Genomic DNA, 111,007 nt, shown 5'->3' with positions numbered 1-111,007 from the left:
TCGCCGGCGGCGCGGTGCCGAAACGGATGGGCAACGGCCACGCCAATGTCGTTCCCTATCAGGCCTTTGCGACCGCCGACGGCGAGCTGGTGGTCGCGGTCGGCAACGACGGCCAGTTCCGGAAACTCTGCCATATCCTCGGCGAGCCCGGCTGGGCCGACGACGCGCGCTTCGCGACCAACGCCGCGCGGCTCGCGAACCGCAAGGCGCTGATCCCGCTGCTCGCGGCAAAGATCGCGGGCTGGGACGCGCAGCCGCTGTCGCGCGCGCTCGAGGCCGAGGGGGTGCCCGCGGGACCGATCAACGACATGGCCGCGGTGTTCGCCGACCCGCAGGTGGTCGCGCGCGGCCTGCGCTTCCGCCCCGACGGCGCGTCGATCGACGGGATCGCAAGCCCGATCGTCATCGACGGCGAGCGCATGGTCGCGCGCGCCGGCGCCCCGCCGCTGGGCAAGACGCGCGGCGGATAGCCCGCCCCCCGCAACCGATCGGGGCTTATGGACAGGACGCCCCCCCTGTATAAGCCGGACCGCAAAGCTATGCGGCCTACGTATGCGCGTTGCAATCGCACCGGGCAGCGGTCACTTTCATCGTCGATATCCAAGGGGAATAGCGTGAGCGTCAAAGTCGGAACATTGGTGCTGTTCGGGGCCACGGGCGATCTGGCGCACCGGATGCTCTTTCCCTCGCTCTACAATCTGCACATGGACGGGCTGCTCGCCGATACGCTGACGATCGTCGGCTCGGGACGTTCGCAGATGGACTGCGCGGCGTTTCAGGCGCAGGTGCGCGCGGCGCTCACCGAACATCTGCCCGGGGACCGGGTCGAAGCCCCCGTCGTCGAGACCTTCCTTCAGCGGATCGACTATTGCGCGGTCGATGCCGGCAAGGGCACCGGCTACGACGATCTCGCCGCGCTGCTCGGGCCGCGCATGGACCAGCCGGTCGGCGTCTACCTCTCGACCCCGCCGTCGATGTTCGGTCCGATCGCGCAGGGGCTCGCCGCCGCGGGGATCGCCTGCGCCGAATGCCGGATCGCGATGGAAAAGCCGATCGGCCACGACCTCGCCTCGTCGCGCGAGGTCAACGAACAGGTCGGCAGCGCCTTTGCCGAGGACCATATTTTCCGCATCGACCATTATCTGGGCAAGGAAACGGTGCAGAATCTGCTCGCGCTGCGCTTTGCCAACATGCTCTTCGAGCCGCTGTGGAACGCGCGCGCGATCGACCATGTCCAGATCACCGTCGCCGAAACCGTCGGGCTCGAAGGCCGCGTCTCCTATTATGACGGCGTCGGCGCGCTCAAGGATATGGTGCAGAACCATATGCTCCAGCTGCTCGCGATCATCGCGATGGAGCCGCCGGCGAATGTCGGCTCGACCGCGGTGCGCGACGAAAAGGTGAAGCTGCTCCGCAGCTTGCGCAAGATGACCGCCGAGGATGTCAAGGCGCACAGCGTCAAGGGCCAATATACCGCAGGCGCGGTGAACGGCGAGGCGGTCGCGGGCTATGCCGACGAGCTCGGCAGGCCCTCGAACACCGAAACCTTCGTCGCGCTGAAAGCGTTCATCGACAATTGGCGGTGGAAGGGCGTGCCCTTTTACCTGCGCACCGGCAAGCGTATGCCGCGCCGCCAGTCCGAAGTGCTGATCCAGTTCAAGCCGGTGCCGCACAATATCTTCGCGCGCGTCGGCGCTCCGAAGCTCGATGCCAATGTCATGATCATCAATCTGCAGCCCGAAGAGAATATCCGCGTCAAGGTGATGGCAAAGCAGCCGGGGCTCGACCGCGAGGGCGTCAAGCTGCGCGAGGTCAATCTCGACGTGTCGCTGTCGCACAGCTTCGCGGGCGAGCGGCGGCGGATCGCCTACGAACGCCTGCTGCTCGACTTCATCGAGGGCGAGCAGACCTTGTTCGTGCGCCGCGACGAGGTCGAGGCGCAGTGGCAGTGGATCGATTCGATCCGCGACGCCTGGGCCGCGGTCGACATGGTGCCGCAGAGCTACACCGCCGGCAGCTGGGGCCCGTCGAGCGCCATCGCGCTGATCGAACGCGACGGAGCGAGCTGGCATGATTGATCCCGCGCGCCCGGCCGACGACTGGCTGCTGATCGACATCGACGGCGAGGACGTCCATTTCGGCACTTTCGCGCGCGGCGGCGGGTCGGGCATCGACCGTTATCGCGCCTATCGCTCGGGCGACCATATGACGGCGACCGATTGCATCATGCACTATGCGCGCGAGGTGTCGCTGCCGCTGCAGGGACGGCGCACCGCGGTCGTCGTGTCGGGCGCGGTGGGCACCGACAGCATTCGCGTTGCGCGCTCGCGCTGGATCGTGTCCAAGTCCGGGCTTGAGCTGCTGTTCGGCGCGCGCCCGGTCTTTCTGAACGACAGCGTTGCAAAGGCGTGGGCCAATGTCGCGCTGCGGACGCCGGTGCGCATCGTCGGCGGCGAGCGCCAGCCCGACTTTGCCGCGCCCGGCAAGACCGTCGTGCTCAACTATGCGACCGGGCTCGGCGGCGCGGTGATCCACGTCCCCGAAAGCGGCGCGGCCTTCGTCACCGAAACCGAATGCGGCCACATCGGCTTCGCGCCCGAAACCGACCTCGAACGCGACCTGTGCGGCCAGCTTGCGCGCCTCAATCCGCGCGTCACCTATGAACGGGTGCTGACGCTCGATCGCGACGATCCGGTGTGGAACAGATTGTCGCGCCCCGTCGCTCCCGCCGAACGCGACCTGCTGCGCGCCGCCGTGCTCGGCGCCTTCGCGGGCGATCTGGTGCTCGCCTATACCGCGTGGGGCGGGGTGTTTCTCGACGGCGAGCGCTGCGGCTTCCTCACCGACGCAGCGGCCGCCGCCGCCTTCAACGAGCGGTTCGCCCACAAGGGACATTTCCGCGCGAATGTCCGCGCCGCGCCACGCTGGCTCGCCCCTGCGAGCGATCATAATCTGAACGGGGTCGCGCACATGCTCGCGACCTCGCATTGACGGAAATCCCCCATGACCACCCTCCACCCCGCCATCGCGCGCGTCACCGACCGCATCATCGAGCGCAGCCGCAAGCGCCGCGCCGCCTATCTCGAGCTGATCGACGGCCAGCGCGCCGCGGGGACCAACCGCGGGATGCTGTCGTGCGGCAATCTTGCGCACGGCTTCGCCGCGTCGGGCGAGGACAAGCCGGCGATCCGCAGCGGGGCGGAGATGAACATCGGCATCGTCACCGCCTATAACGACATGCTTTCGGCGCATCAGCCCTATGGCCGCTACGCCGAGCAGATCAAGATTTTCGCGCGCGAGGCCGGCGCGACGGCGCAGGTCGCGGGCGGCGTGCCCGCGATGTGCGACGGGGTGACGCAGGGGCAGGCGGGGATGGACCTGTCGCTGTTCAGCCGTGACACTATCGCGCAGGGCACCGCGATCGCGCTCAGCCACGCGATGTTCGAGGGCGCGCTGCTGCTCGGCATCTGCGACAAGATCGTTCCCGGACTGCTGATCGGCGCGCTGCGCTTCGGCCATCTGCCGACGATCCTGGTCCCCGCGGGGCCGATGCCCTCGGGGCTCGCGAACAAGGAAAAGCAGCGCGTGCGCCAGCTCTATGCCGAGGGCAAGGCGACGCGCGACGACCTGCTCGAAGCCGAATCCAGGGCCTATCATGGCGCGGGCACCTGCACCTTTTACGGCACCGCCAATTCGAACCAGATGATGATGGAGCTGATGGGGCTGCACATCCCCGGCGCCGCCTTCGTCAATCCGGGCACCAAGCTGCGCCAGGCGCTGACCCGCGCCGCGACGCACCGGCTGACGCAGATCGGCTGGGACGGCGACGATTATCGCCCGCTCGGCCGCTGCGTCGACGAAAAGGCGATCGTCAACGCCGCGGTCGGCCTGCTCGCGACCGGCGGCTCGACCAATCACGCGATCCATCTGCCCGCGATCGCGCGCGCGGCGGGGATCGTCATCGACTGGCAGGATTTCGACGAATTGAGCCGCGCGGTGCCGCTGCTCGCGCGCGTCTATCCGAACGGCGCCGGCGACGTGAATCATTTCCACGCCGCGGGCGGGATCGGCTTCGTCGTGCGCGAACTGCTCGACGCCGGGTTGATCCATGGCGACCTGCTGACCGTCGGCGGCGACATGGCCGACTATAGCGGCGAGCCGCTGCTCGTCGACGACGAGCTCCACTGGGAATCGCCGCCCGCCGAGACGCGCGACGATGCGATGCTGCGCCCGGTCGCGGCCCCCTTCTCGCCCGATGGCGGGATGCGGCTCCTGTCGGGCAATCTCGGCCGCGCGATCATCAAGACGAGCGCGGTCGAAGAGGATCGCTGGACCGTCGAGGCGCCCGCACGCATATTCGACGACCAGAATCAGGTGATCGCCGCGTTCAAGGCGGGCGAGCTCGATCGCGACTGCGTCGTCGTCGTCCGTTTCCAGGGACCGCGCGCGAACGGCATGCCCGAGCTGCACAAGCTGACCCCGTCGCTCGGCGTGCTGCAGGACAAGGGCTACCGCGTCGCCTTGCTCACCGACGGGCGCATGTCGGGTGCGAGCGGCAAGGTGCCCGCGGTGATCCATTTGTCGCCCGAGGCGCTGCCCGGCATCGACGGGGTCAGCGGCCCGCTCGCCTATCTGCGCGACGGCGACATGGTGCGCGTCTGCGCGCGCCGCGGCGAGGTGGTCGCGCTGGTCGACGAGGGCGAATGGGCCGCGCGCGCGCCCGCCGCGCCGCCGCCGCCCGCGCTCGGCGTCGGCCGCGAACTGTTCGCGCTGTTCCGCCACCACGCCGACGAAGCCGAAAAGGGCGGCTCGGCGATGCTCGCGGCGATGGAGACGATTCTCTGACCATCGCCCCCGCGGCGAATCGAAAAATGGAGTTTGAAAATGTCCGACAGCGCTATCGAACAGATCATGGCGCTTGCGCCGGTGATCCCGGTGATCGTGATCGACCGGGCCGAAGACGCGGTGCCGATGGCCGAGGCGCTCGTCGCGGGCGGGCTTCCGGTGCTCGAAGTCACGCTGCGCACCCCCGCCGCGCTCGATGCGATCAAGGCGATGAAATCGGTCGCGGGCGCGGTCGTCGGCGCGGGCACCGTGCTCAACGCGAAGATGCTCGATGACGCACTCGACGCCGGCGCCGAATTCATCGTCTCGCCCGGCCTCACCGACAGCCTCGGCGAAGCGGCGGTCGCGGCGGGCATTCCCTTCCTGCCCGGCGTCGCCAACGCCGCGAACATCATGGCCGGGCTCGACCTCGGGCTCGGCAGCTTCAAATTCTTCCCTGCGGCGACGAGCGGCGGCATCCCCGCGCTCAAGGCGCTCGCGGGGCCCTTCGGCGGCGTCACCTTCTGCCCCACCGGCGGGATCAGCGCCGCGACCGCGCCCGAATGGCTCGCGCTCGATCCGGTGCTCTGCGTCGGCGGCAGCTGGGTGGTGCCGTCGGGTCCGCTTGACACCGCGCGGATCGAGGCGCTCGCGCGCGAGGCGGCGGCGCTCGCGCATCCTTGATTCGCGCCGTCGCCCCTGCCATCCTTTCGCCCGGGCGCGCCGATCGCGCCGCGGGCGGGAGGATATGGGGTGAGCGCGGACAATGAACCGATCGTCCTGCCGCCCTGGAAGGGCGGCGACGGGTCGAACCTCAACCTTACGCGCTGGCTGCCGCAGGGCGACCCGAAAGCGGTGGTGCTGCTCGCGCACGGCTATGCCGAACACGCCGAGCGCTACGCTCATGTCGCCGCGCGGCTGACCGCAGCGGGCCATGCCGTCTATGCCGTCGACCATTGGGGGCACGGCAGGTCGAGCGGGACGATGGGCTATGTCCCGTCCTTTTCCTTTTATCTGGACGGCATGAAGGGGCTGATCGAGCGCGTCCGCACCGCCTGGCCGGGCAAGCCACGCCTGCTCCTGGGGCACAGCATGGGCGGGCTGATCGCGGCGCTGCTGCTGATCGAGCACCAGCGCGACTTCGCCGCCGCCGCGCTCTCCGGCCCCGCGATCCTGCCGCCCCAGCCGCCGTCCAAGCCGATGATCCGGATCAGCCGCTTCCTGTCGGGCTATTTTCCCCGCGCCGGGGTGATGAAGCTCGATCCGACGGGTATCAGCCGCGATCCCGCGGTTGTCGCGGCCTATCGCGCCGATCTTTGGGTTCACAGCGGCAAGATGAGCGCGCGGCTCGCCGCCGAGATGTTCGACGCAATGGCCCGCGCGCGCGAGGGCGCCGGGGCGATCGCCCTGCCGCTCCTCATTCAGCACGGCGGCGAGGACCGGCTGACCGCGCCCGCCGGATCGCGCTTCCTGTTCGACCATGTCGCGTCGACCGACAAAAGGCTCGAAATCTATCCGGGGCTGTTCCACGAAATCTACAATGAGCCCGAACGCGATGCGGTGCTGGGCGATCTGATCGCATGGTTCGACGCGCATGTGGCAGGATAGATCAAACCCCTCCCCTTCAGGAGTGCGCCATGAAATACCTCCTCATCCTTATCTTCGCGCCATTGATCGCGCTCGCGCTGCTCTATTTCCTCTTCCCCGGCCGGCTCGTCGCGCTGATGCGCTCGCTCGTGCGGCGGCGCGGGCGGCTGGTGCGCAAGAGCATCGCCGTCGACGGGCGCGTCTGGCCCTATTTGGAGGGCGGCGACCCATCGAAACCGGCGCTGGTGATGGTTCACGGCTTCGGCGCCGACAAGGATCACTGGAGCTTTTATGCGCGCTGGCTGACGCGCGACTATCGGCTGATCGCGCCCGACCTGCCGGGGTTCGGCGAGAATGATCGCGACCCGGCCCTGCCCTTCGACATCGCCAGCCAGACCGCGCGGCTCAAGGCCTTCCTCGACGCGCTCGGGATCGAGCGGCCGCATCTCGGCGGCAACAGCATGGGCGGCTGGATCGCGCTGCGCTTCGCGATCGACCATCCCGATCGCCTCGCCACGCTGACCCTGCTCAACAATGCCGGGGTGCTGGGCGAGAAGGAAAGCGAACTGCAGCGGCTCGCCGCGGCGCGCGACTACAACCCGCTCGTCCTCGCCAATATCGAGGATGCCGACCGGCTCGTCGAATTCGTCGCGCACAAGCCGATGCGCGTGCCCGCGCGCCTCAAACCCGCGGTCTATGCCGACGCGCTGCGCTACCGCGACCTGCTCGACAGGATTTTCTGGGTGATCGCCGACGAGATGGAGGCGAAACCGCTCAACGACGAACTGGCAAAGGTCCGCGTGCCGACGCTGATCGTCTGGGGCCGCCACGACAGGCTGATCGACGTCAGCTGCGTCGCGGTGCTCGAAGCGGGGATCGCGGACAGCCGCGCGCATGTCTTCGACCATGTCGCGCATGTCCCGATGATCGAGGACCCGAAAGCGACCGCCGAGGTCCAGCGCGCCTTCCTTGCCGCGCACGAATCGCTCGCCGCCCCGGCAAATCCGCCGCCAACCGTGCGCTAAGCCCGACGAACCGCGAAATTTTTCGCGCGCAGCTTCGTTGTTCCTTCGACCGCGACATCACCCAGAATGTCGCCCCGGCCTGTGACGGCCGGCTGATTCTTCCCGGAGCGCTTCCGGGTCGCAAGGGAAGGGCGGAGGCCGCAGGGCGTCCGCCCTTTCTTGTGCCCCGCATCGCGAATGCCTTTCCCCGCCCGCCCCCGTTGACGCACGACGAATCGCCCCTTGCGAAAGCCGGGCCGAGTCGTGTCGCCGCCGCCGACCATGCGGGTTCATCCCCGCGCCAGCTTCGCGCGCCTAATCTGCCCGCCGGGACATAACAGGAAAGGAACGATCATGTTCTGGATCAAGAAACTGACGCTCTCCGCGCTGATCGGCGCGAGCGCCATCGCCGCTCTCCCCGCCGAAGCCGATGCGCGCGACCGTCACCATCGCCACGGCCATTACAGCCATCGCGACTATGACCGCTATCGCGACCACCGCCGCGATTACCGCCGCGACTATTATCGCGACCGCCGCGATTATCGCCCGCGCTATCATTGCCGGCGCGGCAGCGGGACGACCGGGCTGATCGTCGGCGGCGCCGCGGGCGCACTGCTCGGCCGCGAGGTCGATCGCTATGGCGACCGCGCGCCCGGCACGATCATCGGCGCCGCCGCCGGCGCGCTTCTCGGCCGCGAAATCGACCGCGGCGGCCGCTGCTGAGACCATTCCCCCTTCCCTTCTTCGTAGGGGAAGGGGGTTTCCGGCGCCGACGGGCCGCTTTGCGCCGCCCGCGCGCGATGCTATTCGCACATGCCATGGAAAGGCTCGCCACCTGCCACTGCGGCCAGCTTCGCCTCGCATGCGCCGGCGAGCCCGCCAAAGTGTCGCTCTGTCATTGCTTCGACTGCCAGCGCCGCACCGGATCGCTGTTCAGCGTCGCCGCCTTCTTTGCGCGATCGCAGACACGGCTGATCGCGGGCACCGCCCAAAGCTACACCCGTCCCTCGGCGAGCGGCTTCGCCGTATCCTTTCATTTCTGCCCCGAATGCGGCTCGTCGCTGTGGTGGGAACCCGAGCGGATGCCGCATCTGGTCGGCGTAGCCGCCGGCGCCTTCGCCGACCCCGCCTTCCCCATGCCCGAACAGGCGGTCTGGGCCGACGACGCGCACCCGTGGCTCGCGCTTCCCGCCGAAATCGCCGCGCACGCCAGGAATCCCGTAAAAGCCGCGCCGTCCGATTGACGGTCAGGGGCCGCTCGCCATCGCGGCGAGGCTTTGCGTCAGCGGTTCGAGCACCAGCGTGCCGAGCCGCACGCGCGGTGCCGCCGTCCCCGGCACCGCGGCGACGGCAAAACGGGGGTCGAGCCGCAGCGCCGCCGCCGACGCCTTCGCCGGCCGCACGGTGTAGCGGCCATAGGACACTTTCTCGAACAGGAAATAGCCGTCGAACTCGCTCGGCGTGGTCGCGCGCACCCGCCCCTCGGCATCGACGAGCTCGAGGCTGAGCCCCTCGACCGGATTGCCGCCGCCGCGCCGCACCACGCCTTCGATCTCGCCCGCCGCGCGCATCGGCAGCGCGATGCGCGTCGCGACGCCCGGGCGCGGGGTGACGACGACGCCGGGGAGCGCGGGCTGGACATAGGGATCGGGCAGGCTGCCCGCGTCGATCCCGATCAGCAGCGGGCGATACGGCTCCAGCCCGTCGACCACCGCCTCGCCGCGCGCGTCGGTCGCCGCATCGAACGCCATCTGCCCCGCGGTCAGCGGCACCCCCGCGACCGGCGCCTCGCCCGCCTGGCGCACGCCGTCGCCATTGTCGTCCATGAACACATCGGCGAGCAGCTGCCCCCGCCCGCCGAGCTTCTCGCTCGACACGCGCCAGCCGCCGCCGCGCGGGTCGGGGCCGAAGCTGAAGGCGAGCGACAGCGACGCGCCGACCGACCCGTCGCTCGCTACTTCGCCAAAGCCCGAAAGCTGCAAGCGATTGAAACGGCGCGTATAGCCCAGACCTGCGCGCGCGCGTGCCAGCCCCTCGTCATAGCCCAGCTCGGCGCGCCACTCGGCCTCGCCCGCCCCCGCCCATTCGGCGATCAGCGCGGCGCGCGAATCGCTGCCTTCGCCCGACAGCGCAAAGCGCGCCTCGCCGCGCAGGCGGACGCGCCCGATCCGGGCATTGGCGAGCAGCGTCGCGGTCAGCGTGTCGGGCGGATCGGGGCCGAAGGGCATGTGGCTCTCTGTCCAGTCGAGCTGCCCGGTGAAGCTCATCGCGCGCGCGCTGACCGATGCGCGTCCGGTCGCGGTCAGGCTCGAAACCCCCGAGGCGCGCGTCGTGTGCGACAGGTCGAAATGGAGCGGCAGCACCCCGCGCCCGAGCGCGAGCGACTGGTCGACCGACAGGCTGTAGAGGCCCGTCACCCCGCCGACGAAGCGGTCCGATACGAAGCCGCCCCATCCGCGCATTGCATCGGCGCGGACATAGGTGTCGCCGACCGCGGCGAGCCAGCTCAGCCGCGCCGCGCGCCCGCCATCGTCGGCATAGGCGCCCGCAGCCTCGATCAGCGACGGCCCGATCGCGCGGCGCAGCGCGAGTTCGGCATAGCTGCGGCGGACATTCTCGATCAGCAGGCTGTGCGCATAGCCCGCGACCGAGGTGCGCGTGTCGAGCCCGCGCTCGATCCCCGCCGTGCCGCGCCAGCCGCGGCGCCAGACCGACGGGCGATCGCCAAAGCCGATCAGGTCGGTGTCCTCCTGCGCAAAGCCCGCCCAATACCAGGTTTCGCGCGGCGGAATCGAATCGGTTCCGACCTGCAACCGCTTGATCTCGCGCCGGATCTGCCCCTGCGGGCCATAAAGCACGATCTCGAAGCGGTTCGTCCCATATTGCAGCGGCACGTCGAGAAATTCATAGCGCCCGTCGCCGTTGGGCGTCGCGAAGGCGAGCAATTGCCCGTTGCGATAGAGCTCGGCGTCCCATCCGGCGGGCAGGTCGCCGCGAAAGCTCGTCTTGTCGAACGCGTCGGGACGCTCGACCGGGCGGTTGGTCAGTACCGCCCCGCGCCCGGGAACCGACTGCGCGACGAGCCCCGTCGCGAGCAGATTGACGTCGCCCGCCGCATAATGGGTCGCTCGGAGCGCTCCGAGCAATTGCCCCGCCGGGTCGGTGCGATAGAGCCGCAGGCGCAAGCTGTCGGGAACCCCCTGCTCGTCCGACGCGAGCCGCGCGTCGAAGCTGTGCTTCAGCGCCTCGCCGGCGGCGAAAATCTCGTAGCGCGCCTGAACGTAGGAGCCGCCGCGCCGGTCGTCGACCGCCGCCGCCGACGCGACGACATCGACCGACGGCGTCGCCCACAGGCGATAAGGGCGCGCCGCTTGCGGCAGGCTGGCGAGGTCGAAGTCGGCGGCAGGGCGGAGCCCCGCAGCGCGCGCTCGGCGCTCGGCAGCGAGCTGGAACGGCAGCTTTTCCTTTGTGTCGAGGCGCAGCACCGCATTGGGCAGGTCGGCCGCGACCGGAATGCCGAGCCACTCGGTCAGCCGCTCCAGATCGACGCACCATCCCGCCGCGGTGTCGCGAATGTCGTCCGGCTCGATGCGGTGGGTTTCAGTGCCCGCGCGCACCGTCGCCGCGTCGCGGTCGATCGTCAGCGTCCGCCGCTCGTCGAGCACCCAGCCACTTGCGCGGCGCAACTTCCTGTCGATCCGCACCGCGAGATCGAGCGCGAGTATCATGTCGCCCAGGTCGACGCAGAGCCCCTGCGGCGTCTGAAACCCGCGCACCCCGCCACCGAGCCGATATTGCCCCGATCGCAGGTCGAACAGCCAGCTGTCGTCGGCGTTCGGCGTCCAGCCGTCGCCCGCGACCGCCGCCGGCGCGCTATCGGCCGCTTCGGCGCTGGCGGAACCGAGTCCCGCCAGCGCCAGCGCGGCGACGATCAAGCGCCCCCACCGCATCGCGGCCGCGCGAATCTATCCCGTGCCCCCGGCCCTGCTAATTCACCACCCGATCGGCTTCGTCGATCGTGCCGCCGCCGAGTTCGCGATCCTCGCTGTAGCGGATATGCACCGGCCCCTTGAGCGCCGCGGCGACCTCGGCGGGGACGCGCAGCGACACGCGCCGCGCGGTGACTTCGGGATAGACCGCGATGCCGCGCGCGACGAGCAGCGGTTCGGGCGTGCCCGGCCGCGTCACCTCGATATCGCCATAGACCGATCGCGCGCCGCTGCGCGTCAGGTCGAATTCGAACGCCGGCCCGTCGGCGGTCTCCGCCACCCGCGCGGCGCCGATTTCGGCAGTCGCGGCGAGGTCGCCGACGCGGACGATCACCGGGATGGTGATGCCATAGATCGGGGTCAGCGCGATCGACACGCCGCTGCCGCCGATCGGCTTCGGCGCGGTCGCCGGCGCGGCGTCGGGCACCGCGCGGAACAGCATGTGCGCGCGATACTCGCCCGGCGGCGTCCCCTCGGGCACGCGCACCCCGACGCGGATCACCTGCGGCTGATTGGGCGGCAGGGTGACGCGGCGCGGGCTGAAGGCGATCATGCCGAGCGCGGCCCTTTCGGCCGCATCGGCGTCGGCCTCGGCGATCTCGTCGAGCCCGCCCGCGGCGGTCATCCGCTTGATCTCCAGGCTGATGCGATAGGTCGCGGGCTCGGCGCCGATATTGTTGAGCACCACTTCGGTGCCGCGCGATCCGTCGAGGACGAGCCGCGTCGGCGCGACCAGCAGGTCGCCCGCGGCGCTCGCCGGAACCGAAGTGAATCCGAACAAGGCAATGGAAAGCAGGCCCGCGGCCCTCAAGACACGAAACATCGTCACGATCCCCACAATCGTCGCCGCGCGGACGCCCCCGCCCGCTCGGCTATTTACCGGAGCTGGTCCGCTCCGCTGGTCCGGCTACCGGACTGCACGAGGATGGTTGATATTTCGCTAACCATGCAAAGACCCTACGAGAAAGGGCCGCCGGCACCCGCCGGCGGCCCTTATCGACCGGCAGACCCTGCGGCCCGCCGTCCCCCCGCCCGAACCTTACTGGTAATTGGCGGTGACGTTGAACGTCCCCGAATAGTCGCCCGCGGTCTGGTTGGCGCCGACGCTCAGCGTGCCGCCGACCTGAAAGCTGCCGCCCGTCGCGCCCAGCGTGACGCTCGCCGCCGAATAGCTCAACGTCGAGGTCATCGTGCCGCCGAGCGAGCCGGTCAGCGTGACGTTGGCATCGCCGCTCACATCGACCACCGCGCCGTCGGTGCCCGCGATGTTGAAATTGGCTGCGGTCGCGGTGCCGGTGCAGGTCAGCCCCGACCCGCAGGTCCGCGCGCCGGCGGTCGATACCTGCACGGTCGACGCCGTCGCGCCGCTGATCACGGTCGCATATTGCAGGTCGCTGGTGTTGGTGAGCGTGATCTGGCGCAGGATCTTGGCCTTGGCCGTCCCGGTCGCCGTCGCCGCCTGCGCCGCCGAAGCGTTGAGGGCGAGGGCAGCAATCGCGGCGCCCAGTAGGGCGCGCTTCATTCCAATGGTGCGCATATGATTTGGTCCCTTGATCAATCGAAAGTCGAATGGAAATCCCACCCCATTCGAAGGACCGTCTAGCGCATCACCCGTTCAATCTTTGCCAGCGACCATGGTTAACGGCACGTTAGGGTTCATGCTGATGCGCCAGAACTTTTATTGTTTCCCAATATCTTATGGAAATTTCGCGAAAACGCTGCCGCCGTACGACGATGTCATCGCCCCGCCATGACACAGATGTGCGCCATAGCCGCGCCGATTCGCGGGGCTCAGATTCCCTCGCCCGACAGGCGCTGGCAGATCATGTCGAGCTGGTCGAGCGAGGCGAATCTGAGCGTCAGCGCGCCCTTGCCGCCGCCGCCATATTGGATCGCGACGCCGATCCCCAGCAGTTCGGACAGATGCCGCTCGACCGCCATGATGTCTGGATCGCGCCCGACGCCGTCCATGCTCTTATATTCGAGCGGCGGCCCCCGCCCCCCGCCCTTTTCGGCGCGCACCAGCGCCTCGACCGCGCGCACCGACAGCCCGTCGCTGACCACCTTGCGCGCGATCGCCTCGGCGCCCTCGGCCCCGATCAGCGCGCGCGCATGGCCCATCGCAAGGCTGCCGTCGCTGACCAGATCCTGCACCCCGCGCGGCAGGTCGAGCAGGCGCATCAGGTTGGCGACATGGCTGCGCGACTTGCCGACGAGCTTCGCCAGCGCGTCCTGGCTGTGCCCGAAATCCTCGATCAGCTTGCGATAGGCGTTCGCTTCTTCGATCGCGTTGAGGTCCTGCCGCTGGATATTCTCGACGAGCGCGATCTCATAGGTCGCGGCATCGTCGAGGTCGCGCACCAGCGCGGGGATCTGGTGCAGCCCCGCGCGCTGCGCCGCGCGCCAGCGCCGCTCGCCCGCGACGAGCTGATAGCCCTCGCCGCCCGGGGCGCGGCGGACGATGATCGGCTGGAGCAGCCCGCGCGCCGCGATCGATTCGGCGAGCTCGACGATCGCCTCCTCGTCGAAACGCCGCCGCGGCTGCCCCGGCAGCGGGCGGATCGCGCCGACCGCTATATGCTGCACCGAATCGCCGGTCGCGCGCGGATCCGCCGCGCGCGCGCCGCCCTGACTCGCGAGCACCGGCGATTCGACCGCGGCATCTCCGAACAGCGCATTCAATCCGCGCCCGAGCCCCGATGGCCGCTTGCGCGCCGGGGACTGGACGGTTTCTTCTTTCTTTTCAGACATTAAGCAGCCTTGCGTATATTGGGCAGGCGATCAATCAGCTCGCGCGCGAGCGCGATATAGGCCGCCGATCCGGGGCAGCGATGGTCATAGATCAGCGCGGGGAGCCCGTGGCTCGGCGCTTCGGACAGCCGCACGTTGCGCGGGATCACCGTCTCGAACACCACCGGCCCCAGGCATTCGCGCACATCGTCCGACACCTGGTCGGTGAGCCGGTTGCGCCGGTCGAACATCGTCAGCGCCACGCCGAGGATGAAAAGCTGCGGGTTGAAGCGCCCGCGCACGCGCTCGACCGTGGTGAGCAGCTGGCTCAGCCCTTCGAGGGCGAAAAATTCGCACTGCAGCGGCACGATCAGCGATTCGGCGGCAATCAGCGCGTTCAAGGTCAACATGCCGAGCGACGGCGGGCAGTCGATCAGGCAGATGTCCCACTGCCCCGCTTCGGCGCTCGCCAGCGCCTTTTGCAGCCGGTGCAGCCGGTCCTCATAATCGACCAGCTCGATCTCGGCGCCCGACAGATCGACCGTCGCGGGAACGATGTCGAGCCGCGGCACCGCGGTATGAATCGCGCATTCGGCGAGCGTCGCATCGGCGCGCAGCAGGTCGTAGCTCGAAAATTCGCGCTGCGCCTGACTGATGCCGAGCCCGGTCGAGGCGTTGCCCTGCGGATCGAGGTCGATAATCAGGGTGCGCCAGCCGGTCGCCGCGAGCGCCGTGGCCAGATTGATCGCGGTCGTCGTCTTGCCGACCCCGCCCTTCTGGTTCGCCACGGCGATACGGATCATGCTTTTCCTCGCTTTTTCGGCGCGATACGCCCCTGCCCGACCAGGATGCGGCTCTCGGCATCGGTTCGACTATGTTCCACGTGGAACAGACTCTGCCATGCTCGCGGGAGCAATGCCAGTTCCTTAACCGCATTTCGCCCCTTTGGCAGCAGCCAGCGCGTCGATTCGGTGGAAAAACGCGCGGATAAGTCGATCAGCCGGTCGAGCGGCGCAAAGGCGCGCGCGCTGATGGTGCCGGCCGGCCGCGTTTCGACCGCCTCGAGCCGCGCCTCGGCGATCGCGACATGGCGCAGATCGAGCGCTTCCGCCACCTCGCGCAAAAAGTCGCACCGGCGCCTCCGCGACTCGACGAGCAGCACCGGCCGCTCCGACAGGATCGCCACCACCAGCCCGGGCAGTCCCGGTCCGCTCCCCAGATCGACCCAAAGCCCCGCGCCGTCGCGTTGGTCGAACGCCAGCAACTGCGCGCTGTCGGCAATATGCCGCACCCACAGGTTCGGCACCGTCGACGCCGCGATCAGATTCTGCCGTGCATTCTCGGCAACGAGCATCGCGGCAAAGCGCTCGAGCCGTGCCCATTGCTCAGCCGTCGGCGAAAGGACGTCGGCGATCCAATCCCGCGCCTCCGCCTCGCTCGCCAAAACCGCATGATCGGAACTCACCAGCCATCTACCCAAATTTGTCATTCCCGCGGAGTCGCAGACGGCGCGCCGCGCCTCCGCGGGAATCCAACCTCCTCTTCGCGCCTTTGCGTGAGGCTCCTGAAATCTCGCGCAAGACACAAAACATCACACCCGCTGACGCTCCCTTGCCGGACATGCAAGAGACAATCACACAAAGATGGCGGCCGCTCCGCTGACGATTCGGGCATCTCGAAAGCGGACACTGGGCGATCTGCTACTTCAGGGCGATGAGGCCGGCGTCGGTGGAGCTGAACCCGCAAGCGTCGAAATAAAACGGTCGGAGGTGCGGATCAAAATCCACATGGAGCCACTCGCACCCGGCCTGCTTCGCCCGATCGACCGCCTCCATTATCATGGCTTTTGCAATACCCTGGCGTTGGAAAGCAGGCAGCACCGTTGTGTCCAGAATGAATGCGTGGAACCCGCCATCCCACGCGAGGTTAACGAACCCGACCAGCTTCCCCGAGCGACGGGCGCACACCCAACCCAAGCTGAAACGATTGACTTGTGCCCACCAATCATCAGCGAAGACTCGATGCTCAAAACACTCAGCATGTAGAGCGTTGATCTCGGCATTGTCGAACGCTCCACGCCACTCGGTCCTGTACTCGGAAGGCCCAGAGCCTTCTGGCGGTGTTCGGTCCATTCGCATTGTTAAATCGGAGACTTCTTTCTACGTCAATGTCAGCTACTTTCGCGTGGCGCCGTCGAAAGCCGTTCGTCTCTTGCCCCATCCCGAACGGCCATCCCCTGCTCGCCCCTAAGCCTCAACCCAATCCTCAAGCCGCCCGCCGCCGGCTATGCACCATGATCGCAGTCAGCGCCGCGGGGGTCACGCCGTCGATGCGCGCCGCCTGCCCCAGCGTTTCGGGGCGCGCTTTCGACAGCCGCTCGACCATCTCGCGCGACAGGCCGCCGATCGCGGCATAGTCGAGCGCGGGGTCGAGCGCGATCGCCTCGTTCGCCGCGAGCGCGCGCAGTTCGGCGTCCTGGCGCGCGATGTACGGGGCGTAATGCGCGTCCTCCGCGAGTTCGGCGAGGATCGCGGGGTCGATCGCGGCAAGCTCTGGCGCCAGCCCCCCCAGCGTGGCCATCGTCACCCCGGCGTAGCGGAGCAGATCGACGCGCCGCCGCAGGGTCCCGTCGCCGGGCAGCGCCAGTCCGACCGCCGCATAGTCGCCGCTCGCGACCGGCGCGTCGAGCAGCGCCGCGGCGCGCGCGCGTGTCGCCATCCGCGCCTCGAACCGCGCAGCGGTCGCCGGGCGGACGAGCCCGATCTCGATCCCGCGCGGAGTAAGGCGCGTCGCGGCATTGTCGGCGCGCAGCCGCAGCCGATATTCGGCGCGCGCGGTGAGCATCCGATACGGCTCGGTCACACCCTGCAGCACCAGATCGTCGACCATCACCCCGATATAGGATTCGGACCGGTCGAGGATCAGCGGTTCGCGCCCCTGCACCGCCAGCGCGGCGTTCGCCCCCGCGACCAGCCCCTGCGCCGCCGCCTCTTCATAGCCGGTGGTGCCGTTGATCTGCCCCGCGCACCACAGCCCCGCCACGCTGCGTACCTGCAAGGTCCGGTCGAGTGCGCGCGGGTCGATATGGTCATATTCGACCGCATAGCCCGGCACGACCATCTCGACCGCCTCGAGCCCCTCCATCGTTCGCAGCATCGCGAGCTGAACGTCGGCGGGGAGCGAGGTCGAAATGCCGTTCGGATAGACGAGATGGCTGTCGAGCCCTTCGGGTTCGAGGAAGACCTGATGCCCGTCGCGGTCGGCGAAGCGGTGGATCTTGTCCTCGATCGACGGGCAATAGCGCGGTCCCGCCGCGCCGATCGCGCCGGTGAACAAGGGCGAGCGGTCGAGATTCGCCGCGATGATCGCGTGCGACTTGGCATTGGTGCGCGTGATCGCGCAGAAAATCTGCGGCACCGTCCGGCCGCTGTTCCACGTGGAACAGGTCCAGCTCGCACCCTCGGCGCTGTCCGACGGCTGCTCGGCGAGCCGCGCCCAGTCGATCGTTCGCCCGTCGAGCCGCGGCGGCGTCCCGGTCTTGAGCCGCGCCATGGGCAGTTTCGCCGCGCGCAACTGCTCGGCGAGCCGGTGCGCGCCCGCCTCGCCGATGCGGCCGCCCTCCATCCGCTCTTCGCCGCGAAACAGCCGGCCGCCGAGGAAGGTGCCCGTCGCGAGCACCACCGCGCGCGCCGCGAGGCGCGTGCCGTCGCCGAGTTCGAGCCCCTCGACGCGCGCGCCGTCGTCCGACAGGATCAGCGCGGCGGCTTCGCCCGCCACGACTTCGATCCCCGTCTCCGCCGCGAGCAGCGACTGGATCGCCTCGCGATAAAGCTTGCGGTCGGCCTGAATGCGCGGCCCCTGCACCGCCGCGCCCTTCGACGCGTTGAGCATCCGGTAATGGATTGCGGCGGCGTCGGCGGCGCGCGCCATCCATCCGTCGAGCGCGTCGACCTCGCGCATCAGATGCCCTTTGCCGAGTCCGCCGATCGCCGGGTTGCACGACATGGTGCCGATCAGCGCCGGGTCGAAACTGACCAGCGCAACGCGCGCACCAAGCCGCGCCGCGGCCGCCGCGGCCTCGGTCCCGGCATGTCCCCCGCCGACGACGAGGACATCATATGCTGCGCGATCCTGCATGATGGCGGCGCCCTTAGCTCAAAGATGTGTGCGAATCCACCGCGCTGCGACGGGCGCGGCGTTTCACGTGGAACATCATTTCCCGATGCAAAAGCGGCCGAACAGCGCGTCGAGCATCTCCTCGACCCCGGCGCGGCCGGTGATGCGGTCGAGCGCGCTCGCCGCGAGCCGCAGCCGCTCGGCGAGCAGGATCAGGTCGGCCGCTTCGTGCGAGCCCGGCTCGACGTCGAGCCAGGCCTTCGCTTCGGCGAGTGCGTCGCGCTGGCGCCGGCGCAGCGCCGCCTCGCCCTCGCGCGGGAGCAGCGTGCGCGCCGCGGCGACGATCGCGCGATGCAGCGCATCCATCCCCTCGCCGCTCGCTGCCGACAGGATCAGGTCGCAGCGCGCCGCCTCCGCCTCGGCCTGCGCATCGCCGCGCCAGCGGTCGGCCTGCGCGGCGATGCGCAGGCAGCGCGGATGCGCGGGTGCCGCGTCGGGCGGGCCGAGCCACAGCAGGATGTCGGCCGCCGCGACCGCCGCCTTCGCGCGGTCGATCCCGATCGCCTCGATCGCATCGGCACTGTCCCCGCGCATCCCGGCGGTGTCCGAAAAGCGCATCGCGATTCCGTCGAGCGCGAGCGGCGTTTCGATCACGTCGCGCGTCGTCCCCGCAACCGGCGACACGATCGCCAGCTCTCTCTTAGCTAATGCATTGATAAGTGTAGATTTTCCTGCATTAGGTGGACCCGCGATCACCACCGAAAGCCCCTCGGCGATCACCTCCGCCGCCGGGCGCTCCAGCCATTCGCCCAGCTCCCCCGCCAGCGCCTGCATCGCACTTGCTACGCGATATGCGCAATCATCGGAAAGTTCGACATCCTCCTCATCGGAGAAGTTGAGCTCGGCCTCGACCTGCGCCATCAATCCGAGCAGCCGCTCCTGCCACGCCGCGACCGCGCACGACACATGCCCGCTCGCCATCCCGAGCGCCTGCACCCGCTGGCTCTCGGTCTCCGCCGCCAGCAGGTCGGCAAGCCCCTCGGCTTCGGCCAAGTCGATCCGCCCATTCAGAAACGCGCGCCGCGTGAACTCCCCCGCCTCGGCGCGGCGCAGCCCCGGCATCGCCGCGAGCGCCGCCTCGACCGCCGCGACCACCGCGCGACCGCCGTGCAGATGCAGCTCGGCCAGATCCTCGCCGGTCGCGGTCGCGGGGCCGGGAAACCACAGGATCAGCGCGCGATCGAGCGGCGCACCGCCGGCATCCTTCAGCTCGCGGAGCGACGCGCGGCGCGCTTCGGGCACGCATCCGGCAAGCGCGGCGAGCGCCGCCCCCGCCCCTTCCCCGCTGATGCGTACGACCGCGATCGCCGCCGGCGGCATCCCGCTCGACAGCGCGAAAATCGTGTCGCTACTCCGGTCGTCGGTCAGCTCTTGCGCCCCCGCGCCGGCTTGTCGTCCGCATCGGCGCCCCTGGGCGGCGTGCCCATCATCCCGCCGCCGAACTGGCCGAGCAGCGACTGGATCAGGCTCAGCCCGCTCTCGCCCATCGGAACCCAGCTTTTGACCATCGCCTGCACCATGTCGGGGGTGATGCCCTTCGCCATCAACTCCTTGACGCGGGCCAGATAAATATCGTGCAGCGGTTCAAGATCGGGGAGTCCGACCAGCCGGCGCGCCTCTTCGGGGGTGCAATCGATCTCGATATTGAATTTCATCGCCCAATCTCCTGCCCCGGCGCGGGCCTTGACGCTTGAGCCGCTTGCCCCGCACCGCTAGCTTCGCGCTTTGACCGACAATTATCAAGAGCGAGGAGAGCCGCGATGTCCGCGAACGAAGCCCCGACCAACATCACCATCCCCGCGCTCGACGGCGAAGGCGACATCCCGGCCTATGTCGCGCGCCCCGACGCCGACAGCGCGCGTGCGATCATCGTCATCCCCGAAATCTTCGGCGTCAACGCCGGCATCCGCAAGAAATGCGACGACTGGGCCGCGCTCGGCTATCTCGCCATCGCGCCCGACATCTTCTGGCGCTTCGCTCCCGGCATCGAACTCGATCCCGATGTCGAGGCCGAGATGAACGAGGCGCTCGGCTATTTCGGCCAGTTCGATCCCGACAAGGGAGTCAAGGATATCGAAGCGGCGATCCGCTGGCTGCGCGCCGCGGGCGCCGACCGGATCGGCTGCGTCGGCTTCTGCCTCGGAGGGCGGCTCGCCTATATGGCCGCAGCGCGCACCGACATCGACGCCTCCGTCGGCTATTATGGCGTGATGATCGACACGATGCTCAACGAAAGCCACGCGATCTCGAACCCGCTGATGCTCCACGTCCCAACCGCCGACCATTTCGTTAGCGCCGAAGCCCAGGCAAAGATGCACGAAGCGCTGGGTCCGCATCCGAAGGTCACGCTCCACGACTATCAAGGGCTCGACCATGGCTTCGCGGCGACGAGCGGCGACCGCCGCGACGAAGCCGGGGCGCAGCTCGCCGACGGGCGCACGCGCGACTTTTTCGCAAAGCATCTCGCATGAGCGCCGGCTCCGCGGCCGACCGCGGCCTCGCCGCCTGGCACGCCTATATGGCGGGCGGCGGCGATCCGCAGGCCTTGCGCGACCTGCTCGCCGCAGATGCGGTTTTCCATTCGCCGGTGGTCCACACGCCGCAGGAGGGCCGCGACAGGGTCTTCGCCTATCTCCACGCCGCGAGCCACGTCCTCGGCGGCGAGAATTTCCGCTATCTGCGCGAGATCGTCGACGGCGATCAGGCCTGCCTCGAATTCGCGACCGAGCTCGAGGGCATCCAGATCAACGGTGTCGATATCATTTGCTGGAATGAAGACGGAAAGATCGTCGACTTCAAGGTGATGGTCCGGCCCCTGAAAGCGATCAACAAAGTCTGGGAGAAGATGGCGGCGATGCTCGCGGCGCAGGCGAGCTGATCCCGCGCGATGCGCCGCTGGCTCGTCTTTCCGGTGCTCGGCCTGCTCGCCGCGTTGGCCGCCTGGTGGGCGCCGGCGCGCTGGACGCTGCTGCTGTGGACCCCGCTCCTGCTGCTCGCGATCTACGACGCAGTGCAGCGGCGGCACACGTTGTGGCGCAATTATCCGCTGGTCGCGCGCATCCGCTGGCTGTTCGAGGCGCTGCGCCCCTTTCTCTATGCCTATATCGTCGAAAGCCCGCTCGACGGCCGCCCCTATGCCCGGAACGAGCGCGGGCTTGTCTATGCGCGTGCCAAGGGGCAGCTCGACGCGCATCCCTTCGGCACCGAACTCGACGTCTATTCGGACGAATATGAATGGATGAGCCACAGCATCGCGCCGGTCGAGGAACAGGATCGGACGCAGCGCGTGCGCGTCGGCACCGCGCAATGTTCGCGGCCCTATGACGCGGCGCTGCTCAACATTTCGGCGATGAGCTTCGGCGCGCTCGGCGCGCGCGCGATCGAGGCGCTCAACCTCGGCGCCAAGGCGGGCGGCTTCTATCACGACACCGGCGAAGGCGGATTCAGCCCCTATCACCGCGCGCACGGCGGCGACATCGTCTGGGAGCTCGGCAGCGGCTATTTCGGCTGCCGCGACGACGCCGGGCGTTTCGATCCCGAACGCTTTCGCGACACGGCGGCGGCCGATCAGGTGAAGATGGTCGAGATCAAGCTGAGCCAGGGCGCGAAACCGGGGCACGGCGGCGTGCTGCCGGGCGCCAAGGTCAGCGCCGAAATCGCCGCGACGCGCGGAATTCCGGAGGGCCAGGATTGCATCTCGCCCGCGGCGCACTCGGCCTTTTCGACTCCCATCGAAATGCTCCAATGGGCGGCGAAGCTGCGCGAGCTGTCGGGCGGCAAACCGGTCGGGATCAAGCTGTGCGTCGGCCAGCCGCACGAGGTCTATGCCGTCATGAAGGCGATGCTCGAAACGGGCATCCGCCTCGACTATATCGTCGTCGACGGCGCCGAAGGCGGCACGGGGGCGGCGCCGGTCGAATTTTCGAACCGCGTCGGCATGCCGCTGCGCGAAGGGCTGATCTTCGTGCGCAACGCGCTCGTCGGCTGCGGGCTCAAGGAAGAGATTCGCCTCGCCGCCTCGGGGAAGGTCCATTCGGGCGCGGGGCTCGCGGTCAATTGCGCGCTCGGCGCCGACTGGTCGAACGCGGCGCGCGCGTTCATGTTCAGCCTCGGCTGCGTCCAGTCGCTGCGCTGCCACACCGGCGCCTGCCCGACCGGCGTCGCGACGCAGGACCCCACCCGCCAACGCGGGCTCGTCGTCGAGGACAAGGCCGAGCGCGTCCGCCGCTTCCAGGCGGCAACCGTCTCGGCGCTGTGGGACATCGCCGGCGCGATGGGGCTGAAAAACCCGTGGGAACTGCGCCCGCACCATCTGCACGAACGGCAGAATTCGGCGCGCTCGGACTCGATCGACCGCATCTACAGCTTCTTTCCGCGCGGCGTGCTGCTCGACGATCCCGATTCGGTTTCGAGCGCGCGCTATTGGGCGATGGCGCGCGCCGACAGCTTCCGCGCCGCGGTCGAAGGCACGCCGGGCTGAATCCCGCTAGATCAGGCTGAGTTCGGCCAGTTCGCGATAGAGGTGCGGCGGCAGCTCGGCGATGCCGCTTTGATCGTCGATACGCTTGGGCGCATCGGCGTCGTCCAGATAGCGCCAGCCCTGATGCGCACGCTTCGGCTGCGGGTGGATGCGCTCGAGCGCCGCGCGGCAGACGATGTCGACCCGCCCGTCGTCGCGATCGTCGAAGCGCAAGATTTCAACGCGCGCGACCAGCGTGTGCCGCACGATGAAATGGAGCTTGCCGCCGACCAGTTCGTCGGCGCGTTTGGGGCGGAACCGCGTCGGAAAACGCACCTCGCCCCGCTCGGCGCGCGACGCGATACGCGACACAAGCGCCGGATAATCGGGGCAGCCAACGGCGACGCGGGTCATATGAAGCTGGGGCATGGCTGTCAGATGGGGCGCGCGCGGCGAAAAGGAAGGCCGCCCGACGCCGGACGGCTCCATCGCTCAACCGAGCAGCGTCCCCAGCCCGACGCTCGGATCGACCCAGCCTTCGTGGATCATCTTCACCGCGACGTACAGGATCACGGCGAGCCCGATATAGGCGATCCAGCGATAGCGCTCGATATATTTGGCGATGATGTTCGCCGCGACGCCCATCAGCGCGACCGCGAAGATCAGCCCGACGATCAATATGCCCGGATGCTCGCGCGCCGCGCCGGCCACTGCGAGCACATTGTCGAGGCTCATGCTGACGTCGGCGACCGCGACCGCCCAGGCGGCGCCGGCGAAACTTTTCGCCGGGCGCAGACCCGAATGCTCGTCGCCGGCGATTTCCGCCGAACCCGCCGATTCGCCGGCGTGGCGCAGCTCGCGCCACATCCGCCACGCGACCCAGATCAGCAGCAGCCCGCCGACGAAGATCAGCCCGACGATCTGCATCAGCTGGGTGACGACGAGCGCGAAGGCGATACGCAGCACGAGCGCCGCGAGCACGCCGATCAGGATCACCTTCTTGCGCTGGTCGGCGGGGAGCCCCGCGGCGAGCGCGCCGACGACGATCGCATTGTCGCCCGCGAGCACGATGTCGATCATCAGCACCTGCAGGAAGGCGGCGAGCGCCGCGGGTTCGGTGATGTTCGAGAAATCGGCGACAATATGCGACCAGATCTGGCCGATTCCGGCAGGCCCCTGCGCCGCCGCGGCAACCTGCGTCAACATATCCAACATCAAAGCTCGTCTCCAAAATAGCTGACTTCGGGCACCGGATCATAAAATGGGTGCAGCAGTGCCCGCCACTGGCGATAACGGTCCGATTGCCGAAATCCGATGCGATGGTCTTCGACCGACCGCCATCTTGCCAACAATAGATAGGGCGCTCCGGTTCCGATCGGGCGGCGGATTTCGATCCCGAGGAATCCCGGCGACGCCGCGATCAGCGGCCGCGCTTCGGCGAAGGCGGCCTCGAAATCGGCTTCGCTTCCCGGCCGGACCGGCAGCAAGGCATGCTCGATCACGGCCATCGGCGCGGCCTATTGGTTCATCGACTCGAAGAAATCCTCGTTGGTCTTCGAATCCTTGATCTTGTCGAGCAGGAATTCCATCGCGTCGATCGTGCCCATCTGCATGAGGATGCGGCGCAGCACCCACATTTTCGACAGCTTGTCCTTCTCGACGAGCAATTCTTCCTTGCGCGTCCCCGATTTTCCGACGTCGAGCGCGGGGAAGATGCGCTTGTCGGCGACCTTGCGGTCGAGCACAATTTCCGAGTTGCCCGTGCCCTTGAATTCCTCGAAGATCACCTCGTCCATGCGGCTGCCGGTGTCGATCAGCGCGGTCGCGATGATCGACAGCGACCCGCCCTCCTCGATGTTGCGCGCGGCGCCGAAGAAACGCTTCGGCCGCTGCAGCGCATTGGCGTCGACGCCGCCGGTCAGCACCTTGCCCGACGACGGCACGACGGTGTTGTAGGCGCGGCCGAGACGCGTGATCGAGTCGAGCAGGATCACGACATCCTTCTTGTGCTCGACGAGGCGCTTCGCCTTTTCGATCACCATCTCGGCGACCTGGACGTGGCGCGTCGCGGGCTCGTCGAAGGTCGAAGAAACGACCTCGCCGTTGACGCTGCGCTGCATGTCGGTGACCTCCTCGGGGCGCTCGTCGATCAACAGGACGATCAGATAGACCTCGGGATGATTGTCGGTGATCGCCTTGGCGATGTTCTGGAGCAGCACGGTCTTGCCGGTGCGCGGCGGCGCGACGATCAGCGCGCGCTGGCCCTTGCCCTGCGGGCTGACGAGGTCGATCACCCGCGCCGACTTGTCCTTCACCGTCGGGTCGAGCGCGTCGAGCGAGAGCTTCTGGTTCGGATAGAGCGGGGTAAGATTGTCGAAATTGACACGGTGGCGGACGACTTCGGGATCGTCGAAATTGACCGCCGTAAGCTTGGTCAGCGCGAAATAGCGCTCGCCGTCCTTCGGCGCGCGAATCTCGCCCTCGACGGTGTCGCCGGTGCGCAGGCCATATTTGCGGACCTGGTTGGGCGAGACATAGATGTCGTCGGGACCGGCAAGATAATTGGCCTCGGGGCTGCGCAGGAAGCCGAAGCTGTCGGGCAGCACCTCGATCGTCCCCGATCCGATGATTTCCTCGCCCTCTTCGGCGAGTTCCTTGAGGATCGAGAACATCAGATCCTGCTTGCGCAGCGTCGAAGCGCCTTCGACCCCCAGTTCCTCGGCCATTTCGACGAGTTGCGAGGGCGATTTGGTCTTGAGTTCTTTCAGATGCATGAATGGAGTCCGGATTACAGAAAATATTGGGAAAATTCGTTCGATTCAGGGCACCGGCCGGTGCCTGTCCGGCCGGGGGACGGCCGCTTCGACATCTTCGGCGCAAGGGAGTGCGCCGCCCGCGCGATGCGGGGTTGATCGGCCCCTATAACCGGCGCACAGCCAAGTCAATCGGGGCTGCGACCAAGCGGGCTCGCGCTCAGGGCCGGACGACGACGAGGATCACGATGATCGCGGCGGCGATCCCCGGTATCTCGTTGAGCAGCCGCAGCTGCTTTTCGCTGAGGCGCCGCTCGCCCTTCGCGAGCTTCTTCGCATAACCGACCGCCCAGCCGTGATAAGCCGAAAGCAGCAACACGAAGAATATCTTGGCGTGGAACCAGCCTTCGCGCCAATAATCGCCGTTGAAGGCGAGCATCAGCCCGAGCACCCAGACGAGGATGATTGACGGATTGAGGATGATCCGGCGCAGCCGATCCTCACGCTCGATCCACTTCTTGTCTTCTTCCGACCCGACCGGGCATTGGTGATGATAGACGAAGAAGCGCGGCATCATGAACAGGCCGGCGATGAAGAAAATGACGAAAATGATATGCGCCGCTTTGACCCACAGCATCGTCGCCCCCAAAAAGCCGGTCCAGTCCATTTCGTCTGCCTGTCTGCTGCCTATCCGCCGCGGACGCGCCGGACCAGATGTTCGACATGGGCTACGGCCGTATCGGGCACGATGCCATGGCCGAGGTTGAAGATATGGGGCCGCGACGCGAAAGCTGCAAGGATGCGATCGGTCGCGGCATCGAGCGCATCGCCGCCGGCGACGAGCGCGAGCGGGTCGAGATTGCCCTGCACCGGCAGATTTTCGGGGAGCGCCGCGTCGGCCCAGGCGGGATCGACCGTCTCGTCGAGCCCGATGGCATCGACGCCGGTTTCGCGCGCATAGGCGGCGAGCTTGCCCCCCGCCCCCTTCGGAAAGCCGATGACCGGCGTGCTGGGATGCAGCGCCTTCAGCCGCCGCACGATTTCGGCATTGGGTGCGATCACCCAGCGCTCGAACTGCGCGGGGCTCAGGCTGCCGGCCCAGCTATCGAACAGCTGCACCGCCTCGACGCCATTTTCGATCTGGCACGACAGATAGGTTATCGTGACATCGGTAATCGCGTCGACGATCGCCGCAAAGGCCACGGGATCGCCGAATGCCATGCGCCGCGCCGCCGCCTGATCCTTCGACCCCTGTCCCGCGACCATATAGGTCGCGACGGTCCACGGGCTGCCGGCGAAACCGAGGAAGGTCGTTGCCTCGGGCAGCGCGGCAGCAACGCGCGCGACGGTCGCATAGACCGGTTCGAGCCGCTCGGGCGCCGCCTCGAGCGCCGCCAGGCTGCTATCGACGAGCGGCGGGGCAAGGCGCGGCCCCTCTCCCGCCTCGAACCACAGCACCTGCCCCAATGCGTGCGGCACGACGAGGATATCCGAAAAAAGAATCGCGCCGTCGAAACCGAAGCGCCGGATCGGCTGTAAGGTCACTTCGGCGGCTGCTTCGGGATCGTAGCACAGCTCAAGGAACCCGCCTCTGGTCTCACGAAGCGCGCGATATTCGGGCAGATAGCGCCCCGCCTGCCGCATCAGCCACAGTGCGGGCCGTTCCTGCCGCACCCCGCGCAACGTAGCCAGCAGCTGTTTCGGTGACCCGGTCACGCGGCCCCTCTTTCTTCCATCATTATATATTAGAATGATTGTGGTGGTTTGTTGGCGGTCGAATAAGCGGGCTTTAGGGCGCGGCACCGATTTTGCCAACAGCTTGACTCCTTTGCGGCCGATCCACCGCGGGGAGTCGCATTTCTTCTTCGCCTTCTTCACAGCCTGTGGATAAGTTTCGCGCGCTGTGGACAATCTATGGGGTAGAATCGACAGCGCCGGGGATGAAACCATCCTCCCCCTTTGCTCCCCGGCTTGTGCCGGATTTTATCCACAGGTGCCGATTTCGCTTCGTCGCTTGCCTTTTTCGGATCGGCGACGCCATGGTGCGGCGATGAGCCGCCTGCACCTGCACCTTATATCCGATTCCACGGGCGAAACGCTCGAAAATATCGCCAAGGCGGCGATCGCCCAGTTCGACGATGTCGAGGTGGTGCGCCACTTCTGGCCGATGGTGCGTTCGGAATCGCATCTCGATCGGATCATGGCCGAAGTGCAGGCGAGCCCGGGCATGATCCTCTTCACCCTCGTCAGCGGCGATCTGCGCGTCAGCCTCGAACGGCGCGCGGGCGCCTTGAACCTGCCCACCGTCGCGGCGCTCGATGCGGTCACCGATGCGCTGTCGCGGATGCTCGGGCAGGAGGCGAAGGCGCGCCCGGGGCGCCAGCACGCGCTCGACGCCGCCTATTTCGCGCGCGTCGATGCGATCCAGTTCACCGTTGCGCACGACGACGGCATCGGCTGGGACAATTGGGAACAGGCCGACATCGTCCTTGCGGGCGTGTCGCGCACCTCGAAAACGCCGACGAGCATCTATCTCGCCAATCGCGGTTACAAGACCGCGAATATCCCGATCGTCCCCGAATCACCGCCCCCCGACGCGCTCTACAATCTGAAACATCCGCTCGTCGTCGGGCTGACCACGAGCATCGACCGGCTCGTGCAAGTTCGCCGCAACCGGCTGCTGTCGCTCAATCAGGCGCCCGAGACCGCCTATGTCGACGAGGACCGGGTGAAGAGCGAACTTGCCTTCGCGCGCCGCATCTTCGCCGACAATAGCTGGCCGGTGATCGACGTGACGCGCCGCTCGATCGAGGAAACCGCCGCCGCGGTGATCAAGCTCGTCGAAGATCGCGACGCGGCATGACCCGGCTCGTCCTCGCTTCGCAGAGCAGCGGGCGCGCGGCGATGCTGCGTGCCGCCGGCCTCGATTTCGAAAGCACCGCGGCGCATGTGGACGAGGAGGCGCTGACCGCTGCGCTGCGCGCCGAGGGACAGACGGCGCGTAACATCGCCGATGCGCTCGCGGAGGCCAAGGCGGTGAAGATTTCGTCGCGGCTTCCCGGCGTCACCGTGCTCGGCGCCGATTCGACGCTCGCGCTCGATGACGGAACGATGCTCGCCAAGCCCGAAAGCCCGGACGAAGCCGCCGACCATCTGCGCCGCATGGCCGGCACGCGCCACCGGCTGTTCAGCGCCGTGGTCGCCGCACAGGATGGCAAGCCCGTCTGGCGCGCGATCGGCGAGGCGAAGCTGTGGATGCGCCCCTTGTCGGACGGCTTCGTCGCCGACTATGTCGCACGCCACTGGGACAGCATCCGCTGGACCGTCGGCTGTTACGAGATAGAGGGGGCGGGCGTGCAACTGTTCGATCGGGTCGAAGGCGATCCCTGGACCATCGTCGGCATGCCGATGCTGCCGCTCCTCGCGTGGCTGCGCGCCACGGGGCTGGCGCGGTCATGAGCGGGATTCCCTATGCGGAGGTGATCGGCGATCCGATCGCCCAGTCGAAATCGCCGCTGATTCACGATTTCTGGCTCGAAGCGCTCGGTCTGACGGGCCGCTACGAGCGTCATCACGTCAGACCCGGCGATCTGGCGGCCTATATCGACGCGCGCCGCGGCGATTCCGACTGGCGCGGCTGCAATGTCACCATGCCGCACAAGGCCGCGGTGATGGACCTTGTCGAAGATCCGGGCGACGTGCGCGGCACGATCGGCGCGATGAACACGGTAGTGCGCCAGCCCGACGGGAGGCTGATCGGCACCAACACCGACGCGGCGGGCTTTTTTGCGCCGCTCGCCGAACTCGATCTCGAGGGTGCGCCCGTCGTCGTGGTCGGCGCAGGGGGCGCGGCGCGGGCGGTGCTGTTCGCACTCGCGCGGGCGAAGGTCGGGTCGGTCACGATCCTCAACCGCTCGCCCTTGAAGGCGATGGGCCTGCTCGCTGCCTTCGGGCTCAAGGGCGAGGCGTTGGCGCTCGACGCGCCGCTGCCGCCCGCCGCGCTGCTCGTCAATGCGAGCAGCCTCGGCATGAGCGGCCAGCCGCCGCTCGATCTCGACCTCGCGCCGCTACCCGGCGATGCGATCGTCTATGACCTCGTCTATTCGCCGCTTCAGACCGGCCTGCTCGCCGCCGCCGAGGCGCGCGGGCTCGAGACCGTCGACGGGCTCGACATGCTGATCGGGCAGGCGGCGCTCGCCTTCGAGCTGTTCTTCGGCGCGGCGCCGCCCGAAGGCCGCGACGACGAGCTTCGCGCGCTGCTCACCGCATGACGCATTACAAGCGCCCTGCCTCGCGGCTTCGCCGCCCCTTCATCCTCGGCCTGACGGGGTCGATCGGCATGGGCAAGTCGGCCGCGGCGCAGATGTTCGAGCGGGAGGGCGTTCCGGTGTTCGACGCCGACGCCGAGGTCCACCGGCTGCAGGGCCCCGGGGGCGCGCTCGTGGGTCCGATCGAGCGGCGCTTTCCCGGCACGACGGGACCCAGGGGCGTCGATCGCCAGAAGCTCGGCGCGCGCGTGCTCGGCGACAAATATGAACTCGCGGCGCTCGAGCGGATCGTTCATCCGGCGGTCGCCCGCGCGCAGAAGCGCTTTCTGGCGCGGCACCGCGCGCGGGCGCTCGTCGTGCTCGACATTCCGCTCCTGTTCGAAAAAGGCGGCTGGCACCGCGTCGGGGCGATCGCCGTCGTCTCCGCACCGCTGTGGATCCAGCGCAAGCGGGTGCTGCGCCGGCCGGGGATGACGCACGCCAGGCTCAAGACGATCCGCGCGCTTCAGCTGCCCGATCGGGTGAAGCGCGCGCGCGCCGATTTCGTCATCGAAACCGGCCGCCCGAAAAGCGAGACGCATCGCCAGATTCGTGCCATCGCCTCTTGTTTCCGCGCCCGATAAGGTCCAGATTAATCCCTCGATGCGAGAGATAATTTTCGATACCGAAACCACGGGCCTTGATCCCCGCGCCGGGGACCGCCTCGTTGAAATCGGATGCATCGAGCTGGTCGATCGCCGTGAGACCGGCCGCAATTTCCACGCCTATTTCAATCCCGAGCGCGACATGCCGATGGAGGCCGAGGCGGTCCACGGGCTGTCGATCCAGTTTCTTTCCGACAAGCCGCTGTTCGCCAGCCGCGTCGACGAACTGCTAGAATTTCTGGGCGATGCGCCGATGGTCGCGCACAATGCCGCTTTCGACTTCGGCTTCGTCAACGCCGAACTCGTGCGCGCCGGGCGGCCCGCGCTCGACATGAGCCGCATGTGCTGCACCGTCCAGATGGCGCGCAAGCTGCATCCGGGCGCCAAACACAGCCTCGACGCGCTCTGCACCCGATATGGCATCGACCGCAGCCACCGGGTCAAGCACGGCGCGCTGCTCGACGCCGAATTGCTTGCGCATCTCTATATCGAGATGACGGGCGGGCGGCAGATCGGGCTCGGCCTCGGCGCCGAAGCGGCGCCGGCGTCAAGGCCCGTCGCCGCGTCGACGGCCGGCGTCGTTTCGTCCCGTCCCTATCGCGAACCGCGCCCGCACGCCGCAACCGCGGCCGAGCTTGCGCGTCATGCCGAATTCGTGGCCACGCTGAACCAGCCTTTGTGGCACGATAGTCCGTGACGGTCGGCAGCCGCCGCCGTCGCTGAGGCCTTGAAGGAGAAGACAAATGGAAATCCGCGTCTCTGGGCACCAGATCGAAACCGGCGAAGCGCTGCAGGCGCATGTGTCGGACCGGATGAACGCGATTGCCGACAAATATTTCTCTCGCGCGATCGGGGCGCACGCCACCTTCGGCAAAGGGCCGCACGACAGTTTTCAGTGCGATATCGTCGCGCATGTGATGCAGGGGCTTGTGCTCAAGGGGCACGGCCAGGCGCAGGACGCCCATGTCGCCTTCGAAGGCGCCGCCGAGCGCATCGAAAAGCAGCTCCGGCGCTATATGCGACGATTGAAGGATCGCAGCAGCCCCGGACAACCGTCGCCGACGATCGACGAAATCCAGGACAATGCGAGCTATATCGTCTTTGACGGCGGAAATGAGGACGACGATGCGGGCGACGCGCCGGCGGTGATCGCCGAAACGCGCGTCGATATTCCGACCAGCAGCGTGTCCGACGCGGTGATGATGCTCGACCTGCGCGACACCAATGCGCTGCTCTTCGTGAACAGCAAGACGGGCTCGCACAATATGGTCTATCGCCGCCGCGACGGAACGATCGGCTGGGTCGAGCCGCAATAGGGGCTGGATTTTTTTCGCCATCCGGCCTAAGGGCCGCGCCCAACGATGCCCGAACCGGCGGTGGCGAAACCTGCCACATTGATTCCAGACCGTTCGCCCAGAGCCCGCACCGGGAGGCGGGCGCCGCTGCTTTGACAGAATTTGACCTGATCGATGAACCTATCTTCCCTCCTCTATCCCGCGACGGTGCGCGCGCATGTGCCGATCGATTCGAAAAAGGCGCTTTTCCCGTTCATCGGGGATCTCGCGGCGCGCTCGCTCGGTCTCGACTCGGGCGAGGTTGCCGAGGCACTGCTCGAACGCGAGCGGCTCGGTTCGACGGGTTTCGGGCGCGGCATCGCGCTGCCGCATGCGAAGCTGCCCGACCTCGGCGGCGTGCGCGGCCTTTTCCTTCAGCTCGCGCGGCCGATCGAGTTTCAGGCGGTCGACGGTCTTCCGGTCGACCTCCTTTTCGTGCTCCTGTCGCCGCTCGACGCGGGGGCCGATCATCTGAAGGCGCTCGCCGGCGTGTCGCGGATGCTCCGCAACGAGAGCGTCGCCGACAGGCTGCGCGGCGCGAAGAACGACGAAGCGCTCTATGCGTTGCTCGTCGACAGCGAAGCGCGTGACGCGGCCTGACGCCGCGCACCGCCGCTCCTTGCCATGGCGCGGCTGACCAGCCGCTTTCTCGTCGATCTGTTGATTCGCCGCACCGAGGCGGCGGGCGGCTTTGCGACCGTCATCGCGGCGGGCGACGACCAGGCGGGCACGATCCTTGTCCAATGCCGCGATCGTGCCAGCATGGGACAGCTGCTCGAACGACGTTTCGCCCCCGGCGGGCGCTACGTCTGGGAGGCCGTCGATCCCGAAAATGACAGCGATTCGGAGGCGCGCGCAGCCTATGTCGAGCGGCGGCGCCGGACCGATCCCGACCTCTGGATCATAGAGGTGGACATCGCGAACGCGCCACAACTCGTCGCCGAGTGGGCATTATTGGCTTGACATTGGTGCGGCGCACAATAAGTGGCCCCGCAGTTTGCAACGCGCAGGTCGTTCCGCGGCGTCCCTTCGATGACGGGATTTTCCGACAAACGGAACGGACACGCAGTCGGATGATGACCGCAGGCGGCACAGGGCCATAACCCCCCGCCTGTCTTTGAGTTTCCGGTTCATCAGCCGCCCTTTCGACGGACATTATGAGTCGCATATTGAACGCTGCCAGTGCGGCTGCCGTGGCCCTGACCGTGGCTCCCATGCTGTTTCTGGCCGAACCCGGCTTCGCCACCGGACTTGGCGCCGACGCCAATATTCCCGCGATCACCCTGCCGAGCGCCGAGGCGCCGGTGGTGACGGAAACCGCGGACCCGTCGACCGATGTCGCTCCGGTCGATCCCGAAACCCCTGTTGCCGATGAACCCGAAGCCCCGGTCGCGCCCGCCGAGCCGGCGTTCGTTCCGGCCGCGACGCTCGCCGCGCTCGTCGATGCGACCCCCCGCCCCGCCGAGGTCGATCCCGAACTGCGCTGCCTTGCCGGTGCGGTCTATTTCGAATCGCGCGGCGAATCGCTCGCCGGCCAGCTTGCGGTCGCGCACGTCATCATCAACCGCGCCCAATCGGGCCGCTTCCCCGACAGCTATTGCGGCGTGGTGCATCAGCGCCGCCAGTTCAGCTTCCTGCGCGGCGGCAAGATGCCGCGTATTCGCGAATCGAGCGCGCAATGGACGCGCGCTCTCGCGATCGCACAGATCGCCCGCGACGGCAGCTGGAAGAACAAGGCGCCGGGCGCGCTTTTCTTCCATGCACGCTATGTGCGCCCGGCGTGGCGTAAGACGCGCGTCGCGCAGATCGACAATCATATCTTCTATCGCTGATCCGCGACAACGGCTTTCGGGCCGTTCATTGCCAAGCCAGCTTCGAGGGCGCATCATGTCCGCATGATGCGTCATCTTCCTGCCGTTCTGCTCGGCACCGCCGCGCTTGCGCTTGCCGCCTGCGCCACCCCCGTCCCGCCGGTCGAGGTCACGCGCTTCCACAGCGAAGCGGTCGCGGGCTGGGCGCCCGGCACGCGCTACGTCATCGACGAGGTTCCGCTCGCCGATACGACGGGCATGACCAGCGGCATCCAGCCCTCGCTCGAATGGGACAGCTATCGCACCGCGGTCGAACGCCAGCTCCGGCTTCAGGGCCTCGTCCCGGCGGAGGGCGCGTCGACGAGCACCGCGCCGCTCAAGGTGCGCATAGGGTTCGAACGCGCCGATCGCGGCGTGGCGGCGAAGCGTTCGCCGGTGTCGGTCGGCGTCGGCGGCTCGACCGGCAGCTATGGGTCGGGGCTCGGCGTGGGTGTCGGGATCAATCTCGGCGGCGGACCGCGCGAGATGGACAATCTGCGCCTCAGCGTTCGCATCGACGATGCCGCGACCGGTCAAGCGCTGTGGGAAGGCCGCGCGCTCGCCGCGATTCCGGCAAAGGCGCCCGCGGCGCAGCCCTCGCTCGCGGCGGCGAAATTGTCCGAAGCCCTATTCAAGGACTTTCCCGGCGAATCGGGACGCACTATCACCGTCCCATGACCATCAGCATCAACGCCGCCTTCGACAGCGGCAACATCGTCGTGGAGTCGCTCGAAGGCACCTCTGCCCGTCTTTCGATCCGCAAGGACCGCGAATCGGACTTCTATCAATGGTTTCATTTCCGCGTCGCCTGCGCTGTGGGCGACGCGCTCGAGCTTGCGATCGAGGGGCTGGCGAACTCGGCCTATCCCGACGGCTGGCCCGGCTATGCCGCCTGCGCGAGCTATGACCGCGAAGATTGGTTCCGGCTCGACACCAGCTATGAAGCCGGCACGCTGGCGATCCGTCACACCGCCGAAGCGCCGATCCTGTGGATCGCCTATTTTGCGCCCTATTCGATGGAGAGGCACCACGACCTGATCGCGTCGGTCGCCGGGTGCGAGGGCGTGACCTATCGCTGTCTCGGCACCAGCCTCGAAGGTCAGCCGATCGACTGCCTCGAAATGGGCACCGGCGACACGCAGGTCTGGCTCTATGCGCGCCAGCATCCGGGTGAGAGCATGGCCGAATGGTGGATGGAAGGGGCGCTCGAAAAGCTCACCGACCCCGCCGATCCGCATGCACGCGCGCTGCGGGCGAAGTGCCGCTTCCACATCGTCCCCAACATGAATCCCGACGGCTCGCGCCGCGGCCATCTGCGCACCAACTATGCGGGCGTGAACCTCAACCGCGAATGGCACGAACCGACCCCCGATCGGAGCCCCGAAGTGCTCTGCGTGCGTAATGCCATGGACGAAAGCGGCGTCGACTGGGCGATGGACGTCCACGGCGACGAAGCGATTCCGGCGGTCTTCCTTGCCGGCTTCGAGGGCATTCCGTCGCTCAAGGACGAGCAGATGGCAGCGTTCCTCGCCTTCCAGAATGCGCTCGCCGCGAACACGCCCGATTTCCAGACCGAGCTCGGCTATGAATCCTCGCCGCCCGGCAAGGCGAACCTCTCGATGTCGACGACGCAGCTCGCCGAGCGCTTCGGTGCGGTGTCGATGACGATCGAAATGCCGTTCAAGGACAATCGCGACCTGCCCGACCCGGCACAGGGCTGGTCGCCCGAACGCTGCAAGCTGCTCGCCCATGCGTGCCTCGCGACGCTGGATCAGATGCTGTGAGTCCGAAGGCGGATGGGGCCTGGCGGATCGTCGAGGACGATCTGTCGGGCACGCCGATCCGCGCGCTGCTCGAAGCGCATTTTGCTGGGATGCTGGCGAATTCGCCGGCAGAGAGCTGTCATTTCCTCGATTTCGAGGGGCTCAAGGGGCCGGGCGTCACCTTCTGGTCGATCCATCGCGGCGATGATCTCGCGGGCTGCGGGGCGCTCAAGATGCTCGATGCGCGGCACGGCGAGATCAAGTCGATGCGCACCGCCGATGCCTTTCTGCGCCAGGGCGTCGCGGCGCGGATGCTCGATCACATCATGGCCGAGGCCAGGGCGCGCGGCGCCGGGAAGCTCAGCCTCGAAACCGGATCGGGCGCGGCGTTCGAACCCGCACACGCGCTCTATCGCCGCTATGGGTTCGAGGAATGCGACCCGTTCGGCGACTATATGCCCGATCCGTTCAGCCGCTTCATGACGCGGACGCTTTAGAAAAGGTTTCGCGCGAAGACGCGAAGCCACGAAGATTCGCCCAAAATCCGCCAAAATCCGTTTGTGCTGAGCTTGTCGAAGCACCGTCCTTCTTTTTGCGGCGTCAAAGAAGACAACGGCCTTCGACAAGCCAGATGCGATCGGTGACAGGGATTCTTCGTGGCTTTGTGTCTTCGTGCGAAAAAATGGCGTGCGCCGCCCGAATAAGAAGCGGGGTCCGGAAGGGACCCGGACCCCGTTCGTTCAAGCGCGGCGGCTCAGGCCGCTTTCTTGCTGTCGTCGACCAGCGTGGGCTTGCCGCCGCCGATCGCGATCTTGTGCGGTTTCATCGCGTCGGGCACTTCGCGCACCAGGTCGATGGTGAGCAGCCCGTCGGCAAGGTCGGCCTTGTCGACGCGGACGAAGTCGGCGAGCTGGAAGCGGCGCTCGAAGGCGCGCGTCGCGATACCGCTATAGAGCAGCTTGCGCTCCTCGCCTTCCTTCGCGGGCGCCTTGCGGCCGCTGACCGTCAGCATGTTCTGCTGGGCGGTAATGTCGATCTCGTCATTCTTGAATCCTGCCACCGCAACGGTGATGCGGAAATGGTCGTCGGCGATCTTTTCGATGTCGAAGGGCGGGTAATTTTCCGCCGCGCCGCTGTTTTCGAGGAAATCGAACAAACGGTCGAATCCGACCGTCGAGCGGCGATAGGGGGTCCAGTCGAAACTGTTACGCATGATGCATTCCTTCCTTGTTCCAAAGCGAAGTCATGGGGCGGCGGCATGTGCCACAGCCTCGCCCGGTCCCGTTTCGGCAACCGGGTAAAACCAAAAATGGTAACGTCTGAAACCGTTTCAAGAGGGGCGGTGGTCCTCCCCGTCCGCGCGCGCTATGGGGCGGCGAATCGCGCGTACGGGCGCCCCTTTCAGGAAGGAAGACAATGCCGCAGCTCATCCTCATCCGTCACGGCCAGTCGCAGTGGAATCTCGAAAACCGCTTCACCGGCTGGTGGGACGTCGACGTCACCGAAAAGGGCGCGGCCGAGGCGTGGGCGGCGGGCGAATTGATGAAGGAAAAGGGGATCGCGCCGACGACCTGCTTCACCTCGGTCCAGACGCGCGCGATCAAGACGCTGAACCTCGCGCTCGAGGCGATGGGGCGGCTGTGGCTCCCGGTGACCAAGGACTGGCGGCTCAACGAGCGTCATTATGGCGGGCTCACCGGCCTCGACAAGGCCGAGACGGCGGCGAAACATGGCGACGAACAGGTCAGGATCTGGCGCCGCAGCTTCGACACCCCGCCGCCGCCGCTCGAGGCGGGCTCGCCTTATGATCTGTCGGGCGACCCGCGCTACGCCGGCATCGACATCCCGGTGACCGAGAGCCTGAAAGACACGATCGCGCGCGTGCTGCCCTATTATGAGAGCGCGATTGCGCCCGAACTCAGGGCCGGAAAGACCGTGCTGATCTCGGCGCATGGCAACAGCCTGCGCGCGCTGGTCAAGCATCTGTCGGGAATTTCGGACGCCGACATCACCGGCCTCGAAATCCCGACCGGCCAGCCGATCGTCTATGACCTCGCCGACGATCTCAGCGCGCGCGAACGCTATTATCTCAGCGAGCGGTGAGCGGACTTTCGCGATCCTTCACCTTGCGTTCTCGCATATTTTCGACATGATGTCAGAAAATTGCCGGGGGCGGTGACTTGCATAGAACGGGGTGGATATGGCTGGCGCTGGCGCCGATGATGGCGCCCGCACCGGCAAGGGCCGAGAATGATCAGGTCCAGCGGGGGCCGACGCCGGAATGGGTGATTCCGTCCGACCTGATGTCGGTGCCCGACGACGCGACAGGTCTGATTTTTGTCCGCCGACAGGATATCGTCGCGCATTTGGACGATCGCGGGCAGGCGCAATATCTTGGCTACCGGATGCGGCTCCTCCATCCCAACGCCCTGCAGCTCGGCAATATCTCGATCGCCTGGAACCCGGTGTCGGGACCGCCGGTCGTCCACATGATCAACGTGCATCGCGATGGCGCTACGATCGACGTCCTCAAAAACGCGTCTTTCGAGATATTGCGCCGCGAGGACCAGCTCGAGGCGGCGATGCTGGACGGCGTTCTGACGGCCGTATTGCGCGTGCCTGACCTGCGTGTCGGCGACGAACTCGAGGTCGGACTGACGACACGGTCGGACGACCCCACGATGGCGAACAATGATTCGGGCTTGCTCTTCCTTCTGTCCAGCCCGCAAGCGGGCCGGTTCCGCCTCGGGCTGAGCTGGGATGAAGGGTATAAGCCGCATGTTCGGATGACCCCCGACATGGCGGCCGTCGCACGGAATGGCGGTCGCAGCGTCGATTTCCTGTTCGACAATCCGGCGACGCTGACGCCGCCAAAGGATGCGCCGGCCCGCTATCAGTGGCAGCGGATCGTCGAATATAGCGATTTCGATGACTGGGCGGCGGTATCAAGGCATTTTGCGCCGCTCTATGCCAAGGCTGCGCGCATTCCCGAGGGGTCGCCGCTCAAGGTTGAAGCGCAGCGAATCGCCGCGGCCCATGCGAACCCGCTCGACCGGGGGGCCGCTGCGCTCAAGCTGGTCCAGCAGGACGTCCGCTATATCTATGTCGGTCTGGGGGACGGAAATCTGACCCCTGCTACGGCCGAAGAAACCTGGCAGCGCCGCTATGGCGATTGCAAGGCCAAGACCGCCTTGCTGATGGGATTGCTCGCCGAATTGGGAATCGAGGCGGAGGCCGTCGTCGTCAATAATCAGAGGAACGACGATGCGTTCGACGAGCGGCTCCCGAATCCGGGATTGTTCGATCATGTCCTCGTCCGTGCGCGGATCGACGGGAAGCAATATTGGATGGACGGCACGCTGCCGCCCGTCGCGATCCCTGCGCTCGATCCGGTAATCGACTATCGGTGGGTCCTGCCGCTCAGCGCGCGCGGCAGCAATCTGGAAAAGCGCGAATGGCGACCGGCCGAAAGGCCCGACGAAATCAACCTGTATGAAATTGATGCGCGCGCCGGTTTCGACCAGCCGGCGCGGGTGACCAGCACGACCATCACGCGCGGCATTGCCGGGCTTCAGCAACAGGCGCTCTTGTCGGGGTTGAGCGCCGATCAGTTGCTTACCGGGCTACGCCAGCAATTCGTGGGCAGCACCTGGCAGACGGTTGACGATGCGAAGTTGAGCTACGACGAAAAGTCCGGAGCGAGCATCCTGACCGTCGTCGGCAAGTGGGAGGTCGACTGGGAGGACGACGGCGATGGAGCGCGGTCGCTCGCGCTGCCTGGCGGCGGATTCAATCCGCCCGAAAAGCGGGTTCGGCCCGCCGACCAGAATCAGGATCTGCCTTTTTTCAACGAGCCCCGCTTCAACTGCTACGTGACGACGGTCCGCCCGCCCTCGACGACGACGGCGGCGAACTGGACATACAAATCCGGCTTCGACACTCACATCTTCGGCCAGAACTATTATCGCGCTTTCGATATTCGCGACGGGTCGATACGGATGGTTCGCGGCTTTCGCGTCGAGAATATGGAGATAGATGCAGCCAGCGCGCGCCGGGACAATGGACGGATTGCGTCCTTTGACAACAGCATGGGCTGGATATTCTATGCGCCGGAGGGCGGAGCCGCACCGAGTTCGGCGCGCAAGCTGGTGCCTGCCACCTATGATTTCGACTGGACCGCCGACAATGTCCCGTGCCTGTCGGCGGCCGCCCTCAATCGCGAAGAAGCTCGTTGATCCCGGTCTTGGCCCGCGTCTGTGCGTCGACGCGCTTGACGATCACCGCGCAATAGAGCGACGGCCCCGGCGTCCCGTCGGGCAGTGGCTTGCCCGGCAGCGATCCCGGCACGACCACCGCATAGGCGGGCACCTCGCCGATAAAGACCTCGCCCGTGGTGCGGTCGACGATCCTGGTCGAGGCGCCCAGATAGACGCCCATCGACAGCACCGCGCCCTCGCGCACGATCACGCCCTCGGCGACCTCGGCGCGCGCGCCGATGAAGGCGCCGTCCTCGATCACGACGGGGCCGGCTTGCAGCGGTTCGAGCACGCCGCCGATCCCCGCGCCGCCCGACAGGTGGACGTTCGCGCCGATCTGCGCGCAGCTGCCCACGGTCGCCCAGGCGTCGACCATCGACCCTTCGCCGACATGAGCGCCGATATTGACGAAGCTCGGCATCAGCACCGCGCCCTTGCTGATATAGGCGCCGCGGCGAACGATCGACCCGGGAACCGCGCGAAAGCCCGCCGCGCGGAAATGGTTCGCGCCCCAGCCCGCGAATTTCGACGGCACCTTGTCCCACCAGGTCGCGCCGCCCGGCCCGCCCTCGATGATCTCCATATCATTGAGGCGGAACGACAGCAGCACGGCCTTCTTGAGCCATTGATTGACCTGCCACGCTCCATCGGCATCGCGGGCCGCGACGCGGAAGCTGCCGTCGTCGAGCCCGGCGATGGCCGTCTCTACCGCTTCGCGCACCGCACCCTGCGTCGCCAACCCCAGCGTGTCGCGGGCCTCCCATGCGGCTTCGATGGTGGCTTGCAGGTCGGTGCTCATGAAATTCCCCAGGGTTGCGGCAAAGAGTCGAGCCAGTCACCGATGTCGTTCACATGGAAATCGACATGGTCCGGCAGGTGGTCGCGATGGCCGCTTTCGCTGCCATTGTCCAGCCACACGGTCGTCATTCCCAGCGCTTTCGCCGGGGTCAGGTTGCGCGCCATATCCTCGACGAACAGGCTGCGCTCCGGATCGATCCCCAGATGGCCGACCATGCTGTCATAGGCCGCGGTCTCGGGCTTGGGGGTATAGGCGGTGATGCGAATGTCACAGATTCCGTCGAACAGGTCGGCGATCCCGCGCGCTTCGAGGACGCGGGCGGCATAGTCGGCGTCGGCGTTGGTGAAGATCAGCCGCCGCCCGGGCAGGCGTTCGAGCCCGGCGCGCAGCCGCGCGTCGGGGGTCAGCCGGTCGAGCGCGATATTGTGGACATAGCGCAGGAAATCCTCGGGATCGACGCCGTGGTGGCGCATCAGTCCCGCCATCGTCGTGCCATGATCGTGGAAATAGAGCTTCTGCACCCGCCGCGCCTCTTCGGCATCGCAGCCGAGCAGCCGCATGATGAACGCGCCCATGCGTTCGTCGATCAGGTCGAACAGCCGCGCCGACGGGTGATAGAGCGTGTTGTCGAGATCGAAGATCCAGCTGTCGATATGGTCGATGCGCGGGGCCATGCCGCGGCGCTTAGGGATTCGGGCGCTCGGGGGCAAGCGCCGCGCGCAGCCGCATCCACTGCGCCAGCTTCGCGTCGAAGCCGACCGTATTCGCGGCGCTGCTCGACGGCAGGTCGATGAGCGTTACCCGCCCGGGATTGCCGATCTGCCGCCGCCCGATCGCCGCCGCCTTGCCGCCGTTGAACGCGACCATCCGAAGCGCGGGGAGGCTCGCGACCAGTTCGGCAAGGTCATGCGCTTCGGCTTCGCGGATGTCGCCGTCGCTGCTCGTGCGCCGTTTGGCGCTGCGGATCACGTCCCACAGGCCGACGCGCGCTGCGACGAGCGCGGCGAGCCGCGCCTGATAGTCGAGGGCCGCGAGCGGGCGGTCGATCACCGCGCCGGCGAGGCGCCAGAACTGGTTCGTCGGATGCGCATAATAGCGGCGTTCGGCGAGCGAGCGGGCGCCCGGCAGGCTGCCGAGAATCAGCAGCCGCGCGTCGGCGGCGACGTGCGGGGCGAAGCTGGCGTGGCGGACGACGGGCATCGGGCCTTCGCTATCCGCCGGATTTCCGGGCCGCAACCCGCTTATCGCTTGACCGGCGAGGGAATCGGAGCTAGGGGCGCCCCCGTTCGAAAGCGGCGGACTTCCGCCGGTTCGGATCACAACAGCGCTTGAACATTGCTGGCGCGGATGGAGCCTCCGGAAGATCAGGACGATCTGCCGGGGTCTTTTGCTGTTACAAGGTCGGCCGTTTTCGCCCTTTCGGGGCGGTCGGGGCCGGAGCTTCATCCTCACGCGGTAGAGTAACCGTTCGCTCCGATGGGCGGACATTTGAAGGTGAAGCATTCATGCCCACGATCAACCAGCTGGTCCGCAAGGGCCGGACGCCGCAAAAGGCGAAGTCCAAGGTCCCGGCGATGGAAGCGAACCCGCAGAAGCGCGGCGTTTGCACCCGTGTCTATACGACGACCCCGAAAAAGCCGAACTCGGCGCTCCGCAAGGTGGCCAAGGTCCGTCTGACCAACGCCCGCGAAGTCATTTCCTACATCCCCGGCGAAGGCCACAACCTGCAGGAACACAGCGTCGTGCTGATCCGCGGCGGCCGCGTGCGCGACCTTCCCGGCGTGCGCTACCACGTCCTGCGCGGCGTGCTCGACACCCAGGGTGTGAAGGACCGCAAGCAGAGCCGTTCGAAATACGGCGCGAAGCGTCCGAAATAAGGACCGCTTTTTCGGCTATTTGATCATCCCGCGAGCGCGCTGCGCCGGGATGCTGTTGTAAAGGAATATCCTATGGCTCGTCGTCGTCGTCCCGAACGCCGCGAAATCCTGCCCGATCCCCGTTTCGGGGATGTCGTGCTGTCCAAGTTCATGAACAGCGTCATGCTCGACGGCAAGAAGTCCGTCGCCGAAAGCATCGTCTATGGCGCGTTGGAAGCGGTCGAAGCCCGCGCGAAGAAGGAACCGCTCGGCGTGTTCCACGAAGCGCTCGCCAACATCCGCCCGAGCATCGAAGTGCGCAGCCGCCGCGTCGGCGGCGCGACCTATCAGGTCCCCGTCGAGGTCCGCCCCGACCGCGCGCAGGCGCTCGCGATCCGCTGGCTGATCACCGCGGCGCGCAACCGCAGCGAGACGACGATGGCCGCGCGCCTGTCGGGCGAGCTGCTCGATGCGTCGAACAACCGCGGCAACGCCGTGAAGAAGCGCGAAGACACGCACCGCATGGCGGAAGCGAACCGCGCCTTCTCGCACTACCGCTGGTAATTGCACGGACGCTCCGGCGTCTCGCAATCGCAACAAATCTTCCTATATCGGGGGCGGCCCTTCCGGCCTCCCCCAAAACCCAAGGAAAAGATCATGGCACGCAGCCATCCGCTCGAACGCTATCGCAATTTCGGTATCATGGCGCACATCGACGCCGGCAAGACCACGACGACCGAGCGCATCCTCTATTACACCGGCAAGTCCTACAAGATCGGCGAAGTCCATGACGGCGCCGCGACGATGGACTGGATGGAGCAGGAGCAGGAACGCGGGATCACCATCACCTCTGCGGCGACCACCTGCCTGTGGAAGGCCGACGAGGGCAAGGGACCCGAGCATCGCCTGAACATCATCGACACCCCCGGACACGTCGACTTCACCATCGAGGTCGAGCGCTCGCTTCGCGTCCTCGACGGCGCGGTCGCGGCGTTCGACGGCGTGGCGGGCGTCGAGCCGCAGTCGGAAACCGTGTGGCGCCAGGCCGAGAAATATCGCGTTCCGCGCATGTGCTTCATCAACAAGCTCGACCGCACCGGCGCCGATTTCTATTATTGCGTCCAGACGATCATCGACCGCCTCGGCGCGGTGCCGGCGGTGCTCTATCTGCCGATCGGCGCCGAAGGCGACTTCAAGGGCCTCGTCGACCTGGTCAATGAGCGCGCGATCATCTGGAAGGACGAGAGCCTCGGCGCCGAATTCTTCTATGAAGAGATTCCCGCCGACCTCAAGGACAAGGCCGCCGAATATCGCGAAAAGCTCGTCGAGCTCGCCGTCGAGCAGGACGATGCCGCGATGGAAGCCTATCTCGAAGGCGAACTGCCCGATGTCGCGACGCTGAAGGCGCTGATCCGCAAGGGCACGCTCGCGCAGGCGTTCGTGCCGGTGCTGTGCGGCTCGGCGTTCAAGAACAAGGGCGTCCAGCCCCTGCTCGACGCGGTGGTCGACTATCTGCCGTCGCCGCTCGACATCCCCGACGTCCAGGGCATCAACCCCGACACCGAGGAAGCCGATTCGCGTCCGACCTCCGACTCGGCGCCGCTGTCGATGCTCGCGTTCAAGATCATGAACGACCCGTTCGTCGGCTCGCTGACCTTCGCGCGCATCTATTCGGGCACGCTCTCGAAGGGCACCTACCTCAATTCGGTGAAGGACAAGAAGGAAAAGATCGGCCGTATGCTCCTCATGCACGCCAACTCGCGTGAGGACATCGAAGAGGCTTATGCGGGCGACATCGTCGCGCTCGCCGGTCTCAAGGAAACCACGACGGGCGACACGATCTGCGCCTCGAACGCGCCGATCATCCTCGAGCGCATGGAATTCCCCGAGCCGGTGATCGAGCTGTCGGTCGAACCCAAGACCAAGGCCGACCAGGAAAAGATGGGCGTCGCGCTCAACCGCCTCGCCGCCGAGGACCCGAGCTTCCGCGTCTCGACCGACCATGAATCGGGCCAGACGATCATCAAGGGCATGGGCGAGCTTCACCTCGACATCCTCGTCGATCGCATGAAGCGCGAGTTCAAGGTCGAAGCGAATGTCGGTGCGCCGCAGGTGGCGTATCGCGAGAGCCTCGCGAAGCCGGTCGAGGTCGACTATACCCACAAGAAGCAGTCGGGCGGCTCGGGCCAGTTCGGCCGCGTCAAGGTGCAGGTCACCCCGGGCGAGCGCGGCAGCGGCATCACCTTCCTTGACGAGATCAAGGGCGGCAACATCCCGCGCGAATATATTCCGGCGGTCGAAAAGGGCTTCCGCGAATCGGCCGAGAACGGACACATGATCGGCTTCCCGATCATCGACTTCGAGATCAAGCTGGTCGACGGCGCCTATCACGACGTCGACTCGTCGGCGCTGGCGTTCGAAATCGCCGGCCGTGCGGCGATGCGCGAAGTCGCGGCGAAGGCGGGCATCAAGCTGCTCGAGCCGGTGATGAAGGTCGAAGTCGTCACCCCCGAGGAGTTCATGGGCGACGTGATCGGCGACCTCAACAGCCGCCGCGGCCAGATCCAGGGCACCGACAGCCGCGGCAATGCGCAGGTGGTCGACGCGATCGTGCCGCTTGCGAATATGTTCGGCTACGTCAACCAGTTGCGCTCGTTCACCCAGGGCCGCGCGCAATATTCGATGCAGTTCTCGCACTATGAAGAAGTGCCGAGCAACGTCGCCGACGAAGTGAAGGCGAAGATGGCCTGACGGGACACGCCGCGCGGACTTGCGCCGCGCGGCAAGACCTACTAAGGGCGGCGCCTGATTCAGCAGGCTCGTCCGGGACTGATCAACTCAACACGCGAACAAGAAGGTTCAAAACATCATGGCTAAGGCTAAATTTGAGCGGACGAAGCCGCACTGCAACATCGGCACCATCGGTCACGTCGACCATGGCAAGACCTCGCTGACCGCAGCGATCTCGAAGGTTCTCGCGGAAACCGGCGGCGGCGCTGCCGTCGACTTCGCGAACATCGACAAGGCGCCCGAAGAGCGCGAGCGCGGCATCACCATCTCGACCGCCCACATCGAATATGAAACCGATGCGCGCCACTATGCGCACGTCGACTGCCCGGGTCACGCCGACTATGTGAAGAACATGATCACCGGCGCCGCGCAGATGGACGGCGCGATCCTCGTCGTGTCGGCCGCCGACGGCCCGATGCCGCAGACCAAGGAGCACATCCTGCTCGCGAAGCAGGTCGGCGTTCCGACCATGGTCGTCTTCCTGAACAAGGTCGACCAGGTCGACGATCCCGAGCTGCTCGAGCTCGTCGAGCTCGAAATCCGTGAAGAGCTTTCGAAGCGCGACTTCGACGGCGACAATATTCCGATCATCGCGGGTTCGGCGCTCGCCGCCCTCGAAGGCCGCGACGACAACATCGGCAAGGAAGCCATCCTGAAGCTGATGGAAGCCGTCGACAGCTGGATTCCGCAGCCCGAGCGTCCGCTCGACAAGCCCTTCCTGATGCCGATCGAGGACGTGTTCTCGATCTCGGGTCGCGGCACCGTCGTCACTGGCCGCGTCGAGACCGGCGTGGTCAAGGTTGGTGAGGAAGTCGAAATCGTCGGCATCAAGGACACCAAGAAGACCACCGTCACCGGCGTCGAAATGTTCCGCAAGCTGCTCGACCAGGGCGAAGCCGGCGACAATATCGGTGCGCTGATCCGCGGCGTCGGCCGCGAAGAGGTGGAGCGCGGCCAGGTCCTCGCGAAGCCGGGCTCGATCACCCCGCACACCGAGTTCACCTCGGAAGTCTATGTCCTGTCGAAGGACGAGGGCGGCCGTCACACGCCCTTCTTTGCGAACTATCGTCCGCAATTCTACTTCCGCACCACCGACGTCACCGGCGAGGTCATCCTCCCCGAGGGCACCGAGATGGTGATGCCGGGCGACAACGTCCAGCTGTCGGTCAAGCTGATCGCCCCGATCGCCATGGACCAGGGTCTGCGCTTCGCGATCCGCGAAGGCGGCCGCACGGTCGGCGCAGGGGTTGTGGCTTCGATCACAAAGTAATATAGGGCCGCGAGCCGCGCGATTCGGACCGATTCGCGCGGCTCGTAGCTTTAGGAATTTCAATGGCCTTGCCGGCCTCCCTGCGGGGGCCGGCATGGGTCATTTCGGCTCTTTCGCATCGTCAGACGGGATTCGACTGGAACAGTCATGGAAACGCAGAATATTCGCATTCGCCTGAAGGCCTTTGATCACCGCGTGCTCGATCAGGCCACCACCGACATCGCCGATACGGCGCGTCGCACCGGAGCGCTTATTCGCGGCCCCATCCCGCTGCCGACGCGTATCGAGAAGTTCACCGTGAACCGCGGCCCGCACATCGACAAGAAGTCGCGCGAGCAGTTCGAGGTGCGCACCCACAAAAGGCTGCTCGACATTGTGCAGCCCACCCCGCAGACGGTCGACGCGCTGATGAAGCTCGACCTCGCCGCGGGCGTGAACGTCGAGATCAAGTTGGCCTAAACGCCAGCGCCGCCCCGGACCGTCGGTTCGGGGTCTCTATCGGCAGGCCGGTTCGCCGCCTGCGCAGACGATAGGGTGGATACCGCCGGTCGCTTCCATCGGAAGCATCAACGACCGGGCTGCGTCCCCCGTCTCGCCGCTTCTCCCTCGGGATGGCGGCACCTCAGCCCGGACGGGGCGATGTATCGAGATTTCGGGCTGGGAGGGTTCCGTAGAGGCTTGCCTCGCCGGGTCCCGCAAGCCGTGCGGAATGGTCCGCCCGGCCTCTGTTGAGGAGTTAAGATCATGCGCACTGGCGTGATCGCGAAGAAAATGGGGATGACCCGCCTGTTTCAGGACGACGGACGCCATGTGCCCGTCACCGTCCTGAGCCTCGAAGGCTGCCAGGTCGTCTCCGTGCGCGATAAGGAACGCGACGGCTATGTGGCGGTCGCACTGGGTGCCGGCTCGGCGAAGGCGAAGAATGTCGCCAAGCCGCAGCGTGGCGCCTATGGCAAGGCCGAGGTCGAGCCGAAGGCGAAGGTCGCGGAATTCCGCGTCGCCGACGATGCCGCCCTCGACGTCGGTGCCGAGCTGTCGGCCGACCATTTCGTCGCCGGCCAGATGGTCGACATCCAGGGCGTCACCCAGGGCAAGGGTTTCGCCGGTGCGATGAAGCGTTGGGGTTTCGGCGGTATGCGCGCCAGCCACGGCGTCTCGATCAGCCACCGTGCGCATGGTTCGACGGGTAACCGCCAGGATCCGGGCCGCGTCTTCAAGAACAAGAAGATGGCCGGCCACATGGGCGCGCGCAACCGCACCCAGCAGAATCTCGAAATCGTCCGCACCGACGTCGAGCGCGGCCTCCTCTTCGTCAAGGGCTCGGTCCCCGGCTCGAAGGGCGGCTGGCTGATGGTCCGCGATGCGGTCAAGCTGCCGCGCCACCCCGATGCCCCCTATCCGGCGGGCCTGAAGAGCGCGGCGAACAGCAACCAGCAAGCCCCGGCTGACGCGCCGGTCGAAACGCCGGCCGAAGACGCCGTCGTCGACACCGCGGCCACCGACGGCGCACAGGAGTCCTGATCATGAAGGTCAAGGTTCAGACCATCGACGGCAAGGCCGGCGCCGACATCGACCTCAACGACGATGTCTTCGGCGTCGATCCGCGCGCCGACATCCTGCACCGCGTCGTCGCCTGGCAGCTCGAAAAGCGCCGCGCTCCCGCGCGTGCCGCGCGCGAGCGCAGCGACGTTGCCCGCACCGGCAAGAAATTCGGTCGCCAGAAGGGCGGCGGCACCGCGCGTCACGGCGACCGCAAGGCCCCGATCTTCATCGGCGGCGGCAAGGCGCACGGCCCGCGGGCGCGCACCTTCGGCCACTCGCTGAACAAGAAGATCCGCGCCCTCGGCCTCAAGATGGCTTTGAGCGACAAGGCGAAGGGCGGCAAGCTCGTCGTTCTCGATACGCTCGAACTCAAGGACGCGAAGACGAAGGCGCTCGCCGGCAAGCTCGGCAAGCTCGACCTCGGGGGCCGCGCGCTCTTCATCGACGGCGACGCCGTTCACGACAGCTTCGTCAAGGCGTCGGCGAACATCGTCGGTGTCGACGCGCTGCCCGCGATCGGTGCCAACGTCTATGACATCATGCGCGCCGACACGCTGGTCCTGACCCGCGCGGCGGTCGAAAAGCTGGAGGCACGCTGCAATGGCTAAGGCAAAAACCATCGAAGCGCGTCACTATGACGTGATCCTGTCGCCGGTGATCACCGAAAAGTCGACGCTGCTCAGCGAAAATGACGCGGTCGTTTTCCGCGTCGCGAACGACGCGACGAAGCCCGCGATCAAGGCGGCGGTCGAAGCGCTGTTCGACGTCAAGGTCGTCAGCGTCAACACGCTCGTCACCAAGGGCAAGACCAAGCGCTGGAAGGGCAAGCCCTACACGCGCAGCGACGTGAAGAAGGCGATCGTCCGCCTGGCCGAAGGCCAGTCGATCGACGTCACCACGGGCGTCTGAGCGCGCACGGGAAGGCAAAGAAAATGGCACTCAAATCCTATAATCCGACCAGCCCCGCGCAGCGCGGCCTGATCCTGATCGACCGGTCGAACCTGTGGAAGGGCAAGCCCGTCAAGGCGCTGACCGAAGGCAAGACCAAGACCGGCGGCCGCAACAACAAGGGCCATGTCACGTCGCGCGGTATCGGCGGCGGTCACAAGCAGCGCTATCGCGTCGTCGATTTCAAGCGTCGCAAGTGGGGCATGCCCGCGACCGTCGAGCGGCTCGAATATGACCCGAACCGCACCGCCTTCATCGCGCTGATCAAATATGAGGACGGCACCCTCGCCTATATCCTCGCGCCGCAGCGCCTGGGCGTCGGCGACACGGTGATCGCCGACAAGAAGACCGACGTGAAGCCGGGCAATGCGATGGAACTCGCGCAGATGCCGGTCGGCACGATCGTCCATAATATCGAGATGAAGCCGGGCAAGGGCGGCCAGATCGCCCGCTCGGCCGGCACCTATGCGCAGGTCGTCGGCCGCGACCGCGGCCTCGTCATCGTGCGTCTCGGCTCGGGCGAGCAGCGCTATATCCGCGGCGAGTGCATGGGCACGGTCGGTGCGGTGTCGAACCCCGACAACACCAACCAGACGCTGGCGAAGGCCGGCCGCCGCCGCTGGATGGGCAAGCGCCCGCTGACCCGCGGCGTCGCCAAGAACCCGGTCGACCACCCGCACGGCGGTGGTGAAGGCCGCACCTCGGGCGGCCGCCATCCGGTGACCCCGTGGGGCAAGCCGACCAAGGGCGCCCGCACGCGCAACAACAAGCAGACCGACAAGATGATCATCCGGTCGCGTCACGCGAAGAAGAAGAGGTAAGTCATGGCTCGCTCGGTCTGGAAGGGTCCGTTCGTGGACCTTCATCTTCTCAAGAAAGCCGAAGCGGCTCAGGACGGCGGCAGCTCTGCCCCGATCAAGACCTGGTCGCGCCGGTCCACCATCCTGCCGCAGTTCGTCGGCCTGACCTTCAACGTCTACAACGGCCGCAAGTTCGTGCCGGTGTCGGTGAACGAGGACATGGTCGGCATGAAGCTGGGTGAATTTGCGCCGACGCGCTTCTTCCCCGGCCACGCGGCCGACAAGAAGGGCAAACGCTAATGGGCAAGGAAAAGTCCCCCCGCCGCGTTGCGGATAATGAGGCGCTTTCGGTCGGCACGCAGATCCGCGGCTCGGCGCAGAAGCTGAACCTCGTCGCCGCGCTGATCCGCGGCCGCCGTGTCGAAGACGCGATGAACATCCTCGCTTTCTCGAAGCGGGCGATGGCGGTCGACGTGCGCAAGGTTCTGGCCAGCGCCGTCGCCAACGCGGAAAACAACCACAACCTCGACGTCGACGCGCTCGTCGTCAAGGAAGCGAGCGTCGGCAAGGCGTTCACGATGAAGCGCTGGCACGCACGCGGCCGCGGCAAATCGACCCGCATCGAAAAGCCGTTCAGCCGCATCCGCATCGTCGTGCGCGAACAGGAAGAAGAGGCGTAAGATGGGCCAGAAGAGCAATCCGATCGGCCTGCGCCTGCAGGTCAACCGCACCTGGGACAGCCGCTGGTTCGCCGAAGGGCAGGACTATGGCCGTATGCTGGTCGAGGATCTGAAGATCCGCAAGTTCATCTTCAAGGCGCTGCCGCAGGCCGCGATCTCGAAGGTGGTGATCGAGCGTCCCGCGAAGCTGTGCCGCGTGTCGATCTATGCCGCCCGCCCGGGCGTCATCATCGGCAAGAAGGGCGCCGACATCGAAAAGCTGCGCAAGACGCTCGGCGAAATGACGGGCAGCGACGTGTCGCTGAACATCGTCGAGATCCGCAAGCCCGAAGTCGACGCCAAGCTCGTCGCGCAGGGCATTGCCGACCAGCTCGAGCGCCGCGTGGCGTTCCGCCGCGCGATGAAGCGCGCGGTGCAGTCGGCGATGCGCCTCGGCGCCGAGGGCATCCGGATCAACTGCGCCGGCCGTCTCGGCGGCGCGGAAATCGCGCGCACCGAATGGTATCGCGAAGGCCGCGTGCCGCTGCACACGCTGCGCGCCAATGTCGACTATGCCGAGGCCGAAGCCCACACCGCCTATGGCGTGTGCGGGATCAAGGTCTGGATCTTCAAGGGCGAGATCCTCGGCCATGACCCGATGGCGACCGACCGGCTGATGCTCGACGCACAGACGTCGGGCGTGCGCCCGGCGCGCGATGACCGCCGCTAAGGAACGCTGACATGCTGCAACCGAAGAAAACCAAGTTCCGCAAGGCCTTCAAGGGCCGCATCCACGGCAATGCCAAGGGCGGCACCAGCCTGAACTTCGGCTCCTACGGGCTGAAGGCGATGGAACCCGAGCGCATCACCGCGCGCCAGATCGAAGCGGCCCGCCGCGCGATCAGCCGTGCGATCAAGCGCCAGGGCCGTTTGTGGATCCGCGTGTTCCCCGACGTCCCCGTGTCGTCGAAGCCCGCCGAAGTCCGTATGGGCAAGGGCAAGGGTTCGCCGGAATTCTGGGCCGCGCGCGTCAAGCCCGGCCGCATCCTGTTCGAACTCGACGGCGTCCCCGGCCCGGTGGCCGCGCTGGCGTTCGAACGCGCGGCGATGAAGCTGCCGATCAAGACGAAGGTCGTCGCCCGCCTCGGCGACACCTCGCACCTGGAGGGTTGAGGGCCATGGCCAAGACCGAAGATGTGACCAAGAAGACCGACGACCAGCTGGCCGAACAGCTGGGCGAGCTGAAGCGCGAGGCGTTCAACCTGCGCTTTCAGGCCGCCACCGGCCAGCTCGAAAAGGCGTCGCGGGTCAAGGACGTGCGGCGCTCGATCGCCCGCATCAAGACCGAGCAGACCGCGCGCGTTCGCGCGGCTGCCGCGAAGTAAGGAGACTGTCATGCCGAAGCGCATTCTGACCGGCACGGTGGTGTCCGACAAGGGCGACAAGACCGTCGTGGTGAAGGTCGAACGGAAGGTGAAGCACCCGCTCTACGGGAAGATCATCCGCCGCTCGAAGAAATATCACGCCCACGATGAGGACAACGCCATCAAGGCCGGCGAAACCGTCCGCATCGAGGAAACGAAGCCCTATTCGAAGCTGAAGACGTGGAAGGTTCTCGACAAGGTCGAAACCTCGACCAAGCCGAAGGCCGCCGCGGCTCCGGGCGAAGCCGAAGCGTAAGAGATTCACGGAACCGCCGGGACGGCCCGGTAGGCCAAGGAAGAAGGAAATGCATCGATGATCCAGATGCAGTCACAATTGGAAGTCGCCGACAACAGCGGCGCGAAGCGCGTCCAGTGCATCAAGGTGCTGGGCGGGTCGAAGCGTCGCACCGCCGGCGTCGGCGACGTCATCGTCGTGTCGATCAAGGAAGCGCAGCCGCGCGGCAAGGTGAAGAAGGGCGACGTGCATCGCGCCGTCATCGTCCGCACCGCCAAGGACGTGCGCCGCGCCGACGGCTCGGTGATCCGTTTCGACAGCAATGCCGCCGTGCTCGTCAACAAGAATGAAGAGCCGATCGGCACCCGTATCTTCGGCCCCGTCGTCCGCGAACTGCGCGGCCGCGGCTATATGAAGATCATCAGCCTGGCGCCGGAGGTGCTTTGACCATGGGTATGGCCAAGATCAAGAAGGGTGACACCGTCGTCGTCCTGTCCGGCAAGGACAAGGGCAAGACCGGCGAAGTGACGCAGAGCCTGCCGAAGGACGGCAAGGTCGTCGTCGCGGGCGTCAACATCATCACCCGCCACAAGAAGCCGAGCCAGCAGGACCCGCAGGGCGGCCTCGAGCGCAAGGAAGCGCCGCTTCACGTCAGCAAGGTCGCGGTTGCCGACCCCAAGACGGGCAAGCCGACGCGCGTCCGCTTCGAAACCAGGGACGGCAAGAAGGTCCGTGTGGCCGTGAAGTCCGGGGAGACCATCAATGGCTGACAAATACACCCCGCGCATGAAGTCGCTCTATGACGACAAGATCGTCAAGGCGATGACCGAGAAATTCGGTTACAAAAATGCGATGGAAGTCCCGAAGATCGAGAAGATCACGCTCAACATGGGCGTGGGCGACGCGGTTCAGGACAAGAAGAAGGTCGAGACCGCCGCTTCGGAAATGGAGCTGATCGCGGGGCAGAAGCCCGTGATCACCAAGGCGAAGAAGTCGATCGCGGGCTTCAAGCTGCGCGAAGGCATGCCGATCGGCTGCAAGGTCACGCTGCGCCGCGAACGCATGTACGAGTTCCTCGATCGCCTGATCACGATCGCGATGCCGCGCATCCGCGACTTCCGCGGCGTGTCGGCGAAGAGCTTCGACGGCCGCGGCAACTATGCGCTCGGTCTCAAGGAACAGATCATCTTCCCCGAGATCAACTATGACCGCATCGACACGGTGCGCGGCATGGACGTGATCGTCACCACCACCGCTCGCACGGATGAAGAGGCCCGCGAACTGCTCCGGCTGTTCGGCTTCCCCTTCCCGATCGAAGCGCAGGAAAAGGAAGCCGCCTGATTCCCGCTGGGAAACAGGCCGTGCTCTCTCAAGAAGGAAAGAGAACTTAAGTCATGGCGAAACTGAGTTCGGTGAACAAGAACGAGCGTCGCAAGAAGCTGGTGAAGAAATATGCCGGCCGCTACGCGAAGTTGAAGGCCATTGCGGCCGACACCTCGCTCGACGATGGCGAGCGCCTGATCGCGCGCCTGAAGATGGCGGAAATCCCGCGCAACGGCAACCCGACCCGCATCCGCAACCGGTGCGAGCTGACGGGCCGTCCGCGCGCCTATTATCGCAAGTTCCGGCTTTGCCGTGTGCAGCTCCGCGATCTGGCCAACAAGGGCCTGATCCCCGGTGTTGTGAAGTCGAGCTGGTAAGGAAGACGCAAGATGGCAATGACCGATCCTTTGGGTGATATGCTCACCCGCATCCGCAACGGCCAGCAGGCGAAGAAGGACAGCGTCCTGACGCCGGCTTCGACCTTGCGCGTCCGCGTTCTCGATGTGCTCCAGCGCGAAGGCTATATCCGCGGCTACAGCGAAGAAATGCTGGGCGCCAAGGGCCAGCACAAGGGCATCCGCATCGAGCTCAAATATTTCGAGGGCCAGCCGGCGATCCGCCACGTGGCCCGCGTCTCGAAGCCGGGCCGCCGCGTCTATTCGGGCTCGAAAGAGCTGCCGATCGTGCGCAACGGGCTGGGCATCACCATCGTGTCGACGCCGCGCGGCGTGCTCTCGGACGCCGAGGCGCGCGAGCATAATGTCGGCGGCGAAGTGCTGGCGGAGGTGTTCTGATGTCGCGCATCGGTAAAAAGGCAGTCGCGATCCCCGGCGGTGTCACCGCCGCGATCGACGGCGGCGAGCTGTCGGTGAAGGGTCCGAAGGGCACGCTGGCGATGCCGCTGTCCGACCTCATCAAATATGAAGTCGGCGAGGGCGCCATTTCGGTCCAGCCCGCGAACGACAGCCGCGAAGCGCGCGCCTTCTGGGGCATGCAGCGCACGCTGGTGCAGAATCTCGTCACGGGCGTGACCGAGGGCTTCACCAAGGTGCTCGAGATCAGCGGCGTCGGCTATCGCGCCAATTCGCAGGGCAAGACGCTGAAGCTGCAGCTCGGCTACAGCCACGATGTCGATTTCGCGGTGCCCGAAGGCATCGAGATCAAGACGCCGGACAATACGACGATCGAGATCAGCGGCATCGACAAGCAGAAGGTCGGCCAGGTCGCGGCGGAAATCCGCCGTTGGCGCAAGCCCGAACCCTATAAGGGCAAGGGCATCAAATATCGCGGCGAGTACATCTTCCGCAAAGAAGGCAAGAAGAAGTAAGCCATGGCACATCTTACCCCTTTCGAAAAACGCCGCCAGCGCGTGCGTACCGCGCTCCGCAAGCGTGCCGCCGGCCGTCCGCGCCTTTCGGTGCATCGCTCGGGCCGTCACATCTACGCGCAGCTCATCGATGACGCCGCCGGCACGACGCTGGCCGCGGCTTCGACGCTCGACAAGGATGTCCGCGGCAAGGTTTCCGGCGCGACCGCCGCGGCGGCCGCCGATGTCGGCAAGCGCCTCGCCGAAGCCGCGAAGAAGGCGGGCGTGACGCAGGTCGTGTTCGACCGTGGCGGCTTCCTGTTCCACGGGCGCATCAAGGCGCTGGCCGACGCGGCCCGTGAAGGCGGATTGGAGTTTTAATGATGGCAGACGAAGTTCAGAACGCCGAAGGCGCGCCCGAGGCGACGACCGAAAACACCGGTGCCCCGGCGCGCCGTGGCCGTGGCGGCCGCGACGGCGGACGCGGCGGCCGTGACGGTGGCCGCGGCCGCCGCGACGATCGTCGCCCGCGCGACGAGGATGGCGGCGAAGAGCTGATCGAGAAGCTCGTCCACATCAACCGCGTCTCGAAGACGGTGAAGGGCGGCAAGCGCTTCGGTTTCGCGGCGCTCGTCGTCGTCGGCGACGGCAAGGGCCGCGCGGGCTTCGGCCACGGCAAGGCCCGCGAGGTTCCCGAAGCGATTTCGAAGGCGACCGCCGCGGCGAAGAAGGCGATGATCCGCGTTCCGCTGCGCGACGGCCGTACGCTGCATCACGACGGTCGCGGCCACTTCGGCGCGGGCAAGGTGACGCTGCGTTCGGCGCCTGCCGGGACCGGCATCATCGCCGGCGGTCCGATGCGCGCCGTGTTCGAATCGCTGGGCGTTGCCGATGTGGTGACCAAGTCGGTCGGCACGTCGAACCCCTATAACATGATCCGCGCGACCTTCGAGGCGCTCGGCGAGCAGACCAGCCCGAAGGCGGTTGCGCAGCGTCGCGGCAAGAAGGTGTCGGACCTCATCAAGCGCGGCGGTGCGTCCGATCGCGCGGCCGAGGCCGAAGCCGCGGCGGTGACGGAGTAAGACCATGGCCGACAAGACAATCAAGATTCGCCAGATCGGCTCGCCGATCCGCCGGCCGAAGGACCAGCGTGCCATCCTGACCGGGCTCGGGCTCGGCAAGATGCACCGCGAGGTCGAGCTGGTCGACACCCCCGAAGTGCGCGGCATGCTCCGCAAGGTGCCGCACATGGTGGAAATCGTCGAGGGCTGAGCCGCGATGAAGCTCTATCGCCTGTTGACCGGTCCCGACGACAGCGCCTTTTGCGCCCGCGTCGAGGGGCTGCTCAACCGGGGATGGCAGCTTCATGGCAGCCCCTCGATCACCAATGTCGATGGTCGCGGCTATGTCGCCCAGGCCATCGTGATGGAAAAGGCGGGACCCTATACGGGGTTCCAGCCTTCGAGCGAAATCGAACCGGACTGAGCTTTCAGTCCCTAGCGCGAACACAGCGAAAGCGAGTGCAACATGACTATCAAACTGAACGACCTTCGTGACAATAACGGCGCCCGCAAGGGCCGGATGCGCGTCGGACGCGGCATCGGCTCGGGCAAGGGCAAGACCGCCGGCCGCGGCCAGAAGGGCCAGAAGGCGCGCAGCGGCGTCGCGATCAACGGCTTCGAGGGCGGCCAGATGCCGCTCCACATGCGCATCCCGAAGCGCGGCTTCAACAACATCTTCGCCAAGGATTTCGCGATCGTGAACCTCGGCCAGGTGCAGAAGCTGGTCGATGCGAAGAAGCTCGATCCGAAGAAGACGGTCGATCACGACGCGCTGAAGGCCGCGGGCGTCGCGCGCGGCGGCAAGGACGGCGTCCGTCTGCTCGCCAAGGGCGAACTGACCGCCAAGCTGAATTTCGCCGTCGCCGGCGCGTCGAAGGGCGCGATCGAGGCGGTCGAAAAGGCCGGCGGCAAGGTCGAACTGCCTGCCGCTCCGGCTGAGGAAGCCAAGGGCGAGTGAACCGACTCACCCCTCCCCTTCAGGGGAGGGGCAACGAGACTTGCGAGCTCGCTCGCTAGTCGCAGTGGGGTGGTGCCCTCGGGCTTGGCATAAGGCCGTGCACACCGCCCCCAACCCTTCCTCCGAAGAGGACGGGCTTAAATGAGGGCCTTTCCCCTTGCGCTTCGTGCCCTCCGAACGCACATAGGCGCCCGGGTCGCGGGGGGCGCGGTCCGCACTCGAGGAAAGATACCATGGCCTCTCGCGCCGATCAGCTTGCTTCCAACCTCAATTTTTCGAAGTTCGGCCAGGCGACCGAACTCAAGAAGCGCATCTGGTTCACGATCGGCGCGCTGATCGTCTTCCGCTTCCTGTCGTTCGTGCCGCTGCCCGGCGTCGATCCCGTCGCGCTGTCGAACCTTTATTCGCAGGCGGCGTCGGGCGGTGTCCTCGACATCTTCAACACCTTTTCGGGCGGCAGCCTCGAGCGGATGAGCATCATCGCGCTCGGCGTCATGCCCTATATCACGGCATCGATCGTCGTTCAGCTCGCCGCGGCGCTGTCCCCCAGCCTCGCCGCGCTCAAGAAAGAGGGCGAAAGCGGGCGCAAGAAGCTCAACCAATATACGCGCTACGGCACCGTCGCGCTGACCGCGATCCAGGGCTATTTCATCGCCGTGGGGCTCGAAACGCTCGGGGCGAGCCAGGGGATCGCCGCGGTCGTCGACCCCGGCATGATGTTCCGCATCGGTGCGGTCATCTCGATCGTCGGCGGCACGCTCTTCCTGATGTGGCTCGGCGAGCAGATCACCAGCCGCGGCATCGGCAACGGCGTTTCGCTGATCATCATGGCGGGCATCCTCGCGCAGCTGCCGCGCAGCTTTGCGCAGATGTTCACGCAGGTGCGCGAAGGCTCGATGGGCGGCGGCACCGTCGTCGCGGTGATCGGCGGCGCGATCGTCATCATCGCGTTCATCAGCTTCATGGAGCGTGCGCAGCGCCGCGTGCTCGTCCAATATCCGAAGCGCGCGACCCAGCGGGGGGTGATGCAGGCCGACCGCAGCCATTTGCCGCTCAAGGTCAACACCGCGGGCGTGATTCCGCCGATCTTCGCTTCGTCGCTGCTCCTGATGCCGCTCACCGTCACGCAGATGCTCGGCAACCGCGTATCGGGCGAATCGGCGTGGGGCGATTTCCTGATCACGCTCAACCAATATCTCGCGCACGGCCAGCCGCTCTATATGGCGCTCTATGCCGGCGGCATCATCTTCTTCTGCTTCTTCTACGTCGCGGTCGTCTTCAACCCTGAGGAAACCGCCGACAATCTGAAGCGGCAGAATGGCTTCATCCCCGGCATCCGCCCGGGCAAGAACACCGCCGCCTATCTCGATTTCGTGCTGACGCGCATCACCGTGATCGGCGCGATCTATCTGGCGCTGATCTGCCTCGTGCCCGAATATTTCATCGCCGGATCGGGACTGCCCTTCCAGCTCGGCGGCACCAGCCTGCTGATCATCGTCAACGTCACGATCGACACGATCACCCAGATCCAGAGCCACATGCTCGCGCATCAATATGGCGACCTGATCAAGAAGGCCAAATTGAAGGGCGGCGTTGCACGGCGCTGATCACTCGGTTACGGCCGAAGCGAAGGTGCAACGGGAGACAGGGGCTTTCATGACGCTGAACATCATCCTGCTTGGCCCGCCGGGCGCGGGCAAGGGGACGCAGGCCGCGCGGCTCGAGGAAGAGCATGGCATGGTCCAGCTGTCGACCGGCGACATGCTGCGCGCCGCGGTCAAGGCGGGCACGCCGACGGGATTGCAGGCGAAAGCGGTGATGGACGCGGGCGAACTGGTGTCGGACGCGATCGTCTCGGGCCTGATCGGCGAGCGGCTCGACGCGCTCGGCCCCGACGTCTCGGTGATCTTCGACGGCTATCCGCGCACCGCTGCGCAGGCCGAGGCGCTCGACGCGCTCCTCGCCGAGCGCGGGCGCAAGCTCGACCATGTGATCGAGCTGGTGGTCGAGGAGGATGCGCTCGTCGATCGCATCACCGGCCGCTTTTCCTGCGCGAAATGCGGCGCGGGCTATCACGACCGTTACAAGCTGCCGAAGGTCGAAGGCACCTGCGACGTGTGCGGCAGCCACGAGTTCAAGCGCCGCCCCGACGACAATGAGGAAACGGTGCGCACGCGGATGGCCGAATATCGCGGCAAAACCGCGCCGATCCTGCCGATCTACGAGGAACGCGGCATCGTGACCCACGTTGACGGCATGGCGCCGATCGACGAGGTCAACGACGCGATCGAAACGATCCTCGCGACCGCGACCGCCTGAAGGCGCTCTGGTCAGCCCCCCGCTCCCCGGCTAAACAGTGCGGGAAGGGGGACAGGCTATGAAATTCGGGACTCGAATGGCGGTCGTGCTGCTGCCGGCGGCACTGTTCTATGCGCCCGCGGCGGGTGCCAAGGTCATCGACCAGAGCGACATCGGCTTCACCGTGGCGCACACCGCCAAGGTCGCGGCGACGCCCGGCGATGTCTGGAAGATGCTGCGCACCCCCGACAAATGGTGGTCGGCCGAGCATAGCTGGTCGGGCGACACCGCCAATTTCTGGCTCGATGCGCAGGCGGGCGGCTGTTTCTGCGAAAAGCTGCCCGGCAAAGACGGCGCGATGGGGAGCGTCCAGCACGCGCGCATCCTCTTCGCCCAGCCCGGGCAGATGATGCGCCTCTCGGGCGCCTTCGGCCCGCTGCAGGGCGAGGCGGTGACCGGCACATTGACGATCCAGATTCAGCCGACCGCCGCGGGCTCGGCGATCCGCTTCGATTATGTCGTCGGCGGCTATATGCGTTTCAAGACCGCCGAGATCGCGCCCGCGGTCGATCAGGTGATCGGCGAACAGCTCGTCGGGCTCGCCAAGGCGCTCGGCGGCGCGCTGCCGGTGACGGGCGGCAAGGCCGATGTGCCGGACGAAAAGGCGGTGCCCGCGGCCGACGCGCCCGCGAAGGACGAACCCGGCAGCCTCGACGACGCCATGGCCGACCTGCTCAAGGGCGATGCCGCGACCGGCGGCGCGGGCGGAGATTAATCCTTCGGCTTGCCCTGCAGCTTTGCGAGCGCGGCGAACGGGCCGGTCTGCTCTTCGCTGAGCACGCCCTTCCCGGCAAGGATGCGGTCGGCGTCGGGGTGACGCGGAAAGGGATCGAGCGCGAGCGACAGCGTCTGCACCGCGGCCTCGCCCAGATCGACGCGGTCGCCGTCGAGCGGCAATATGTCGCAATCCGCGCTGTCGATCTCGATTTCCTCATCCGCCGCCGCATCCGGCGCAGCATCGCGCAGGAAGCGCAGGTCGAACGCCTCGCGGATCGCCCCCGGCACGGGCAGGTCGGTCGCGGCGCACGTCTGCACGACGTCGGCGTCGATCGTTCCTTTCGCCGCGATGCCGCCTGCGACCGCGCCGATCTCGGCTTCGACGGCAAAACGATCGAGCGCGACGAGACCGAGCCGCTTCGCGATCCGTGCGCGCGCGTCCGCATCGGCTACGAGCATAACGCGGCGGCCCCGCGCCGCATCGGCGAGCGTCACGAGATACGGGAACTCGCCGTCGCTCATCCATCTTGTCCGGGAAGCCGGTCGGCGGCGATCAGCGTTTCGACCGGCATCCGCGCGAGCGCGCGGCGCAAGCGCGCAATTTCGGTCGTCACATGGTCGAGCGCGGTGTCGGAGGGCGGGCTTCCGCGCCACAGGTTGCGGACCAGCGCCTGCCGTAGCTCGTCCGATCCGTCGGCGGCGCGATAGGCGCCGAGCCGGCCGCCGAGCGCGCCGACCATCCGGCCGATCTGCTTGCCCACGACCATGTCGCCGAACCCGATCTGGCGGATCTGCCCGTCCATGTCGGCGACGAACAATTCGGTCAGCTGGACCCCCGCCGCGGCCTGTCCGGGATCGTCGTCGATCCGGTGGAGGACGAGCGACAGGACCAGGCAGACCATGTCGAAGCGCCCGTCGAGCGTGTCGGGCACGCCGCCTTCCCGATACCAGTGCGGCGCGCGGCCGGCGGCGACAACCGCCTGCCACAGCGGACGCCGCACCTCGCGCGGATCGGGGGCGGGGCGAAAGAGTTTGCGAAACGAAATCATGCCCGTTCGCTTAGGCGTATTCGGTGCGGCGGAAAAGGGGCGTGCGAGTCAGCTTCCAGCAAGCATCGGCGCGCCACAAGCGGCTTGTGCGCCGCGTCCGCTTGCGGTTAAGAGGCGCCAGACAAAGCGCAGCCAGCGCCGCCCGCCGCCGGGCGCACTGCGCGACGGAGACCATGATGCCGAATGCCAAGCCCGCCTTTGCCGCCCCTCGCCTGCGCCTTGTCGCGGCCGGCCTGATCGTCGCGCTGGCGGCGAGTGGCTGCACCCAGCTGCGCGGGCGTCAGGGCTATGTCGTCGACCCGACGCTGACGCAGGCGATCACGCCGGGCGTCGACAACCGCGAATCGGTCGAAAAGACGCTCGGTCATCCGACCTTCGTCAGCCAGTTCAGCGACAAGGAATATTATTATCTGTCGCGCGAAACGCGCCAGCTCGCCTTCGCCAAGCCGCGCCCGGTTTCGCAGCGCGTCATGCGCATCCGCTTCGACGCGCAGGGCAATGTCGTCGCGGTCGACAATACCGGGCTCGACCTCGTCAGCCGGATCAGCCCCGAAGGCGACAAGACGCCGACCCTGGGCCGCGACCGCAGCTTCTTCGACGATATCTTCGGCAATATCGGCGCGGTCGGCGCGCCTGGCATGGGCGGCGCGGGCGGCAACACCGGGCCTTAGTTTGGCGTCGCCCCCGCGAAGGCGGGGGCCGCTGGAGACATTGCGCAAGGCTGCCTGCGGCCCCCGCCTTCGCGGGGCGGCGGTTCAATCTGCGCAGGACAAACCTTATCCCGTAATCCCGCCCGCGGCGAGCACCGCAAGCGTGACGAGGTCCGAAGCCGGCGACGACATGGTCGCGACCTGCACCGGCTTTTCCATGCCGACGAGCACCGGCCCGATCACCGCGCCGCTGCCGAGTTCGCGCAGCAGCTTGGCCGACAGATTCGCCGATTGCAGCCCGGGCATGACAAGGACGTTCGCCGGCCCCGACAGGCGGCAGAAGGGATAATTTCTCATCAGCCGTTCGTTGAGTGCGACGTCGGGGGCCATTTCGCCTTCATATTCGAATTCGGGCTGGCGATCGTCGAGGATGTGGACCGCCTCGCGGATATTGTCGAGCCACGACCCCGGTGGATTGCCGAAGGTCGAATAGGACAGGAAGGCGACGCGCGGTTCGTGCCCCATGCGGCGCGCGACCAGCGCGGTGCGCTCGGCGATGTCGGCGAGCATTTCGGCGGTCGGCCGCTCGTTCACCGTCGTGTCGGCGATGAAGATCGTGTGCCGCTGCCCGACCCAGATATGCATGCCGAACGGCGTCTTGCCCTCGGCATGGTCGATCACGCGGCGCACCTCGCGCATCGTCTGCGCATAGGTGCGCGTGACGCCGGTGATCATCGCGTCGCCGAGCCCGAGCTTGAGCAGCAGCGAGCCGAAGATGTTGCGGTCGCGATTGACCATGCGCTCGCAGTCGCGGCGCAGATAGCCGCGGCGCTGGAGCCTTTTGTAGAGCATGTCGACCATTTCGGGCACATGCGGCGAATTGACGCTGTTGTGCACTTCATAGCTTTCGGGGTCGGCGACGCCGAGCTCGCGCAGCTTGTCGTGCAGCCCCTCGCGCCCGACGAGCACAGGAATCCCGTAGCCGCCTTCGCGGAACTGGATCGCCGCGCGCATCACCACTTCCTCCTCGCCCTCGGCAAAGACGACGCGCTTCGGATTCTTGCGCGCCGCTTCATAGGCGAGCGTCAGCACCGACGTCGTCGGATTGAGCCGCGCGCGCAGGCTCGTGCGATAGGCGTCGAGGTCGGCGATCGGCTTTTGCGCGACCCCCGATTCGCTTGCCGCCTGGGCGACCGCGGCGGGGACGATCTCCATCAGCCGCGGGTCGAAGGGCGAGGGGATGATATAGTCGGGGCCAAAGCTCGACGCGCGGCCCCCGTAAGCGGCGGCGACTTCTTCGGGCACCTGCTGGCGCGCGAGTTCGGCGATCGCATTGGCGGCGGCGATCTTCATCGCCTCGTTGATCGCGGTCGCGCGCACGTCGAGCGCACCCCTGAAGATGAAGGGGAAGCAGAGGACATTGTTCACCTGGTTCGGATAGTCCGAGCGGCCGGTGGCGATGATCGCATCGGGCCGCGCGGCGCGCGCGTCGGGCGGCGAGATTTCGGGATCGGGGTTCGCCATCGCAAAGATGATCGGTGCGGGCGCCATATGCTTGACCATCTCGGGCTTGAGTGCCCCCGCGGCCGACAGGCCCAGGAAGACGTCGGCGCCGACCAGCGCCTCGGTCAGGTCGCGCGCCTCGGTCGGCACCGCATGTGCCGACTTCCACTGGTCCATGCCCTCGGTGCGGCCCTGATAGATGGTGCCCTTGCGATCGCACATGATGACATGGTCGTGCGGGACGCCCATCGCCTTGATCAGCTCGGTGCAGGCGATCGCCGCGGCGCCCGCGCCATTGACCACGACCTTGATGTCTTCGAGCTTGCGCCCGGTCAGGTGGCACGCGTTGATCAGCCCGGCGGCGGTGATGATCGCGGTGCCATGCTGGTCGTCGTGGAACACCGGGATGTTCATTTTCTCTTTGAGCGCCGCTTCGATGATGAAGCAGTTGGGTGCGGCAATATCCTCCAGGTTGATGCCGCCGAAGCTGGGTTCGAGCAGCTCGACTGCGTCGATGAAGGCTTGCGGGTCCTCGGTCTTCACCTCGAGGTCGATCGAATCGACATCGGCGAAGCGCTTGAACAGCACCGCCTTGCCCTCCATCACCGGCTTCGAGGCGAGTGCGCCGAGATTGCCGAGCCCCAGGATCGCGGTGCCGTTCGAGATCACGGCGACGAGGTTGCCCTTGGCGGTATAGTCATAGGCGGCGGCGGGGTCGTCGGCGATCGCCTTCACCGGCACCGCGACGCCGGGCGAATAGGCGAGGCTGAGGTCGCGCTGCGTCGCCATCGGCTTCGAGGCGACGATCTCGATTTTCCCGGGACGGCCATAGCTGTGATAGAGAAGCGCTTCGCGATCCGAAAACTGCACCTTGCTGCCGCTGTCCATTCCTTATCCTCTCGATTGATTCACAAGATGCGCGCCCGAGCCTTTCCCCTAGCGCCGCCTCGTCAAAATGAAACCGCGAATGTTGGTCCCGATCTACCCGGCGAGACCGCCGTGCCGAATGTTTCGCGCAGAGGCCGCAGAGTGCGCAAAGAATTTGTTCACGCGGAGACGCGGAGGCGCGGAGGAAGTCGTTCCGGGCCGAACGGCCCTTTTCCTGCCACGGTCAAGCCTCACGCGAGGCGGGAGGAAAAGCCGCTTCGCGGCAAATGCTATCTCTCCGCGTCTCCGCGTGCACCCCATTTCCTTCTCTGCGATCTCTGCGCCTCTGCGCGCATTCTCTTACATGGCAGCTAAACCGTGATTGCTGACGTCGTCACCCCGGACTTGATCCGGGGTCCATTGGCGCGGCGCTGTTAGAATGGATTCCGGATCAAGTCCGGAATGACGAAGAAGAGGAAATGGCGCCGAACTGCCTCCCGGAAGCCGTCTTCGAACGCCATCTGACGACCACCGACGATGGTTGCCGACGCAGGGCTGCTGTGCGATGTAAATTTCATGGGGGAAATTCTTCGACGGATCGCCGGGGTGGCATTGTTATCGGCTTGCTTCTGCGCCGTTACCGCATGTGCGGAAGGATGGAAGGCGAGTGAGGCGGAGAGCCGTAATTGGCTTCCCGGCGCATATCCGCATCTCCAGCGCGTAATCGTGCTCTTGCGAATGTGCCAGCCAACCCGTTCAAATGGATATCAGACCATTTGGGTTGATGGCTCGAATGATGACGTGAAGCCTCGCTGCTTGTTGGGGAACGATGGTCAGATTGCGGAGATTCGCAATGAGTTACGGGAGGCGCGCCTTTTAGGTGTGAATTATTTGCCGAGCGGTGATTCTCGTGTCCCGGTGAGTTGGGCGGAGTTTATCCTGTTCAGGGAGGGCATTGCGGCGTCCGGCTCGATGACGTCCGTGAGATATGAGGCCACGCCTCAGCCCTGTGAAGCGACATCCGATGGGGACGAAAGCTTCCGTGTCTTGTATCGGCCGATCACGTCTGCACCTTGTCGATGGTTTTGGGTGCGTTCAGAAGGCTGACGTCGCTCCCCACCCCGACGCCTCCAATAACTTCCGCCGCCACCTTGCCATGCCGCCCCCAATCACTAAGCAGGGGGCGATGCCCGCCACCGCTCGAAAACCCGCGAACAGCAACGCCGCGCCCGCCGCCGCGACGCCGATGATGGCGCAATATTGGGCGCTCAAGGAAAAGGCGGGCGATTGCCTGCTCTTCTATCGCATGGGCGATTTCTTCGAGCTGTTCTTCGACGATGCCAAGGCGGCGGCTTCGACGCTCGACATCGCGCTGACCTCGCGCGGCGAGCATGGCGGGGCGCCGGTGCCGATGTGCGGCGTGCCCGTCCATTCGGCCGAATCCTATCTCGCGCGGCTGATCAAGGCGGGGCACCGCGTTGCGATCGCCGAGCAGGTCGAAACCCCGGCGGAGGCAAAGGCGCGCGGCGGGTCGAAGGCGCTCGTCGCGCGCGACATCGTGCGCTTCGTCACCGCGGGGACGCTCACCGAAGAGGCGCTGCTCGAAGGGCGCAGCGCGAACCGCCTCGCCGCGATCGCCGAAGTCGGAAGCGAGGGCAGCGTCGCGATCGCCGCCGCCGACATTTCGACCGGCCGGTTCGAGGTCGTCGCGGTCGCCCCGACGCAGGTCGAGGCCGAGCTGGCGCGGCTCGCGCCGTCCGAGCTGCTGGTGAGCGACGCGGCGGCCGATCTCCCCGCATGGGGCGCGCGCCAGCTCGTGCGGCGCCCGGCGGCGGATTTTGCCAGCGAAGCCGGGCGAAAGCGGCTCGAGGCGCTGTTCGGGGTGCAGACGCTCGACGGTTTCGGCCAGTTCGGGCGCGGCGAATGCGCGGCGATGGGGGCGCTTGCCGCCTATCTCGACCATGTCGCGACCGGCCAGCCGATCTTCCTCCAGCCGCCGGTGCGCCTGTCGGCATCGGACCGCATGGCGATCGACGCGGCGACGCGCGAAAGCCTCGAACTCGTCCGCACGATGGCGGGGACGCGCGAGGGCAGCCTGCTAGGCACCATCGACCGCACCGTCACCGCGGCCGGCGCGCGGCTGCTCGCCGACGATCTGGCGAGTCCGCTCACCGACCGCGCCGCGATCCTCGACCGCCTCGATCTCGTCGATGCGCTCGCGCGCGATGCGCTGTGGCGCGACGAATTGCGCGCCGACCTGCGCGCGCTGCCCGACGCCGGACGCGCGCTCGGGCGGCTCGTCGCGGGGCGCGGCGGCCCGCGCGACCTTGCGCAGCTGCGCGACGCGCTCGGCGGGGCGCGGCTGCTGCGCGAACGGCTCGCGCGGCGCGGCGACCTGCCGCCCTTGCTCGCGCGGCTGCTGCCGGGGCTCGACGGGCACGGCGCGCTCGTCGACGAGCTGACGCGCGCGCTGATCGAAACCCCGCCGGTCGATGCCGCGCAGGGCGGCTATGTCGCCGAGGGCTATGACGCCGCACTCGACGCGCTGCGCGAAACCGCGCGCGACGGGCGCAAGGCGATCGCCGCGCTCGAAGCGCAATATCGCGAGCGCACCGGCATCGCCTCCTTGAAGATCCGCCACAATGGCGTGCTCGGCTATCATGTCGAGGTGCCCGCTCGCCATGCCGACGCGCTGATGGCGCCCACGTCGGGCTTCACCCACCGTCAGACGCTCGCGGGCGTCGTGCGCTTCAACTCGGCCGATCTGCACGAGGCGGCGAGCCGGGTCACGCAGGCGGGCGTCCACGCGCTCGCTGCCGAGGCGGCGCATCTCGAAGCGCTCACCGAGCAGGCGACGCAGCGGCGCGAGGCGATCGCCGCGAGCTGCGACGTGCTCGCGCGGATCGACGTCGCCGCGGCGCTCGCCGACCATGCGATGAGCCATGGTTGGTGCCGCCCCGATCTCGCCGACGAACCGTGCCTCGACGTGACGGGCGGCCGCCATCCGGTGGTCGAGGCGGCGCTGGCGAAATCGGGCGAGCGCTTCGTGCCGAACGATGTCTCGCTGTCGCAGGCCGACCGGCTGTGGCTCGTCACCGGCCCCAATATGGGCGGCAAATCGACCTTCCTCAGGCAGAATGCGCTGATCGTCGTGCTTGCGCAGGCGGGCGCTTTCGTGCCTGCGAGCGCGGCGAAGCTCGGGCTCGTCGACCGGCTGTTCAGCCGCGTGGGGGCGAGCGACAATCTCGCGCGCGGGCGCTCGACCTTCATGGTCGAAATGGTCGAAACCGCGGCGATCCTCGCGCAGGCGACGCCCGACAGTTTCGTGATCCTCGACGAGGTCGGGCGCGGCACCTCGACCTACGACGGGCTCGCGCTCGCCTGGTCGGTGGTCGAGGCGGTGCATGAGGTCAACCGCTGCCGCTGCCTGTTCGCGACGCATTATCACGAGCTGACCCGCCTCGCCGAGACATTGGATGCGCTGTCGCTCCACCATGTCCGCGCGCGCGAATGGCAGGGCGATCTGGTGTTGCTGCACGAGGTTGCCGAAGGCCCGGCCGACCGCAGCTACGGCCTCGCGGTCGCGCGGCTCGCGGGCGTGCCCGCCGGTGTCGTCAAGCGCGCCGAGGCGGTGCTCGCGAAGCTCGAGGCGGGGCGTCAGGCGACCGGCGGGCTCGCGGCGGGGCTCGACGACCTGCCGCTCTTCGCCGCGACGCTCGCCGAGGCGCCCGCGGAAAAGGCCGATGCGCTGCGCGAGGCGCTCGCGGACATCGACCCCGACGCGCTCGCCCCGCGCGAGGCGCTCGAGGCGCTCTATCGGCTCAAGCAGCTATTGGCGGAGGGGGGATAGGGATCGTGGAGATTCGGCCCGGATCATGGAACAAGCCGTGTGCTCCCGCGAAGGCGGGAGCCCATCTCCTGCCCGTGCAAAATGGCGCCCACCGGAGATGGGTCCCCGCCTTCGCGGGGACACACGGCTTTCTCATGAGAGGGGCAACGACCCCGTCATCTGAGCCCGGGCGTGCGGGCAGTCAGGGGGCATATCGCGGATGAGCGGCCTGTTCGCCCATCTCGAAGGCCGCCGCGCGATCATCGACCGCCGCGCGATCGCCGAACGGCTCGAAGCGCTCGCCGCCGAAACGCGCGACAGCGGCAAGCGGCGCCGCGCGCTCGTGGGCGAACTCAGGGCCGCGCTCGAGGAGGGGCGCGCCGAGGTTGCGCGGCGGCTGATCGCGCAGCCCTCGTCGGGCCGGCTCGCGGCGCAGGCGACCGCCTTCCTGATCGACCAGATCGTCCGCCTTTCCTATGATTTCACCGTCGATCACCTCTATCCCGCGAACAATCGCTCGGCGGGCGAGCGCATCACGGTGATTGCGGTCGGCGGCTATGGCCGCGCCGAAATGGCGCCGTTCAGCGATGTCGATATCGGCTTCCTCACTCCGTTCAAGCAGACGAGCTGGACCGAACAGGTGATCGAGGCGCAGCTCTATACTTTGTGGGACCTCGGGCTGAAAGTCGGCCATTCGTCGCGCTCCCTGGACGAGATGGTGCGCGCGGCGAAGGACGACCTCACCATCACCACCGCGCTGCTCGAAGGCCGCTTCGTCTGGGGCGACCGCGACCTCTATGACCAGGCGGCGGCGCGCTTCGATGCCGAGGTCGTCGCGGGCAATGCGCGCCATTTCGTCGCCGAAAAGCTCGCCGAACGCGACGAGCGGCACAAGAGGATGGGCGATTCGCGCTATGTCGTCGAACCCAATGTGAAGGAAGGGAAGGGCGGGCTGCGCGACCTCCACACGCTGTTCTGGATCGGCAAGTTCATCCACCGCGTGCGCACCGTTCCCGAGCTCGTCGATGCGGGGCTGCTCACCGCGAAGGAGCTCAGGCAATTTTCGCGCGCCGAAAATTTCCTGCTCGCGGTGCGCTGCCACCTCCATATCCTCGCGGGACGTGCCGAGGACCGGCTGACCTTCGATTTCCAGCGCGAGATCGCGGCGCGGATGCAGTTCGCCGACCGGCCGGGGAAGAGCCCGGTCGAGCGTTTCATGCAGCTCTATTTTCTTCACGCCAAGAGCGTCGGCGACCTGACCGGCACCTTCCTCGCGCATCTCGACGAACAGATGGCGGCGCGCGGGCGGCGCTTCCTGCCCACGATCCGGCGCCGGCCGGGGAAGCTCAATGGCTTCGTTCTCGACCGCGGCCGCCTCGCCCTGCCGTCGGACGATTTCTTCGAGGCTGACCCGGTGCGGTTGCTCGAAATCTTTGCGCTCGCCGACAAATATGGGCTCGAAATCCATCCGCAGGCGATGCGCCAGGCGCGCCACGATGCGAAGCTGATCGACGGAAAAATACGGCGAATCGCGCGCGCGAACGAATTGTTCCTCGACGTGCTCACCAGCCCGCGCGATCCCGAAACGGTGCTGCGCTGGATGAACGAAGCCGGGGTTTTCGGCCGCTTCGTGCCCGATTTCGGCCGTGTCGTCGCGCAGATGCAGTTCGACATGTATCACCATTATACAGTCGACGAACACACGATCCGCGCCATCGGCCTCCTCTCCGACATCGAGCAGAACCGGCTCAAGGAGGATCACCCGCTGTCGACCGCGATCATGGACCAGATCCAGTCGCGGCGCGTCATCTACGTCGCGGTGCTGCTCCACGACATTGCCAAGGGGCGCGGCGGCGATCATAGCGTGCTCGGCGCCGAACTCGCGCTGCGCGTCTGCCCGCGGCTGGGGCTGAGCGAGGCCGAGACCGAGACGGTGTCGTGGCTCGTACGCTATCACCTCCTCATGTCGGCGACCGCGTTCAAGCGCGATCTCGCCGATTTCAAGACGATCCTCGACTTCGCGCAGGTCGTACAGAGCCCCGAGCGCCTGCGGCTGCTGCTCGTGCTCACCGTCGTCGACATCCGCGCGGTCGGTCCCGGCGTATGGAACAGCTGGAAGCGCCAACTGCTCACCGAACTCTACGATGCTGCCGAAGAAGTCCTCCGCCTCGGCCACAAGCAGCGCGGGCGCGAGGTGCGGATCGCGAGCAAGAAAGAGGAAGCGCAGGCGCTGCTCCGGATGGAGGGCAAGGATTTCGAAAAGCTCGCGAAGCGCCTCCCCGAAAGCTACTGGATCGCCGAGCCGGTCGAGGTGATCGCGGCGAACATGCTGCACATCCAGCAGGCCGGAAACGCGCCGCTGCACATCGCCGCGGTGCCCGACGACGATCGCGGCGCGACCTTGGTGATGGTGCTCGCCGCCGATCACCCCGGGCTTTTCTATCGAATCGCGGGCGGCATCCACCTTGCCGGCGGCAACATCATCGACGCGCGTATCCACACCACGCGCGACGGCCTCGCGCTCGACAATTTCCTGGTTCAGGACCCGCTGGGCCGCCCCTTCGCCGAGGCCGGGCAGATCGTGCGGCTGACCCGCGCGATCGAGGATGCCCTCGCCAACCGGCAGAAATTGCTGCCGAAGCTCGAGGCACGCGCGCTGCCGCGCACCCGCGCCGAGGCGTTTCGGGTGGCGCCGAACGTGTTCGTCGACAACAAGGCTTCGAACCGGTTCACGGTGATCGAGGTCAATGCCCAGGATCGCCCGGCGCTGTTGAACCAGCTCGCCTATGCGCTCTTCCAGTCGAAAGTGACGGTGCATTCGGCGCATGTCGCGACCTATGGCGAGCGCGCGGTCGATACTTTCTATGTCACCGACCTGATCGGCGACAAGATCGACGGCGGCGCGCGGGTGAAAAGCCTTGAAAAACGACTGCTCGAGGCAGCGGGCAGCAGCAGCGAGGACGCGGTTGCGGCGTGAATCGCCGAACTGTTGCACCATTCGTCGCTGAAAGGCCACTCTTTGTCGCACCCCTGTCTCGGCAAAGAAACATGCTGCCGGCGCCGCGGGTTTGAATCGCGTTCGCCCGTCCGGGCGGATTTGACAAGGGAGTGAACCCATGCGTTTCCAGCCCTTCATGCTCGTCGGCGCCGCCGCGCTGCTGCTTTCGGCTTGTTCGAACAATGAGGAGGTCGCCGCCGCGCCGCCGCCCCCGCCGCCTGGCGCCATTTCGGGGAGTGTGGCCGCCGATCGCGACGGCGACGGGATCATCGACGGCTATTACACCGCCGACGGCATCTATCACCCGAACGTGCAGCCCGCGCCGCCGCCGCCGCCGGCCCCGACGCAGGTCGGAGAGAAGGGCTGACCGCGCGCGCGAGGGGAATGGGGCGCCGCCGCCTTTCCCTCGCGTTGCTGGTCTTCGCCGCCGCGCCGGCCTTCGGCGCGCCGGCGGCCGTCGCCGCGGACCGTTCCGCGGCGCAGGGCGCGGCGATTCCCATCGACGACCGCGTCGCGCTGATGCTGCGCGAAGAGGCGGGCGGCGATCTGAAGGATTTCTACGCCGGGCGCGGCTATCGCCCGATCTGGGTGCATAGGGGCAAGATCGGCGCCGAGGCGGCGACACTGCTCGGCTGGCTCCAGTCGGCGCGGCTCGACGGGCTCAAATCCTCCTCCTACGATGTCGATGAACTGCGCGAACGCCTCGCTGCGGCGAAAGGCGGCGACGCCGCGGCGCTCGCGCGCGCCGAACTCGCGCTTTCGAAGCGCTTCGCCCATTATGTCCGCGACCAGCGGCGGCCGCGCGACGTCGGCATGATCTGGGCCGACAAGGATCTGAAGCCGCGGCGGCCGAGCGTCGAATCGGTGCTGCGCGCCGCGACCTTCCCGGAAGATTTCGGCTCCTATCTGAGCGCGATGGGCTGGATGAGCGAACATTATGTGCGGCTGCGCCGGCTGATGGAACATGCGCAGGAGCGCGGTGCGTCCGAGGCGGCGCTCGAGCGGATCGCGCTCAACCTGGATCGTGCGCGCGTGCTGCCGGGGCCGTGGACGCACCATATCGTCGTCGATGCGGCGGCGGGGCTGCTCTATTATTATGGCGGCGGCAAGCGCGAGGGGATGATGCGCGTCGTCGTCGGGGCGCCCGAAACGCAGACGCCGATGCTCGCGGGCAATATCCAGTGGGCGATCCTCAACCCCTATTGGAACGTCCCCGACTATCTCGCCGGACGCAGCATCGCACCCAAGGTGCTTGCGGGACGCAGCCTTGCGTCGCTGCATATGGAGGCGCTGTCCGACTGGGGCCCGAGCCCGCGCAAGCTTGATGCGTCCGAAATCGACTGGCACGCGGTCGCTGCGGGACAGCAGCTGTTGCGGCTGCGCGAACTGCCGGGCCCCCATAATTCGATGGGCAAGGTCAAATTCCTCTTCCCGAACGATGAAGGCATCTATCTCCACGACACCCCCGATCGTGCGCTGCTCCGAAAGAAGGACCGCCATTTCAGCAACGGCTGCATCCGGCTGGAAAAGGCGTCCGAACTGGGAAAGTGGCTGTTCCAGAAGCCGCTGCGCGCGAAGGACGGAACGCCCGAACAGGCGGTGCCGCTGCCCGTCGAAGTGCCGGTGTATCTCACCTATTTCACCGCGATCGCGGTCGAGAAGGGGGTGGCGTTCCGCGACGTCTATGGGCGCGACGGCTAGGTCGTAAACTCATAAATGGCGCCATCGAGGCGCCCAAATGGCGAACAGGTCGGGGCGAAAGACGCGCCGGGAAGGCTGGTTGCCTTTCCAAGCGGCTTTCGCCCCGAGATGGAAGCCATTTGGGCGTCCCGAAGGGATTTGACCAAAATGGCCCATTGCTTCGTCGAGAAGTCTTGAAATATCGACATATTCCTGTGCCTTCTCTCCTCGCACCGGGCCATTTTGCCTCAAACCTCGATGGCGCCATTTATGAGTTTACGACCTAGGTATCGTTTACATTCAGATGCAACATTTGAGTGCGGCGACGAGGTTGAGGAAGCCAGCATAGTTTCTGGCCAACTTGTCATATCGTGTGGCGATACGCCTGAAGTGTTTGATCTTGTTGAAGAAGCGTTCGATCAGATTGCGGTCTTTGTAGAGCGTGGCATCGAAGGCCCGCCATTGCGCGGTTGTGGTTCGGCGCGGGACGACGGGTTGAGCACCGGTTGCAGCGATGGCCTTCATGGCGCGCTGGCCATCGTAGCCCTTGTCGGCCAGGACATGGTCTGCACGCAATCCATCAAGCAATCCCTCGATCTGGGTGATGTCGTTGCGCTCTCCGCCAGTCAGGATGAAGCGGACCGGATTACCCAAAGCATCGGTCGCGGCGTGGACCTTGGTGCTCAACCCGCCCTTGGAGCGTCCCAGCGCGTGAGCTTCAAACCGATCTTCGGATCGATCGCTTTTTTTGGGGCACCGGCACTGTGTTGATGCGCGCGCACGATGGTGCTGTCGACGAGGATGTACTCAAAGTCGGCATCATCGCTCAATGCCTTGAAAAGCCTCTCCCAGACGCCGTTGCGACACCAGCGGTTGAAGCGCTGATAGACGGTATGCCACCGGCCAAACTCCTTGGGCAGAACGCGCCAATGCGCTCCCGACCGGGCCAGCCACAAAATCGCTTCCACAAAAAGCCGGTTATCGCGCCCAGTGCGTCCTGGGTCCGTCGCCTTGCCCGGCAAATGCGGAGCCATCCGTTCCCAAACCGCGTCGCTCAGTTCCTGTCGATCCATCCATGCTGACCTCCTTCCAGCCCGCATTCTGAATCAGAAAAATACGCCAAAGGGAATCCTGAATGTAAACGCTACCTAGGGTCAGGACCCATTAATTCCACGTTCGACGTTTGAAGCGATTTTGTTCAGGGCAAGGAGGAAAGGCGTGAGCGCCGGGCGCGAAGCGCCGCCGCCTTCTTCTCGTAGGAGGTGTATGCCGGACATCTTTCGAGCCGGATTCTACTATTCTGGATATTCGGGCTCGATACCATTGCCCACCCGCTCTTCGCTCCGTTAGGCTCCGGGCGAAAGGGGGCACTGGATTCCATGTCCTTGCAAAGGAATAACGGAACCGATCTCGAACTCGGCTTCGACCCGGCGCGGCCCGACTGGCTGCCGTCCTTCCTGGTCATCGGCGCCGTCAAGTCCGCAACGACCTGGGTGCTCGAACAATTGCAGGCCAATCCGGCGATCTACATGCCCGATCCCGAGCCGCATTATTTCAGCAGCGAATATCATCGCGGCGAAGATTATTATCGCGGCTTCTTTGCGAGCGAAGGGGCGGCAGGCCGTCTGCGCGGGGAGAAGTCGGCCGATTATCTGGCACATCCGAAAGCCCCCGCGCGCGTTGCGGCGATGCTGCACGGCGCACGGCTGGTGGTTCAGTTCCGCAACCCGATCGAGCGCGCCTATTCGGACTATAAGATGCTCTATCGGCGCGGCACGATTCGCGGCGCCCCCGAGGAGTATCTGACCTCGCTCGACGACAATCCGCATCCGCGCTTTTTGAACGACGGGCTCTATGCCGCGCATCTGCGCCGCTGGCTCGACCATTTTCCCGAAGAGCAGATCCACAGCTTTCTGTTCGACGACGTCAGGCGGCGGCCGCAGCGGGTGATCGAGGCCATTTCGGCGCATATCGGCGTCGCGCCGGTGTTCGACGCCGGTGAGCCGGCGAAGCGCGCCAACGACAGTTCGGAACGTTTCCTGCCCTTGCCGGTGCGCCGGGCCCTGTCGCCGCTGAAGACCGTCGTGGCGCCGCTGAGGGGCACGCGCTGGTTCGAGGCGACGCGCGGGGTTTTCGCGAGCGAGATCGCCTATCCGCCGCTGTCGCAGCCGCTGTGGCTGCGGTTGCGCGATTTCTATGCCGACGATGTCGGCGCGCTCGGGAAAATGCTGAACCGCGACCTGTCGTCGTGGCTGGAGGATCGCGACGAAGCGCGCGCCCTCGCCGACGGCCCGCCGCCGGGCTATGGGCTGACGAGCCTCGACAGCTCGCATCTTTGACGAGGGGACATTGCGCCTTCAGCGCGCGGCTTCGCAGATCGTTTCCATCGCGACGAAGGTCGAGGTGCTCGCGACGTGCGGCAGCGTCGAGATCTTCTCGCCCAGCACGATGCGATAACGACGGATGTCGGCGGTGCGGACCTTCAAGAGATAGTCGAAGCTGCTCGCGATCATGTGGCACTCCTCGACTTCGGGCAGGCGGCGCACCGCGGCGTTGAATTCGCGCAGCGCCTCTTCGCGCGTGTCCGACAGCTTGACCTCGGTGAAGGCGACGTGATCGAGCCCGACCTTCGCCGGGTCGACGATGGCGCGGAAGCCGACGATCAGTCCGCTCTCCTGCATCCGTTTCACCCGCTGCTGGCACGGCGTTTTCGACAGGCCGACCTGCTGCGCGAGCTCGGTAAAGGTGATGCGGCCATTTTGCCCGAGAATCGCGAGGATTCGGCGATCGAATTCGTCCAGATCGACTAGTGATGGTTTTGCTTTCATATGATTCGACTAAAACCAATCAGAAAATAGGTCGATATGGACAGTATATTGCCGATTTGAAGGCAGAATGCAATCTGTCGATCGGCTATGATCGGGCCATGACCGAACCCGCCGATCGCGCCGCCATCCGCGCCCTCGCCCGCCGCAGCGAAGCCGACATCGTCGCCGACCTGCGCACCGCTCTTGCCCGTTCGCCCGCGACCGCGGAGGCGGTCACCGCGCGCGGGCTGACCTTGATCCGCAAGGCCAAGGCCGAGGGCGAGCGTGAGACACTCGTCGCGCAGCTGATGAACCGCTATCGCCTCTCGACCGAGGAAGGCGTCGTGCTGATGTGCCTCGCCGAAGCGCTGCTGCGCGTCCCCGACAATGCGACCGCCAACGCGCTGATCCGCGACAAGATCGCGGGGCGCCACTGGGCCGAGGGCGACGACGAGGACAGCCCGCTGGTCGTCGCGCTGTCGGCGCGCGGCCTGTCGCTGGGGTCGGCGACCCTGATGCTCGACGCGATGGGCAGCCAGGCGAAACCGCTCGCCATTCTCAGGACGATGATCCGCCGCTCGGGCGAACCGGTGATCCGCCAGGCGGCGCTCGCGGCGATGAAGCTGCTCGGGCAGCAGTTCGTGATGGGCGAAAGCATCGACGCCGCGGTCAGGCGCGCCGACAAGGACAAGAGCGAGCTCGCGAGTTTCGACATGCTGGGCGAGGCGGCGCGCACCGCCGCGGATGCGCGGCGATATTACGACAGCTATGCCGCGGCGATCGCGCGCATCGGGCGCGACGCGAAGCCGGGCGATCCGTTCGCGAATCACGGCATCTCGATCAAGCTGTCGGCGCTCCATCCGCGCTATGAATATCTGCAGGGGCAGCGCGTTCGCGACGAGCTGATCCCGCGCGTGATCGATCTGGCGGCGGCGGCGCGGCGCGTGAATATCCCACTGATGATCGACGCCGAGGAAAGCGACCGGCTCGAGCCGCATCTCGACGTCTATGGCGCGTTGATCGACGCCGGCATCGCCGACGGCTGGACCGGGCTCGGCATCGTCGTCCAGGCCTATCAGAAGCGCGCGAGCGAGGTGATTCGCTGGGTCGCGGCGCGCGCGCGGCGTCGTGGCGTCATGCTGTCGATGCGGCTGGTCAAGGGTGCCTATTGGGATACCGAGATCAAGCGCGCGCAGACGCTGGGCCTCGGCGATTTTCCGGTGTTCACGGCAAAGCTGCACACCGACCTCAACTATCTCGCCTGCGCGCAGATATTGCGCGAGTGCCAGGATTGTATCTTTCCTGCCTTTGCGAGCCACAATGCGATGACGCTCGCCTTCGTCACCGAGCTGTTCGCGGGCGCCGACTATGAGCTGCAGCGGCTGCACGGCATGGGCGAAGGCGCGCACGACGCGATCGTCGCCCTGAGCCCGCCGCCGCGGCCGGTGCGCGTCTATGCGCCCGTCGGCACGCACCGCGACCTGCTCGCCTATCTGGTGCGGCGCCTGCTCGAAAATGGCGCGAACTCCAGCTTCGTGCATCAATTTTCGGACCCCGACGTCAGCGCCGAGGAGCTGGCGGTCGATCCGCGCAGCGTCGCGAGCGCGCCGTCGAAGCTGCCGACCGGCCTTCAGCTTTACGATCCCGTGCGGCGCAATTCGCGCGGCTATGATCTCGGCGAGCCGGGCGTGCCCGAGGCGCTGATCGCGGCGATCGCCGAAGCGCGCGACGCGGGCGCCGTCGCGGCGCCGATCGTCGGCGGCCGCGAACGGCGGGGCAAGGGCGAACCGGTGCATAACCCCGCAACCGGCGTGGTGATCGGGCGGGTGGTCGAGGCCGACGCCGCGGCGGTCGAGGAGGCCGTTGCTGCCGCCCGCAAGGCACAGGGCGACTGGAGCCTCGCCGGCGGCGCCTTTCGCGCCGAGCGGCTCGAACGCGCCGCCGAGCTGATCGAGCAGCGCGACGCGCTGTTTCTGGGGCTCGCGATGGACGAGGCGGGCAAGACGCTGGCCGACGCGGTCGCCGAGGTGCGCGAGGCGGTCGATTTCCTGCGCTATTATGCCGCGCAGGCGCGCGCCGATTTCAGCTGGCCGGTCACCCTCCCCGGCCCGACCGGCGAGCGCAACGAGCTGATCCTCGAGGGCAAGGGCATCTTCGCCTGCATCAGCCCGTGGAACTTCCCGCTCGCGATCTTTCTGGGGCAGGTGTCGGCGGCGCTCGCGGCGGGCAATGCGGTGCTCGCCAAACCCGCCGAGCAGACGCCGCTGATCGCCCACGCCGCAGTCGAAATCCTGCTCGAAGCCGGGGTGCCGGGCGACATTCTCCACTATCTGCCCGGACGCGGCGAGACGGTCGGTGCGGCGCTGACCGGGCACGACGATGTGATCGGCGTCGCCTTCACCGGATCGACCGAGGTCGCGCGTGCGATCAACCGCTCCCTCGCGATGCGCGAGGGGCCGATCGCGACCCTGATCGCCGAAACCGGCGGCGCCAATGCGATGATCGTCGATTCGACCGCGCTCCCCGAACAGGTCGCGCGCGACGCGGTGGCGAGCGCCTTTCAGTCGGCGGGCCAGCGCTGCTCGGCGTTGCGGCTGCTCTGCGTGCAGGAAGATGTCGCGGATGCGATGATCGCGATGGTCGCGGGCGCGATGGCCGAGCTCAATGTCGGCGATCCCGCGATCCTCGCGACCGATGTCGGCCCGATCATCGACGAGGAGGCGCAATCCAACATTGCAGCCTATGTCGAAGAAGCGCGCGCCGCGGGCCGCCTGATCGCCGAGGCGGCGCGCACCAAGCTGCCCGCGGGCGGCACCTTCGTGGCGCCGGCGATGATCCGGCTCGACCATATCACCGACCTGAAACGCGAGATTTTCGGCCCCGTGCTGCACGTAGCGACGTGGAAGGGCGGCGAACTCGATGCGCTGATCGACGCGATCAACGCTTCGGGCTATGGGCTGACACTCGGCGTCCACACGCGCATCGACAGCGTCGCGGCGCATGTCGCGGCGCGCGCCCAGGTCGGCAATGTCTATGTCAACCGCAACCAGATCGGCGCGATCGTCGGCTCGCAGCCCTTCGGCGGGCGCGGCCTGTCGGGCACCGGGCCAAAGGCCGGCGGCCCCAATTATCTGCGCCGCTTCGCCGAGGAAAAGTCGATCAGCACCGACATCACCGCGGCGGGCGGCAATGCGGCGCTGATGGCGGGATAGATACAGGTTGTATTGAGTGTGTCCCCGCGAAGGCGGGGACCCATCTCCGATTGGCGCCAACATACACGGCCGGATGATGGGCTCCCGCCTTCGCGGGAGCACACTGCGTTTTCAATGACGGTTGGGCTTCACGCCCCCGGCACCCCGAGCATCCGTGCCTGCGCCTTCAACCGGTCCGCCGCGCCGGGGTTCGCCGCGACGGCATCTTTCAGCGCCTGCGCCGCCTTTGCCGTCTCGCCCAGCGTCATGCGGCTGCGCATCAGCATGATCCAGCGGTCGACGTCGCTGGGGTTCGCCTTCAGCTTCGCCTCGAGCCCGTCGACCATGCCGGCGATCATCGCGTCCTGCTGCCCCTTGGGGAGCTGCGACGCGGCCTCCATCTCGGCGCGCGTAGGGCCGGGAATGGCGCGCGCGGCGACGGGCATTTCGTTCGGCGTCAGCGCGCGTGTCTGCGTTTTTGCGAGGCGATCGGCGACGTCGATCTTGTGGATCGCCCCGACCTGTTCGATCGTGCGGCGCAGGTCGGCCTCCCACGGCGCGCCCTGCGGCGTGTCGGCGAGCAGTGCGAACCAGTCGTCGATCGCGCCCCTGTGATCGCCGCCGACATCCTTTTTCACCGCCAGGAAATAGCGCGCGCGCGGGTCCTTTGCATCGAGCGCGATCGCCTTTTCGAACGCGGCGAGCGCGGCGGGGGGCATCGGGTCGCGCGTGCTCGCCATCACCCGCGCCTCGCCGAGCGCCGACCATAGCCCGGCCGACTCGGGTGCGAGCGCCGACGCCTTTTCGTAAGCCGCGGCCGCCCCGGCGAAATCGCCGAGATCGAAGCGCGCGGCGCCGAGCGCGCTCCACGCCTCGGCACTCTTTGGCGACGCCTGCGTCCGCGCCTCGAACGCGGCGAGCGGGTCGCCGGGAGTCGCCGCCGCGGGCGCATCAGGGGCGGGCGCCGAATCGCGCCACATCGCATAGCCGACCGCGGCGGCGAGCAGCAGGAAGGCGGCGACCAATATCGCGCGATTGGTGCCCGACATGCCCTTGCTCTCGCTCATTTTTGTCGCTCTCCCCCGTCAATAAAGCTGCGCCGACGCCTTGCCTTTGCGAGCCGATGGTGTAGCCTCGATCCATCGAGGTCGGTCAACGAAAAATCGTCAAAACAAAAGGGAGTCGCACCGGTTTTTCCCGATCGTTTGCATGGGGAGGGGTGCCATGGCAGTTTCGGATCACGTCGATTTCCCGACGTTCATGGAAGGGGTGAAAAAACGCAACCCCGGCCAGGACGAGTTCGTCCAGGCGGTGCAGGAAGTCGCCGAGGATATTTTCGACTTCATCGCCGACAAGGAGGAGTATCACGCGCAGCAGATCCTGCGGCGCATGGCCGAGCCCGATCGCGTCGTGTCGTTCCGCGTGTGCTGGGAGGACGATAACGGCCATATCCGCGTCCAGCGCGGCTGGCGGGTTCAGAACAACAATGCGATCGGCCCCTATAAGGGCGGCATCCGCTTCCACCCGAGCGTCACCGAAAGCGTGCTCAAATTCCTGGCGTTCGAGCAGACGTTCAAAAATGCGCTGACGGGGCTGCCGATGGGCGGCGGCAAGGGCGGGTCGAACTTCAATCCCAAGGGCAAGAGCGTGCGCGAGATCATGCGCTTTTGCCAGAGCTTCATGACCGAGCTTTACCGCCACATCGGCGCCGACGTCGACGTCCCCGCGGGCGACATCGGGGTCGGCGGGCGCGAGATCGGTTTCATGTTCGGTCAGTATAAGCGGATCACGAACCAGTTCACCGGGGTGCTCACCGGCAAGGGCATCGAATGGGGCGGGTCGCTGATCCGGCCCGAGGCGACCGGCTATGGCGCGGTCTATTTCCTCGCCAACATGCTCGCGGTGAAGGACCAGGATCTCGTCGGCAAGCGTGCGGTGATTTCGGGATCGGGCAATGTCGCGACGCACGCGGCCGAAAAGATCGTGCAACTGGGCGGCAAGGTGCTCACCCTGTCCGATTCGGGGGGCTTCATCCACGACCCCGATGGTATCACGCAGGAAAAGATCGACTGGGTGAAGGCGCACAAGACGCACCGCCGCGGGCGCATCGAGGATTATGCGGGCGAGTTCAAAGGCGCGACCTTCACCCCCGGCAAGACGCCGTGGGGCGTGCCGTGCGACGTCGCGCTGCCCTGCGCGACGCAGAACGAACTGCTCGGCGAGGATGCGAAGACCTTGGTCAAGAACGGCTGCATCGCGGTTAGCGAAGGCGCGAATATGCCGACCGATCTCGACGGTGTTCACGTCTTCAAACATGCGAAGATCCTCTATGCGCCGGGCAAGGCGGCGAACGCCGGCGGGGTCGCGGTGTCGGGACTCGAGATGAGCCAGAACAGCGAGCGGCGCAGCTGGTCCGAGTCCGAATTGCAACAGATGCTCAAAGACATCATGGCGGGCATCCACGAGCGCTGCCTGACCTATGGCGAGCAGGGCGGCGGCTATGTCGATTATGTGAAGGGTGCCAATATCGCGGGATTCAAGAAGGTTGCCGATGCGATGCTGGCCTTCGGGGTGGTTTAGCGGCTAAGGATCCGACGGGGACAGGGGGTTCACGGGATGACGATGCACGTGGCCGCCGAGCGCGGCGAAAGACGATGGGCAGCGCTCGCCGTTTTTGCGGGCGTCCTAGCGATGCTCGCCCTCGCCGCGACGCTCGCCGCCCCGCCGGCGCGCTCGCAAAGCGAAAGCGGCGGCCGCTTCCTCGGCGTCGCGTCGTGCGCCGGATCGACCTGTCACGGCCGGATGGAGGCCGACGGCACCGTCGTGCGTCAGGACGAGCTCAAATTATGGCAGGAACCCTCGACCCCCGGCGGTGCGCACAGCCGCGCCTGGGCGGTGCTGTCGAACAGCCGCAGCCGCTTCATCGCGGCGAATCTCGGCATCGGCGACCCCAGCCGCGCGGGCATGTGTCTCGGGTGCCACAGCGACGCCGCGGCGAGCCGCGGCACCGCGCCGCTCGCCGACGGGGTGACGTGCGAATCGTGCCACGGCCCCGCGGGCGGCTGGATCGCGAGCCATTATGCCGGCGTCGGCACCACCGCCGATCCGGGCGCCGAAATGCGCGAAAAGCATCTCGCGAACCTGCGCGCGGGGTTGCGCAAGCTCGAGGACCCGGTGGTGCGCGCGGGCGTCTGTGTCGATTGCCATTTCGGCGCGGCGGGCGAGGGCCAGTTCGTCACCCACCGCATCATGGCGGCTGGGCATCCGCGCATCTCGTTCGAGCTCGACCTTTTTTCGGCACTGCAGGCGCATCATAGCGAAGACGCCGACTATGGCTGGCGCAAATTCGGCGCCCCCGCTGCGCGCACCGACCATGTCCAGATGTGGGCGGTGGGGCAGGCAACCGCGCTCGAACGCAGCCTTGCGCTTTTCCGGTCGAAGCGCGGGACCGAGGGGATGTTCCCCGAATTCGTGTTTCTAGACTGCCACAGCTGCCACCGCCGCATCTATGACCAGGCGAAGCCGGTGAAGACGAGCATGGCCAACCCCGGCCGCCCGGGCGTCCCCGAAGGCATGCCGCCCTATAATGACGAGAATCTGATCATGCTGTCGGCAGCGTCGCGGCTCGCCTCGCCCGCGCTCGCCGAGCAGCTCGCGGCGCGCTCGGCGGCCTTTCACCGCGCCATCGCGACCGACCGGGTGAGCGCGGTCACGGCGGCGGCGCGGCTGGGTGAGACCGTCTCGGCATTGAAGGCTGCCTTCGCGTCGCGCGGTTTTTCGGGCACCGACACCTTCGCGCTCGTTGACGCGATCGCGGCGAAGTCGGTGGGTGCGCGCTTCACCGACTATGCCGGATCGTCGCAGGCGGTGATGGGGATCGACACGCTGCTCGGTGCGATGGTGGCGTCGGGGCGGATCACGGTCGGCGCCGCGGCGGGCATCCGCGCCGACATCGACCGCGCCTATGCCGCGGTGAAGGATCCGAACGCCTATCGCCCCGCCGATTTCCAGGCCGCGCTCGGCCGCGCGGTGCGCGCGATTCAGGCGCTGCGGTGATGGCGCGCTCTCCAATTCCACCCGTATCCCCGAGCGAAGACGAGGGGCTCGTTCGAGCGGAGCGAGAACCCGCACCGCGCCTCGACTTCGCTCGGCAATGCCCCTCGTCTTCGCTCGGGGATACGGGGTCGAGTGGGCGCACCGCGCTGTTTCGTTCGACGGCCTTCACCGCACTCGGCGCGCTGCTGCTCGCCTCGTGCGGCGGCGGGGACGGCGGCGGCACGCCGGCGCCGAGTCCCGCTCCGGCTCCCGCGCCGACCCCCACGCCCAGCGGCGTCTATACCCCGCCCGCCGCCGCGGCGCTGAGCATCGCCGAGGTGCAGCAGATCCTCGCCAATGCGATCGCCGAAGCGCAGGCGCGCAGCCTGCCGTCGGTGATCGCGGTGACCGACCGCGTCGGCAATGTCCTCGCCGTCTATCGAATGACCGGCGCGCGCGCGACCGCGGCGACTTCGGCGGCGCCGAACGGCGACAATATCGACGCGCAGAACGTCAGCCTCCCCGCCGAAGCCGGCGCGATCGCCAAGGCGGTGACCGGCGCCTACCTCTCGAGCGGCGGCAACGCCTTTTCGACGCGCACCGCGAGCCAGATCGTGCAGGAGCATTTCCCGCCCGCGCCGACCACCGCGGGGCTCGAAAGCGGGCCGCTGTTCGGGGTGCAGTTCAGCCAGCTGCCGTGCAGCGACCTTGCGGCGCGCTTCGGCGGCGCCGGCAGTGCGGCGCTGATCGGACCGAAACGTTCGCCGCTCGGCCTCGCCGCCGATCCGGGCGGACTGCCGCTTTACAAGAATGGCGTGCTCGTCGGCGGCATCGGCGTGATGGGCGACGGCGATTACGGCAGCGATCCGGACATCCTCGACACCGACAGCGACGCCGAGGAATTTATCGCGCTTTCCGGCACCCGCGGCTTCGAGGCGCCCGCGAGCATCACCGCCGACAAGATCACCGTCGACGGAACGAGCCTGCGCTTTTCCGACGCGACCTATTCGGGGCTGATGACCGGCGGCGGCGCGAGCTTCGCGAGCCTCGGCGCCAGCGCGGGGGCGCTCGTCGCGGTCACAGGCTATGCCAACGCCGCCGTCATCGCGGGCACCGCCTATGGCAGCGAAGCGTCGGGCATCCGCCCCGCGACGCTGAGCGAATTTTCGAACCCCGACGCCTTTGTGCTGAGCGACGGCAGCGGCGCGAACCGCTTCCCGATCCGCGCGGGCACCGACGGCGCGAGCAATGGCGCGCCGCTGACCGCCGCCGAGGTGCGCGCGCTGCTCGAGGAAGCGTTCGCGGTGATGAGCCGCGCGCGCGCGCAGATCCGCCGCCCGCTCGACAGCCGCGCGCAGGTGTCGATCAGCGTCGTCGACACGAACGGCGCGGTGCTCGGCATTGTCCGCTCGCCCGATGCGCCGATCTTCGGCACCGACGTGTCGCTGCAAAAGGCGCGCACCGCGGCCTATTTTTCGGGGACGCAGGCGGGGGCCGAGCTGTCGGCGAACGCGAGCGCCGACGTGCGCCAGTTCGTCCCAGCGGTGCGCAGCTTCCTCGGCGACCCGTCGGCGCTGACCGGCAGCTTCGCCTTTGCCGACCGGTCGGGCGGCAACCTCTCGCGGCCCTATTTTCCCGACGGCGAGGTCGGGCGGCCGAACGGCCCGCTGTCGCGGCCGATCGCGCAGTTCAATCCCTTCTCGACCGGGCTGCAATCGGCGCTGATCATCGGCAATCTGGGCGCGCATCTTGCCTATGTGTCGGGCGCGAGCGCGACCGATACACCGCAGCGCTGCACGACGCTGCCCGATGTCGCGGCGGGGCAGAACCGGCTGCAGAACGGCATCCAGATCTTTCCGGGATCGGTCCCCGTCTATCGCGGCGACCGGCTCGTCGGCGGCATCGGCGTGTCGGGCGACGGCATCGACCAGGACGATATGATCAGCTTTCTGGGGCTGCATAACGCCGGCGCGCGCGTCGGCGGCATCGGCAATGCCCCGGCGGCGATCCGCGCCGACCGGATCGTCGTGCGGCTGGCCGACGGCGCGACGGTGCGGCTGCGCTATATCAATTGTCCCTTTGCACCCTTCCTCGACACGGCGCAGCAGAATGTCTGCGACGGGCTTTAGCGGATGATGGCTGGGGGCAGCCTTTGGCCGGTCATCGCGAGCCTCGCGGCGCAAGGAGTGCCCGCGAGCGCCCCGCCTTCGGATCCGCCCGCCGCCGAACAGCCTGTCGGAGAACCGCCGCTCGACGAGCTTACCCCGCCCCCGCCGCCGGCCCGTTGGCAGGAGATGGTGGGCGAGGATCTCGTCGGCCAGCTGATCGAGGGCCGCCGCCGCCCGGGCTACAATCCCGAGCTTCCCGAGCCGCTGAGCCAGGACAATCAGGGGGCGCTGCGCCCCCCGCCGCCGGAGGCCTTTCCGGGAATCGAGGACCAGCTTCCCCTTCCCGACCGCTGGCGGCTGATCGAGACGCTCGGCGTGGTCAAGGAACGCTGGTTCGACCCCTATCACCAGAACACGCTGAAGGGCGACCGGCCGATCGACCGGGCGAAGGTGCCGTGGCTGCCGATCGAGGGCGACGACTGGTTCTTCGTCTTGAACGCGATTTCGGACAGCGTGTTCGAACCGCGCACCTTTCCGATTCCGGTCGGCGTGCAGACGACCGAGCGTCCCGGCAGCCTCGACGTGTTCGGCAGGAACCGCAGCTTTGTCGCGGCGCAGACCTTCATCGGCGGGGTCGCGCTGATCAAGGGCAACACCGCGTTCAAACCGCCCGATGTCGAATATCGCCTGACGCTCGCCTATAATCTGAACTATGTCGACGTGCCCGAACGCCGCGTCCTCGACGTGCGCCCGTCGAAGAAAAGCCATCGGTACGACAGCTTTCTGGGGGTGCAGGAAGCCTTTATCGACAAGCATCTCGGCAACGACAGCGACCGATACGACTTCCATTCGATCCGCGTCGGCATCCAGCCGTTCCAGAGCGACTTCCGCGGCTTCCTGTTCAACGACAGCCAGCTCGGCATTCGCCTGTTCGGCAATCGCGACAACAATCGCTTCCAATATAATCTTGCGGCCTTCTGGCGGCTCGAGAAGGACACGAACAGCGGCCTCAACGACGTCACCCAGAGCCCGCGCGACGATTATATCCTGACCGCCAACGTCTATCGCCAGGACTTCCCCTTCGTCGGGCTGACCAGCCAGCTCTCGGCAACATGGAACATCAACCGCGAAAAGGGCGACATTCAGATCGACCATAACGGCTTCCCGGTGCGCCCGGCGCTGCTCGGGAATTTGCGCGGGCGCGACTATGACGCGGTCTATCTGGGCTATAGCGCCGACGGGCGGATCGGGCGGATCAACGTCACCGCGAGTTTTTACGCCGCGCTCGGCGAGGACCGCAGCAGCATCTTCACCGGCGAGCCCGCGAAGATCCGCGCCGGGTTCGCCGCCGCCGAGCTCAGCTACGATCACGACTGGATGCGCTTTCGCCTGTCGGGGCTCTACGCGACCGGCGACGGTGACCCCTATAACGGCACCGAGGGCGGCTTCGACGCGATCTTCGAGAACCCCATCTTCGCCGGCGCCGACACGAGCTACTGGATCCGCCAGACGATCCCCTTCGCCGGCGGCGGGCGCGTGATTTCGATCAATGGCCGTAACGGCATCCTCAACTCGCTGCGCTCGTCGAAGGAAGAGGGGCAGTCGAACTTCAACAATCCGGGCACGATCCTGCTCGGCGCCGGCGCCGATTTCGACCTGTCGCCCGAAGTGCGGGTGAGCGGCAACGCCAACCATCTGTGGTTCGAAAATACGGCGACGCTGCAAGTCCTGCGCAGCGAGGGGGCGATCCCCAGCGATATCGGCTGGGACCTGTCGCTCGCGGGCATCTGGCGGCCGAAGGCGACGCAGAATATCGTCGGGCGGTTGAGCGCGGCGCTGCTCGTGCCGGGCAAGGGGTTCAAGGACCTGTTCGAAAACAAGAGCCGCGACACCGTCTATGTCTCGATCCTCGCCAATGCGATCCTGAGTTTCTAGCCATGACCCGCAAGCTCCTCGCCCTCTTCGTCTTCATGGCCGTGTCGCTGGCCTTCGGCGCGCCGATGGGCCGCGCCTCCGAAGAGGAAAAGCCCATAAAGGTCGACTATCGCTTCACCCCGCCCGCACCGCGCGAGCAGAGCGAGGCCGAGATGATGGCGAAGTCGGAGGGCTGTTACAGCTGCCACGTCCGCACCGACCGCCCGACGATGCACGCGACCCCGGCGGTGCGTTTGGGCTGCACCGATTGCCATGGCGGCGATGCGGCTGAGGTCGGCGATCCGAAGCTCGGCTATGACGACCCGCGCAACCTGGCGGTGATGAAGCGCGCGCATCCGCAGCCGACGCTGCCCGGCGCGTGGCACGACAGCTCGGCGAACCCGGAGCGCAGCTACACCCTGCTCAACAAGGAGGCGCCCGAATATATCCGCTTCGTCAACCCGAGCGACTATCGCGTCGCGCGCGAGGCGTGCGGCGCGTGCCACCTCGAGACCATCGAGGCGGCCGAGCGCTCGCTGATGTCGACCGCGGCGATGTTCTGGGCGGGCGCCGCCTATAACAACGGCATCGTCCCGTTCAAAACGTCGATCTTCGGCGAAGCCTATACGCGCACCGGCGAGGCTGCGTGCGTCCTGTCGCCCTCGTCGCGGCTCACCGCCGAGGAGTATAAGGAGGCGTGCAAGCCCGCTTTTCCGTCGGACAAGATATTGACCGGCAGCGAGACGAAGCGCGGGGCGCTGGCGCGGCTCTATCCGCTGCCGCGCTGGAACGTCGTGCCGCCGAGCGACGTGTTCCGCGTGTTCGAGCGCGGCGGGCGCAATATCAATTCGCAATTCCCCGAAATCGGCCTGCCGAACCCGACGGGGAGCATCCAGCGGCTCGAGGAACCCGGCCGCCCCGACCTCAAGCAATCGAACCGCGGTCCGGGCACCGGGCTGCGCATCGCGATCGCGATCCTCAACATCCACAAGACGCGCCTCAACGACCCCTATATGTGGTTCATGGGCACCAACGACCAGCCCGGCGACTATCGCCAGTCGGGCTGCGCGGGGTGCCACGTCGTCTATGCCAACGACCGCGAGCCGCGGCACAGCCTGCTCTATGCCGGCTTTGGCCGCGACGGCCAGAGCGCGACGATCGACCCGACGATCGCGGGCAAGCGCGCACACGGGGGCAGCGAAGGGCACGGCGAAGGGCATGGCGCACTGATCGACCCCGACCACGCCGACGATCCGGCGCGCGGCGAATCGGGGCATCCGATCACCCACGCCTTCACCCGCGCGATTCCGACGGCGCAGTGCATGACCTGCCACATGCACCAGCCGAACATCTTCCTGAACTCGTACCTCGGCTACACGATGTGGGACTATGAATCGGACGCGCCGCAGATGTGGCCCGGGCCGGAGAACAGCGCGCCGCGCCCGCCGGGGATGAGCGACGAGGAGTATGAACGGACCTACAAGCAGCAGCGCTATCCGAGCGCCGCCGAGGTTCACGAAGTGCTCGAACGCAATCCCGAGGGCGCGAGCCCGCGCGGGTTGTGGGCGGACGTCGAATTCCTGCGCGACGTCTATGACGTCAACGACAGCAACAAGGACACCCAGTTCGCCGACTATCACGGCCACGGCTGGAACTTCCGCGGCATCTTCAAGCGCGACCGCAACGGCAATCTGCTCGACAAGGGCGGCAATATGTCGACCTATGGCACCGACACCGCGCATATCGTCGATCCCAAGGACCCCGAGAAATGGCGCAAGAGCTGCGCAAGCTATAGCGACGCCCAGCAGCGCGAGCTGTGCCTCGCGAGCGCCGATCCCGCAAAGCCGGGGGTCGAGGGCAAGTTCGTGCCGCCGGGGATCAACCCCGGCAAGGCGGTCCACATGATGGACATCCACGCCGAAAAGGGGATGCAGTGCGCCGACTGCCACTATGCGCAGGACGCGCACGGTAACGGCTATATCCAGGGCGAGGTCGCGAACGCGGTCGAGATCGCGTGCAAGGACTGCCACGGCACGGCCGATGCGTATCCGAACCTCCTCACCTCGAACGTCGCGGCGCGGCCGCAGGGGACCAACCTCGCGCTGCTGCGCAACCCCGACGGGCGGCGGCGCTTCGAATTCCAATATGGCGACGATGGCGAGATCACCGGCCTCATTCAGCGCTCGATCGTCGATCCGAAGCTCGAATGGCAGGTCAGCCTGGTCAAGCAGTCGGTGACGCCGGGGCCGCATTTCAACGCCAAGGCGGCGCGCGCGAAGCTGATGTCGCGCTCGGGCGCCGACGACGGCAGCTTCGGCTGGGGGCCGGGGGTGGCGAAATCGGACCGCGCGCACGGCGACGACCGCATGGCCTGCTTCACCTGCCATTTGTCGTGGACGACGAGCTGCGGCGGCTGTCACTTGCCGATCGAGGCGAACTGGAAGACCAGCATGCACCATTTCGAGGGCGAGGAGACGCGCAACTTCGCGACCTATAACCCGCAGGTCGCGCGCGACGAGATGTTCCAGCTCGGCCGGCACCAACTCACCAAGCCCGGCGAGCCCGACGCGGACGGCAATCCGCGCGGCATCATCGCGCCGATCCGATCTTCTTCGGCGCTGATCCTGTCATCGACGAACATCAACCGCGAACGCATCTATGTGCAGCAGCCGCCGATCTCCGCCGCAGGCTTTTCGAGCCAGGCCTTTGCGCCGCATTTCCCGCATACGGTGCGCTTGCAGGAAACCAAGCAATGCACCGACTGTCACCTGTCGGCCGCCGACGACAATAATGCGATCATGTCGCAGCTGCTGTTGATGGGCACCAATTTCGTCAATTTCGTCGGGCTGAACCTCTGGTCGGGGCTCGAGGAGGGTTTTCAGGCGACGCGCGTCACCGAATGGGACGAGCCGCAGGCGGTGATCGGCAGCTATCTGCAGAAATATGCCTATCCCGACTATTGGCGCCTCCACGTCGAACAGAATCACCGCGAACTCAAAAACTGGGTGCGCGGCAAGGCCTTCGACAAGAAGGGGTCGGGCGAAAGCCATTCGCTCGAGGAATTCGCCAATATCGTCCAGGACACGAGCGGCCGGGTGAACTGCCTCCAGCAGCGCGGCGAATATATGTTCGTCGCCGAAGGCAAGGGCGGTTTCCGCGTCTATGACATCGCCTCGATCGGCAACAAGGGCTTTTCCGAACGCATCGTCCGCGCGCCCTTCTCGCCGCTCGGTCACGACACGCATGTAAAGACGGCCGATGCGACGTGCATGGCGATCGGCACCACCCAGCCGATCAGCGTCGCGCGCAACGACTATATCCGTCGGAATTTCCCCGAAAATCACGAACAGGCGCTCGCGCCCATCTATCGCTATGCGGTAATCACCGACAGCGTCGAGGGGCTGATCCTCGTCGACATCGACACGATGGCCGACGGCGAGTTTCGCAACAACAAGCTCCGCCGCGCGCTGACCTGGAACCCCGGCAATGCGCTCGCCGGGGCGCGGCACATAACCCTCGCGGGCAATTATGCCTATATAACCGCCGCCAGCGGCCTGATCGTCGTCGACCTGTCGGTCCCCCTCGAACCGAAGATCACGGCCGAGCTGCCGCTGACCGACGCGCGCGCGAGCGCGGTGCAGTTCCGCTACCTCTGGGTCACCGACGCCGAGGGGGTGAAGCTGTTCGACATCACCCATATGGACCGGCCGGTGCCGGTGCCCGCGGGCACGGTGCGGCTCGCCGACGCGCGCAAACTCTATCTCGCGCGCACCTATATGTATGTCGCGGCCAAGGCCGACGGGCTGGTGATCGTCGACATCACCCGGCCCGCGGCGCCGGCGGCGTGGCCGCCGCTGACCTTTGGCGGCGCGATGACCGACGCCGAGGATGTGATCGTCGGGACGACCAACGCCTCGCTCTTCGCCTATGTCGCTGACGGGAGGAACGGCATCAAGGTGCTCCAGCTCACCAGCCCCGACAATCCGGGCCTCTATGGCTTTTCGCCCCGGCCGGCGCCCGAGCTGATCGCGTGGGCGAAGACCCCCGCGCCGGCGCTGTCGCTGTCGAAGGGGCTCGACCGCGACCGCGCGGTCGACGAAACCGGCGGGCAGGTGGCGATCTTCGGCCGCATCGGATCGCGCCCCTTCACGCGCAGCGAGATGGAGAGACTGTTCCTGAACAGCAAGGGGCTGGTCTACAAGGTCAGCGACGCGGCGGACGATAAGAGCTGGCGGCCGCCGCTTCTCTACGAAAATTGATGGCGAATGTCCGGGTCCGACCGGTTGCGGACATCGGAAAGTCAGCTATTCATTACTAATGACACATATTGAGAACCTGCTTCTAACCATCGAAGGTGCGCTCGCTTTAGGTGCAGCGGTCGGCCTTTTGACCGGCGTGCTATTGCCTCGCCCGAAAGTCGGGTGTGTTGCCTTACTGGCGGTTCCTGTCGCCATGGCCTTCTTTGTCAGCTGGTGGCAAAGCGAACATCCCGACAACTTGAGATCAACCAGCGCGCTCGATTTCGTATTTGGGCCTCTTTGGCCCAGCGTTGGCGCGGTCGCGGGATATTTTGCTGGTAAGTGGCTTCGATCGCTCTTCTTCGATCGCGACTAGAGCATCGTGCCGGAAATCTGCACCGTCTCCCCGAGCGAAGACGAGGCGGCGACGCTGCGGTTCTCGCTCCGCTCGAACGAGCCCCTCGTCTTCGCTCGGGGATGCGGATGATTCAGATTTCGCGCAATTTGCTCTAGAGGGCCGCTCACTATTCCGAAAGGGAGCATCGCTATTCCACCTAAAGCCGCTCGGCCTGCACCACCGTGTCCGACGCGCGGAGCGCCGACAGGATGCGCATCAGATGGTGGACGTCGCGCACCTCGACGACGATGTCATAGGTGTGGAACTCGCCCTCGCGGTTCGACAGGCGCAAATTGGTGATGTTCGCCGAATTGGCGGCGAGGATGCCCGACATTTCGGCGAGCGTGCCGGGTTCGTTGCGGATCACGACGCACAGCCGCGCATTGCCGCCCTCGCTGTCCTCCTGCCAGCGCAGGTCGATCCAGTCGGCGTCGATGCCGTCGGCGAGGCTGGGGCAGTCGATCACATGCACCTCGATCCCCTCGCCCTCGCGCGCGAGGCCGACGATGCGGTCGCCGGGAACGGGGTGGCAGCAGTCGGCGAGCTTGTAGGCGACGCCGGGGGTCAGCCCCTCGATCGACACCGCCGCGCCCTGCCTGAGCTTGCCCGGCTTCGACTTCTTCTCGGCGGTGATGCCGGGGACGAGCGCCTCCATCACCGCATCGTCGGAAAGCTGGCGCTTGCCGATCGCGACATAGAGCGCGGTATCGTCGTCGAGCTTGAGCCGCTCGATCGCCGCGGCGCGCGCCTTGTCGCCGATCCGCCCCGGCAGGCGCGCGACGATCTCGTCATACATCTTGCGCCCGAGCGCCGCGAGCTCGACCTTTTCCTTCGAGCGCACATGGCGGCGGATCGCGGCGCGCGCCTTGCCCGTCACTGCGAAGCCGAGCCATGCCGGTTGCGGCGTCTGCTTGTCCGACGACAATATTTCGACCGTGTCGCCGTTCGCGAGCTGAGTGCGCAGCGGCACGAGCCGCCCGTTGACCTTTGCCCCCACCGTGCGATCGCCGAGGCCGGTATGGACGGCATAGGCGAAGTCGATCGGCGTCGCGCCCTTGGGCAGCTGGTGCAGCACCCCCTTCGGCGTGAAGGCGAAGATGCGGTCCTGATACATCGCGATGCGCGTATTTTCGAGCAGCTCGTCGGGGTCGTGCGTCTGTTCGAGGATTTCGATCAGGTCGCGGATCCACCCCGCCTGCCCGTCGGGGGTGCTGCCGCCCTGCTTGTAGGCCCAGTGCGCGGCGAAGCCGAATTCGGACTGTTCGTGCATTGCGCGGCTGCGGATCTGGATTTCGATCCGCATATTCTGGTTGTGCATGATCGTCGTGTGCAGCGACTTGTAACCGTTGCGCTTGGGCGTCGAGATATAGTCCTTGAAGCGCCCGGGCACCATTTTCCACTTGCGGTGGAGCACCCCCAGCGCCGCATAGCAGTCGGCCTCGGTCGGGGTGATCACCCGAAAGGCGATGATGTCGGTCACCTGCTCGAAGCTGACGTGGCGCTCCTGCATCTTGCGCCAGATCGAATAGGGATGTTTTTCGCGTCCCGACACCTCGGCGTCGATTCCCGCCTCGGCGAGCAGCTCCTTGAACTCGCGGCTGATCGCGGCGACCTTGTCCTTGCCCCCCGCGGTCAGCTTGGCGAGGCGGCCGGTGATCGTCGCATAGGCCTCCGGTTCGAGCTCGCGAAAGGCGAGCAGCTGCATCTCGCGCATATATTCATACATGCCGATCCGCTCGGCGAGCGGGGCATAGATGTCCATCGTCTCCTTGGCGATGCGGCGGCGCTTGTCGGGATTCTGGATGAAGTGCAGCGTGCGCATATTGTGCAGCCGGTCGGCGAGCTTGACCAGCAGCACGCGGATGTCGTCCGACATGGCGAGCAGGAATTTGCGCAGATTTTCCGCCGCGCGCTCATTCTCGGTCTGCGCCTCGATCTTCGAAAGCTTGGTCACCCCGTCGACGAGCCGGCCGACGTCGCTGCCGAACAATCGCTCGATCTCCTCGGGCGTGGTCAGCGTGTCCTCGAGCGTATCGTGGAGCAGCGCGGTGACGATCGTTTCGCTGTCGAGGTGAAGATCGGTCAAAATCCCCGCGACTTCGACCGGATGACTGAAATAGGGGTCGCCCGAGGCGCGCTTCTGGCTGCCGTGCTTCTGGACGGTGAAGACATAGGCGCGATTGAGCAATCCCTCGTCGACGTCGGGATCATAGGCGCGCACGCGCTCGACAAGTTCATATTGCCTCAGCATCGCTCCTAATGTCGGTTCCGGTGCAATAATTGCAACGCGAAAGTTATGTGCGCCGGCGCAGGGGAGGTTAGCAACTTTGGTAAAGCCTGTTGGAAGCATTCCCCGCGCCCTCTACGACCGGGAGCGATGGGGACCGATGCTCTCGATTCGACGGCTTTGCCTGCAGTGCCGGGGCGTGGGGGAGCGCGTCCGCATCTGATGATCTTCGCCTATTGGTTCCCGCCGGCCAACGCGATCGGCTCGTCGCGTCCGGCCGCGATGGCGCGCTATTTCGCCGCGCGCGGCTGGAAGGTGAGCGTCGTCGCGGGGGCGAGCGAGGCGGTGCCGCCGACCTTTGCCGCCGATCTTTCGGGCTTCGAGGTCGATTATGTGCGCGACGGCTGGCTCACCCGGCTGTCGAGCTTTCGCGCCGACCGCGGCGCGCTCGCCCAGCGGCTGAGCACCGCGGTGCGCCTCTTGTCCTGGCCCGATCATGTCTGGCCCGTCGCGCGCGCGATGCGGCGCTGCGCGCTGGCGACGATCGGCAAGGAGGGGGCGCCCGACATTGTCCTCTCGACCGCGCTGCCCTTTTCGGTGCATGGCGCCGCGCGTGCGGTGGCGCGGGCGAGCGGGGCGCTGTTCGTCGCCGACAATCGCGACATATGGGCGCATAATCCCTACAAATGGTCGGCGCGCCTCTACAAGCCCCTCGAACCCCGGCACGAGCGGGCGATGCTTGGCGCCGCCGATCTGGTGGTCGCGGTGAGCGACGGGATGACCGCGCAATATGCCGCAAATTACCCCGAGCTCGCCGACCGGCTGCTTACGGTGATGAACGGGGTCGATCCGGGCGAGGCCGCGCCGCCCCATCGCCGCGATCCCGGCCGGCTGCGGCTCGTCTATACCGGCATCCTCTATGGCGATCGCCGCGACGTGACGCCGCTGCTGCGCGCCGCCGACAGCCTCGGGCTCCCCGTCGCGATCGACTTCTACGGCTCCGAGCCCGAGGTCGTTCGCCAGATCGCACACGATTTCCCGCGCCTTGCGATTGCCGACCGCGGGCGCGTCGCGCGCGGCGAAGCGCTCGCCGCCCAGGCGCAGGCGGACGCCGCGATCCTGGTCGTCGGCACCGACGCCTGGGAGGACACGCTGCTGCCCGGCAAGCTGTTCGAATATGCGGGGTCTGGGCGTCCGATCATCGCGCTGGCGAACCCCGGTTCGGATTCGGGGCGGCTGGTCGCGCGCCACGAACTGGGCATCGCGACGACCGACGAGGCCGAGATCGCGGCCTTTCTAAGCCGTCTCGCGGATCGCGGCATCGCGACGCGTCGCGAAATACCCGCGGCGCTGACCCGCGACAGCCAGCTTCGCCTGCTCGAAACGCGGCTTGCCGCGATGCGCGCGCGCCCATGACCAATATGCCAAAAAATTTGGCTTTGCCCCGCATAATGGGTTAGTGCTTGGGGATGGACAAGCTACGCGAACCGCTCAACGACCTGAATGGAAGCTGCGCGCTGCCGCTCGCGCTCGAAGCGATGGGCGAGCGCTGGTCGTTCATGATCCTGCGCGCCGCCTTCAACGGCGTCCATCATTTCGAAGAGTTCCAGCAGGAGCTAAGCATCGCGCGCAACATCCTGTCGAACCGGCTGTCGCGGCTCGTCGATCATGGCATCATGGCGCGCGAGGTGATGGCCGAGGATCGCCGCAAGGTGCGCTATCAGCTCACGCAGAAGGGCATCGAACTGCTTCCCGCGATGATCGCGCTTCGCCAATGGGGCGAGAAGTGGGGCGCAGGCGTCCCCTCGACCCCCGTGCTCGTCGATGCGCGCGACGAGCAGCCGATTGGACCCGTGACGATCACCGCGCACGACGGCCGCGCGCTCGGCTATGGCGAGCTGATGTGGAAGCATCGCTCCGAATTGCAGCCGCTCGGGCAGGCGCGCCAGCGCAGCGACACGCACGCGGCGCCGGTCGCCGCCGAATGATGCCGCGCGAGGACCGGCGCGCCGCGCCGGGACAGCGAATATAGCGAGCCAGACCCCCTCGATGCCGCTTTTCGGTCTTTCCTCGCCGGGGCCTTTCTTCGGCAACAAGGTCCGCGCCTTCTGGAACCTCCAGATCGCCGGATGGATCGCGTGGCTCGGGCTGCGCGGCGTGTCGGGGCTCGCCGGCGGGCAGAGCTTCGACTTCCTGTTGCCCGTGCTCGTCTCGGCGATCACCGGCTTTTCGCTCAGCCTGCTGCTTTCGGTCTGCTATCGCGCGTTGATCAACCGCCGCCCGATCCTGATGTGGGGTGCGAGCTTCGGCCTGCTCGCGACCGCAACCGCGATCTGGGCCTTCATCGACGCCTGGTTCCTGCAGATATTGAAGCCCGACAGCGAATCGGGCTTCACCGGGCTGCTCCTCGCGCTCGTCTATGTCGACGCGACCTCGCTCGGCGCCTGGTCGGCGCTCTATTATGCGATCAACTATTTCCTCCAGCTCGAGGAACAGAATGACCGCATGTTGCGGCTCGAGGCGCAGGCGGCGTCGGCGCAGCTCGCGATGCTGCGCTACCAGCTCAACCCGCACTTCCTGTTCAACACGCTGAACAGCATTTCGACGCTGGTACTGCTCAAGCAGTCCGAGCCTGCGAACGCGATGCTCTCGCGCCTGTCGGCCTTCCTGCGCTACACGCTCGCCAACGAGCCGACCGCACGCGTGACGCTGGCGCAGGAGATCGAGACGCTGAAGCTCTATCTCGACATCGAGAAAATGCGTTTCGAGGACCGGCTGCGCCCGCATTTCGCGATCGACCCCGCCGTATCGCGCGCGCGCCTGCCGTCGCTCTTGCTCCAGCCGCTCATAGAAAATGCGATCAAATACGCCGTCACCCCGCAGGAAGAAGGTGCCGATATCACCATTTCGGCACAGCTGGCCGGTGAAAAGGTTCGGATTGTCGTGACCGACACCGGCACGGGATTGCCAGCGGGCAGCCCCGACCCCACGACGGGGCATGCAACGGAATCGACCGGCGTGGGTTTAGCAAACATCCGAGACCGGCTGGCCCAGGCTTTTGGCGATCAGCAGCGTTTCGAGGCGCAGGCGGGTGCGAACGGCGGCTTCACGGTCACGATCGAGTTTCCGTTTCAACCCGATGGACAAGCAAGGATTGGAACCGGACAAACATGACGATCAGAACCATCCTGGTGGATGATGAGAAATTGGCGACCCAGGGCCTGCAATTGCGGCTCGAAGCGCATCCCGATGTCGAAGTGGTCGACACCGCCCAGAACGGCCGCGAGGCCATCCGCAAGATCAAGACGCACAAGCCCGACCTCGTCTTCCTCGACATCCAGATGCCCGGATTCGACGGATTTTCGGTGATTCAGGGGTTGATGGAGGTCGAGCCGCCGCTCGTCGTCTTCGTCACCGCTTACTCCGACCATGCCATCCGCGCCTTCGAAGCGCAGGCGGTCGATTATCTGGTCAAGCCGGTCGAGCCCGAACGGCTCGCCGACGCGCTCGACCGGGTGCGCCAGCGCCTCACCGAAAAGCGCGGCGCGGCCGAGGTCGAGCGGCTCAAAAATGTGCTTGCCGAAGTCGCGCCCGAAGCGGTCGAGGAATATGACAGCGAACATGCCGCCGAGGCGCCGGCGGCCGAGCGCTATGAAAAGATGATCAACATCAAGGATCGCGGCCAGATCTTCCGCGTCGACGTCGACAGCATCGAACGCATCGACGCCGCGGGCGACTATATGTGCATCTATACCGCCGACAACAGCCTGATCCTGCGCGAGACGATGAAGGATCTGGAAAAGCGGCTCGACCCGCGGAATTTCCAGCGCGTCCACCGCTCGACGATCGTCAATCTGTCGCAGGTCAAGCAGGTCAAGCCGCACACCAATGGCGAATGCTTCCTCGTCCTCGGATCGGGCGCGCAGGTGAAGGTCAGCCGCAGCTACCGCGACGTGGTGGCAAGGTTCGTGCATTGAATTGACTCGCACAAAGGCACGAAGCCACAAAGATTCCCCAAACGGTGGGGTATGGTCTTTGTGGCTTCGTGCCTTTGTGCGAGTCGAAATAGCGACCTCGCGGTCAGAGCTGATGCCCCGTCCGGTCGCGCTTCGTCGCGAGATAGCGTTCGTTGTGCGGATTGGCCGGCAGCGCGAGCGGTAAGCGCTCGACCACTTCGACGCCCTCCTTTTCCAGCCGCGCGACCTTTTCGGGGTTGTTGGTCATCAACCGGATGCGCGGGACGTGGAGCAGCTCGAGCATCCGTGCGGCGATCGCGAAATCGCGCGCCTCGACCGGAAAACCGAGGCGCAAATTGGCATCGACCGTGTCATAGCCCTGATCCTGCAGCGCATAGGCGCGCAGCTTGTTGACGAGGCCGATCCCGCGCCCCTCTTGCCTCAGATAGAGCAGCACCCCCCACGGCGCGCCGGCCATCGCGTGAAGCGCGGCATGGAGCTGCGGCCCGCAATCGCATTTGAGGCTGCCGAGCACGTCGCCGGTCAGGCATTCGCTGTGCAACCGCACGACGGGCGGGTTCGCGTCGCGCTTGCCGATCAGCAGCGCGACATGGTCCGACGCCTCCTCGGGCGAGCGGAAGGCGACGATCTCGGCGCTTTCGCTCGCTTCGACGGGCAGCCGGGCGCGCGCCGCGATTTCGAGCCGCGTGGGGTCGAGCAATGCCGCGACGTCGCCCACCGAACATTCGGTCTCGGCCTCGCCCTCCGCGTCGCGCACGAAAAAGGCGGGGAGCAGCCCCGCGTGGCGCGCCATCGTCATCGCGGCGGCGGCCGCCGCCTCGCCGCCGGTCGCGACGGTGCGGAATGGGCCCTTGAGCGGATTGGCGAGATCGAGCGCGGGGTCGGCGATCGCAAGCGCCGCCGCGACGCTCTCCGCCGTGCCCGCGATTCGCACCGGCCCCGGCGTGGCTGCGGGGCGCTGGTTGGTGAGCTTGAGCGTCACCGCGCGCTCGCCCGAGAGCAGAACGTCGCCGCTCGCGAAACCGGCGAGCGCCGCGTCGCGCGCGCTTTCGACCGCGATCAGGTCGAGCGCGCCGTCGGCGCCGGTAATGCGCAGCGCCCAGCCGCGCCGCAGCGCGTCGATCGCGCGCGCGGCACGCCGCGCCGCGGGATCGCTCGGCGCCTCGCTCAAAAGGTGAACTCCGTCACCAGCGGGATATGATCCGACGGGCGTTCCCAGCCGCGCGCGGGCTGGACGACGCGGTGCGCGTGCGCGCGCTCGTGAAGGTCGGGGGTCACCCACATATGGTCGAGCCGGCGGCCTCGGTTCGACGCGAGCCAGTCCTTCGCACGGTAACTCCACCAGGTATAGAGCGGTTCGGGTGCGGCGACGAAATGGCGGCCGAGGTCGACCCAGTCCGACGCCGCCTGCAATTTCGCGAGCGTTTCGACCTCGATGGGCGTGTGGCTGACGACGTCGAGCAGCGCCTTGTGATTCCACACGTCGCTTTCGAGCGGCGCGACGTTGAAATCGCCCGTCAGCACCGTCGGCGTGCCATTGAGCGCGCGCGACCATTCGGTCATGCGGCCGAGGAAATCGAGCTTCTGCCCGAATTTGGGATTGAGGTCGCGGTCGGGAATGTCGCCGCCTGCGGGAATATAGACATTGTCGAGCCGCACGCCCGAGGGCAGCGTCACCCCGATATGCCGCGCCTCGCCATTCGCCTGCCAGTCATATTTGCGCACCTCGGCAAGCGGCAGCCGGCTGACGATCGCGACGCCATGGTGCATGCGCTGGCCGTTAGTGACGATGTGGGTATAGCCCAGGTCCTCGAACATCTTTTTCGGGAAAAGCCCGCATTCGACCTTGGTTTCCTGCAGGCACAGGATGTCGGGCGCCTCTTCGCGCAGAAATTTCTCGACGATGCCGATGCGGGCGCGGACGCTGTTGATGTTCCACGAAGCGATGCTGGTGCGTGTCATGGCAATGGCTCTATCGGCGGCCGCCGGCCTTCGCAATGGCGCTGCCGTGGGAGAATGGCGGGAAGCGGACGATACCGGCCGTCGCCCCAGCGAAAGCTGGGGCCGCTATCGGCCTGTTCTTCCAGCGCTGCGACAAGAGGACGACGGCCCCAGCTTTCGCTGGGGCGACGGTTCATGGTCGGTCGGATCGCCCGAATCATAAACCCCCGTCCCAGGGGCGGTGGAACGGGGGCTCAAGGTCAGCGTTCGTCACGCTCTTGAAAGAAGGTGCCTGGCAGCCCGGTGGGGCAACAGGGGGAAACCCAAATCCGGGGGCCGTGTCGGCACCTTCGAGGGTTGGAATAGGCGATATTCCCTGTCGCCAAGCTGAACAAAAACGTGCCATCGCGGGGCAACATGTCGTTCGTCCGCGCTGCAATGCCGTTCGTCGAAGAACGGCCCGCCATCCCACTTGGGAAGGCGGGCCGCAACGGCGCGATGATGGCGCGAAAAACTCAGCGGCGCGTCTTGGGCCGCGGGTCGGTCCAGCGGAAGGTCGAATCGGCGACCGGCACGTTGAATTTCTGGCTCGAAAGGTCGATCCGCGTCCGGTTGTTCTGCGAATCGAGCGCAACCCAGCCGCGCAGCCGCAGCCCGGCGGGCGCCGACGCGTCGCGGACGAAGACCATCGTGATCGTGCCATATTCGGGGCGCTTCGGGTCCTTGACCTCGACGCTCAGCACATCGTCGCTGCCGGTGGGGATCAGCTTTGCGTAGCGCGAAATGTCGCGCTCGGGGTCGAGCAGCACGCCGAGCGGCGAATTCTTCACCGGCCAGCTCTGCACCTGCTTCACCTCATAGTCGATCAGCGTCAGCCGGCTGCCGTCGCCGACGATGAGGAGCGGCACGCCCTTTTGATATTGGAAGCGGATCTTGCCCGGGCGCTTGAGCGTCAGCGTGCCCGAAAGGCGCTGGCCGTTGCGGTCGGTCTGCACAAAGTCGGCGACCATCGAGCTGGTCGAGCGCAGATGCGCCTGCACCGCGGCGAGCGTGTTCGAGGTCTGCGCGGTTGCGGGCGCGGCGAGCGCGGCGCCCGCCGCGGCGAGCGGCGCGAGCGCCCACGCCGCGGCGCGGGTTAGGGTCTGGTTGAAACTCATCTGGCTCTCATTCTTCTTTCGTCGGTTCATTCATCGCAAGCGAGCGTTGAACGCGTCCTGAACTGGCGTTTCATCTCTCCGTCATCCCGGCGCAGGCCGGGATCTCACCCCCGCTTCATGGTGCAACGGCGGGATCCCGGCCTGCGCCGGGATGACGAGGAAAGAGGCGTTGCGCCTTGTCGTCCGGCCCCAAAGGCCCCGTCACCGCGGCTGGCCATATTGGTCGGTCAGCACGTCGCGGCGGCCGACATGGTTGGGCGGGCTCACCAGCCCCTCGTCCTCCATCCGCTCGATCAGGCGCGCGGCGCTGTTATAGCCGATCCGCAATTGCCGTTGCAGCCAGCTCGTCGAGGCTTTCTGGCTTTCGGCGACGATCTGGCACGCCTTGGCATACATGCGGTCCTCGGCGCTGTCGCCGCCCGCGGGCGCGCCTTCCATCGCGAAGCCGCCGTCCTCGGGCTCTTCGGTGACGCTCTCGACATAGTCGGGCTGGCCCTGGGTGCGCCAGTGATCGGCGACCTTGCGTACCTCGTCGTCGGACACGAAGGGGCCGTGGATGCGCGTGATCTGCTTGCCGCCCGGGACATAGAGCATGTCGCCCTTGCCGAGCAGCTGTTCGGCGCCGCCTTCGCCGAGGATCGTGCGGCTGTCGATCTTCGAGGTGACGTGAAAGCTGATGCGCGTCGGCAAATTCGCCTTGATGACGCCGGTGATGACGTCGACCGAGGGGCGCTGCGTCGCAAGGATCAGGTGGATGCCCGCCGCACGCGCCTTTTGCGCGAGGCGCTGGATCAGGAATTCGACCTCCTTGCCCGCGGTCATCATCAGGTCGGCGAGCTCGTCGACGACGACGACGATCTGCGGCAGCGGCTGATAGTCGAGCGTCTCCTCCTCATAGACCGGCTGGCCGGTCTCGGGATCATAGCCGGTCTGGACGCGGCGGCCGAGCGACTTGCCCTTGGCGAGCGCGCCGCGCACCTTGTCGTTGTAGCCCGCGAGGTTGCGGACCGACAGCGACGACATCATCCGGTAGCGGTCCTCCATCTGTTCGACCGCCCATTTCAGCGACCGCACCGCCTTCTTCGGCTCGGTGACCACGGGCGCGAGCAGGTGCGGGATGCCGTCATAGACGCTGAGTTCGAGCATCTTGGGGTCGATCATGATCATCTTCACCTGGTCGGGGCCGAGGCGATAGAGGAGCGAGAGGATCATCGCATTGAGACCCACCGACTTGCCCGAGCCGGTGGTGCCCGCGATCAGCAGGTGCGGCATCGGCGCAAGGTCGGCGATGACCGGATCGCCGCTGATATTCTTGCCGAGGATGATCGGCAGCGCGCCGGTCTGGTCCTGGAACAGCTGGCTGCCGATCATTTCGTGCAGCACCACGGGCTCGCGCTGCGCGTTGGGCAGTTCGATGCCGATCACGGTGCGGCCCGGAATCGGCGCGATGCGCGCCGAGAGCGCCGACATGTTGCGCGCGATGTCGTCGGCGAGGTTCGAGACGCGGCTCGCCTTGGTTCCCGGCGCGGGCTCGAGTTCGTACATGGTGACGACGGGGCCGGGCCGCACCGCGGTGATCACGCCCTTGACCTGAAAATCCTCGAGCACCGATTCGAGCAGGCGCGCGTTGCGTTCGAGCCCCGCCTTGTCGATCTGTCCCGCGGGCGTTTCGACCGGCGGGTTCAAGAGGTCGATCGAGGGCAGCTGATAATGGGTGAACAGCTCGCTTTGCGGCTTGGGGCGGGGCTTCGACGGCGCCGTGCGCTGCACCGGATCGGCGATTTCGGGCGGCGCGCGATCGCTCGGCTCGGCACGCGGGCGCGGGCGCGTCACGCGGTCGATCAGCGTCGGGGCGCGCTCATCGGTATCGGCGGGCGCGGCGGGGCTCGCGGCGATGACGCGCCGCGTCTCGCGCGCGGGCAGCTTGAAGCGGCGATGCCAGCCGGGTTCGAGCCGCAGTGCGCGCAAGGCGAGCCACAGCCCGCCCCCGACGAGCAGCAGGATCGCGCCGATGCGCAGCAGCGCGGCGGCGGGCTCGCCCGCCCGGTCGAACAAGGGCGCGATGGCGTTGCCGAGGATCAGCGGCACGATGCCGCCCCAGCCGGCGGGGAGCGGCGCGTCGCTGTCGGGCGCCCAGAGCTGCGCACCCAGTCCGGCAAGCGTGATCGCGACAAGCATCGCGATCAGCTGGCGCTTCCAATAGGGCTGCGGTTCGCCCGCCCACAGCCGCCACGCGAAAACCCCGAGCAGCGGCAGCAGCAGCACGACCGGCACCCCGCCGACGAACAGCCCCAGGTCGGCAAACCAGGCACCGCTCGCCCCCATCCAGTTCGACGGACGCCCGCCCGCCGCGGTGTGGATCGCCGCGTCATTGCCGTCGTGGGTCAGCAGGGCGAGCGTCAGAAACAGCGTGAACAGGCCGAGCGCCGCCGCCGCGGCGATCACCAGCGATCGCGCGATGCTCTGGCGGAAAACGGTGCGCCAATCGGCCTTTGCGGTCGCGGTCTTGCGACTTGCCATGCGAAAACCCGGTCCTTCACTGATTATGCGCCCCGATATGCGCACGCGCCGGACTCGCCGTCAAGCGGACCCCGTCCTTCCATGAGCAGAGCGGATACCGGGACGCGACCGATAGGCGAGATTCTGCGTCTTATAACGAAGATGGGGAACGGCGGTTCACCACCGCTGAGGTCGCCGTGGCATCGCTGCGCTCACGGCGCGGCTACGCGAAGCCCTTTCCACGCGCCGCGCGGCAGACTAGAGCGGCATCATGAGCGAAACGCTGCGCAGCGATGTCCTGATTTCGGGTGGCGGCCTCGTCGGCCAGACGCTGGCGCTGGCGCTCGCGCATCATGGGTTGTCGAGCCTGATCGTCGATCCCGCCGATCCGACGCGGGCCATCGCCCCAGGCTTCGACGGCCGCGCCTCGGCGATCGCGAGCGCGGTGTGGCAGATGTTCGGCGTCATCGGGCTGGCCGAGCGCCTCGCGCCGCAGGGCTGCCCGATCCGCGCGATCAAGGTCAGCGACGGCGGCCAGTCTGGCGAACTCGATTTCGCCGCCGCCGACGATGCGCCCGCGCTCGGCACGATGGTCGAGAACCGCCAGCTTCGCCTCGCGCTCGCCGCCGCGGTAGCGGACGCGCCGCTCGTGCGGCTGTGCATGCCCGCGAAGGTCGCCCGGCGCGACATCGACGCGCATAGGGTCACGCTGACCCTCGCCGGCGGGACGGTGCTCGCGGCGCCGCTGCTGATCGTCGCCGAGGGGCGCGGCTCGCCGACGCGCGAAGCGATGGGGTTCGCGATCGCCAACTGGTCCTATCGTCATCATGCGATGATCGGCGCGGTCGCGCACGAGCGGCCGCACGGCCATGTCGCGCACGAAATCTTCTTCCCGTCGGGGCCGTTCGCGCTGCTCCCGCTCGTCGACGACGAGGCGGGGCGTCATCGCTCGGCCTTTGTGTGGACGGTGTCCGAAAAGGACGGCCCGGGCTTTGCCAAGCTCGGGATGCGCGGCTTCACCGCCGAGCTCGAAAAGCGCGCCGGCGGGGTGCTCGGCGCGATGCAGCTGGTCGCGCCGCGCATGACCTATCCGCTCGGCTTTCATCACAGCGCACAGATCGTCGGCGACCGGGTCGCGCTCGTCGGCGATGCCGCGCACGGCATTCATCCCATCGCCGGACAGGGCCTCAACCTCGGCCTGCGCGACGTCGCGGCGCTCACCGAAGTGCTGGTCGAGGGTGCCCGGCTCGGGCTCGATCTCGGCGACGCCGCGCTGCTCGCGCGCTACCAGCGCTGGCGCGGGCTCGACAATCTGATGGTCAGTCTGGCGACCGACGGCCTCACCCGCCTGTTCGGCATTCCCGGCCGCACCGCGTCGGCGGTGCGCCGCGCGGGGCTCGGCGCGGTGCAGCGGATGCCGGCGCTCAAGCGCTTCTTCATGGACGAGGCACGCGGCGAAGCCGGCGACCTGCCCCGGCTGCTCGCGGGCGCAGAGATATAGGGCGCGGGTCCTACGTAATCCTACCTAGTGCAGATTGCGGGTCTCGCTAAGCCCCGCATCCTATCGCTTCGATGCGGCCCCGGCGCCGCGTTACGAAGGGACGGGACCATGTCCGCACGGAGCGACGCCCTCGAAGAGGCGGTGACCGAATTGCTCGAAGCGCGCACCGCGCAAGAGGCGAAACCCGGTGCAAGGGCCAGCGCACGCGCCGACCGCGCTTTCGCCCGCCTCGCTGAGCTCGCCGCACCCACCATCCGCTATTTCGCGCGCCGCTACGGCTTGTCGGACCATCTCGACGATGCCGGGCAGGCCGGCGCGATCGCGCTCCACCGCGCCGCCGAGCGCTATGACGCGTCGCGCGCGCGCTTCACGACCTTCATGAACTGGCAGATCCGCGCCGAATTGCAGGCGCTCGCTCAAAAGCTCCACGGCGGCGCGGCGCGCGGCGCGCCGGTGTCGCTCGATGCCCTATGCGACGCAGGGGCCGACGAGTGGCTTGCCGATCCCGAGGCGCTGGCCGCAACCGAGGCGCGGGCGTCGGATCGCCTCGCCGCGCGCTGCGCCGATCGGCTGATCGCCGAATGGGCGGCGCGGCGCGGCGCGACCATTCGCTCGACAGACAGGGAGGGCCGCCACAGCAGGCTTGCCACCGAGGGCGCGTTCGTCCGCCACCAGCTCCTCGACGTCGAGGCGGTCGCGGCGCGGTTGTGCGAGGCCGACCGCCATATCGTCCGCCGCGCGCTCGCCGACATCGCGCGGCACGCGGGGACGACGGCGCACTAGGCTGGATTCCTTCGGGAACAAGAGCGGTCGTACAAAATGTGCCTCCTTTGTGACTTCGTGCCTTTGTGTGAAATATTTTTTCGCGCACAAAGACACGAAGGCACAAAGAAAGGCGCGTTTCCAGGGCGGCGTGGCGCAGGCTTCCCACTCTTGCGGAAAAGACCACTGATCTGACCGGCGGTCCTATTGCAACGTCGCGCGGCCGTCGTCGCTGTCGAAGCGGCCGAAGAATTGCATCATCTGCACGACCAGCTCGGCGCGCGCGTCGATCGAGCGCGTTTCGAGCAGCGCCTGCTTCGCCGCGGCGTCGAAGGGCGCGACCTGCGCGATGCCGTTGATCAGCGTTTCGTCGTCGAGCTGGCCGACCGACTCCCAATCGACGACATAGCCCTGCCGCGCCGCGAAGCGCTTCGCTTCGCGCTCGACGCTCGCGCGCTCGATGCTCGACAGCACCGCATCCGCGTCGGTCTCGGGCTCGATTTCGGCCTCGACCTGGCGGAAAGGGGTGGTGACGTCGAGTTCGCGCCGCACGCGAAAGCGCGCAACCCCTTCGAGCACGAGGTTGAAGCGCCCTTCGTCGAGCGCTTCGACATCGACGATCCGCCCGACGCAGCCGACGTCGTAGAGCGCGGGGGGTTCGCGATCCTCTTCGCCGGCGATCTGGCGCGGCTGGATCATCCCGATCTGCCGGTCGCGCGCGAGCACCTCCTGCACCATCGCCGTATAGCGCGGCTCGAAAATATGGAGCGGCAGGTGCAGCCCCGGGAACAGCACCGCGCCGGGAAGCGGAAAGATCGCGATCCGCTGAATGGTCAAAGGCGCATCGGTTCCCACGGGCCGCAATGCCTCACCCGAACAGGATCAACGACAGGCGGCGGCGCTGCGCCGCAACCCACGGGTCCTCGAGCCCGACCGCCTCGAACAGTTCGAGCAGCTTGGCGCGCGCCGCGCCCTCGTTCCAGTCGCGGTCGGCCTCGACGATGCGGAGCAGATTGTCGGCCGCGGCGTCGCGCCGGCCCGCGCCGATCTGTGCGACCGCAAGGTCGAAGCGCGCCTGCGGGTCGTTCGCGTCGGCCGCGACCGCGGCTTCGAGCGCGGCGAGTTCGCCTTCGCCCGGCGCATCGGCGGCGAGCGCGAGCGCGCTCTTCGCCTGCGCGATTGCCGGGTCGTTCGCGATTTCGGCGGGCACCGCGTCGAGCGCCGCCTGCGCGGCATCGGCCTCGCCCGCAGCGAGCAATGCGCGCACCAGCCCGCCGTGCGCCGCGGCATTGTCGGGCGCCATGTCGAGAATCTGCGTGAAAATGCCCGCGGCGCGTGCGCCGTCGCCCTCGGCGAGCACCGCTTCGCCCATCTCGATCAGCGGCGCGATCTCGACCGCAAGATCCTTCGCCTCGCTCTCGACCGGCAGCTGCGCGAGCAGCTGGTCGAGGATCGCCTTCAACTGGCTTTCGCTGCGCGCGTTGGTCAGGTTCGCGACCGGCTGGCCCTGAAAGATCGCATAGACGGTCGGGATCGACTGGACCTGAAACTGGCTGGCGATGAAGCCGTTCGCGTCGACGTCGACCTTCGCGAGCACGACGCCCTTGTCGGCATAGTCGGCCGCGATCTTTTCGAGCACGGGCGCGAGCTGCTTGCACGGCCCGCACCATTCGGCCCAGAAATCGAGGATCACGAGTTTCGTCATCGACGGTTCGACGACGTCGCGGCGGAAGGCCTCGACGGCTTCCTTTTCCTGCGGGTTCAGCCCCAATGTGGCCACGTCCTGTGCTCCTGTTTCCTGTGTTCGCGTCCGGCACCGGCACGCCGCCCTTCGCCGGGGAGGCGTCCGGGAGCCACCTTCCGCCTCGGCGAAAAAGACTCGGTCCAGCCGCTTATGTGGGATTTGCCACGCCGATGCCAACCCCGCGAGGACAATCGCGCAGAAAAGCGATATTGGGGGCTTGCCGACTCCAAAAGCCGGTGCTAATCGCCCGCCTCACCCGCTGGCACCCACGGTCGCCAGCCGCCAGAGCGGGCGTAGCTCAGGGGTAGAGCACAACCTTGCCAAGGTTGGGGTCGAGGGTTCGAATCCCTTCGCCCGCTCCAGTTTTCCTCTTATAATTCAATAACTTATGGCGGCGCCTCGGCGCCATTTTTTGCTTCCCCGCGCCCTCCATAAAGTCCGGGGAAGCAGGGGGGAAGCACGAGGAGGTGTGCTGCAACGCACCAACGGATATGTTCGGCGAATATGATGCTATCGATTTTGTGTCATCGTTGAGCACAGCCCGACGCTTGATTGCGTGAGCGAGTAGGAACTCCAGCCACACGTTCTCTGGATCTGGCCGTTGCAGCGTCCACTTGGATTGCAGGCGTGATCGCAACCGCGGTGCAGGGCCACCAACCAGAGGTAGCGTGGGCGTGGCTGATCGACCTTTCACGACACAACCCGGCGCCTATGCTCAGCGAAAGCTCGCCGGAGGCGCTTGTTTGGTGCGCCCGGTCTTGCGAGCACATTTAGGAAGACCGCGCGATCCTGCTCGGACAGGATGATCGATTCCTCATAATCGGGGCGTCGGCTATACGTCATCTCAGCAGTCTCAAATTATGCGTCAGTCAGAATTTCCGTCAATCAATGGAATTTTTCAAGCGCGGCTGGCGGCTTGTATGACCAGAAGGTCAGCGTCCGCCGACAGAGCCGACATCCGACCGCTCGAACCGGCCCCTCAAAACCCGCCCTTTATTCATCAGGCTGTCCCGGCATACGTATCTGACTTGTCATAACGCCAATTGGCTCTGCGTGCTCATTCTGCTCATACGGCTAAGAGAGCTGCTCTCGTTTAGCTAAGTAGTCAGGGGGAATGGATAGCCGAGCTCGAAATTTAACGTTCAAACTAGTATCGAGTTGACCATGACTAGGAAGGCCACCCACGACCGCCATGGATCCCACGCCGGTCGCGGTTTTCGCTACCAGGACGCTGTGGCTGTCATGCTAGCTCTCCGGATCTGGGCCAACCTCGATCCGCGCGCAACCATTGTCCCCGAAGGCAATGACGACATCGAACGGCGTTCCGCCGCCGGCAGCGAGCTCGTCCAGGTCAAGAGCCGGCGCGAGGACCTCGGTGAGCTGCCGCTGGCGAGCGCTAGAAACTACATCACTGAGCTCTGGGACCGGCACGATAAGTTCACGCCGCACGCATCTCGGCTCGAGCTGATCCTCGAACAAGGCATCATCGACCACGAAACCTCGGCGGATGGCGGCATAGTGCCGAGCGCGAAGCTGGCCTCTAAGCTGCCCGGCAACGCGCGGGGCAAGGGATTGCTGGCCAAGACCGACGTCCGGCAGGTGTCCTCTCCAAACGCCGACTCGATCGCGATTATCATGGACCGCACCGGCTGCGCGCCGATCGTCGCTGCACTCAGCGTCGCTCAGCTCCTGCACGAGGTCGGGACGCTTGCAGACGACAATGGGCGCCTTAAGCCGGACACCTATCGCGGCCTCTCGACTAGCGATACCGACCGCATCGTCACCCACACGCTGGCGGCTACCGATGTCGAGGCGATCCAGGCGGCACTGCGTAACGGAGCGTGCGAACCGGCGGACTTCCTAACGCCGCTCGACGACTCCGAATTCTACCTTGGTGTCGATGTCCAGCCCGGACATGTCGCTGCCGGGCTGGTCGTTCCCCGATTGCAGCCCCGCGAGGCGCTGGCCCGCGGCCTTGAGAGCCGCGGCGCCGCGCTCGTCGCCGGTCCATCTGGTGCCGGCAAGTCTGCGATCATGTGGGACACCGCCTATTCCCTGCGCCACACGATCAGATGGTATCGTCTGCTTCGCATCGATCAGAACGACCTGCCCGCCCTCCGGCAACTCGTCCGCACCCTTCTGGCGAACCCCGATAGCCCTATCGGCTTCGTAGTCGACGACATCGGGCGGCGGGGCACTGAGGGTTGGGACGCCCTGACGCTCGAGTTCGCGGCGGTGCCGGGCGTCGTTCTCCTTGGCTCGATCCGCGAGGAGGATCTTTTCCTCCTCCAAGGCCGTTCGCGTGCTGCGGAGGTGCGCGCCGAGCCAGACAAGGACCTCGCCCGCCGGATCTTCGAGGAGCTGAAGCACACTGGCAGGACCGAATGGGCCGGTTGGCAGGAGCCATGGAATCGAAGCCGGGGCTTGGTGCTTGAATATGTCCACGTGCTGACCGCCGGGCGGAGGTTCGAAGAGACGCTCGCTGGACAGGTGGATGCTAGGCAGAGCGACCCGGCAAGAGCGCCCGAGCTGTCCATCCTGCGGGTCGTGGCGCTGACCGGCGCGGCGGGTGCCAGCGCCAACGCCGATCGGCTTCCCGCTGTCCTGTCGTTCCCCGAAGAGGATGTCGGCCGCAACCTGCGCCGTCTCGTCGACGAGCATCTCGTCCGCGTGGATTTAGACGGCGGGCTAGCCGGTCTCCACCAGCTGCGATCCGCAGAACTGGTGCGCCTGACGCACGCGGTCCCGCCGCCAACGATCGCGACCACGTTCGCCCGGGCGGTCGGCACAGTTTCGTCGAGCGATCTCGAGCCTCTGACCGCCGATGGCATGCGCAACCGCAGTGTCAGCCAGGATGCCGCCATCGCGGCGCTCAGCGCGAGGATCCAGAGCGACCTGAGCCTCGAGACGCTCACGGCAGCACTTCGTGGCCTCGGGACGGCGTGGATCGCAAACGCCGTCGATGCCTGGCTGGCGACGGAGAACGTGCAAGCCCTCCCACCGACGCAGGTCGGCACCGCTGCGATGTTCGGGTTGGCAGGGACCACGATCCCAGCGTGTTGATTACCGCTGAGAAGTGACCCGGTAGGGGCATAAATTTCCACTGAGAAGTGACCCATGTTGAACTCGCCCCTGGCCTTGAGGAGCAGGGGATCATGGAGTGATGGACATGGCGTTATTGAGCGTAATCCGGCGTTGGCATTATCGCGACCATCTATCGATCCGCGAGATTGTGCGGCGGACGGGATTGTCACGTAATACGATCCGTAAATATCTGCGGTCAGAGACGATCGAGCCGCTGTTCAAGGTGCCCGAGCGGCCGAGCAAGCTGGACCCGTTCGCGGACCGGCTGTCGGCGTGGCTGCAACGGGAGATGGCTCGCTCGCGCAAGCAGAAGCGCACGGTCAAGCAGTTGCACGCCGATCTGGCGAGCCTGGGGTATGACGGTTCCTATGGCCGTGTCGCCGCCTTCGCGCGGGCCTGGCGCGATGAGTATCGCCGTCAGCAGCAGATGAGCGGCCGCGGGACATTCGTGCCGTTGTCATTCGCGCCGGGGGAGGCATTCCAGTTCGACTGGAGCGAGGACTGGGCGATCCTGGGTGGCGTGCGTACCAAGCTTCAGGTGGCGCACTTCAAGCTCAGCCACAGCCGGGCCTTCACCGTGCGGGCCTATCTCCTTCAGACCCACGAGATGCTGTTCGATGCCCATAATCATGCGTTCCGCGTCCTGGGCGGCGTTCCGCGCCGGGGGATTTACGATAATATGCGCACCGCCGTGGACAAGGTCGGGCGCGGCAAGGAAAGGAAGGTCAACACCCGCTTCCTCACCATGGTCAGCCATTACCTGTTCGAAGCCGAGTTCTGTAATCCCGCGGCAGGCTGGGAAAAGGGGCAAGTCGAGAAGAATGTTCAGGATGCGCGTCATCGCCTGTGGCAGCCCACGCCGCAGGCCGAGAGCCTGGACGCCCTCAATCTGTGGCTGGAACAGCGTTGCAAGGCGCTGTGGCAGGATATCCCGCATGGCATCGAACCCGGGTCTGTCGCCGATGCCTGGGCCGATGAGGCGGAATGCCTGATGCCGGTGGGCAGGCCGTTCGATGGCTTCGTCGAATATGGCAAACGGGTCTCGCCGACCTGCCTCGTGCATCTGGAACGCAACCGCTACAGCGTGCCGGCGTCCTTCGCCAATCGGCCCGTCAGCTTGCGCGTTTATCCCGATCGCTTCCTGGTTGTCGCCGAGGGGCAGGTCA

The 111,007-nt window shown here is 66.7% G+C and carries 109 protein-coding genes, 1 tRNA gene and 1 pseudogene (2 of these 111 only partly in view); 77 read left to right on the top strand and 34 right to left on the bottom strand.

The annotated features are described in order from the left end of the window. The 9 genes from KNJ79_RS22125 to KNJ79_RS22085 form a co-directional block, all read left to right on the top strand. On the top strand, nucleotides 1–470 hold the end of the coding sequence (locus KNJ79_RS22125) for a CaiB/BaiF CoA transferase family protein (RefSeq protein ID WP_317154044.1). The gene continues 661 nt to the left of window position 1, outside the view; 470 of the gene's 1,131 nt are visible here — the last part of the coding sequence; the start codon falls outside the window, past its left edge; its stop codon occupies nucleotides 468–470. 144 nt (nucleotides 471–614) lie between these two features. After that, nucleotides 615–2,078, top strand: coding sequence for a glucose-6-phosphate dehydrogenase (gene zwf / locus KNJ79_RS22120; protein ID WP_394357194.1), 1,464 nt, complete (start codon nucleotides 615–617; stop codon nucleotides 2,076–2,078). Continuing rightward, complete coding sequence (locus KNJ79_RS22115; protein WP_317154043.1) at nucleotides 2,071–2,991, top strand: glucokinase; 921 nt, start codon at nucleotides 2,071–2,073, stop codon at nucleotides 2,989–2,991. The genes zwf and KNJ79_RS22115 overlap by 8 nt, the downstream gene beginning before the upstream one ends. A 12-nt stretch (nucleotides 2,992–3,003) precedes the next feature. Next, complete coding sequence (gene edd / locus KNJ79_RS22110; RefSeq protein WP_317154042.1) at nucleotides 3,004–4,845, top strand: phosphogluconate dehydratase; 1,842 nt, start codon at nucleotides 3,004–3,006, stop codon at nucleotides 4,843–4,845. Between the two features lie 39 nt (nucleotides 4,846–4,884). Further along, nucleotides 4,885–5,508, top strand: coding sequence for a bifunctional 4-hydroxy-2-oxoglutarate aldolase/2-dehydro-3-deoxy-phosphogluconate aldolase (gene eda / locus KNJ79_RS22105; RefSeq protein ID WP_317154041.1), 624 nt, complete (start codon nucleotides 4,885–4,887; stop codon nucleotides 5,506–5,508). Between the two features lie 69 nt (nucleotides 5,509–5,577). Then, on the top strand, nucleotides 5,578–6,432 hold the full coding sequence (locus tag KNJ79_RS22100) for an alpha/beta hydrolase (protein WP_317154040.1): 855 nt from the start codon (nucleotides 5,578–5,580) through the stop codon (nucleotides 6,430–6,432). 29 nt (nucleotides 6,433–6,461) lie between these two features. Next, nucleotides 6,462–7,436, top strand: a complete 975-nt coding sequence (locus tag KNJ79_RS22095) for an alpha/beta fold hydrolase (RefSeq protein WP_317154039.1) — start codon at nucleotides 6,462–6,464, stop codon at nucleotides 7,434–7,436. Between the two features lie 333 nt (nucleotides 7,437–7,769). Next, the gene (locus tag KNJ79_RS22090; protein WP_317154038.1) at nucleotides 7,770–8,138 is read left to right on the top strand and encodes a glycine zipper 2TM domain-containing protein; all 369 of its coding nucleotides are present in this window, start codon (nucleotides 7,770–7,772) and stop codon (nucleotides 8,136–8,138) included. Nucleotides 8,139–8,233: 95 nt separating this feature from the next. After that, complete coding sequence (locus KNJ79_RS22085) at nucleotides 8,234–8,659, top strand: GFA family protein (RefSeq protein WP_317154037.1); 426 nt, start codon at nucleotides 8,234–8,236, stop codon at nucleotides 8,657–8,659. A 3-nt stretch (nucleotides 8,660–8,662) separates the two neighbouring features. Here KNJ79_RS22085 and KNJ79_RS22080 read toward each other — a convergent pair whose 3' ends face one another. The 10 genes from KNJ79_RS22080 to KNJ79_RS22035 all read right to left on the bottom strand — a co-directional run bounded on the left by KNJ79_RS22080 (nucleotide 8,663) and on the right by KNJ79_RS22035 (nucleotide 19,965). Then, on the bottom strand, nucleotides 8,663–11,350 hold the full coding sequence (locus KNJ79_RS22080; RefSeq protein ID WP_317154036.1) for a carboxypeptidase regulatory-like domain-containing protein: 2,688 nt from the start codon (nucleotides 11,348–11,350) through the stop codon (nucleotides 8,663–8,665). A 52-nt stretch (nucleotides 11,351–11,402) separates the two neighbouring features. Further along, complete coding sequence (locus KNJ79_RS22075; RefSeq protein ID WP_317154035.1) at nucleotides 11,403–12,227, bottom strand: fimbrial biogenesis chaperone; 825 nt, start codon at nucleotides 12,225–12,227, stop codon at nucleotides 11,403–11,405. A 216-nt stretch (nucleotides 12,228–12,443) separates the two neighbouring features. Next, on the bottom strand, nucleotides 12,444–12,926 hold the full coding sequence (locus KNJ79_RS22070; protein ID WP_317154034.1) for a DUF4402 domain-containing protein: 483 nt from the start codon (nucleotides 12,924–12,926) through the stop codon (nucleotides 12,444–12,446). Between the two features lie 269 nt (nucleotides 12,927–13,195). Next, nucleotides 13,196–14,155 carry a ParB/RepB/Spo0J family partition protein gene (locus KNJ79_RS22065; RefSeq protein WP_317154033.1) on the bottom strand — a complete coding sequence of 320 codons (960 nt, stop codon included), beginning with the start codon at nucleotides 14,153–14,155 and terminating at the stop codon, nucleotides 13,196–13,198. Then, nucleotides 14,155–14,937: a ParA family protein gene (locus KNJ79_RS22060; protein ID WP_089216078.1), complete on the bottom strand. Its 783-nt coding sequence runs from the start codon at nucleotides 14,935–14,937 to the stop codon at nucleotides 14,155–14,157. The genes KNJ79_RS22065 and KNJ79_RS22060 overlap by 1 nt, the downstream gene beginning before the upstream one ends. Next, nucleotides 14,934–15,599, bottom strand: a complete 666-nt coding sequence (rsmG, locus tag KNJ79_RS22055) for a 16S rRNA (guanine(527)-N(7))-methyltransferase RsmG (protein ID WP_394357193.1) — start codon at nucleotides 15,597–15,599, stop codon at nucleotides 14,934–14,936. The genes KNJ79_RS22060 and rsmG overlap by 4 nt, the downstream gene beginning before the upstream one ends. 235 nt (nucleotides 15,600–15,834) lie before the next feature. After that, complete coding sequence (locus KNJ79_RS22050) at nucleotides 15,835–16,266, bottom strand: GNAT family N-acetyltransferase (RefSeq protein ID WP_317154032.1); 432 nt, start codon at nucleotides 16,264–16,266, stop codon at nucleotides 15,835–15,837. Between the two features lie 133 nt (nucleotides 16,267–16,399). Beyond that, nucleotides 16,400–18,271, bottom strand: coding sequence for a tRNA uridine-5-carboxymethylaminomethyl(34) synthesis enzyme MnmG (gene mnmG / locus KNJ79_RS22045; RefSeq protein WP_317154031.1), 1,872 nt, complete (start codon nucleotides 18,269–18,271; stop codon nucleotides 16,400–16,402). 75 nt (nucleotides 18,272–18,346) lie between these two features. Further along, on the bottom strand, nucleotides 18,347–19,630 hold the full coding sequence (gene mnmE / locus KNJ79_RS22040) for a tRNA uridine-5-carboxymethylaminomethyl(34) synthesis GTPase MnmE (RefSeq protein ID WP_245836718.1): 1,284 nt from the start codon (nucleotides 19,628–19,630) through the stop codon (nucleotides 18,347–18,349). 44 nt (nucleotides 19,631–19,674) lie between these two features. Further along, nucleotides 19,675–19,965: a DUF6489 family protein gene (locus KNJ79_RS22035; RefSeq protein WP_089216074.1), complete on the bottom strand. Its 291-nt coding sequence runs from the start codon at nucleotides 19,963–19,965 to the stop codon at nucleotides 19,675–19,677. A gap of 105 nt (nucleotides 19,966–20,070) precedes the next feature. Here KNJ79_RS22035 and KNJ79_RS22030 point away from each other — a divergent pair, with 105 nt between their 5' ends. Genes KNJ79_RS22030 through KNJ79_RS22020 form a run of 3 tightly spaced genes read left to right on the top strand, consistent with a single transcriptional unit; the run spans nucleotide 20,071 to nucleotide 22,790 of the window. Next, a complete protein-coding gene (locus KNJ79_RS22030) occupies nucleotides 20,071–20,781 on the top strand; it encodes a dienelactone hydrolase family protein (protein ID WP_317154030.1) in 711 nt (236 codons plus the stop codon). After that, entirely contained in the window at nucleotides 20,778–21,188 is a 411-nt protein-coding gene (locus KNJ79_RS22025) for a nuclear transport factor 2 family protein (protein ID WP_089216072.1), read from the top strand. The genes KNJ79_RS22030 and KNJ79_RS22025 overlap by 4 nt, the downstream gene beginning before the upstream one ends. Nucleotides 21,189–21,197: 9 nt before the next feature. Then, nucleotides 21,198–22,790, top strand: coding sequence for an FMN-binding glutamate synthase family protein (locus KNJ79_RS22020; RefSeq protein WP_317154029.1), 1,593 nt, complete (start codon nucleotides 21,198–21,200; stop codon nucleotides 22,788–22,790). Nucleotides 22,791–22,796: 6 nt separating this feature from the next. Here the strand turns inward: KNJ79_RS22020 and KNJ79_RS22015 are convergent, their stop codons facing one another. From KNJ79_RS22015 to hemE, 6 genes are all read right to left on the bottom strand, one after another. Then, on the bottom strand, nucleotides 22,797–23,198 hold the full coding sequence (locus tag KNJ79_RS22015) for a DUF1489 family protein (RefSeq protein ID WP_317154028.1): 402 nt from the start codon (nucleotides 23,196–23,198) through the stop codon (nucleotides 22,797–22,799). Between the two features lie 63 nt (nucleotides 23,199–23,261). Next, nucleotides 23,262–23,984: a TerC family protein gene (locus KNJ79_RS22010; protein ID WP_089216069.1), complete on the bottom strand. Its 723-nt coding sequence runs from the start codon at nucleotides 23,982–23,984 to the stop codon at nucleotides 23,262–23,264. Continuing rightward, entirely contained in the window at nucleotides 23,984–24,277 is a 294-nt protein-coding gene (locus tag KNJ79_RS22005) for an antibiotic biosynthesis monooxygenase family protein (RefSeq protein WP_089216068.1), read from the bottom strand. Before KNJ79_RS22005 ends, KNJ79_RS22010 begins: the two co-directional genes overlap by 1 nt. Before the next feature lie 9 nt (nucleotides 24,278–24,286). Beyond that, nucleotides 24,287–25,543 carry a transcription termination factor Rho gene (rho, locus tag KNJ79_RS22000; protein WP_089216067.1) on the bottom strand — a complete coding sequence of 419 codons (1,257 nt, stop codon included), beginning with the start codon at nucleotides 25,541–25,543 and terminating at the stop codon, nucleotides 24,287–24,289. A 199-nt stretch (nucleotides 25,544–25,742) separates the two neighbouring features. Continuing rightward, nucleotides 25,743–26,189 carry a CopD family protein gene (locus KNJ79_RS21995; RefSeq protein ID WP_317154027.1) on the bottom strand — a complete coding sequence of 149 codons (447 nt, stop codon included), beginning with the start codon at nucleotides 26,187–26,189 and terminating at the stop codon, nucleotides 25,743–25,745. Between the two features lie 20 nt (nucleotides 26,190–26,209). After that, on the bottom strand, nucleotides 26,210–27,166 hold the full coding sequence (gene hemE / locus KNJ79_RS21990) for a uroporphyrinogen decarboxylase (protein WP_317154202.1): 957 nt from the start codon (nucleotides 27,164–27,166) through the stop codon (nucleotides 26,210–26,212). A 406-nt stretch (nucleotides 27,167–27,572) separates the two neighbouring features. On the opposite strand from hemE, the gene KNJ79_RS21985 reads away from it, so the two are divergent. From KNJ79_RS21985 to KNJ79_RS21930, 12 genes are all read left to right on the top strand, one after another. Beyond that, on the top strand, nucleotides 27,573–28,385 hold the full coding sequence (locus KNJ79_RS21985) for a pyruvate, water dikinase regulatory protein (protein WP_089216064.1): 813 nt from the start codon (nucleotides 27,573–27,575) through the stop codon (nucleotides 28,383–28,385). After that, on the top strand, nucleotides 28,382–28,981 hold the full coding sequence (locus tag KNJ79_RS21980) for a Maf family protein (protein WP_089216063.1): 600 nt from the start codon (nucleotides 28,382–28,384) through the stop codon (nucleotides 28,979–28,981). Before KNJ79_RS21985 ends, KNJ79_RS21980 begins: the two co-directional genes overlap by 4 nt. Further along, nucleotides 28,978–29,793, top strand: coding sequence for a shikimate dehydrogenase (gene aroE / locus KNJ79_RS21975; RefSeq protein WP_317154026.1), 816 nt, complete (start codon nucleotides 28,978–28,980; stop codon nucleotides 29,791–29,793). Before KNJ79_RS21980 ends, aroE begins: the two co-directional genes overlap by 4 nt. Further along, nucleotides 29,790–30,413, top strand: a complete 624-nt coding sequence (gene coaE / locus KNJ79_RS21970) for a dephospho-CoA kinase (RefSeq protein WP_089216062.1) — start codon at nucleotides 29,790–29,792, stop codon at nucleotides 30,411–30,413. The genes aroE and coaE overlap by 4 nt, the downstream gene beginning before the upstream one ends. A 19-nt stretch (nucleotides 30,414–30,432) precedes the next feature. After that, entirely contained in the window at nucleotides 30,433–31,131 is a 699-nt protein-coding gene (gene dnaQ / locus KNJ79_RS21965; protein ID WP_317154025.1) for a DNA polymerase III subunit epsilon, read from the top strand. A gap of 46 nt (nucleotides 31,132–31,177) precedes the next feature. Then, complete coding sequence (gene hpf / locus KNJ79_RS21960) at nucleotides 31,178–31,750, top strand: ribosome hibernation-promoting factor, HPF/YfiA family (protein ID WP_089216060.1); 573 nt, start codon at nucleotides 31,178–31,180, stop codon at nucleotides 31,748–31,750. Between the two features lie 153 nt (nucleotides 31,751–31,903). After that, a complete protein-coding gene (locus KNJ79_RS21955) occupies nucleotides 31,904–32,368 on the top strand; it encodes a PTS sugar transporter subunit IIA (RefSeq protein ID WP_089216059.1) in 465 nt (154 codons plus the stop codon). Nucleotides 32,369–32,392: 24 nt separating this feature from the next. Then, a complete protein-coding gene (locus KNJ79_RS21950; protein ID WP_089216058.1) occupies nucleotides 32,393–32,731 on the top strand; it encodes a DUF1491 family protein in 339 nt (112 codons plus the stop codon). 194 nt (nucleotides 32,732–32,925) lie between these two features. Next, the gene (locus KNJ79_RS21945; RefSeq protein WP_317154024.1) at nucleotides 32,926–33,600 is read left to right on the top strand and encodes a cell wall hydrolase; all 675 of its coding nucleotides are present in this window, start codon (nucleotides 32,926–32,928) and stop codon (nucleotides 33,598–33,600) included. Nucleotides 33,601–33,663: 63 nt separating this feature from the next. Then, on the top strand, nucleotides 33,664–34,296 hold the full coding sequence (locus KNJ79_RS21940; protein WP_317154023.1) for a DUF4136 domain-containing protein: 633 nt from the start codon (nucleotides 33,664–33,666) through the stop codon (nucleotides 34,294–34,296). Beyond that, the gene (locus tag KNJ79_RS21935) at nucleotides 34,293–35,402 is read left to right on the top strand and encodes a M14 family metallopeptidase (RefSeq protein ID WP_089216055.1); all 1,110 of its coding nucleotides are present in this window, start codon (nucleotides 34,293–34,295) and stop codon (nucleotides 35,400–35,402) included. Before KNJ79_RS21940 ends, KNJ79_RS21935 begins: the two co-directional genes overlap by 4 nt. Next, nucleotides 35,399–35,878 (top strand): GNAT family N-acetyltransferase, encoded by a 480-nt coding sequence (locus KNJ79_RS21930; RefSeq protein ID WP_317154022.1) that lies wholly within the window; start codon nucleotides 35,399–35,401, stop codon nucleotides 35,876–35,878. The genes KNJ79_RS21935 and KNJ79_RS21930 overlap by 4 nt, the downstream gene beginning before the upstream one ends. Nucleotides 35,879–36,135: 257 nt before the next feature. Here KNJ79_RS21930 and KNJ79_RS21925 read toward each other — a convergent pair whose 3' ends face one another. Then, entirely contained in the window at nucleotides 36,136–36,594 is a 459-nt protein-coding gene (locus KNJ79_RS21925; protein ID WP_317154021.1) for an Hsp20 family protein, read from the bottom strand. 203 nt (nucleotides 36,595–36,797) lie between these two features. Between KNJ79_RS21925 and gpmA the strand changes: the two genes are divergently transcribed. Beyond that, nucleotides 36,798–37,484 carry a 2,3-diphosphoglycerate-dependent phosphoglycerate mutase gene (gpmA, locus tag KNJ79_RS21920; protein WP_089216053.1) on the top strand — a complete coding sequence of 229 codons (687 nt, stop codon included), beginning with the start codon at nucleotides 36,798–36,800 and terminating at the stop codon, nucleotides 37,482–37,484. Between the two features lie 116 nt (nucleotides 37,485–37,600). After that, nucleotides 37,601–39,616, top strand: coding sequence for a DUF3857 domain-containing transglutaminase family protein (locus KNJ79_RS21915; RefSeq protein ID WP_317154020.1), 2,016 nt, complete (start codon nucleotides 37,601–37,603; stop codon nucleotides 39,614–39,616). Here KNJ79_RS21915 and dapD read toward each other — a convergent pair. From dapD to KNJ79_RS21900, 3 genes are read right to left on the bottom strand one after another with little or no spacing between them, the layout of a single operon-like run. After that, the gene (gene dapD / locus KNJ79_RS21910) at nucleotides 39,594–40,436 is read right to left on the bottom strand and encodes a 2,3,4,5-tetrahydropyridine-2,6-dicarboxylate N-succinyltransferase (protein ID WP_317154019.1); all 843 of its coding nucleotides are present in this window, start codon (nucleotides 40,434–40,436) and stop codon (nucleotides 39,594–39,596) included. The two genes, KNJ79_RS21915 and dapD, sit on opposite strands and share 23 nt — an antisense overlap. Further along, nucleotides 40,433–41,110, bottom strand: a complete 678-nt coding sequence (locus KNJ79_RS21905; RefSeq protein WP_317154018.1) for a pyrimidine 5'-nucleotidase — start codon at nucleotides 41,108–41,110, stop codon at nucleotides 40,433–40,435. The genes dapD and KNJ79_RS21905 overlap by 4 nt, the downstream gene beginning before the upstream one ends. 10 nt (nucleotides 41,111–41,120) lie before the next feature. Then, nucleotides 41,121–41,636, bottom strand: coding sequence for a DNA-deoxyinosine glycosylase (locus tag KNJ79_RS21900; RefSeq protein ID WP_317154017.1), 516 nt, complete (start codon nucleotides 41,634–41,636; stop codon nucleotides 41,121–41,123). 305 nt (nucleotides 41,637–41,941) lie between these two features. Between KNJ79_RS21900 and rpsL the strand changes: the two genes are divergently transcribed. The 29 genes from rpsL to KNJ79_RS21755 all read left to right on the top strand — a co-directional run bounded on the left by rpsL (nucleotide 41,942) and on the right by KNJ79_RS21755 (nucleotide 59,681). After that, on the top strand, nucleotides 41,942–42,313 hold the full coding sequence (gene rpsL / locus KNJ79_RS21895) for a 30S ribosomal protein S12 (protein WP_089216050.1): 372 nt from the start codon (nucleotides 41,942–41,944) through the stop codon (nucleotides 42,311–42,313). 72 nt (nucleotides 42,314–42,385) lie between these two features. Then, nucleotides 42,386–42,856, top strand: coding sequence for a 30S ribosomal protein S7 (gene rpsG, locus KNJ79_RS21890; RefSeq protein ID WP_089216049.1), 471 nt, complete (start codon nucleotides 42,386–42,388; stop codon nucleotides 42,854–42,856). A gap of 93 nt (nucleotides 42,857–42,949) precedes the next feature. Beyond that, nucleotides 42,950–45,043: an elongation factor G gene (fusA, locus tag KNJ79_RS21885; RefSeq protein WP_317154016.1), complete on the top strand. Its 2,094-nt coding sequence runs from the start codon at nucleotides 42,950–42,952 to the stop codon at nucleotides 45,041–45,043. 118 nt (nucleotides 45,044–45,161) lie between these two features. After that, a complete protein-coding gene (gene tuf, locus KNJ79_RS21880; protein WP_089216047.1) occupies nucleotides 45,162–46,352 on the top strand; it encodes an elongation factor Tu in 1,191 nt (396 codons plus the stop codon). A 147-nt stretch (nucleotides 46,353–46,499) separates the two neighbouring features. Continuing rightward, nucleotides 46,500–46,811, top strand: a complete 312-nt coding sequence (rpsJ, locus tag KNJ79_RS21875) for a 30S ribosomal protein S10 (protein WP_011543089.1) — start codon at nucleotides 46,500–46,502, stop codon at nucleotides 46,809–46,811. A 285-nt stretch (nucleotides 46,812–47,096) separates the two neighbouring features. Continuing rightward, nucleotides 47,097–47,873 carry a 50S ribosomal protein L3 gene (gene rplC, locus KNJ79_RS21870; protein WP_089216046.1) on the top strand — a complete coding sequence of 259 codons (777 nt, stop codon included), beginning with the start codon at nucleotides 47,097–47,099 and terminating at the stop codon, nucleotides 47,871–47,873. A gap of 2 nt (nucleotides 47,874–47,875) precedes the next feature. After that, complete coding sequence (gene rplD, locus KNJ79_RS21865; RefSeq protein WP_317154015.1) at nucleotides 47,876–48,502, top strand: 50S ribosomal protein L4; 627 nt, start codon at nucleotides 47,876–47,878, stop codon at nucleotides 48,500–48,502. Beyond that, nucleotides 48,495–48,803, top strand: coding sequence for a 50S ribosomal protein L23 (locus tag KNJ79_RS21860; protein WP_089216044.1), 309 nt, complete (start codon nucleotides 48,495–48,497; stop codon nucleotides 48,801–48,803). Before rplD ends, KNJ79_RS21860 begins: the two co-directional genes overlap by 8 nt. A 23-nt stretch (nucleotides 48,804–48,826) precedes the next feature. Beyond that, on the top strand, nucleotides 48,827–49,663 hold the full coding sequence (rplB, locus tag KNJ79_RS21855) for a 50S ribosomal protein L2 (RefSeq protein WP_089216043.1): 837 nt from the start codon (nucleotides 48,827–48,829) through the stop codon (nucleotides 49,661–49,663). Between the two features lie 3 nt (nucleotides 49,664–49,666). Beyond that, nucleotides 49,667–49,942 (top strand): 30S ribosomal protein S19, encoded by a 276-nt coding sequence (gene rpsS, locus KNJ79_RS21850; RefSeq protein ID WP_003042215.1) that lies wholly within the window; start codon nucleotides 49,667–49,669, stop codon nucleotides 49,940–49,942. Beyond that, on the top strand, nucleotides 49,942–50,322 hold the full coding sequence (gene rplV, locus KNJ79_RS21845) for a 50S ribosomal protein L22 (protein WP_067108769.1): 381 nt from the start codon (nucleotides 49,942–49,944) through the stop codon (nucleotides 50,320–50,322). The genes rpsS and rplV overlap by 1 nt, the downstream gene beginning before the upstream one ends. Nucleotide 50,323: 1 nt before the next feature. Continuing rightward, complete coding sequence (gene rpsC, locus KNJ79_RS21840; protein WP_089216041.1) at nucleotides 50,324–51,031, top strand: 30S ribosomal protein S3; 708 nt, start codon at nucleotides 50,324–50,326, stop codon at nucleotides 51,029–51,031. An 11-nt stretch (nucleotides 51,032–51,042) separates the two neighbouring features. Then, complete coding sequence (gene rplP / locus KNJ79_RS21835) at nucleotides 51,043–51,474, top strand: 50S ribosomal protein L16 (protein WP_089216040.1); 432 nt, start codon at nucleotides 51,043–51,045, stop codon at nucleotides 51,472–51,474. A gap of 5 nt (nucleotides 51,475–51,479) precedes the next feature. Continuing rightward, nucleotides 51,480–51,686, top strand: coding sequence for a 50S ribosomal protein L29 (rpmC, locus tag KNJ79_RS21830; RefSeq protein WP_089216039.1), 207 nt, complete (start codon nucleotides 51,480–51,482; stop codon nucleotides 51,684–51,686). A gap of 10 nt (nucleotides 51,687–51,696) precedes the next feature. Beyond that, nucleotides 51,697–51,981: a 30S ribosomal protein S17 gene (gene rpsQ, locus KNJ79_RS21825; RefSeq protein WP_317154014.1), complete on the top strand. Its 285-nt coding sequence runs from the start codon at nucleotides 51,697–51,699 to the stop codon at nucleotides 51,979–51,981. A 57-nt stretch (nucleotides 51,982–52,038) separates the two neighbouring features. After that, nucleotides 52,039–52,407 carry a 50S ribosomal protein L14 gene (rplN, locus tag KNJ79_RS21820; protein ID WP_011543078.1) on the top strand — a complete coding sequence of 123 codons (369 nt, stop codon included), beginning with the start codon at nucleotides 52,039–52,041 and terminating at the stop codon, nucleotides 52,405–52,407. A 2-nt stretch (nucleotides 52,408–52,409) separates the two neighbouring features. Further along, on the top strand, nucleotides 52,410–52,730 hold the full coding sequence (gene rplX, locus KNJ79_RS21815; protein ID WP_089216037.1) for a 50S ribosomal protein L24: 321 nt from the start codon (nucleotides 52,410–52,412) through the stop codon (nucleotides 52,728–52,730). After that, entirely contained in the window at nucleotides 52,723–53,301 is a 579-nt protein-coding gene (gene rplE / locus KNJ79_RS21810; RefSeq protein WP_089216036.1) for a 50S ribosomal protein L5, read from the top strand. The genes rplX and rplE overlap by 8 nt, the downstream gene beginning before the upstream one ends. 53 nt (nucleotides 53,302–53,354) lie before the next feature. Further along, nucleotides 53,355–53,660, top strand: a complete 306-nt coding sequence (rpsN, locus tag KNJ79_RS21805) for a 30S ribosomal protein S14 (protein WP_058454356.1) — start codon at nucleotides 53,355–53,357, stop codon at nucleotides 53,658–53,660. Between the two features lie 12 nt (nucleotides 53,661–53,672). Continuing rightward, entirely contained in the window at nucleotides 53,673–54,077 is a 405-nt protein-coding gene (rpsH, locus tag KNJ79_RS21800; protein WP_089216035.1) for a 30S ribosomal protein S8, read from the top strand. Continuing rightward, on the top strand, nucleotides 54,077–54,610 hold the full coding sequence (gene rplF, locus KNJ79_RS21795; RefSeq protein ID WP_089216034.1) for a 50S ribosomal protein L6: 534 nt from the start codon (nucleotides 54,077–54,079) through the stop codon (nucleotides 54,608–54,610). The genes rpsH and rplF overlap by 1 nt, the downstream gene beginning before the upstream one ends. A 3-nt stretch (nucleotides 54,611–54,613) precedes the next feature. Continuing rightward, entirely contained in the window at nucleotides 54,614–54,970 is a 357-nt protein-coding gene (rplR, locus tag KNJ79_RS21790) for a 50S ribosomal protein L18 (RefSeq protein WP_089216033.1), read from the top strand. Between the two features lie 2 nt (nucleotides 54,971–54,972). Further along, nucleotides 54,973–55,671 (top strand): 30S ribosomal protein S5, encoded by a 699-nt coding sequence (gene rpsE, locus KNJ79_RS21785; protein ID WP_089216032.1) that lies wholly within the window; start codon nucleotides 54,973–54,975, stop codon nucleotides 55,669–55,671. Between the two features lie 4 nt (nucleotides 55,672–55,675). Then, nucleotides 55,676–55,861: a 50S ribosomal protein L30 gene (gene rpmD, locus KNJ79_RS21780; RefSeq protein WP_089216031.1), complete on the top strand. Its 186-nt coding sequence runs from the start codon at nucleotides 55,676–55,678 to the stop codon at nucleotides 55,859–55,861. Between the two features lie 6 nt (nucleotides 55,862–55,867). Continuing rightward, nucleotides 55,868–56,074, top strand: coding sequence for a DUF1737 domain-containing protein (locus KNJ79_RS21775; RefSeq protein WP_089216030.1), 207 nt, complete (start codon nucleotides 55,868–55,870; stop codon nucleotides 56,072–56,074). A gap of 42 nt (nucleotides 56,075–56,116) precedes the next feature. Further along, a complete protein-coding gene (gene rplO, locus KNJ79_RS21770) occupies nucleotides 56,117–56,608 on the top strand; it encodes a 50S ribosomal protein L15 (protein WP_317154013.1) in 492 nt (163 codons plus the stop codon). Between the two features lie 233 nt (nucleotides 56,609–56,841). Next, entirely contained in the window at nucleotides 56,842–58,215 is a 1,374-nt protein-coding gene (secY, locus tag KNJ79_RS21765; protein ID WP_089216028.1) for a preprotein translocase subunit SecY, read from the top strand. A 49-nt stretch (nucleotides 58,216–58,264) separates the two neighbouring features. Then, entirely contained in the window at nucleotides 58,265–58,927 is a 663-nt protein-coding gene (locus tag KNJ79_RS21760) for an adenylate kinase (protein WP_317154012.1), read from the top strand. A 58-nt stretch (nucleotides 58,928–58,985) separates the two neighbouring features. Continuing rightward, nucleotides 58,986–59,681 (top strand): SRPBCC family protein, encoded by a 696-nt coding sequence (locus tag KNJ79_RS21755; protein WP_317154011.1) that lies wholly within the window; start codon nucleotides 58,986–58,988, stop codon nucleotides 59,679–59,681. Here KNJ79_RS21755 and KNJ79_RS21750 read toward each other — a convergent pair. Further along, nucleotides 59,678–60,205, bottom strand: a complete 528-nt coding sequence (locus KNJ79_RS21750; RefSeq protein WP_317154010.1) for a YceD family protein — start codon at nucleotides 60,203–60,205, stop codon at nucleotides 59,678–59,680. The two genes, KNJ79_RS21755 and KNJ79_RS21750, sit on opposite strands and share 4 nt — an antisense overlap. Next, nucleotides 60,202–60,732: a ubiquinol-cytochrome C chaperone family protein gene (locus KNJ79_RS21745; protein ID WP_317154009.1), complete on the bottom strand. Its 531-nt coding sequence runs from the start codon at nucleotides 60,730–60,732 to the stop codon at nucleotides 60,202–60,204. Before KNJ79_RS21745 ends, KNJ79_RS21750 begins: the two co-directional genes overlap by 4 nt. 176 nt (nucleotides 60,733–60,908) lie before the next feature. Between KNJ79_RS21745 and KNJ79_RS21740 the strand changes: the two genes are divergently transcribed. Further along, nucleotides 60,909–61,403: an outer membrane protein assembly factor BamE gene (locus tag KNJ79_RS21740; protein ID WP_317154201.1), complete on the top strand. Its 495-nt coding sequence runs from the start codon at nucleotides 60,909–60,911 to the stop codon at nucleotides 61,401–61,403. Between the two features lie 105 nt (nucleotides 61,404–61,508). Here the strand turns inward: KNJ79_RS21740 and KNJ79_RS21735 are convergent, their stop codons facing one another. Continuing rightward, on the bottom strand, nucleotides 61,509–63,773 hold the full coding sequence (locus KNJ79_RS21735) for an NADP-dependent malic enzyme (protein WP_317154008.1): 2,265 nt from the start codon (nucleotides 63,771–63,773) through the stop codon (nucleotides 61,509–61,511). A 1,165-nt stretch (nucleotides 63,774–64,938) separates the two neighbouring features. Here KNJ79_RS21735 and mutS point away from each other — a divergent pair. The 4 genes from mutS to KNJ79_RS21715 all read left to right on the top strand — a co-directional run bounded on the left by mutS (nucleotide 64,939) and on the right by KNJ79_RS21715 (nucleotide 72,280). Beyond that, entirely contained in the window at nucleotides 64,939–67,602 is a 2,664-nt protein-coding gene (gene mutS / locus KNJ79_RS21730; protein WP_317154007.1) for a DNA mismatch repair protein MutS, read from the top strand. Nucleotides 67,603–67,801: 199 nt separating this feature from the next. Then, nucleotides 67,802–70,558: a [protein-PII] uridylyltransferase gene (locus tag KNJ79_RS21725; protein ID WP_317154006.1), complete on the top strand. Its 2,757-nt coding sequence runs from the start codon at nucleotides 67,802–67,804 to the stop codon at nucleotides 70,556–70,558. Nucleotides 70,559–70,697: 139 nt separating this feature from the next. Further along, nucleotides 70,698–70,946, top strand: coding sequence for a hypothetical protein (locus KNJ79_RS21720; RefSeq protein WP_317154005.1), 249 nt, complete (start codon nucleotides 70,698–70,700; stop codon nucleotides 70,944–70,946). A 17-nt stretch (nucleotides 70,947–70,963) separates the two neighbouring features. Continuing rightward, the gene (locus KNJ79_RS21715) at nucleotides 70,964–72,280 is read left to right on the top strand and encodes a L,D-transpeptidase scaffold domain-containing protein (protein ID WP_317154004.1); all 1,317 of its coding nucleotides are present in this window, start codon (nucleotides 70,964–70,966) and stop codon (nucleotides 72,278–72,280) included. Between the two features lie 279 nt (nucleotides 72,281–72,559). On the opposite strand, the pseudogene KNJ79_RS21710 reads toward KNJ79_RS21715, so the two are convergent. Continuing rightward, nucleotides 72,560–73,332, bottom strand: a pseudogene (locus KNJ79_RS21710) (IS5 family transposase). A 306-nt stretch (nucleotides 73,333–73,638) separates the two neighbouring features. Between KNJ79_RS21710 and KNJ79_RS21705 the strand changes: the two are divergent. Then, a complete protein-coding gene (locus KNJ79_RS21705) occupies nucleotides 73,639–74,598 on the top strand; it encodes a sulfotransferase domain-containing protein (protein ID WP_317154002.1) in 960 nt (319 codons plus the stop codon). 18 nt (nucleotides 74,599–74,616) lie between these two features. Here the strand turns inward: KNJ79_RS21705 and KNJ79_RS21700 are convergent, their stop codons facing one another. Further along, a complete protein-coding gene (locus KNJ79_RS21700) occupies nucleotides 74,617–75,087 on the bottom strand; it encodes an Lrp/AsnC family transcriptional regulator (RefSeq protein WP_317154001.1) in 471 nt (156 codons plus the stop codon). A gap of 98 nt (nucleotides 75,088–75,185) precedes the next feature. Here KNJ79_RS21700 and putA point away from each other — a divergent pair, with 98 nt between their 5' ends. Beyond that, nucleotides 75,186–78,278: a bifunctional proline dehydrogenase/L-glutamate gamma-semialdehyde dehydrogenase PutA gene (gene putA / locus KNJ79_RS21695; protein ID WP_317154000.1), complete on the top strand. Its 3,093-nt coding sequence runs from the start codon at nucleotides 75,186–75,188 to the stop codon at nucleotides 78,276–78,278. A gap of 128 nt (nucleotides 78,279–78,406) precedes the next feature. Here putA and KNJ79_RS21690 read toward each other — a convergent pair whose 3' ends face one another. Beyond that, nucleotides 78,407–79,324 carry a tetratricopeptide repeat protein gene (locus KNJ79_RS21690; protein ID WP_317153999.1) on the bottom strand — a complete coding sequence of 306 codons (918 nt, stop codon included), beginning with the start codon at nucleotides 79,322–79,324 and terminating at the stop codon, nucleotides 78,407–78,409. Nucleotides 79,325–79,481: 157 nt separating this feature from the next. Between KNJ79_RS21690 and gdhA the strand changes: the two genes are divergently transcribed. The 6 genes from gdhA to KNJ79_RS21660 are packed head-to-tail and all read left to right on the top strand — an operon-like array spanning nucleotide 79,482 to nucleotide 90,928. Continuing rightward, the gene (gene gdhA / locus KNJ79_RS21685) at nucleotides 79,482–80,837 is read left to right on the top strand and encodes an NADP-specific glutamate dehydrogenase (protein WP_317153998.1); all 1,356 of its coding nucleotides are present in this window, start codon (nucleotides 79,482–79,484) and stop codon (nucleotides 80,835–80,837) included. A 36-nt stretch (nucleotides 80,838–80,873) separates the two neighbouring features. Next, nucleotides 80,874–82,313 (top strand): multiheme c-type cytochrome, encoded by a 1,440-nt coding sequence (locus tag KNJ79_RS21680; protein WP_317153997.1) that lies wholly within the window; start codon nucleotides 80,874–80,876, stop codon nucleotides 82,311–82,313. Next, nucleotides 82,313–84,421, top strand: a complete 2,109-nt coding sequence (locus KNJ79_RS21675; RefSeq protein WP_317153996.1) for a heme-binding protein — start codon at nucleotides 82,313–82,315, stop codon at nucleotides 84,419–84,421. The genes KNJ79_RS21680 and KNJ79_RS21675 overlap by 1 nt, the downstream gene beginning before the upstream one ends. A gap of 3 nt (nucleotides 84,422–84,424) precedes the next feature. Beyond that, the gene (locus KNJ79_RS21670) at nucleotides 84,425–86,335 is read left to right on the top strand and encodes a hypothetical protein (protein ID WP_317153995.1); all 1,911 of its coding nucleotides are present in this window, start codon (nucleotides 84,425–84,427) and stop codon (nucleotides 86,333–86,335) included. A gap of 2 nt (nucleotides 86,336–86,337) precedes the next feature. Continuing rightward, on the top strand, nucleotides 86,338–90,573 hold the full coding sequence (locus KNJ79_RS21665) for a hypothetical protein (protein ID WP_317153994.1): 4,236 nt from the start codon (nucleotides 86,338–86,340) through the stop codon (nucleotides 90,571–90,573). Between the two features lie 58 nt (nucleotides 90,574–90,631). Then, nucleotides 90,632–90,928, top strand: coding sequence for a hypothetical protein (locus KNJ79_RS21660; RefSeq protein WP_317153993.1), 297 nt, complete (start codon nucleotides 90,632–90,634; stop codon nucleotides 90,926–90,928). A gap of 178 nt (nucleotides 90,929–91,106) precedes the next feature. On the opposite strand, the gene KNJ79_RS21655 is transcribed toward KNJ79_RS21660, so the two are convergent. Next, the gene (locus tag KNJ79_RS21655) at nucleotides 91,107–93,200 is read right to left on the bottom strand and encodes a RelA/SpoT family protein (RefSeq protein WP_317153992.1); all 2,094 of its coding nucleotides are present in this window, start codon (nucleotides 93,198–93,200) and stop codon (nucleotides 91,107–91,109) included. A gap of 198 nt (nucleotides 93,201–93,398) precedes the next feature. On the opposite strand from KNJ79_RS21655, the gene KNJ79_RS21650 reads away from it, so the two are divergent. The 4 genes from KNJ79_RS21650 to KNJ79_RS21635 all read left to right on the top strand — a co-directional run bounded on the left by KNJ79_RS21650 (nucleotide 93,399) and on the right by KNJ79_RS21635 (nucleotide 97,153). Continuing rightward, complete coding sequence (locus KNJ79_RS21650; protein WP_317153991.1) at nucleotides 93,399–94,592, top strand: glycosyltransferase; 1,194 nt, start codon at nucleotides 93,399–93,401, stop codon at nucleotides 94,590–94,592. A 53-nt stretch (nucleotides 94,593–94,645) separates the two neighbouring features. Next, nucleotides 94,646–95,164 (top strand): winged helix-turn-helix transcriptional regulator, encoded by a 519-nt coding sequence (locus tag KNJ79_RS21645; protein WP_089215983.1) that lies wholly within the window; start codon nucleotides 94,646–94,648, stop codon nucleotides 95,162–95,164. Nucleotides 95,165–95,225: 61 nt separating this feature from the next. Further along, complete coding sequence (locus KNJ79_RS21640) at nucleotides 95,226–96,350, top strand: sensor histidine kinase (RefSeq protein WP_089215982.1); 1,125 nt, start codon at nucleotides 95,226–95,228, stop codon at nucleotides 96,348–96,350. Continuing rightward, on the top strand, nucleotides 96,347–97,153 hold the full coding sequence (locus tag KNJ79_RS21635; RefSeq protein ID WP_089215981.1) for a LytR/AlgR family response regulator transcription factor: 807 nt from the start codon (nucleotides 96,347–96,349) through the stop codon (nucleotides 97,151–97,153). Before KNJ79_RS21640 ends, KNJ79_RS21635 begins: the two co-directional genes overlap by 4 nt. Before the next feature lie 103 nt (nucleotides 97,154–97,256). Here the strand turns inward: KNJ79_RS21635 and ribA are convergent, their stop codons facing one another. From ribA to KNJ79_RS21615, 4 genes are all read right to left on the bottom strand, one after another. Continuing rightward, nucleotides 97,257–98,324, bottom strand: a complete 1,068-nt coding sequence (gene ribA / locus KNJ79_RS21630) for a GTP cyclohydrolase II (RefSeq protein WP_317153990.1) — start codon at nucleotides 98,322–98,324, stop codon at nucleotides 97,257–97,259. Further along, nucleotides 98,321–99,115, bottom strand: a complete 795-nt coding sequence (locus KNJ79_RS21625; protein WP_317153989.1) for an exodeoxyribonuclease III — start codon at nucleotides 99,113–99,115, stop codon at nucleotides 98,321–98,323. The genes ribA and KNJ79_RS21625 overlap by 4 nt, the downstream gene beginning before the upstream one ends. A gap of 494 nt (nucleotides 99,116–99,609) precedes the next feature. Continuing rightward, complete coding sequence (locus KNJ79_RS21620) at nucleotides 99,610–100,251, bottom strand: LolA family protein (RefSeq protein ID WP_317153988.1); 642 nt, start codon at nucleotides 100,249–100,251, stop codon at nucleotides 99,610–99,612. A gap of 201 nt (nucleotides 100,252–100,452) precedes the next feature. Beyond that, a complete protein-coding gene (locus KNJ79_RS21615; protein WP_317153987.1) occupies nucleotides 100,453–102,771 on the bottom strand; it encodes an FtsK/SpoIIIE family DNA translocase in 2,319 nt (772 codons plus the stop codon). Nucleotides 102,772–103,021: 250 nt separating this feature from the next. Between KNJ79_RS21615 and KNJ79_RS21610 the strand changes: the two genes are divergently transcribed. Beyond that, entirely contained in the window at nucleotides 103,022–104,251 is a 1,230-nt protein-coding gene (locus KNJ79_RS21610) for an FAD-dependent monooxygenase (protein WP_317153986.1), read from the top strand. Between the two features lie 108 nt (nucleotides 104,252–104,359). Next, nucleotides 104,360–105,034, top strand: a complete 675-nt coding sequence (locus KNJ79_RS21605) for a sigma factor (RefSeq protein ID WP_317153985.1) — start codon at nucleotides 104,360–104,362, stop codon at nucleotides 105,032–105,034. Nucleotides 105,035–105,217: 183 nt separating this feature from the next. Here the strand turns inward: KNJ79_RS21605 and KNJ79_RS21600 are convergent, their stop codons facing one another. Both KNJ79_RS21600 and KNJ79_RS21595 read right to left on the bottom strand, forming a co-directional pair. Beyond that, nucleotides 105,218–105,868: an LON peptidase substrate-binding domain-containing protein gene (locus KNJ79_RS21600; protein ID WP_089215975.1), complete on the bottom strand. Its 651-nt coding sequence runs from the start codon at nucleotides 105,866–105,868 to the stop codon at nucleotides 105,218–105,220. A gap of 13 nt (nucleotides 105,869–105,881) precedes the next feature. Further along, a complete protein-coding gene (locus tag KNJ79_RS21595; protein ID WP_317153984.1) occupies nucleotides 105,882–106,793 on the bottom strand; it encodes a tetratricopeptide repeat protein in 912 nt (303 codons plus the stop codon). Nucleotides 106,794–107,044: 251 nt separating this feature from the next. Between KNJ79_RS21595 and KNJ79_RS21590 the strand changes: the two genes are divergently transcribed. Beyond that, nucleotides 107,045–107,119, top strand: a tRNA-Gly gene (locus tag KNJ79_RS21590). A 328-nt stretch (nucleotides 107,120–107,447) separates the two neighbouring features. Here the strand turns inward: KNJ79_RS21590 and KNJ79_RS21585 are convergent. After that, nucleotides 107,448–107,600 carry a type II toxin -antitoxin system TacA 1-like antitoxin gene (locus KNJ79_RS21585; RefSeq protein ID WP_084490764.1) on the bottom strand — a complete coding sequence of 51 codons (153 nt, stop codon included), beginning with the start codon at nucleotides 107,598–107,600 and terminating at the stop codon, nucleotides 107,448–107,450. 321 nt (nucleotides 107,601–107,921) lie between these two features. Between KNJ79_RS21585 and KNJ79_RS21580 the strand changes: the two genes are divergently transcribed. Both KNJ79_RS21580 and istA read left to right on the top strand, forming a co-directional pair. Further along, nucleotides 107,922–109,820, top strand: coding sequence for a dsDNA nuclease domain-containing protein (locus KNJ79_RS21580; RefSeq protein WP_317153983.1), 1,899 nt, complete (start codon nucleotides 107,922–107,924; stop codon nucleotides 109,818–109,820). Nucleotides 109,821–109,926: 106 nt separating this feature from the next. After that, nucleotides 109,927–111,007: the 5' portion of an IS21 family transposase gene (gene istA / locus KNJ79_RS21575; protein WP_119035246.1), read on the top strand. It continues 443 nt past the right edge of the window; the window shows 1,081 of its 1,524 coding nt (coding positions 1–1,081); its start codon is at nucleotides 109,927–109,929; its stop codon lies beyond the right edge, outside the window.

It is taken from the genome of Sphingopyxis indica (genome assembly GCF_032879645.1).
In the GTDB taxonomy this organism is placed as follows: domain Bacteria; phylum Pseudomonadota; class Alphaproteobacteria; order Sphingomonadales; family Sphingomonadaceae; genus Sphingopyxis; species Sphingopyxis indica.
Note: the sequence above shows the minus strand (reverse complement) of the source record. Positions and strands in the feature narration are given on the sequence as shown.

Excerpts from the sequence above, each read along its gene's own strand:
- KNJ79_RS22115 (WP_317154043.1), top strand. The coding sequence starts at position 2,071 with ATGATTGATCCCGCGCGCCCGGCCGACGACTGGCTGCTGATCGACATC.
- edd (WP_317154042.1), top strand. The coding sequence starts at position 3,004 with ATGACCACCCTCCACCCCGCCATCGCGCGCGTCACCGACCGCATCATC.
- eda (WP_317154041.1), top strand. The coding sequence starts at position 4,885 with ATGTCCGACAGCGCTATCGAACAGATCATGGCGCTTGCGCCGGTGATC.
- KNJ79_RS22095 (WP_317154039.1), top strand. The coding sequence starts at position 6,462 with ATGAAATACCTCCTCATCCTTATCTTCGCGCCATTGATCGCGCTCGCG.
- KNJ79_RS22090 (WP_317154038.1), top strand. The coding sequence starts at position 7,770 with ATGTTCTGGATCAAGAAACTGACGCTCTCCGCGCTGATCGGCGCGAGC.
- KNJ79_RS22085 (WP_317154037.1), top strand. The coding sequence starts at position 8,234 with ATGGAAAGGCTCGCCACCTGCCACTGCGGCCAGCTTCGCCTCGCATGC.
- KNJ79_RS22075 (WP_317154035.1), bottom strand. The coding sequence starts at position 12,227 with ATGTTTCGTGTCTTGAGGGCCGCGGGCCTGCTTTCCATTGCCTTGTTC.
- KNJ79_RS22070 (WP_317154034.1), bottom strand. The coding sequence starts at position 12,926 with ATGAAGCGCGCCCTACTGGGCGCCGCGATTGCTGCCCTCGCCCTCAAC.
- KNJ79_RS22065 (WP_317154033.1), bottom strand. The coding sequence starts at position 14,155 with ATGTCTGAAAAGAAAGAAGAAACCGTCCAGTCCCCGGCGCGCAAGCGG.
- KNJ79_RS22060 (WP_089216078.1), bottom strand. The coding sequence starts at position 14,937 with ATGATCCGTATCGCCGTGGCGAACCAGAAGGGCGGGGTCGGCAAGACG.
- KNJ79_RS22050 (WP_317154032.1), bottom strand. The coding sequence starts at position 16,266 with ATGGACCGAACACCGCCAGAAGGCTCTGGGCCTTCCGAGTACAGGACC.
- mnmG (WP_317154031.1), bottom strand. The coding sequence starts at position 18,271 with ATGCAGGATCGCGCAGCATATGATGTCCTCGTCGTCGGCGGGGGACAT.
- mnmE (WP_245836718.1), bottom strand. The coding sequence starts at position 19,630 with ATGCCGCCGGCGGCGATCGCGGTCGTACGCATCAGCGGGGAAGGGGCG.
- KNJ79_RS22035 (WP_089216074.1), bottom strand. The coding sequence starts at position 19,965 with ATGAAATTCAATATCGAGATCGATTGCACCCCCGAAGAGGCGCGCCGG.
- KNJ79_RS22030 (WP_317154030.1), top strand. The coding sequence starts at position 20,071 with ATGTCCGCGAACGAAGCCCCGACCAACATCACCATCCCCGCGCTCGAC.
- KNJ79_RS22025 (WP_089216072.1), top strand. The coding sequence starts at position 20,778 with ATGAGCGCCGGCTCCGCGGCCGACCGCGGCCTCGCCGCCTGGCACGCC.
- KNJ79_RS22020 (WP_317154029.1), top strand. The coding sequence starts at position 21,198 with ATGCGCCGCTGGCTCGTCTTTCCGGTGCTCGGCCTGCTCGCCGCGTTG.
- KNJ79_RS22015 (WP_317154028.1), bottom strand. The coding sequence starts at position 23,198 with ATGCCCCAGCTTCATATGACCCGCGTCGCCGTTGGCTGCCCCGATTAT.
- KNJ79_RS22010 (WP_089216069.1), bottom strand. The coding sequence starts at position 23,984 with ATGTTGGATATGTTGACGCAGGTTGCCGCGGCGGCGCAGGGGCCTGCC.
- KNJ79_RS22005 (WP_089216068.1), bottom strand. The coding sequence starts at position 24,277 with ATGGCCGTGATCGAGCATGCCTTGCTGCCGGTCCGGCCGGGAAGCGAA.
- rho (WP_089216067.1), bottom strand. The coding sequence starts at position 25,543 with ATGCATCTGAAAGAACTCAAGACCAAATCGCCCTCGCAACTCGTCGAA.
- KNJ79_RS21995 (WP_317154027.1), bottom strand. The coding sequence starts at position 26,189 with ATGGACTGGACCGGCTTTTTGGGGGCGACGATGCTGTGGGTCAAAGCG.
- hemE (WP_317154202.1), bottom strand. The coding sequence starts at position 27,166 with ATGCGGCAGGCGGGGCGCTATCTGCCCGAATATCGCGCGCTTCGTGAG.
- KNJ79_RS21985 (WP_089216064.1), top strand. The coding sequence starts at position 27,573 with ATGAGCCGCCTGCACCTGCACCTTATATCCGATTCCACGGGCGAAACG.
- KNJ79_RS21980 (WP_089216063.1), top strand. The coding sequence starts at position 28,382 with ATGACCCGGCTCGTCCTCGCTTCGCAGAGCAGCGGGCGCGCGGCGATG.
- aroE (WP_317154026.1), top strand. The coding sequence starts at position 28,978 with ATGAGCGGGATTCCCTATGCGGAGGTGATCGGCGATCCGATCGCCCAG.
- coaE (WP_089216062.1), top strand. The coding sequence starts at position 29,790 with ATGACGCATTACAAGCGCCCTGCCTCGCGGCTTCGCCGCCCCTTCATC.
- dnaQ (WP_317154025.1), top strand. The coding sequence starts at position 30,433 with ATGCGAGAGATAATTTTCGATACCGAAACCACGGGCCTTGATCCCCGC.
- hpf (WP_089216060.1), top strand. The coding sequence starts at position 31,178 with ATGGAAATCCGCGTCTCTGGGCACCAGATCGAAACCGGCGAAGCGCTG.
- KNJ79_RS21955 (WP_089216059.1), top strand. The coding sequence starts at position 31,904 with ATGAACCTATCTTCCCTCCTCTATCCCGCGACGGTGCGCGCGCATGTG.
- KNJ79_RS21950 (WP_089216058.1), top strand. The coding sequence starts at position 32,393 with ATGGCGCGGCTGACCAGCCGCTTTCTCGTCGATCTGTTGATTCGCCGC.
- KNJ79_RS21945 (WP_317154024.1), top strand. The coding sequence starts at position 32,926 with ATGAGTCGCATATTGAACGCTGCCAGTGCGGCTGCCGTGGCCCTGACC.
- KNJ79_RS21940 (WP_317154023.1), top strand. The coding sequence starts at position 33,664 with ATGATGCGTCATCTTCCTGCCGTTCTGCTCGGCACCGCCGCGCTTGCG.
- KNJ79_RS21935 (WP_089216055.1), top strand. The coding sequence starts at position 34,293 with ATGACCATCAGCATCAACGCCGCCTTCGACAGCGGCAACATCGTCGTG.
- KNJ79_RS21925 (WP_317154021.1), bottom strand. The coding sequence starts at position 36,594 with ATGCGTAACAGTTTCGACTGGACCCCCTATCGCCGCTCGACGGTCGGA.
- gpmA (WP_089216053.1), top strand. The coding sequence starts at position 36,798 with ATGCCGCAGCTCATCCTCATCCGTCACGGCCAGTCGCAGTGGAATCTC.
- KNJ79_RS21915 (WP_317154020.1), top strand. The coding sequence starts at position 37,601 with ATGATGGCGCCCGCACCGGCAAGGGCCGAGAATGATCAGGTCCAGCGG.
- dapD (WP_317154019.1), bottom strand. The coding sequence starts at position 40,436 with ATGAGCACCGACCTGCAAGCCACCATCGAAGCCGCATGGGAGGCCCGC.
- KNJ79_RS21905 (WP_317154018.1), bottom strand. The coding sequence starts at position 41,110 with ATGGCCCCGCGCATCGACCATATCGACAGCTGGATCTTCGATCTCGAC.
- KNJ79_RS21900 (WP_317154017.1), bottom strand. The coding sequence starts at position 41,636 with ATGCCCGTCGTCCGCCACGCCAGCTTCGCCCCGCACGTCGCCGCCGAC.
- rpsL (WP_089216050.1), top strand. The coding sequence starts at position 41,942 with ATGCCCACGATCAACCAGCTGGTCCGCAAGGGCCGGACGCCGCAAAAG.
- rpsG (WP_089216049.1), top strand. The coding sequence starts at position 42,386 with ATGGCTCGTCGTCGTCGTCCCGAACGCCGCGAAATCCTGCCCGATCCC.
- fusA (WP_317154016.1), top strand. The coding sequence starts at position 42,950 with ATGGCACGCAGCCATCCGCTCGAACGCTATCGCAATTTCGGTATCATG.
- tuf (WP_089216047.1), top strand. The coding sequence starts at position 45,162 with ATGGCTAAGGCTAAATTTGAGCGGACGAAGCCGCACTGCAACATCGGC.
- rpsJ (WP_011543089.1), top strand. The coding sequence starts at position 46,500 with ATGGAAACGCAGAATATTCGCATTCGCCTGAAGGCCTTTGATCACCGC.
- rplC (WP_089216046.1), top strand. The coding sequence starts at position 47,097 with ATGCGCACTGGCGTGATCGCGAAGAAAATGGGGATGACCCGCCTGTTT.
- rplD (WP_317154015.1), top strand. The coding sequence starts at position 47,876 with ATGAAGGTCAAGGTTCAGACCATCGACGGCAAGGCCGGCGCCGACATC.
- KNJ79_RS21860 (WP_089216044.1), top strand. The coding sequence starts at position 48,495 with ATGGCTAAGGCAAAAACCATCGAAGCGCGTCACTATGACGTGATCCTG.
- rplB (WP_089216043.1), top strand. The coding sequence starts at position 48,827 with ATGGCACTCAAATCCTATAATCCGACCAGCCCCGCGCAGCGCGGCCTG.
- rpsS (WP_003042215.1), top strand. The coding sequence starts at position 49,667 with ATGGCTCGCTCGGTCTGGAAGGGTCCGTTCGTGGACCTTCATCTTCTC.
- rplV (WP_067108769.1), top strand. The coding sequence starts at position 49,942 with ATGGGCAAGGAAAAGTCCCCCCGCCGCGTTGCGGATAATGAGGCGCTT.
- rpsC (WP_089216041.1), top strand. The coding sequence starts at position 50,324 with ATGGGCCAGAAGAGCAATCCGATCGGCCTGCGCCTGCAGGTCAACCGC.
- rplP (WP_089216040.1), top strand. The coding sequence starts at position 51,043 with ATGCTGCAACCGAAGAAAACCAAGTTCCGCAAGGCCTTCAAGGGCCGC.
- rpmC (WP_089216039.1), top strand. The coding sequence starts at position 51,480 with ATGGCCAAGACCGAAGATGTGACCAAGAAGACCGACGACCAGCTGGCC.
- rpsQ (WP_317154014.1), top strand. The coding sequence starts at position 51,697 with ATGCCGAAGCGCATTCTGACCGGCACGGTGGTGTCCGACAAGGGCGAC.
- rplN (WP_011543078.1), top strand. The coding sequence starts at position 52,039 with ATGATCCAGATGCAGTCACAATTGGAAGTCGCCGACAACAGCGGCGCG.
- rplX (WP_089216037.1), top strand. The coding sequence starts at position 52,410 with ATGGGTATGGCCAAGATCAAGAAGGGTGACACCGTCGTCGTCCTGTCC.
- rplE (WP_089216036.1), top strand. The coding sequence starts at position 52,723 with ATGGCTGACAAATACACCCCGCGCATGAAGTCGCTCTATGACGACAAG.
- rpsN (WP_058454356.1), top strand. The coding sequence starts at position 53,355 with ATGGCGAAACTGAGTTCGGTGAACAAGAACGAGCGTCGCAAGAAGCTG.
- rpsH (WP_089216035.1), top strand. The coding sequence starts at position 53,673 with ATGGCAATGACCGATCCTTTGGGTGATATGCTCACCCGCATCCGCAAC.
- rplF (WP_089216034.1), top strand. The coding sequence starts at position 54,077 with ATGTCGCGCATCGGTAAAAAGGCAGTCGCGATCCCCGGCGGTGTCACC.
- rplR (WP_089216033.1), top strand. The coding sequence starts at position 54,614 with ATGGCACATCTTACCCCTTTCGAAAAACGCCGCCAGCGCGTGCGTACC.
- rpsE (WP_089216032.1), top strand. The coding sequence starts at position 54,973 with ATGGCAGACGAAGTTCAGAACGCCGAAGGCGCGCCCGAGGCGACGACC.
- rpmD (WP_089216031.1), top strand. The coding sequence starts at position 55,676 with ATGGCCGACAAGACAATCAAGATTCGCCAGATCGGCTCGCCGATCCGC.
- KNJ79_RS21775 (WP_089216030.1), top strand. The coding sequence starts at position 55,868 with ATGAAGCTCTATCGCCTGTTGACCGGTCCCGACGACAGCGCCTTTTGC.
- rplO (WP_317154013.1), top strand. The coding sequence starts at position 56,117 with ATGACTATCAAACTGAACGACCTTCGTGACAATAACGGCGCCCGCAAG.
- secY (WP_089216028.1), top strand. The coding sequence starts at position 56,842 with ATGGCCTCTCGCGCCGATCAGCTTGCTTCCAACCTCAATTTTTCGAAG.
- KNJ79_RS21760 (WP_317154012.1), top strand. The coding sequence starts at position 58,265 with ATGACGCTGAACATCATCCTGCTTGGCCCGCCGGGCGCGGGCAAGGGG.
- KNJ79_RS21755 (WP_317154011.1), top strand. The coding sequence starts at position 58,986 with ATGAAATTCGGGACTCGAATGGCGGTCGTGCTGCTGCCGGCGGCACTG.
- KNJ79_RS21750 (WP_317154010.1), bottom strand. The coding sequence starts at position 60,205 with ATGAGCGACGGCGAGTTCCCGTATCTCGTGACGCTCGCCGATGCGGCG.
- KNJ79_RS21745 (WP_317154009.1), bottom strand. The coding sequence starts at position 60,732 with ATGATTTCGTTTCGCAAACTCTTTCGCCCCGCCCCCGATCCGCGCGAG.
- KNJ79_RS21740 (WP_317154201.1), top strand. The coding sequence starts at position 60,909 with ATGCCGAATGCCAAGCCCGCCTTTGCCGCCCCTCGCCTGCGCCTTGTC.
- KNJ79_RS21735 (WP_317154008.1), bottom strand. The coding sequence starts at position 63,773 with ATGGACAGCGGCAGCAAGGTGCAGTTTTCGGATCGCGAAGCGCTTCTC.
- mutS (WP_317154007.1), top strand. The coding sequence starts at position 64,939 with ATGCCCGCCACCGCTCGAAAACCCGCGAACAGCAACGCCGCGCCCGCC.
- KNJ79_RS21725 (WP_317154006.1), top strand. The coding sequence starts at position 67,802 with ATGAGCGGCCTGTTCGCCCATCTCGAAGGCCGCCGCGCGATCATCGAC.
- KNJ79_RS21720 (WP_317154005.1), top strand. The coding sequence starts at position 70,698 with ATGCGTTTCCAGCCCTTCATGCTCGTCGGCGCCGCCGCGCTGCTGCTT.
- KNJ79_RS21715 (WP_317154004.1), top strand. The coding sequence starts at position 70,964 with ATGGGGCGCCGCCGCCTTTCCCTCGCGTTGCTGGTCTTCGCCGCCGCG.
- KNJ79_RS21705 (WP_317154002.1), top strand. The coding sequence starts at position 73,639 with ATGTCCTTGCAAAGGAATAACGGAACCGATCTCGAACTCGGCTTCGAC.
- KNJ79_RS21700 (WP_317154001.1), bottom strand. The coding sequence starts at position 75,087 with ATGAAAGCAAAACCATCACTAGTCGATCTGGACGAATTCGATCGCCGA.
- putA (WP_317154000.1), top strand. The coding sequence starts at position 75,186 with ATGACCGAACCCGCCGATCGCGCCGCCATCCGCGCCCTCGCCCGCCGC.
- KNJ79_RS21690 (WP_317153999.1), bottom strand. The coding sequence starts at position 79,324 with ATGAGCGAGAGCAAGGGCATGTCGGGCACCAATCGCGCGATATTGGTC.
- gdhA (WP_317153998.1), top strand. The coding sequence starts at position 79,482 with ATGGCAGTTTCGGATCACGTCGATTTCCCGACGTTCATGGAAGGGGTG.
- KNJ79_RS21680 (WP_317153997.1), top strand. The coding sequence starts at position 80,874 with ATGACGATGCACGTGGCCGCCGAGCGCGGCGAAAGACGATGGGCAGCG.
- KNJ79_RS21675 (WP_317153996.1), top strand. The coding sequence starts at position 82,313 with ATGGCGCGCTCTCCAATTCCACCCGTATCCCCGAGCGAAGACGAGGGG.
- KNJ79_RS21670 (WP_317153995.1), top strand. The coding sequence starts at position 84,425 with ATGATGGCTGGGGGCAGCCTTTGGCCGGTCATCGCGAGCCTCGCGGCG.
- KNJ79_RS21665 (WP_317153994.1), top strand. The coding sequence starts at position 86,338 with ATGACCCGCAAGCTCCTCGCCCTCTTCGTCTTCATGGCCGTGTCGCTG.
- KNJ79_RS21660 (WP_317153993.1), top strand. The coding sequence starts at position 90,632 with ATGACACATATTGAGAACCTGCTTCTAACCATCGAAGGTGCGCTCGCT.
- KNJ79_RS21655 (WP_317153992.1), bottom strand. The coding sequence starts at position 93,200 with ATGCTGAGGCAATATGAACTTGTCGAGCGCGTGCGCGCCTATGATCCC.
- KNJ79_RS21650 (WP_317153991.1), top strand. The coding sequence starts at position 93,399 with ATGATCTTCGCCTATTGGTTCCCGCCGGCCAACGCGATCGGCTCGTCG.
- KNJ79_RS21645 (WP_089215983.1), top strand. The coding sequence starts at position 94,646 with ATGGACAAGCTACGCGAACCGCTCAACGACCTGAATGGAAGCTGCGCG.
- KNJ79_RS21640 (WP_089215982.1), top strand. The coding sequence starts at position 95,226 with ATGCCGCTTTTCGGTCTTTCCTCGCCGGGGCCTTTCTTCGGCAACAAG.
- KNJ79_RS21635 (WP_089215981.1), top strand. The coding sequence starts at position 96,347 with ATGACGATCAGAACCATCCTGGTGGATGATGAGAAATTGGCGACCCAG.
- KNJ79_RS21625 (WP_317153989.1), bottom strand. The coding sequence starts at position 99,115 with ATGACACGCACCAGCATCGCTTCGTGGAACATCAACAGCGTCCGCGCC.
- KNJ79_RS21620 (WP_317153988.1), bottom strand. The coding sequence starts at position 100,251 with ATGAGTTTCAACCAGACCCTAACCCGCGCCGCGGCGTGGGCGCTCGCG.
- KNJ79_RS21615 (WP_317153987.1), bottom strand. The coding sequence starts at position 102,771 with ATGGCAAGTCGCAAGACCGCGACCGCAAAGGCCGATTGGCGCACCGTT.
- KNJ79_RS21610 (WP_317153986.1), top strand. The coding sequence starts at position 103,022 with ATGAGCGAAACGCTGCGCAGCGATGTCCTGATTTCGGGTGGCGGCCTC.
- KNJ79_RS21605 (WP_317153985.1), top strand. The coding sequence starts at position 104,360 with ATGTCCGCACGGAGCGACGCCCTCGAAGAGGCGGTGACCGAATTGCTC.
- KNJ79_RS21585 (WP_084490764.1), bottom strand. The coding sequence starts at position 107,600 with ATGACGTATAGCCGACGCCCCGATTATGAGGAATCGATCATCCTGTCC.
- KNJ79_RS21580 (WP_317153983.1), top strand. The coding sequence starts at position 107,922 with ATGACTAGGAAGGCCACCCACGACCGCCATGGATCCCACGCCGGTCGC.